The organism is Labrys sp. LIt4, assembly GCF_017813775.1.
GTDB lineage: Bacteria > Pseudomonadota > Alphaproteobacteria > Rhizobiales > Labraceae > Labrys > Labrys okinawensis_A.
The window spans coordinates 1-115,343 of the sequence record NZ_JAGIPY010000010.1 but is presented as its reverse complement, the minus strand read 5'-3'; the positions used below and the strand labels follow the sequence as shown (position 1 = coordinate 115,343).

General features: G+C 64.1%; 90 protein-coding genes (1 of these 90 running past the window's edge). 50 read left to right on the top strand and 40 right to left on the bottom strand.

Going from position 1 to position 115,343, the window contains the following annotated elements; genetic code table 11:
- Both J8I29_RS19100 and J8I29_RS19095 read left to right on the top strand, forming a co-directional pair.
- Nucleotides 1–476 carry the 3' portion of an NAD(P)H-dependent oxidoreductase gene (locus tag J8I29_RS19100; RefSeq protein ID WP_105864958.1) on the top strand. The gene continues 106 nt to the left of window position 1, outside the view, so 476 of the gene's 582 nt are visible here — the last part of the coding sequence; its start codon lies beyond the left edge, outside the window; the stop codon is at nucleotides 474–476.
- Between the two features lie 125 nt (nucleotides 477–601).
- Nucleotides 602–1,087: a MarR family winged helix-turn-helix transcriptional regulator gene (locus J8I29_RS19095; RefSeq protein ID WP_105864957.1), complete on the top strand. Its 486-nt coding sequence runs from the start codon at nucleotides 602–604 to the stop codon at nucleotides 1,085–1,087.
- Nucleotides 1,088–1,146: 59 nt separating this feature from the next.
- On the opposite strand, the gene J8I29_RS19090 is transcribed toward J8I29_RS19095, so the two are convergent.
- Nucleotides 1,147–1,767 carry a glucose-6-phosphate isomerase gene (locus J8I29_RS19090; protein ID WP_209432878.1) on the bottom strand — a complete coding sequence of 207 codons (621 nt, stop codon included), beginning with the start codon at nucleotides 1,765–1,767 and terminating at the stop codon, nucleotides 1,147–1,149.
- Between the two features lie 272 nt (nucleotides 1,768–2,039).
- Between J8I29_RS19090 and J8I29_RS19085 the strand changes: the two genes are divergently transcribed.
- The 9 genes from J8I29_RS19085 to J8I29_RS19045 all read left to right on the top strand — a co-directional run bounded on the left by J8I29_RS19085 (nucleotide 2,040) and on the right by J8I29_RS19045 (nucleotide 14,609).
- Nucleotides 2,040–3,008 carry a substrate-binding domain-containing protein gene (locus tag J8I29_RS19085; RefSeq protein ID WP_209432877.1) on the top strand — a complete coding sequence of 323 codons (969 nt, stop codon included), beginning with the start codon at nucleotides 2,040–2,042 and terminating at the stop codon, nucleotides 3,006–3,008.
- Between the two features lie 196 nt (nucleotides 3,009–3,204).
- Nucleotides 3,205–4,722, top strand: a complete 1,518-nt coding sequence (locus tag J8I29_RS19080; RefSeq protein ID WP_209432876.1) for a sugar ABC transporter ATP-binding protein — start codon at nucleotides 3,205–3,207, stop codon at nucleotides 4,720–4,722.
- Between the two features lie 4 nt (nucleotides 4,723–4,726).
- Nucleotides 4,727–5,716 carry an ABC transporter permease gene (locus J8I29_RS19075; protein WP_068285370.1) on the top strand — a complete coding sequence of 330 codons (990 nt, stop codon included), beginning with the start codon at nucleotides 4,727–4,729 and terminating at the stop codon, nucleotides 5,714–5,716.
- A gap of 140 nt (nucleotides 5,717–5,856) precedes the next feature.
- Nucleotides 5,857–6,993 carry a glycerol dehydrogenase gene (locus J8I29_RS19070; protein ID WP_209432875.1) on the top strand — a complete coding sequence of 379 codons (1,137 nt, stop codon included), beginning with the start codon at nucleotides 5,857–5,859 and terminating at the stop codon, nucleotides 6,991–6,993.
- A gap of 289 nt (nucleotides 6,994–7,282) precedes the next feature.
- On the top strand, nucleotides 7,283–8,299 hold the full coding sequence (locus J8I29_RS19065) for a galactitol-1-phosphate 5-dehydrogenase (RefSeq protein WP_209432874.1): 1,017 nt from the start codon (nucleotides 7,283–7,285) through the stop codon (nucleotides 8,297–8,299).
- A gap of 158 nt (nucleotides 8,300–8,457) precedes the next feature.
- Complete coding sequence (locus J8I29_RS19060; RefSeq protein WP_209432873.1) at nucleotides 8,458–9,975, top strand: FGGY-family carbohydrate kinase; 1,518 nt, start codon at nucleotides 8,458–8,460, stop codon at nucleotides 9,973–9,975.
- Entirely contained in the window at nucleotides 9,975–10,973 is a 999-nt protein-coding gene (locus tag J8I29_RS19055; RefSeq protein ID WP_245197148.1) for a sugar-binding transcriptional regulator, read from the top strand. The genes J8I29_RS19060 and J8I29_RS19055 overlap by 1 nt, the downstream gene beginning before the upstream one ends.
- Nucleotides 10,966–12,027: a deoxyribose-phosphate aldolase gene (gene deoC / locus J8I29_RS19050; protein ID WP_245197147.1), complete on the top strand. Its 1,062-nt coding sequence runs from the start codon at nucleotides 10,966–10,968 to the stop codon at nucleotides 12,025–12,027. Before J8I29_RS19055 ends, deoC begins: the two co-directional genes overlap by 8 nt.
- Before the next feature lie 185 nt (nucleotides 12,028–12,212).
- Nucleotides 12,213–14,609: an aldehyde dehydrogenase family protein gene (locus tag J8I29_RS19045; RefSeq protein WP_209432872.1), complete on the top strand. Its 2,397-nt coding sequence runs from the start codon at nucleotides 12,213–12,215 to the stop codon at nucleotides 14,607–14,609.
- A gap of 86 nt (nucleotides 14,610–14,695) precedes the next feature.
- Here J8I29_RS19045 and J8I29_RS19040 read toward each other — a convergent pair whose 3' ends face one another.
- The 5 genes from J8I29_RS19040 to J8I29_RS19020 form a co-directional block, all read right to left on the bottom strand.
- A complete protein-coding gene (locus J8I29_RS19040; protein WP_209432871.1) occupies nucleotides 14,696–17,800 on the bottom strand; it encodes an ABC transporter transmembrane domain-containing protein in 3,105 nt (1,034 codons plus the stop codon).
- Between the two features lie 201 nt (nucleotides 17,801–18,001).
- Nucleotides 18,002–18,778, bottom strand: coding sequence for a winged helix-turn-helix domain-containing protein (locus J8I29_RS19035; RefSeq protein WP_209432870.1), 777 nt, complete (start codon nucleotides 18,776–18,778; stop codon nucleotides 18,002–18,004).
- A 538-nt stretch (nucleotides 18,779–19,316) separates the two neighbouring features.
- Complete coding sequence (locus tag J8I29_RS19030; RefSeq protein WP_209432869.1) at nucleotides 19,317–20,399, bottom strand: helix-turn-helix transcriptional regulator; 1,083 nt, start codon at nucleotides 20,397–20,399, stop codon at nucleotides 19,317–19,319.
- An 81-nt stretch (nucleotides 20,400–20,480) separates the two neighbouring features.
- A complete protein-coding gene (locus J8I29_RS19025) occupies nucleotides 20,481–20,948 on the bottom strand; it encodes a GNAT family N-acetyltransferase (RefSeq protein WP_209432868.1) in 468 nt (155 codons plus the stop codon).
- 28 nt (nucleotides 20,949–20,976) lie between these two features.
- Entirely contained in the window at nucleotides 20,977–21,897 is a 921-nt protein-coding gene (locus J8I29_RS19020) for a LysR family transcriptional regulator (RefSeq protein WP_105864944.1), read from the bottom strand.
- A gap of 239 nt (nucleotides 21,898–22,136) precedes the next feature.
- Here J8I29_RS19020 and J8I29_RS19015 point away from each other — a divergent pair, with 239 nt between their 5' ends.
- Both J8I29_RS19015 and J8I29_RS19010 read left to right on the top strand, forming a co-directional pair.
- Complete coding sequence (locus J8I29_RS19015; RefSeq protein WP_209432867.1) at nucleotides 22,137–23,081, top strand: ring-cleaving dioxygenase; 945 nt, start codon at nucleotides 22,137–22,139, stop codon at nucleotides 23,079–23,081.
- A gap of 277 nt (nucleotides 23,082–23,358) precedes the next feature.
- On the top strand, nucleotides 23,359–23,730 hold the full coding sequence (locus J8I29_RS19010) for a cupin domain-containing protein (protein ID WP_105864942.1): 372 nt from the start codon (nucleotides 23,359–23,361) through the stop codon (nucleotides 23,728–23,730).
- A 166-nt stretch (nucleotides 23,731–23,896) separates the two neighbouring features.
- Here the strand turns inward: J8I29_RS19010 and J8I29_RS19005 are convergent, their stop codons facing one another.
- On the bottom strand, nucleotides 23,897–24,226 hold the full coding sequence (locus J8I29_RS19005; protein ID WP_105864941.1) for a GNAT family N-acetyltransferase: 330 nt from the start codon (nucleotides 24,224–24,226) through the stop codon (nucleotides 23,897–23,899).
- Nucleotides 24,219–25,778 carry a VOC family protein gene (locus tag J8I29_RS19000; RefSeq protein ID WP_209432866.1) on the bottom strand — a complete coding sequence of 520 codons (1,560 nt, stop codon included), beginning with the start codon at nucleotides 25,776–25,778 and terminating at the stop codon, nucleotides 24,219–24,221. The genes J8I29_RS19005 and J8I29_RS19000 overlap by 8 nt, the downstream gene beginning before the upstream one ends.
- A 204-nt stretch (nucleotides 25,779–25,982) precedes the next feature.
- On the opposite strand from J8I29_RS19000, the gene J8I29_RS18995 reads away from it, so the two are divergent.
- From J8I29_RS18995 to J8I29_RS18970, 6 genes are all read left to right on the top strand, one after another.
- On the top strand, nucleotides 25,983–26,918 hold the full coding sequence (locus J8I29_RS18995) for a pirin family protein (RefSeq protein WP_105864939.1): 936 nt from the start codon (nucleotides 25,983–25,985) through the stop codon (nucleotides 26,916–26,918).
- A 285-nt stretch (nucleotides 26,919–27,203) separates the two neighbouring features.
- Nucleotides 27,204–28,637, top strand: a complete 1,434-nt coding sequence (locus J8I29_RS18990) for an extracellular solute-binding protein (protein WP_105864938.1) — start codon at nucleotides 27,204–27,206, stop codon at nucleotides 28,635–28,637.
- Nucleotides 28,638–28,846: 209 nt separating this feature from the next.
- A complete protein-coding gene (locus tag J8I29_RS18985) occupies nucleotides 28,847–29,728 on the top strand; it encodes a sugar ABC transporter permease (RefSeq protein ID WP_105864937.1) in 882 nt (293 codons plus the stop codon).
- Complete coding sequence (locus J8I29_RS18980; RefSeq protein ID WP_105864936.1) at nucleotides 29,728–30,564, top strand: carbohydrate ABC transporter permease; 837 nt, start codon at nucleotides 29,728–29,730, stop codon at nucleotides 30,562–30,564. Before J8I29_RS18985 ends, J8I29_RS18980 begins: the two co-directional genes overlap by 1 nt.
- 4 nt (nucleotides 30,565–30,568) lie before the next feature.
- Nucleotides 30,569–30,802, top strand: coding sequence for a DUF2160 family membrane protein (locus tag J8I29_RS18975; protein WP_209432865.1), 234 nt, complete (start codon nucleotides 30,569–30,571; stop codon nucleotides 30,800–30,802).
- A gap of 250 nt (nucleotides 30,803–31,052) precedes the next feature.
- Entirely contained in the window at nucleotides 31,053–31,949 is an 897-nt protein-coding gene (locus J8I29_RS18970) for an NAD(P)-dependent oxidoreductase (protein WP_209432864.1), read from the top strand.
- Nucleotides 31,950–32,078: 129 nt separating this feature from the next.
- On the opposite strand, the gene J8I29_RS18965 is transcribed toward J8I29_RS18970, so the two are convergent.
- The 6 genes from J8I29_RS18965 to J8I29_RS18940 all read right to left on the bottom strand — a co-directional run bounded on the left by J8I29_RS18965 (nucleotide 32,079) and on the right by J8I29_RS18940 (nucleotide 38,668).
- On the bottom strand, nucleotides 32,079–32,393 hold the full coding sequence (locus tag J8I29_RS18965; RefSeq protein ID WP_209432863.1) for a helix-turn-helix transcriptional regulator: 315 nt from the start codon (nucleotides 32,391–32,393) through the stop codon (nucleotides 32,079–32,081).
- Nucleotides 32,394–32,702: 309 nt separating this feature from the next.
- Entirely contained in the window at nucleotides 32,703–34,058 is a 1,356-nt protein-coding gene (locus tag J8I29_RS18960) for a porin (protein WP_209432862.1), read from the bottom strand.
- 622 nt (nucleotides 34,059–34,680) lie between these two features.
- Entirely contained in the window at nucleotides 34,681–35,652 is a 972-nt protein-coding gene (locus J8I29_RS18955; RefSeq protein ID WP_209432861.1) for a 2-hydroxyacid dehydrogenase, read from the bottom strand.
- A 150-nt stretch (nucleotides 35,653–35,802) separates the two neighbouring features.
- The gene (gene denD / locus J8I29_RS18950; RefSeq protein ID WP_105864930.1) at nucleotides 35,803–36,807 is read right to left on the bottom strand and encodes a D-erythronate dehydrogenase; all 1,005 of its coding nucleotides are present in this window, start codon (nucleotides 36,805–36,807) and stop codon (nucleotides 35,803–35,805) included.
- A gap of 255 nt (nucleotides 36,808–37,062) precedes the next feature.
- Nucleotides 37,063–37,833, bottom strand: a complete 771-nt coding sequence (locus tag J8I29_RS18945) for a VOC family protein (RefSeq protein ID WP_209432860.1) — start codon at nucleotides 37,831–37,833, stop codon at nucleotides 37,063–37,065.
- A gap of 103 nt (nucleotides 37,834–37,936) precedes the next feature.
- Nucleotides 37,937–38,668 (bottom strand): thioredoxin family protein, encoded by a 732-nt coding sequence (locus J8I29_RS18940; protein ID WP_105864928.1) that lies wholly within the window; start codon nucleotides 38,666–38,668, stop codon nucleotides 37,937–37,939.
- An 80-nt stretch (nucleotides 38,669–38,748) separates the two neighbouring features.
- Between J8I29_RS18940 and J8I29_RS18935 the strand changes: the two genes are divergently transcribed.
- On the top strand, nucleotides 38,749–39,270 hold the full coding sequence (locus tag J8I29_RS18935) for a MarR family winged helix-turn-helix transcriptional regulator (RefSeq protein ID WP_105864927.1): 522 nt from the start codon (nucleotides 38,749–38,751) through the stop codon (nucleotides 39,268–39,270).
- A gap of 65 nt (nucleotides 39,271–39,335) precedes the next feature.
- Here J8I29_RS18935 and J8I29_RS18930 read toward each other — a convergent pair whose 3' ends face one another.
- Together J8I29_RS18930 and J8I29_RS18925 are read right to left on the bottom strand one after the other, a co-directional pair.
- Nucleotides 39,336–49,235 carry a hypothetical protein gene (locus J8I29_RS18930; RefSeq protein ID WP_209432859.1) on the bottom strand — a complete coding sequence of 3,300 codons (9,900 nt, stop codon included), beginning with the start codon at nucleotides 49,233–49,235 and terminating at the stop codon, nucleotides 39,336–39,338.
- A 1,076-nt stretch (nucleotides 49,236–50,311) separates the two neighbouring features.
- Nucleotides 50,312–51,016, bottom strand: coding sequence for a hypothetical protein (locus tag J8I29_RS18925; RefSeq protein ID WP_209432858.1), 705 nt, complete (start codon nucleotides 51,014–51,016; stop codon nucleotides 50,312–50,314).
- Between the two features lie 233 nt (nucleotides 51,017–51,249).
- Here J8I29_RS18925 and J8I29_RS18920 point away from each other — a divergent pair, with 233 nt between their 5' ends.
- From J8I29_RS18920 to J8I29_RS18905, 4 genes are all read left to right on the top strand, one after another.
- Nucleotides 51,250–52,041: a hypothetical protein gene (locus J8I29_RS18920; protein WP_209432857.1), complete on the top strand. Its 792-nt coding sequence runs from the start codon at nucleotides 51,250–51,252 to the stop codon at nucleotides 52,039–52,041.
- 148 nt (nucleotides 52,042–52,189) lie between these two features.
- Nucleotides 52,190–52,969 (top strand): hypothetical protein, encoded by a 780-nt coding sequence (locus tag J8I29_RS18915; protein WP_209432856.1) that lies wholly within the window; start codon nucleotides 52,190–52,192, stop codon nucleotides 52,967–52,969.
- A 57-nt stretch (nucleotides 52,970–53,026) separates the two neighbouring features.
- Complete coding sequence (locus J8I29_RS18910; protein ID WP_209432855.1) at nucleotides 53,027–53,905, top strand: FkbM family methyltransferase; 879 nt, start codon at nucleotides 53,027–53,029, stop codon at nucleotides 53,903–53,905.
- A gap of 59 nt (nucleotides 53,906–53,964) precedes the next feature.
- The gene (locus tag J8I29_RS18905) at nucleotides 53,965–55,335 is read left to right on the top strand and encodes a glutamine synthetase family protein (protein WP_209432854.1); all 1,371 of its coding nucleotides are present in this window, start codon (nucleotides 53,965–53,967) and stop codon (nucleotides 55,333–55,335) included.
- Between the two features lie 159 nt (nucleotides 55,336–55,494).
- Here the strand turns inward: J8I29_RS18905 and J8I29_RS18900 are convergent, their stop codons facing one another.
- Nucleotides 55,495–57,330: a chloride channel protein gene (locus tag J8I29_RS18900; RefSeq protein ID WP_209432853.1), complete on the bottom strand. Its 1,836-nt coding sequence runs from the start codon at nucleotides 57,328–57,330 to the stop codon at nucleotides 55,495–55,497.
- 120 nt (nucleotides 57,331–57,450) lie between these two features.
- On the opposite strand from J8I29_RS18900, the gene J8I29_RS18895 reads away from it, so the two are divergent.
- Both J8I29_RS18895 and msrA read left to right on the top strand, forming a co-directional pair.
- Nucleotides 57,451–57,864, top strand: a complete 414-nt coding sequence (locus J8I29_RS18895; RefSeq protein WP_105864922.1) for a MarR family transcriptional regulator — start codon at nucleotides 57,451–57,453, stop codon at nucleotides 57,862–57,864.
- A 108-nt stretch (nucleotides 57,865–57,972) separates the two neighbouring features.
- Complete coding sequence (gene msrA / locus J8I29_RS18890; RefSeq protein ID WP_245197145.1) at nucleotides 57,973–58,674, top strand: peptide-methionine (S)-S-oxide reductase MsrA; 702 nt, start codon at nucleotides 57,973–57,975, stop codon at nucleotides 58,672–58,674.
- A 165-nt stretch (nucleotides 58,675–58,839) separates the two neighbouring features.
- Here the strand turns inward: msrA and J8I29_RS18885 are convergent, their stop codons facing one another.
- Together J8I29_RS18885 and J8I29_RS18880 are read right to left on the bottom strand one after the other, a co-directional pair.
- Nucleotides 58,840–59,298, bottom strand: coding sequence for a GNAT family N-acetyltransferase (locus J8I29_RS18885; RefSeq protein ID WP_209432852.1), 459 nt, complete (start codon nucleotides 59,296–59,298; stop codon nucleotides 58,840–58,842).
- 94 nt (nucleotides 59,299–59,392) lie between these two features.
- On the bottom strand, nucleotides 59,393–60,031 hold the full coding sequence (locus J8I29_RS18880; RefSeq protein WP_209432952.1) for a TetR family transcriptional regulator: 639 nt from the start codon (nucleotides 60,029–60,031) through the stop codon (nucleotides 59,393–59,395).
- 91 nt (nucleotides 60,032–60,122) lie between these two features.
- Here J8I29_RS18880 and J8I29_RS18875 point away from each other — a divergent pair, with 91 nt between their 5' ends.
- The 3 genes from J8I29_RS18875 (at nucleotide 60,123) to J8I29_RS18865 (ending at nucleotide 62,898) form a co-directional block, all read left to right on the top strand.
- The gene (locus tag J8I29_RS18875; RefSeq protein ID WP_209432851.1) at nucleotides 60,123–60,788 is read left to right on the top strand and encodes an O-methyltransferase; all 666 of its coding nucleotides are present in this window, start codon (nucleotides 60,123–60,125) and stop codon (nucleotides 60,786–60,788) included.
- Between the two features lie 152 nt (nucleotides 60,789–60,940).
- A complete protein-coding gene (locus J8I29_RS18870) occupies nucleotides 60,941–62,362 on the top strand; it encodes an APC family permease (protein WP_245197143.1) in 1,422 nt (473 codons plus the stop codon).
- Nucleotides 62,363–62,448: 86 nt separating this feature from the next.
- Nucleotides 62,449–62,898, top strand: a complete 450-nt coding sequence (locus tag J8I29_RS18865) for a group II truncated hemoglobin (RefSeq protein ID WP_209432850.1) — start codon at nucleotides 62,449–62,451, stop codon at nucleotides 62,896–62,898.
- A gap of 112 nt (nucleotides 62,899–63,010) precedes the next feature.
- On the opposite strand, the gene J8I29_RS18860 is transcribed toward J8I29_RS18865, so the two are convergent.
- The 4 genes from J8I29_RS18860 to J8I29_RS18845 form a co-directional block, all read right to left on the bottom strand.
- A complete protein-coding gene (locus J8I29_RS18860; RefSeq protein WP_209432849.1) occupies nucleotides 63,011–63,673 on the bottom strand; it encodes a GNAT family protein in 663 nt (220 codons plus the stop codon).
- Nucleotides 63,674–63,710: 37 nt separating this feature from the next.
- Nucleotides 63,711–64,406 carry a DUF2865 domain-containing protein gene (locus J8I29_RS18855; RefSeq protein WP_209432848.1) on the bottom strand — a complete coding sequence of 232 codons (696 nt, stop codon included), beginning with the start codon at nucleotides 64,404–64,406 and terminating at the stop codon, nucleotides 63,711–63,713.
- A 222-nt stretch (nucleotides 64,407–64,628) separates the two neighbouring features.
- Nucleotides 64,629–66,431, bottom strand: coding sequence for an IlvD/Edd family dehydratase (locus J8I29_RS18850; protein WP_209432847.1), 1,803 nt, complete (start codon nucleotides 66,429–66,431; stop codon nucleotides 64,629–64,631).
- 248 nt (nucleotides 66,432–66,679) lie between these two features.
- On the bottom strand, nucleotides 66,680–67,780 hold the full coding sequence (locus tag J8I29_RS18845) for an acyltransferase (protein ID WP_209432846.1): 1,101 nt from the start codon (nucleotides 67,778–67,780) through the stop codon (nucleotides 66,680–66,682).
- A gap of 384 nt (nucleotides 67,781–68,164) precedes the next feature.
- Between J8I29_RS18845 and J8I29_RS18840 the strand changes: the two genes are divergently transcribed.
- From J8I29_RS18840 to J8I29_RS18820, 6 genes are all read left to right on the top strand, one after another.
- Nucleotides 68,165–69,367, top strand: a complete 1,203-nt coding sequence (locus J8I29_RS18840) for a pyridoxal phosphate-dependent aminotransferase (RefSeq protein ID WP_105864911.1) — start codon at nucleotides 68,165–68,167, stop codon at nucleotides 69,365–69,367.
- A gap of 31 nt (nucleotides 69,368–69,398) precedes the next feature.
- Nucleotides 69,399–70,310 (top strand): sugar kinase, encoded by a 912-nt coding sequence (locus J8I29_RS18835; RefSeq protein WP_209432845.1) that lies wholly within the window; start codon nucleotides 69,399–69,401, stop codon nucleotides 70,308–70,310.
- Between the two features lie 199 nt (nucleotides 70,311–70,509).
- Nucleotides 70,510–73,179, top strand: coding sequence for a bifunctional lysylphosphatidylglycerol flippase/synthetase MprF (mprF, locus tag J8I29_RS18830; protein ID WP_209432844.1), 2,670 nt, complete (start codon nucleotides 70,510–70,512; stop codon nucleotides 73,177–73,179).
- Nucleotides 73,179–74,528: a virulence factor family protein gene (locus tag J8I29_RS18825; protein WP_209432843.1), complete on the top strand. Its 1,350-nt coding sequence runs from the start codon at nucleotides 73,179–73,181 to the stop codon at nucleotides 74,526–74,528. The genes mprF and J8I29_RS18825 overlap by 1 nt, the downstream gene beginning before the upstream one ends.
- Nucleotides 74,529–74,647: 119 nt before the next feature.
- The gene (locus J8I29_RS30070) at nucleotides 74,648–74,899 is read left to right on the top strand and encodes a hypothetical protein (protein WP_245197142.1); all 252 of its coding nucleotides are present in this window, start codon (nucleotides 74,648–74,650) and stop codon (nucleotides 74,897–74,899) included.
- A 9-nt stretch (nucleotides 74,900–74,908) separates the two neighbouring features.
- Nucleotides 74,909–75,457, top strand: a complete 549-nt coding sequence (locus J8I29_RS18820) for an MBL fold metallo-hydrolase (RefSeq protein WP_245197141.1) — start codon at nucleotides 74,909–74,911, stop codon at nucleotides 75,455–75,457.
- Between the two features lie 332 nt (nucleotides 75,458–75,789).
- Here the strand turns inward: J8I29_RS18820 and J8I29_RS18815 are convergent, their stop codons facing one another.
- Nucleotides 75,790–76,419, bottom strand: coding sequence for an HNH endonuclease (locus tag J8I29_RS18815; RefSeq protein ID WP_209432842.1), 630 nt, complete (start codon nucleotides 76,417–76,419; stop codon nucleotides 75,790–75,792).
- 88 nt (nucleotides 76,420–76,507) lie between these two features.
- On the opposite strand from J8I29_RS18815, the gene J8I29_RS18810 reads away from it, so the two are divergent.
- From J8I29_RS18810 to J8I29_RS18800, 3 genes are all read left to right on the top strand, one after another.
- Complete coding sequence (locus J8I29_RS18810; RefSeq protein ID WP_209432841.1) at nucleotides 76,508–78,805, top strand: DGQHR domain-containing protein; 2,298 nt, start codon at nucleotides 76,508–76,510, stop codon at nucleotides 78,803–78,805.
- A gap of 474 nt (nucleotides 78,806–79,279) precedes the next feature.
- Nucleotides 79,280–80,497, top strand: a complete 1,218-nt coding sequence (locus tag J8I29_RS30450) for a DNA adenine methylase (RefSeq protein ID WP_209432840.1) — start codon at nucleotides 79,280–79,282, stop codon at nucleotides 80,495–80,497.
- A gap of 484 nt (nucleotides 80,498–80,981) precedes the next feature.
- A complete protein-coding gene (locus J8I29_RS18800) occupies nucleotides 80,982–82,517 on the top strand; it encodes a bifunctional UDP-sugar hydrolase/5'-nucleotidase (RefSeq protein ID WP_209432839.1) in 1,536 nt (511 codons plus the stop codon).
- Nucleotides 82,518–82,749: 232 nt separating this feature from the next.
- On the opposite strand, the gene J8I29_RS18795 is transcribed toward J8I29_RS18800, so the two are convergent.
- Both J8I29_RS18795 and J8I29_RS18790 read right to left on the bottom strand, forming a co-directional pair.
- Nucleotides 82,750–84,072 carry an AcvB/VirJ family lysyl-phosphatidylglycerol hydrolase gene (locus J8I29_RS18795; protein ID WP_209432838.1) on the bottom strand — a complete coding sequence of 441 codons (1,323 nt, stop codon included), beginning with the start codon at nucleotides 84,070–84,072 and terminating at the stop codon, nucleotides 82,750–82,752.
- Between the two features lie 156 nt (nucleotides 84,073–84,228).
- Nucleotides 84,229–85,146: a DMT family transporter gene (locus J8I29_RS18790; RefSeq protein WP_105864901.1), complete on the bottom strand. Its 918-nt coding sequence runs from the start codon at nucleotides 85,144–85,146 to the stop codon at nucleotides 84,229–84,231.
- A 393-nt stretch (nucleotides 85,147–85,539) separates the two neighbouring features.
- On the opposite strand from J8I29_RS18790, the gene J8I29_RS18785 reads away from it, so the two are divergent.
- Nucleotides 85,540–86,406 carry a LysR substrate-binding domain-containing protein gene (locus tag J8I29_RS18785; protein ID WP_209432837.1) on the top strand — a complete coding sequence of 289 codons (867 nt, stop codon included), beginning with the start codon at nucleotides 85,540–85,542 and terminating at the stop codon, nucleotides 86,404–86,406.
- 86 nt (nucleotides 86,407–86,492) lie between these two features.
- On the opposite strand, the gene J8I29_RS18780 is transcribed toward J8I29_RS18785, so the two are convergent.
- Nucleotides 86,493–87,095, bottom strand: a complete 603-nt coding sequence (locus tag J8I29_RS18780) for an SDR family NAD(P)-dependent oxidoreductase (protein WP_209432836.1) — start codon at nucleotides 87,093–87,095, stop codon at nucleotides 86,493–86,495.
- 163 nt (nucleotides 87,096–87,258) lie between these two features.
- Complete coding sequence (locus tag J8I29_RS18775) at nucleotides 87,259–88,473, bottom strand: ubiquinone biosynthesis hydroxylase (RefSeq protein ID WP_105864898.1); 1,215 nt, start codon at nucleotides 88,471–88,473, stop codon at nucleotides 87,259–87,261.
- 67 nt (nucleotides 88,474–88,540) lie between these two features.
- Between J8I29_RS18775 and tesB the strand changes: the two genes are divergently transcribed.
- A complete protein-coding gene (gene tesB / locus J8I29_RS18770) occupies nucleotides 88,541–89,413 on the top strand; it encodes an acyl-CoA thioesterase II (RefSeq protein ID WP_209432835.1) in 873 nt (290 codons plus the stop codon).
- Between the two features lie 34 nt (nucleotides 89,414–89,447).
- On the opposite strand, the gene J8I29_RS18765 is transcribed toward tesB, so the two are convergent.
- The 3 genes from J8I29_RS18765 to J8I29_RS18755 form a co-directional block, all read right to left on the bottom strand.
- Nucleotides 89,448–89,780, bottom strand: a complete 333-nt coding sequence (locus J8I29_RS18765) for a hypothetical protein (RefSeq protein WP_348536080.1) — start codon at nucleotides 89,778–89,780, stop codon at nucleotides 89,448–89,450.
- Nucleotides 89,781–89,851: 71 nt separating this feature from the next.
- Nucleotides 89,852–90,181: a DUF167 family protein gene (locus tag J8I29_RS18760; protein WP_245197140.1), complete on the bottom strand. Its 330-nt coding sequence runs from the start codon at nucleotides 90,179–90,181 to the stop codon at nucleotides 89,852–89,854.
- Entirely contained in the window at nucleotides 90,178–90,468 is a 291-nt protein-coding gene (locus tag J8I29_RS18755; RefSeq protein ID WP_068293246.1) for a YggT family protein, read from the bottom strand. The genes J8I29_RS18760 and J8I29_RS18755 overlap by 4 nt, the downstream gene beginning before the upstream one ends.
- Nucleotides 90,469–90,605: 137 nt before the next feature.
- On the opposite strand from J8I29_RS18755, the gene nthA reads away from it, so the two are divergent.
- Together nthA and J8I29_RS18745 are read left to right on the top strand one after the other, a co-directional pair.
- Nucleotides 90,606–91,244 carry a nitrile hydratase subunit alpha gene (gene nthA, locus J8I29_RS18750; RefSeq protein WP_209432834.1) on the top strand — a complete coding sequence of 213 codons (639 nt, stop codon included), beginning with the start codon at nucleotides 90,606–90,608 and terminating at the stop codon, nucleotides 91,242–91,244.
- Nucleotides 91,245–91,392: 148 nt separating this feature from the next.
- Entirely contained in the window at nucleotides 91,393–92,208 is an 816-nt protein-coding gene (locus J8I29_RS18745) for a PhnD/SsuA/transferrin family substrate-binding protein (protein ID WP_209432833.1), read from the top strand.
- Nucleotides 92,209–92,318: 110 nt separating this feature from the next.
- Here J8I29_RS18745 and J8I29_RS18740 read toward each other — a convergent pair whose 3' ends face one another.
- The gene (locus J8I29_RS18740) at nucleotides 92,319–93,410 is read right to left on the bottom strand and encodes a cell wall hydrolase (protein ID WP_209432832.1); all 1,092 of its coding nucleotides are present in this window, start codon (nucleotides 93,408–93,410) and stop codon (nucleotides 92,319–92,321) included.
- 179 nt (nucleotides 93,411–93,589) lie between these two features.
- On the bottom strand, nucleotides 93,590–94,573 hold the full coding sequence (locus J8I29_RS18735; RefSeq protein WP_209432831.1) for a LysR substrate-binding domain-containing protein: 984 nt from the start codon (nucleotides 94,571–94,573) through the stop codon (nucleotides 93,590–93,592).
- 353 nt (nucleotides 94,574–94,926) lie between these two features.
- Between J8I29_RS18735 and gabT the strand changes: the two genes are divergently transcribed.
- A complete protein-coding gene (gene gabT / locus J8I29_RS18730; RefSeq protein WP_209432830.1) occupies nucleotides 94,927–96,246 on the top strand; it encodes a 4-aminobutyrate--2-oxoglutarate transaminase in 1,320 nt (439 codons plus the stop codon).
- 10 nt (nucleotides 96,247–96,256) lie between these two features.
- Nucleotides 96,257–96,541, top strand: a complete 285-nt coding sequence (locus J8I29_RS18725; RefSeq protein ID WP_245197139.1) for a hypothetical protein — start codon at nucleotides 96,257–96,259, stop codon at nucleotides 96,539–96,541.
- 49 nt (nucleotides 96,542–96,590) lie between these two features.
- On the opposite strand, the gene J8I29_RS18720 is transcribed toward J8I29_RS18725, so the two are convergent.
- Entirely contained in the window at nucleotides 96,591–97,112 is a 522-nt protein-coding gene (locus tag J8I29_RS18720; RefSeq protein ID WP_209432829.1) for a hypothetical protein, read from the bottom strand.
- A 143-nt stretch (nucleotides 97,113–97,255) separates the two neighbouring features.
- The gene (locus tag J8I29_RS18715; RefSeq protein ID WP_209432828.1) at nucleotides 97,256–98,254 is read right to left on the bottom strand and encodes a Gfo/Idh/MocA family oxidoreductase; all 999 of its coding nucleotides are present in this window, start codon (nucleotides 98,252–98,254) and stop codon (nucleotides 97,256–97,258) included.
- Between the two features lie 207 nt (nucleotides 98,255–98,461).
- Here J8I29_RS18715 and J8I29_RS18710 point away from each other — a divergent pair, with 207 nt between their 5' ends.
- Nucleotides 98,462–98,746, top strand: coding sequence for a BrnA antitoxin family protein (locus tag J8I29_RS18710; RefSeq protein WP_209432827.1), 285 nt, complete (start codon nucleotides 98,462–98,464; stop codon nucleotides 98,744–98,746).
- 9 nt (nucleotides 98,747–98,755) lie between these two features.
- On the opposite strand, the gene J8I29_RS18705 is transcribed toward J8I29_RS18710, so the two are convergent.
- From J8I29_RS18705 to J8I29_RS18685, 5 genes are all read right to left on the bottom strand, one after another.
- Complete coding sequence (locus J8I29_RS18705; RefSeq protein ID WP_209432826.1) at nucleotides 98,756–99,166, bottom strand: carboxymuconolactone decarboxylase family protein; 411 nt, start codon at nucleotides 99,164–99,166, stop codon at nucleotides 98,756–98,758.
- 321 nt (nucleotides 99,167–99,487) lie between these two features.
- A complete protein-coding gene (locus tag J8I29_RS18700) occupies nucleotides 99,488–100,537 on the bottom strand; it encodes an ABC transporter ATP-binding protein (RefSeq protein WP_105865677.1) in 1,050 nt (349 codons plus the stop codon).
- Between the two features lie 2 nt (nucleotides 100,538–100,539).
- A complete protein-coding gene (locus J8I29_RS18695; RefSeq protein WP_105865676.1) occupies nucleotides 100,540–101,592 on the bottom strand; it encodes a carbohydrate ABC transporter permease in 1,053 nt (350 codons plus the stop codon).
- Nucleotides 101,589–102,725: a sugar ABC transporter permease gene (locus J8I29_RS18690; protein ID WP_209432825.1), complete on the bottom strand. Its 1,137-nt coding sequence runs from the start codon at nucleotides 102,723–102,725 to the stop codon at nucleotides 101,589–101,591. Before J8I29_RS18690 ends, J8I29_RS18695 begins: the two co-directional genes overlap by 4 nt.
- A 218-nt stretch (nucleotides 102,726–102,943) precedes the next feature.
- On the bottom strand, nucleotides 102,944–104,413 hold the full coding sequence (locus J8I29_RS18685; RefSeq protein ID WP_105865674.1) for an extracellular solute-binding protein: 1,470 nt from the start codon (nucleotides 104,411–104,413) through the stop codon (nucleotides 102,944–102,946).
- Between the two features lie 414 nt (nucleotides 104,414–104,827).
- Here J8I29_RS18685 and J8I29_RS18680 point away from each other — a divergent pair, with 414 nt between their 5' ends.
- From J8I29_RS18680 to J8I29_RS30445, 5 genes are all read left to right on the top strand, one after another.
- The gene (locus tag J8I29_RS18680) at nucleotides 104,828–107,110 is read left to right on the top strand and encodes a glycosyltransferase family 2 protein (protein WP_348536076.1); all 2,283 of its coding nucleotides are present in this window, start codon (nucleotides 104,828–104,830) and stop codon (nucleotides 107,108–107,110) included.
- On the top strand, nucleotides 107,107–109,011 hold the full coding sequence (locus J8I29_RS18675; protein WP_105865672.1) for a glycosyltransferase: 1,905 nt from the start codon (nucleotides 107,107–107,109) through the stop codon (nucleotides 109,009–109,011). Before J8I29_RS18680 ends, J8I29_RS18675 begins: the two co-directional genes overlap by 4 nt.
- A 268-nt stretch (nucleotides 109,012–109,279) precedes the next feature.
- Nucleotides 109,280–110,020, top strand: a complete 741-nt coding sequence (locus J8I29_RS18670; RefSeq protein WP_245197137.1) for a class I SAM-dependent methyltransferase — start codon at nucleotides 109,280–109,282, stop codon at nucleotides 110,018–110,020.
- Nucleotides 110,021–110,110: 90 nt separating this feature from the next.
- The gene (locus J8I29_RS18665; RefSeq protein ID WP_209432823.1) at nucleotides 110,111–111,421 is read left to right on the top strand and encodes a capsule biosynthesis protein; all 1,311 of its coding nucleotides are present in this window, start codon (nucleotides 110,111–110,113) and stop codon (nucleotides 111,419–111,421) included.
- Nucleotides 111,422–111,626: 205 nt separating this feature from the next.
- A complete protein-coding gene (locus J8I29_RS30445; protein WP_209432822.1) occupies nucleotides 111,627–115,289 on the top strand; it encodes a glycosyltransferase in 3,663 nt (1,220 codons plus the stop codon).
- Nucleotides 115,290–115,343: the final 54 nt, after the last annotated feature.

Here is a 115,343-nt window from a genome sequence, read left to right as displayed (position 1 = left end):
ATTGCGATCTCTATGCCGAAGGGTTTCAGCCCGTGCTCACGGCCGCCGAGCGGCGCACCTATCACGACACGGCGAAAAACCGCGACGGCGTGGCTGGCTATGTCGAGCGCCTGCAGCGCGCCGAGGTGCTGGTGATCGTCACGCCGATCTGGAACTATGGCTTTCCGGCCATCCTCAAGGGTTTCTTCGACCGGGTCTTCCTGCCTGGCGTGTCCTTCACCCTGGTCGACGGCAAGGTCCAGGGCAATTTGCACAACATCACCAAGGTCGTGGCGGTAACCACCTATGGCGGTTCGCATCTCAAGGCGTTCCTGATGAGCGATCCGCCGCGCCGCGTGGTTACCCGCATGCTGCGGGCGGCAGTGAAGCCCTTCGCGCGCTTTCACTATCTGGCCCATTACTCGATGAACCTGTCGACGGATCGTTCGCGCGCCGCCTTCCTGGCCAAGGTGGAGCGGACGCTGGCCAAGCTTTAAGAACTGCACCGGATAAGAAGTTTCTACCGGATTTCAGCGAAAAGCTTACGAAATCCTCGACATTTTCTATCAGAAACTGTATCTGAAGCCGGCTACAGCAAATCATCAGCCGGCGGATCATTGCCATGCGACATCCGGCCTCCAAGACACTTGGTTATCAGTTGATCCACGTGGCCCGGCTGCACCGGGCCCGCACCGCCAAGCTCCTCGAAGGACTCGGCCTGTTTCCGGGCCAGGAACAGGTGCTCGAAGCCCTGGCCGGGCGGGACGCCCTGTCGATGAGCGAATTGGCGGAGATTCTCCGCGTCAGGCCGCCCACCGCCTCCAAGACGATCGCGCGCCTGTCGGCCGCCGGCCTGATCGAGCGCAAGGCGACCGATGGCGACGGACGCGTCGTGCGCGTCGGCCTGAGCGCGGACGGCAAGGAAAAGGCCGCCGCCATCGCCGCCTTGGCCCTCGACATCGAGGCGGAAGCCACCAGCCATCTCGACAACAAGGACCGCAAGCGCCTGCGCAAGCTGCTCAAGCGGGTCGAGAAAGGCTTCAAGCACGCGCTCGGCGGCGAGATCGACGCCGATGACGACGACGAGGGCGATACCGACGAGGCTTGAAGGGAAGTTTGTGGCGCGACAAGCCTTCTCCCCTTGCGGGAGAAGGCTTAGGGCGCTCCTCACCTCGCCATAATGCTGTCGACCAATTCCTTCGCACGGAAGCGGTAACCGGCATTGTCGACGGCCGTCCAGCCGCCCTTGCCGTCATCGACGATGCGCCTGCGCATGCCGCCGGCCTTGGCGATGATGTCGTAGTCCTGCCCCGAATCGGCGGGATAGGCGAAGGTCATCACCAGATCCGTCGAACCGACATTGACCGAGCGGTGGATCCAGTAGGGCGGCACATAGCACAGGCTGCGCGGCCCGATCTCGACGGTGCGGATCTCCCCGGCTGGCGATTCCAGCAGCATGATGCCGTGCCCGCTCTCACCGTAATACATCTCCGGACGGTTGGGATTGGCGTGGATATGGCCGCGCGTGAGGAAATATTCCCGCCCCACCTTGCCGGGAATCATGCGGGTGACCCCGATGATCATGTCGCCCGCATCCGCCGAGGGTTTGTAGTCCGTGACCTCATAGACGACCTTGTCGCCGAGTTCGGCGAGGACGGCCTGATAGGCAGCCTCGTCTTCATAGAGGCCGGCAAGATCACCCATCGTCTTGGTGTAGCGGTTGGTCGCCCCCCGCAATTCCCCCTTCTCGACATCGACGACGCACAGACCTGGCTCGCGCATGGACATATCAACCAACCTTTCTTTTGACAGCGGCAATCTGGGAAGCTCGCCATTTTGTAGCATCACTACATTTTTATCGGCACCTCGACAACCCCGACCGCATTATCTTAACTCGTTTTGAGCTAATTTCCGCAATATTGCGTTGCAATATTTCACGTATGTGATTTTATTTCAATTTTTTAAAATTTGGCTCGCTTGACCCCTGTCAAAAAATGTACTTATGCTACAGAACAGGGCCGGAAAAAATGCCCTGACAGACGACGTGGAGGAGAGAGCCGATGAAGAAGACCCTTTTGGGCGGCAGCCTGGCCGCAGCACTGCTGGCCGGCACGATGGGCATGGCGAGCGCCGCCGACTGCAAGATCGGCGTGGCGATGTACACGCTGAGCGCCCCCTATTTCGCCGCCCAGCAGGCCGCCGCCATCGACCAGGGCAAGAAGGCGGGTTGCGAGGTCACCACCTCCGACGGCCAGAACGACATGGGCAAGCAGATTTCCGACGTCGAGGACATGGTCGCCAAGGGCGTCAACCTCCTGATCCTCAACCCGCGTGATCCGGAAGGCCTCGTCGGCGCTGCCAATGCCGCCAGCGCAGCCGGCGTGAAGGTGGTGGTGATGGATTCCTCCATCAACACCAAGGCCAACATCGTCACCCAGGTACGCTCCTCCAACGACCAGAACGGCTTCCTGGTCGGCCAGTGGCTCGCCAAGAAGATGCAGGGCAAGCCTGTGAAGATCATCCTGCTCTCGGGCTCGCAGGGCAACGAAGTCGGCCGTGACCGTCGCCTCGGCGTCTTCCGCGGCCTGGTCGAAGGCCAGCTCGTCAATGACGGCAAGGCCAGCTTCGAAGTGCTCGGCCAGGGCTGGGGCAACTGGGCGACCGAGGATGGCCTGAAGGCCGCAGAGGACCTGCTGCAGGCCCATCCCGACGTCACCGTGCTGCTGGCCGAGAATGATTCGATGGCCCTGGGCGGCATGAAGGCGCTGCAGGCCGCCGGCAAGAACGACGTGCTGGTGCTCGCTGCCGCCGACGGCCAGAAGGAAGCGCTCGCCCTCATCAAGGAAGGCAAATATGGCGCGACCGGCCTCAACGATCCCGATCTGGTGGCCCGCACGGCGGTCGACATCGGCCTGAAGGCCCTCAAGGGCGAACTCGGCGCCGACACGCCCAAGCTTCAGCTCACCACCCCCGCGGTGATCACCCAGGAGAACGTCGACAAGTTCTACAAGAAGGACGCGGTGTTCTAAGCACCGACCTCGACACGAGATTTGCCTTCTCCCCTTGCGGGAGAAGGTCCCGGCAGGGGGATGAGGGGTGAAGCACAGACTCGGCAAAGTCGCGTGTCTCCCCTCATCCGCCCCTTCGGGGCACCTTCTCCCGCAAGGGGAGAAGGACAGGCGCGCCGTTTTTCCTACTCGACGACTCCAAACCAGCGAGGACATCATGTCCGAACTCGCCAGGCTCACCGCCATAACCAAATCCTTCGGCGGCGTGCACGCCCTCAAGGGCGTCGATTTCGACGTCCAGAGTGGCGAGGTCCATGCCTTGCTCGGCGAGAACGGGGCCGGCAAGTCGACGCTGATGCGCGTGCTGGGCGGCGAACTCCAGCCGAGCAGTGGCGAGGTGAAGATCGCCGGCAGCCATGTCGATTTCCGTGATCCGCGCATGGCCAGGGCGCTCGGCATCGCGGTGATCCACCAGGAACTGGCGCTGGCCCCCGATCTGTCGGTGGCGGAGAACATCTTCCTGGGCGAATTGCCCGGGATCTTTGCCGGGCCGGGGCTGAAGAAGCGCGCCGGCGAACTGATCAAGCGGCTCGGCTTCGACATCGATCCGGGCGAGCGCGTCGGCAATCTCGCCGTCGCCCATCAGCAGGTGGTCGAGATCGCCAAGGCGCTGTCGCGCGAGGTCAAGATCATCATTTTCGACGAGCCGACGGCGGTGCTTTCCGATCGGGATGCCGCGCGCCTGCACAAGGTCATCGCCGACCTCAGGGCCCATGGCGTCGGTGTCGTCTATATCTCCCATCGCCTCGAGGAGGTGATGCGCATCTCCGACCGCATGACGGTGATGAAGGACGGCCAGCTCGTCGGCACCGTCGCCGCCAAGGAGGTGAGCATCGACGACATCATCCGCATGATGGTCGGCCGCCCGCTCTCCGCCCTGTTCCCCGAGAGGGGAGAGCGCAAGATCGGCGAGGAAGTGGTCAGCGTCTCCGCCCTCCATGCCGGCCGCAAGGTCCGCAATGTCAGCCTGGCCGTGCGCGCCGGCGAGATCGTCGGCCTTGGCGGCTTGGTCGGCTCCGGCCGCACCGAGGTCGCCCGCCTGATCTTCGGCGCCGACAAGCCCGACAGCGGCGCCATCAAGCTCAAGGGCAAGCCGGTGCATTTCCGCTCGCCCCGCGACGCCGTCGCGGCGGGTGTCGGGCTGGTGCCCGAGGACCGCAAGCATCAGGGCGTCATCCTGGACAAGCCCATAAGGGTGAACGCCACCATGGCGCGGATGTCGTCGGTCACCACCGCGCTCGGCTTTCTGCGCCGGGGCCTGGAACGGCGCACCGTCAGCGAACTCGGCCAGAGCCTGCGCCTCAAGGCCGCCAGCGTCGAAGCGCCGGTGTCGAGCCTGTCGGGCGGCAACCAGCAGAAGGTGGTCCTGGCCAAGTGGTTCCATGCCGATGGCGATCTCATCATCCTCGACGAACCGACCCGCGGCGTCGACGTCGGCGCCAAGACCGAGATCTACACGCTGGTCAATCGTTTGGCGGAAGCCGGCAAGGCCGTGCTGGTGATCTCCTCCGAGCATCAGGAACTCTTCGGCCTGTGCGACCGCGTGCTGGTGATGCGCGAGGGCGAGATCCGCGGCGAACTCAGGCCGGACGGCTACAGCGAGGAAAACCTGCTTTCCCTGGCCATGAGCGAGGGCGGGCAGCCCGGCAAAACAATTCAAGCTGGAACGGTATAGGACAATGACAGCTCTCAGCGAGAACCGCGGCGACGGCAAGCGCGGCTATGATCTCGGCGCCCTGGTGCAGCGTTTCGCGACCCTCGGCATCTTCCTGGTCCTGGTCATCGTCGCCTCCCTGTGGACCGACAGCTTCCTGACCAAGAACAACATCCTGAACGTGCTGCGGCAGGTCGCCTCCGGGGCGGGCATCATGTCGGTGGGCATGCTGTTCGTCATCCTCACCCGCGGCATCGACCTTTCCGTCGGCTCGGTGCTGGCGCTGGGCTGCGTGCTGACCGCCTATTTCATCGCCAAGCTCGGCTATGGCGTCGGCGTCAGCATCGCCCTGGTGATCCTGTGCGGCGCTGCCTGCGGCCTCGCCGTCGGCTTCTTCGTCGCCTATATGCGCCTGCCCTCCTTCGTGATGTCACTGGCCATGATGGCGATCGCCCGCTCGCTCTCCTTCATGATCTCGGAAGGGCGGCCGATCTCGATCGGTGACGGCGGCCAGGCCCTCGCGGACTTCGGCGCCGGCTACTGGCTCGGCATCCCGCAACCGGTCATCCTGATGTTCGCGGTGTTCATCGTCGGCGGCATCGTGCTGTCCTTCACGCGCTTCGGCCGCATCATCACCGCCATCGGCTCCAACGAGGAGGCCGTGCGGCTCTCCGGCATCGCGGTGCCGCGCTACATCCTTTCCGTCTATGTGATCTCCGGGGCGCTGGCCGGGCTCGCCGGCGTGATCTCGGCCAGCCGCACGACCATCGGCTCGGCCCAGGTCGGCGTCGGCATGGAGCTCAACGTCATCGCGGCGGTGGTGATTGGCGGCGCCAGCCTGATGGGTGGGCGCGGTGACGTGGTCAACACGCTGCTGGGCACGCTGGTGATGGGCATCATCGCCAACATCATGAACCTCGCGGGCGTGCCCGGCTACAGCCAGCAGCTCTACACCGGCCTGATCATCGTGGTGGCGATGCTGCTGCAATACGCCACCGGTACCTTGAAGCGATAGAACACGACCCGACGCGCTGCCGACTCCGTTGACAGCGCGTCTCTTTTTGTCTAGTTTTTCACATAAATGATCATATTTCACAAATGTGAATATCGATCATTCATCGCCGCCCGGCGGTGCGACACAGGGAATCCCTCCAAATGGCTGCAACTCAAGGATGGCACAGCGCGCAGGGCCGGGCCTTCGGCGGTCCGCTCAAATACATCCAGCGCGCCGGCGAAATCGACCGCCTCGCCGATCATCTTCGTCCGCTCGGCAGCAAGGCCTTCCTGCTCGTCGACGGCTTCGTGTTCGAGAAACTCGGCCCCTCGATCCTTGCCTCGCTGGAGGGCAGCGGCCTCGGCCTCACCATGGAGAAGTTCAACGGCGAATGCTGCCGCGAGGAGATCGACCGGGTGACGGCCCTGGTCGCCGAGGCCAAGGCGGATGTCGTCGTCGGCATCGGCGGCGGCAAGACGGCCGACACGGCCAAGCTGGCCGCGATCGCCAACAAGGCCCGCATCGCCATCGTGCCGACCATCGCCTCGACGGATGCGCCGACCAGCGCCATCGCGGTGACCTACACGCCGCAGGGCGTGTTCAAGGAATCCTTCATGCTGCCGCGCAACCCGGACGTGGTGGTGGTCGACAGCGCCCTGATCGCCAAGGCGCCGGTACGCTTCCTGGTCGCCGGCATCGGCGATGCCCTCTCCACCTGGTTCGAGGCCCGCTCCAACCTGGAATCGCGCTCCGACAACTTCATCGCCGGCGGCTATCCCGCCCCGCTGGCCGGCATCGCCATCGCCAAGGCCTGCCATGAAGTGCTGATGCGCGATGCCCTGGCGGCCAAGCTCGCGGTCGAGAAGGGCGCCCTGACGCCGGCCGTCGAGAACATCATCGAGGCCAATACGCTGCTCAGCGGCCTCGGCTTCGAGAATTGTGCGGTTTCCGCCGCCCACGGCATCCATGACGGCCTAACGGCGCTGGAGGAAAGCCACGGCTTCTTCCACGGCGAGAAGGTCGCCTTCGGCGTGCTCTGCCTGCTGATGCTGGAAGGGCGCCCGCTCGCCGAGATCGAGGAAACCGCCCGCTTCTGCCAGTCGCTGGGCCTGCCCACCACCCTCGCCGACCTCAGGCTCGGCAAGGCCACCGCCTCCGACATCGAGCGCGTCGCCAAGGCGGCCCTGAAGGAGGGTTCGATCACCTGGCGGGTCGCCGTGCCCCTGTCGGTGGAGATCGTCCGCGACGCCATCATCGCCCTGGACGCCTTCACCTCCTCGCTCTTCGGCGAGGCTTGAGGCAATTCGAAGTGAACGGACCCAAACGAGAAAGACGCCACAATCCCTCCCCGCCTTCGGGGAGGGTGGCCCGGCGAAGCTGGGCCGGGTGGGGGAGCGTGGCGCAAACGGCGCTGGAAAAAGCCCAGTCGCGCCACTCGCCCCCTTCCGTCGATGCTGCGCATCGACGCCTTACCCGAAACCGGGGAAGGATTCTCGTGCTTCCTTCTGCTCGGCCGCAAATAGGCCCGTGCCAAGCAGCCTCACCATCGCAATCTCAGACTTCATTCCCCCTTCAAGGACTTTGACCATGCGCGCAGCCGTCATGTATTCGCCCGGTGACATTCGCCTCGAGGAAGTCCCCAAGCCTGTCGCCGCAACCGGAGAAGTACTGCTGCGCGTCGCGGCGGTGGGCGTATGCGGTTCGGACCTTCCCCGCATGCTGACCAAGGGCGCCCATCGCATGCCCATCATCTGCGGGCATGAATTCTCCGGCCACATCTCGGAGATCGGCTCGGGCGTGACCGGTTTCGAGAAGGGCGAGCTCGTCGGTGTCGCCCCGCTCATTCCCTGCCGGGTCTGCGATCAATGCGCGACCGGCAATTTCTCGCGCTGCCGCAACTATGACTATTTCGGCAGCCGTCGCGACGGCGCCTATACCGAATTCGTAGCGGTGCCGGTCGGCAACCTGCTCAAGGCCCCGGCCGACGCCGATCCCCGCGCCATCGCCATGACCGACCCGGCCTCGATCGCCCTCCACGCCGTCTGGAAGGCGCCGCCCACCATGGGCCAGCGCGGCGGCGTCATCGGTTGCGGCCCGATCGGCCTGTTCGCCATCCAGTGGATGAAGCTGATGGGCTGCACGGAAGTCGTCGCCGTCGACGTCTCCGAGCAGAAGCTCGAACAGGCGCGCGAGGCGGGCGCCACCCACACCCAGCTGATCACCGATCCGCTGCCATCGGGGCTGAACTGCGACCTCATCGTCGAGGCGGCCGGCCATCCCTCCTCGATCAACTTCGCCGCCAAGCTGGCCGGCCCGGGCGGCCATGTCGTGTTCATCGGCATTCCCGTCGGCGAGGTCGCGCTGGAGAACCAGACCTTCCAGCACTTCCTGCGCCAGGAAGTGTCGCTGCACGGCGCCTGGAACTCCTTCGGCGCGCCTTTCCCCGGCAAGCAGTGGACCGTCTCCCTCGACGCTCTCGCCACCGGCAAGCTCAAATGGGAGTTCATGATCACCCATGAGCTCACGCTCGAGGAACTTCCCGGCATGTTCGAGAGCTTCAAGCGCAAGAACGAGTTCTTCTCCAAGGTGATGTTCAGGCCGTAATAATGTGCCCTTCTCCCCTTGCGGGAGAAGGTCCCGGCAGGGGGATGAGGGGAGATGCGCTACCTTGCAAGGCATCCTCTTCCACCCCTCATCCGGCGCTACGCGCCACCTTCTCCCACAAGGGGAGAAGGAAGTTGCGCTCTATCTTGGAGAACCTCATGCCACGTCTTCTCGGCCTGGATTTCGGCACCGGCGGCATCAGGGTCGGCGTGTTCGACCTCGACAGCCGCACGATGCTGGGTGAGCGGGAGGTCCAGTACGCCACCCGACACCCCCATCCGGGCTGGGCGGAACAAGCGCCGACCGAGTGGTGGGAGGCGCTGGGCCGGGCCAGCCGCGGGCTGATGCGCGATCTCGGCTCGCCCGTCATCGACGGCGTCTGCGCCGCGACCACGGCCTCGACCGTGGTGGCGTGCAAGCGGGACGGGACGCCGCTCCGCCCCGCCCTCCTGTGGATGGACTGCCGGGCCGCGGACGAAGCGGCGCGAACCGCGCGCTCGCAGCACCCCGTGCTGGCCTATGCCGGCGGCAGCGATGCGGCCGAATGGCTGGTGCCCAAGGCGATGTGGCTGTCGCGCCATGAGCCGGACGTCTATGCGCGCGCCGAGATCATCTGCGAGTGCCTCGACTACATCAATTTCAAGCTGACGGGCCTGTGGGTCGGCTCACGCATGAACGCGACCTGCAAGTGGAATTACGATTCCGTTACCCGCCGCTTCCCGGACGAGCTCTACGCCGAATTCGGCATTCCCGACCTCGCCACGAAACTGCCAGGCGACATCAAGGCGGTGGGCATGCCGATCGCCCCTGTCAGCGCCGCTGCGGCCGAGCATCTCGGCCTTGCCAACCGGCCCATCCTCGCCCAGGGTGGCATCGACGCGCACACCGGCATCGCGGGTGCCGGCACGCTGCGGCCGGGCGAACATCTGCTGATCGGGGGCACCTCGATCGTCCATCTCTTCCAGCTCGCGGCCGAAGCGCCGGTCACCGGCTTCTGGGGTCCTTATCCCCATGCCCTGGTCGACGATTACTGGCTGGTGGAAGCCGGCCAGGTTTCGGCCGGCTCGGTGATGTCCTGGTATGCGCGTGACATGTTCGGGCTCGACCAGCAGGAGCGAGCCGCCCTGGTAGGGGAAGCGAGCGCCCTGCCCGTCGGCGGCACCGGGCTGCTGACGCTCGACTATTTCATGGGCAACCGCACGCCCTATCGCGACCCCCTGCTGCGCGGCGCCGTGCTGGGCCTCGCCCTCAGCCATACCCGGGCGGACCTTTATCGCTCCGCCGTCGAAGCGGTGGCGCTGGGTTCGGCAAACGTGTTCCGCCGCATCCAGGAGCTCGGCATCGCCTGCAACCGCATCGTCTCTTCCGGCGGCTATGCCAAGAATCCGCTGTGGCTAAGGGCTACGGTCGACGCCATGGGCATGCCCGTCGAACTCCTCGGCCAGACCAATCTCACCCTCGTCGGCACGGCCGCCTCGGCCGCCACCGGCGCCGGCCTGTTCGACGACCTCTTCGCCGCGGCGGATGCGGTGGCCCAGCCGGTCACGCTGGTCGAGCCCGACCTCGCCGCCCATGCCCGCTATGGTGAATTGCTGCAGGATTATCTTGAAGCGACCGAGCTTCTTGCGCCACTCTCGCGCAAGCTGGCCTCCAGACAGCTTGAAGGATCGCGTTGATGAGTGTCGGCAATCTCGACCATGACGTCCAGTTCAGGACGATGTCCGGCGAGCAGCGCGAGCTCCTGATGATCCAGGTCGCCAAGCGCTACTACGAGCTCGACATGACCATGGGCGACCTGGCCAAGGAGCTCAACCTCACACGCTGGCAGGCGAGCCGCCTTTTGAGCGAGGCACGCGAGGCGGGCATCGTGCGCATCGAGATCGTGCCGCGGGCGCCGCGTTCTCCCGACATCGAGTCCCGGCTGCAGCGGCGCTGGAATTTGAAGGAAGCCGTCGTCGTCCCCAACAATGGCGAGGAGGACGAAGGCCTCCTGCTCGATGCCGTGGCGCAGGCCGCCGCGCGCATGCTCGCCGGGCTCGGCAAGGTGCCGCTGATCGGCGTTTCCTGGGGCCGGACCATGAGCGCGGTGGCCCACCGCCTGCCGCCCTTCTGGAACGAGGGCGTGGAAGTGGTGCTGCTCAACGGCGCCATGAACATCCGCTCGCCCTCGGTGCGCACCAACAACACCGCCGAGCTCTTCGCCCGCTCGGCCAACGGCACGGCAACCCTGCTGCCGGTGCCGGCCATTCTCGGCCATGCTGCCACCCGCGTGGCGCTGGAGCAGGACCCCACCATCGCCAGCGTGCTGGAGCTCGCCCGCCAGGCCCCGGTGATCTGCTTCGGCATGGGCACGATCAGCCCCGATTCCGTCCTGGTGCAATCGGGTTTCGTCACCGAGGCGGAAACCGCGGCGCTCAAGGCGAAAGGCGCCGTCGGCGACATCCTCAGCCGCTATATCGATGCCCATGGCAATATCGTGGATGCCGACATCGATGCCCGAACCATCGGCCTGGACCTGCGTTATTGCCGGGAGCGCAAATTCTCGATCGGCGTCGCTGCCGGCAAGTCCAAACAGCCCGTCACCCTTGCCTGCCTCCGGGCCGGCTATGTCAATGTGCTCGTCACCGATGAAGAGACGGCACGTTTCCTCCTGGATGAAAGCCACCATGGATAAGACCGACAAAGGCACGCCGGCTGCCTCCAAAAAGCCTGCTCCGGCCGCCCCGGCCCTCAGCGTGGTGCCCACCGGCTCCGCCCTCATCGTGTCGGGCCAGGGGGCCCATGCCCGTAATCCCGGCACGGCCCTCAAGCCGGAATGGTTCGAGGCGATCGAGGTCAATCTCAGCGCCACCGAACGCCGGGCCGCAACTCTCGGCGGGCGCCGCACGGTGAAGAAGGAATACCAGGCCGCCTGGCTGGTGAAGGCGGTTCAGTGCATCGACCTCACAACTCTGGCCGGCGACGACACGCCCGGCCGCGTCCATCGCCTCGCCCTGAAGGCGCGCCGCCCTATCCGCGAGGACATCGTTGAAGCCCTCGGCCTCGCCGATGCGCCGCTCACGGTGGGAGCCGTGTGCGTCTATCCCACCATGGTCGCCCCCGCCGTCAAGGCGCTCGCCGGCTCCGGCATTCCCGTCGCCTCGGTGGCGACCGGCTTTCCCGCCGGCCTCACCCCGCTGCCCCAGCGCCTCGCCGAAATCCGCTACGCGGTGGACCAGGGGGCCCAGGAGATCGACATCGTCATCAACCGCGCCCAGGTGCTGACGCAGGACTGGAACGCCCTCTATGACGAAATCCGCGCCATGCGCGAGGCCTGCGGCGAAGCCCATCTCAAGGCCATTCTTGCCACCGGCGACCTCAAGACGTTGCGCAACGTCTACAAGGCCTCGATGGTCGCGATGATGGCGGGCTCCGATTTCATCAAGACCTCCACCGGCAAGGAGGACGTCAACGCCACCCTGCCCGTCAGTCTCACCATGATCCGCGCCTTGCGCGACTATGGCGAGTTCACCGGCGAGGCGGTCGGCTTCAAGCCGGCCGGCGGCCTGAGGACGGCCAAGGATGCCCTCGCCTGGCTGGCCCTGATGAAGGAAGAGCTCGGCCGCCCCTGGCTGGAACCCAACCTTTTCCGCATCGGAGCCTCCTCGATGCTCGCCGACATCGAGCGCCAGCTCGAGCATTTCGTAACCGGGCGCTATTCGGCGCTGACGCATCACGCTCTGGCTTGATTTCTCACCCTCCCCTGGAGGGGGAGGGTCGGTCCGCAGGACCGGGGTGGGGTGACTTCCCCCCTCGCCTGCCGGCACCACACGATCAATGTCTTAACCATTTTTCACCCCACCCCGACGCTTCGCGTCGACCCTCCCCTCCAGGGGAGGGTGATACAGCCCTCTCCGGCTGGAGGAACACGCCGATGCCCACCGTAAAGGAAATTCTGCAAACCATGGACTATGGTCCTGCGCCCGAAGCCGACAATCACGTGACGGCGTGGCTCGCCAGCCACGAAAAGGGCTTCAAGCACTTCATCGGCGGTTCCTTCGTCGCCTCCAAGGGCAAGGACACCTTCGAGGTGGTCAATCCTGCCCGGGACACCCTGCTCGCCAAGGTGGCCGCCGGCACGGTCGAGGATGTCGATGCCGCCGTCAAGGCCGCGCGCAAGGCGTTTCCGGCCTGGTCGGCGTTGCCGGGCCATGAGCGCGCCCGTTATCTCTATGCCATCGCCCGCCATATCCAGAAGCGCGAGCGCTTCCTCTCCGTGCTGGAGACGCTGGACAACGGCAAGCCGATCCGTGAGAGCCGCGACATCGACATTCCCCTGGTCGCCCGGCATTTCTATCACCATGCCGGCTGGGCCGAGCTGGTCGAGACCGAATTCGCCGGCTACGGCCCGGTTGGCGTCTGCGGGCAGATCATTCCCTGGAACTTCCCGCTCCTGATGCTGGCTTGGAAGATCGCCCCGGCTCTGGCCGCCGGCAACACGGTGGTGCTCAAGCCCGCCGAGTTCACCCCGCTGACGGCGCTGGCCTTCGCCGAGATCTGCCGCGAAGCCGGCCTGCCGGATGGCGTGGTCAACATCGTCACCGGCGACGGCGCCACGGGTGCGGCCCTCGTCGCCCACCCGGATGTCGACAAGATCGCCTTCACAGGTTCCACCGAAGTCGGCCGCCTCATTCGCCAGGCCACGGCGGGCTCAGGCAAGAAGCTCTCGCTGGAACTCGGCGGCAAATCGCCCTTCATCGTCTATGAGGATGCCGATCTCGACGGCGCCGTGGAAGGCGTCGTCGATGCGATCTGGTTCAACCAGGGCCAGGTCTGCTGTGCCGGCTCGCGCCTGCTCATCCAGGAAGGCATCGCCGAGCGCTTCCTCGGCAAGCTGCGCCGCCGCATGGAGACGCTGCGCGTCGGCGATCCCCTCGACAAGTCCGTCGATATGGGCGCGATCGTCGCGCCGGTGCAGCTCCAGCGCATCCAGGGCCTCGTCAAGAAGGGCGAAGAGGAAGGCGGCACGCTCTGGCAGGCCGATTGCGCGCTGCCGGCCAAGGGCAACTTCTTCCCGCCCTCGATCTTCATCGATGTGGAACCGTCCTCCACGGTGTCGGAGGTCGAGATCTTCGGCCCTGTCGCCGTGGCAATGACCTTCCGCACGCCCGACGAAGCGGTCCAGCTCGCCAACCACACCCGCTACGGCCTCGCCGCCTCGATCTGGTCGGAGAACATCAACCGCGCCCTCGACACCGCCGCGCGCATGAAGGCCGGGGTGGTCTGGGTCAACTCCACCAATCTGTTCGACGCCGCCGCCGGCTTCGGCGGTTATCGCGAGAGCGGCTTCGGCCGAGAGGGCGGCCGCGAAGGCCTCTATGAATATCTCAAGCCCGACTGGGAGAAATCCCTGCCGGCTGCCGAGGACAGCAAGGCCGCCGCGCTGGGCGTCGCCCCAGCCGAAGCGCCTGCCGTCACCGGTCTGCCCAGCATTGACCGTACCGCCAAATTGTTCGTCGGCGGCAAGCAGGCCCGCCCGGATTCCGGCTACAGCTACACGGTCAAGAGCACAGCCGGCGCCACGCTCGGCCAGGCGGGCCTCGGCAATCGGAAGGATATCCGCAACGCGGTCGAAGCGGCGACCAAGGCGGGCGGCTGGGGCGCCGCCACGGCGCATAACCGCGCCCAAGTGCTCTATTACATCGCCGAGAACCTGTCGGCCCGCGCCGCCGAGTTCGAGCAGCGCCTCGTCAGTTACGGCCACAGCGCCAAGGCGGCCAAGGCGGAGGTGGAGAAGGCGGTCAGGCGCATCTTCTACTACGCCGCCCAGGCCGACAAATATGACGGCCGCGTGCATTCCACCCGCTCGCGCAATGTGACGCTGGCGATGAACGAGCCGTTCGGCGTGGTCGGCATCCTCTGCCCGGACGAGGCGCCGCTGCTCGGCTTCGTCTCGCTGGTGCTGCCGGCGATCGCCATGGGCAACCGCGTCGTCGTGGTGCCCTCGCCGGCCTTCCCGCTGGCGGCAACCGACTTCTACCAGATCCTGGAGACCTCGGACGTGCCGGCCGGCGTGATCAACATCGTCACCGGCGCGCGCGACGAGCTCGCCAAGACCCTGGCCGAGCACGACGACGTCGACGCCCTCTGGTATCACGGCTCCAAGAGCGGCGCCGCTTCTGCCGAGAAGGCCTCCGCCGGCAACCTCAAGGCGACCTGGACCAATCAGGGCCGCGCCATCGACTGGCTTAGGGATGCGCAGGCCCAGGGCGCCGACTATCTGCGCCATGCCACCCAGGTGAAGAACATCTGGGTGCCCTACGGCGAATAGGGCTTGCACCAAGACAGGCAGCGCGATTTCGGCGAGAGGGAGTGAACGACTCCCTCTCAACTTTTCCGGAGAACGCCCGAGCACTCTTATGGCCGATCGGCGGCGATCTCGCCGGGTTGCTTGGGCTTGTAGGCGCCCTTGGTGATCACCTCCTCGCCCACCTCGACCAGGTGATGACCGACGGTGCGCAGAAGATGCAGCGCGACGGTGATGTCGCTTTCGACGATGTCGAGGAATTCGCGCGTGCCGATGCGTAGGCCGGTCAGATCGGCCGTCGCGATCATCGATACCATGCGCGTCTGGCCGAGGATGACGGCGAGGTCGCCGATCAGGCGTCCGGGCAGGATGGTATCGATCAATTCCTCCTCGCCCAGCGAATTGAGCCAGCGCAGCTCGGCGCTGCCGGAGGCGACGACATAGGCGCCATCGGGTACCTCGCCGGTGCGGAAGACATAGTCGCCGGCTTTCGTCGACATCCAGCGCGAGGCATAGGCGAGCAGCTCGATCTGGCTGCGCTTGAGGCCACGGAAGCTCTCCACCGCCGAGAGCACCTCGACCTTGGCCTGCAGATCGCCCGAAATCGAGGCGTGATAGGCCGGTGCCGGTGGACGGCTGGCGCCATTGATCAGGCGGCCGTCGCGTATGGTGACCACCAGGTCGAAATCCTCGCTCTGGGCGATCTGCGGCTCCAGCACGATGATGGTGCTCTCAGGCAGCAGGGCCCGGAGCCTAAGCCAGATGGCGCGGCGGTCCGCTTCCGAAGCGCTCGCCATGGCGTGATCGAGCAAGACGAGATCGGGCCGGCGGATCAGGGCCCGGCCGAGACCGATGCGCTCGCGCACCGCCGGCGAGAGATTGGTGCCGGCGATCGCCGTGCGCACTTCCCCCACCAGCAGGCGCAGGGCGCCGGCCAGGCCGTGCGCCTCCACCACGTCCATCAGCACGTGATGGATCTGCCGGCGGGTCGCCTCCGACGGCGCCACGGACAGGCCGAACACCAGGTTCTCCAGCACGGTCAGGTCGTAATTATAGGCGCCGGCCTCGATCGACGAGAAAGTCCCACCGGCCAGCTCCCTCAGACGCGCGCCGTGGCGAGCACGCGCGGCTACGATGGCGGCTGCGAGTTCGGCGGGAAAATCGGTGCCGAGATCACTCGGCGCGATGTTGAAGAGCAGCGACAGCAGCGTGGCACGTTCGGCGGCGCTCATGCCGGCGACATCGCGGGCCTGCTCCTTGGATGCGACCGATCTCAGGCGCTCGAACAGCTCGGGGCCGATGGTGGTGAAGCGGCGCAGCAGCGGATGCCGCGGCCCGACTTCGCCGAAGGCCCTGACCAGCGTCGATGCGAGGTCGATCGAGAAGGCCAGGAGCTGCTCGGCAATGTCGAGACTGGCGATTTCGGCCAGGAGAGCTTCACCTGGATGACTCGATTCGGTCTCGCCATGATGATGGACGCCGTAGAGCAGGTTCTCGCCGATGGTCAGGCCGGGATTGATGGCGCCGGGCTCGAAACGGTCGATCTGTCCGGCGAGCCCATCCGCCTCCAGGCGCCGCGCCACTGCCTCCCTGAGGGCGAGGACGCGGCCGGCGAGATCGTCATGCTGACCCGAGACAAGATAGCCGTCGAGGGCACGATCGAGCAGCATTTCCGAACGGCCGATCACCTCGATGACGTCGAGCCACCAGGCATCGACCTCGCTCTCGTCCTTGAAACCGACGAGGCCGCCGTCACCCCAGGCAATGTCGAGCCGATCGGGGCTGTTGGCGGTCTCCGCCGCTTCGGCCAGGGCCTTGGCGACCTCGCCTGAGGGCTCGTCGGACGGCCGGGGTTCGAGGTAGAGCGGCATCCTGGTGTTCTGGGCGATCGTGCCGCGAAACAGATAGGGCGTGCTGTTGGCGACGCCGATGCGCGCAGCCAGAACGGCCGGGCTGACGCCGGCGAGGTCGATGTCCGATATGGTCACCTGCCCGGCGCTCGGCAGCGAGGCGCCCGAGAAGAGGTCGCACAGGGCCCGCCGCACCAGCATGTCCGCACTCTGGATGGCGACGAGCGACCCGCCGGGAATGAGGAGGTCGACCTGGTCGAGCAGGGGCACCCCGCCAAGGCCCGCCACGGTGACGTCGCGCAGATGGATGGCGCCGTTCAGGCGCGGAACATCGGCATCCGCCACCGCCGGGGCGGGTGCATCCGGCACTTCGAACTGTTCCAGGAGGGCGTCATAACGCGACGAGGCCTCCTGGGCTTGGTTCCAATAGGTCAGCAATTCACGCCAGGGATCGGCGATGTCGCGGGAAGCGGCCAGCGCCGCGATCAAGGCGCCGACGCTGAGCTGGCCATGGATGACCAGATAGCCGCCGATCAGGAAGAACAGGAAGGGGGTGAGCTGCGTGATCGAGTTGTTGACGAACTTGATCAGGAATTTGCGCTCGAAAATGCGCAGCCGGATCGTATAGAGCTCACCCAGCTGCCGGCTGAACTCGGCCAGACGGTAGCGCAAGCCGCCATTCTGCCTGAGATCGGCCACCCCGGCGACGCTCTCCCCGATGCGCTCCGACAGAGCCCGCACCCGGCTGACACGCTGGTGATGCAGCCTGTTCACATAGCGCTGCATGCGCGGGATCAGATAGGCCTGCACCGGGATGAGGCCGATGCCGGCAATGCCGAGCCAGACATTCTGAAGAAAGAGGAAGGCGACGATGGTCAGGATCTGGCCCGCCTGGAACACCGGCTGGGCGAAAGCATCGCCCATCACGCCGCTCAACGGCTCCGCCTCGGCGGTGACCATCGAAACGACTTCCCCCTGCGAGACGGTGTCGAAGCGCTGCAAGGGAAAACGCAGCACCTGCGCGATCAGCTTGTAGCGCAGCCGCCGGATCAGCCTCTCGCCGATGACGCCCCGATAGATGCTGAGCTGCATCTTGATGACGCCATTGGCCAAGGTGCAGACCAGAAAGGCCAGGCACAGCACCACGAGAAGCGTGGTCTGGTCGAGATGCAGGCCCAGATGGTTGAGCGGTGTGACATGCCCCTGAAGCGCTCCGTTCAGGATATATTTCGGCAGTTCCAGGGAAAGATACAACACTGGAAAGGAAGCCACGGTGGCGGCCAGCAACATGAGCTGATGCCGTTTGCTGTGCCGCCAGACGAAGGAAAACAGCCCGGATCTGTCCGGATCGCCATTGCTGGACAAAAGTCGCCTCCCGCCCGTTGCGAGATCCCCACATCTTCATGTGTGACTACAACCCACAATAGCAAGCCGCCGGCAGGCGAAAAGCGCTAGAGCAAAGCGCGTTCAAGCGTGAACGCTTATTTGCTCCAGCTCATTGTTCCGACGCGTCTTGGCGATTCCTGGTGACTCCGTCTAATCGCAAAACGCTATAACGCGAGACTGTCACCACATATGCAGGGACGTCGTGCCCTGCGCCGTGCCGTGCCAGGAGGCCGTCTCGATATTGAAAACGAGCGCACTGACCACTTGCCTGGCGACGTTCTGGTGGAACGCCATGACGTTTTCGGCCTTGAGGAAGAAGGACTGCGTCAGCAGGCGGCGTCCCGATCGGGCATCGGACAGCGTCACGACGACATTGAGATGCGGCTCGCCGGCCATGACCTGACCCTCGACCAGATAGTCGACGCCGGCGACCGTCCTGGGTGAAGGCCTGCGCCGCGCCGGGGTCTGCACCACGATTACGCGCGAATTGGCGATCGCGCCCCTGATTTCCTGTACGATGGTGTCGAAAGCGGGCTTCAACCCGCCATCCACGCCGCGCAGACTGAACGGCATCACCGCGACCTTGGGCTCCGCCGCGCCGGCATCGAGATCGAAGTCGTCGGGCACCTGTTCCGGCGTGTCGGCAAGGCTGCCGGACGGCAGATACATGTATCCCCGCCCAGGCACGGTGTGGATGATGCGGTGCTCTTCGTCGCCAACGCTCTGGCGTGCATCGCGAATGCAGCGCAACAGAGCCCCCTCGGTGACCACTGCGTGCGGCCAGACCGCCGCGAACAATTCGTCCTTGCGAACGACCCTTCCGGCATTGCGGGCAAGATAGCTTAGCAATTTGAAGGTCCTGGAACGCACCGGCACGCGTGCACCGGCCTTGCGCAATGTACCTCGGCTGAGATCCAGAACGGATTCGCCGAGCCTGTATGTCAGCTCCTGATCCATGTCTCTACTCTCTCGGCAGTGGGTCCGGCGGGGTTTGCCCCCGCTCCATCTGTGGTGCCGCCGAAAAGCGCAGGAGGATCTGCAGGGAGCCTCCGGCTGTCTCAGCCGCCGCTCCAGTTTCGCTATTCCTGTCGGAGAAACATCATCAAAACAGATGAGAAGCAGCCGGATTTCTTGCGATCAAGGTGCTCATCGAGAGCAAAGTGTCTATCAACATGACCGCACACGGGGGCGCTGCCCCTCACCCTTACCCTCTCCCCGCAAGAAGCGGGGCGAGGGGACTTCAGCCTTGTGTTTTAAGCCGAAAGTGTCTCATCTCGCCCAGCGGTCGGGCAAGAAGAAAGCTCTGAGGATTAATCGCGACGCTTGCGCCTCCCTCGCCCCGCTCCTTGCGGGGAGAGGGTACGGGTGAGGGGCAGCGCCCCGGCGGGCAGGGTAATGCTATTACCTATTACCTATTACCTATTACCTATTACCTATTACCTATTACCTATTACCTATTACCTATTACCTATTACCTATCCCCAGCCCCGGGGCATCACGCCATGCGCGGCAGCGGCGCCAGGCCGGCCAGCAGGGCGACCACCTCGGCCTGGCGGCTGCAGCCGGTCTTTTCCAGGACGCCGCGCACCTGCGTGCGCACCGTGTTCGGCGTCACCCCGCTATGCTGGGCAATGTCCTCGACGCTGTCACCCGTGGCGAGGCTGCGGGCAACGCGGGCCTCTGCCGGCGTGAGGTCGAAGAGGGACTGCACCAGTTCCACCGGCGGCGCCTGCGGTGCCGTCACCGGCGTCAGGATTAGCGTCGCCGCGCTGCTGACGAAAATGTCGCGCGCGCTCAGGCGGATCGGCACGATATGGGCGACCATGGCCTCCGTCTCCCCGCGCACCGGGAAGGAGCGCACGCTCGCGCCATGTGGCTGGTCGATGGTGACGATGGCGTCGCGCAGGAGCTTGTCGGCCGCCCGATCGACGAAGGAAACGCCGTCGAAGGCGCGCCAATGCACGAACGCGCCGAGATCCTCGATCAGGCTGTTTGCGGCCAGCACCTTGCCCATCCGGTCGAGCACCAGCGCCGGCAGGCCGAGAGCAGCCAGGGTCTGGCTGGCAACGCGCGCCCGCTCGAGCTGCAGGCGGGCAGTCATCAGGGCACTGCGGGCCAGATGGGGGCGCAATATGTCGAAACGGTCGACCAAGCTCCGCTCGGCCGGTCCCTGCGCCAGCCAGCGCGTGAACAGCAGCAGCAGCATTTCCCGCGTCGGCAGTTCCACCGTGGTCACGATCATCGAGCCAATGCCCGAGGGGCGCCAGAAATCGCGATAAAGCGGCTCCTGTTCGAGCTCCATCTCGGTCATGATGTCCCGCTCGGTGATGAAACCCGCGCGCGAGGATGCCAGCACACGCGAAAGGCCGTGGCCACGCTGGGCAAAACCACCCGCCAGCGCCGCCTTGGCCCTCTCCCGGGCGCCTGGCGAGGCCGTGAGCATGGTGGCGTCCTTGCCGAAGACATAGAGGCTGCCGCCCGCGCCCGCCGTCATGCGCGAGAGCGTGTCCAGCGTGCCCGGCCATTGCTCCGGCACGAAGGCACATTCGTAGATCCGATCGACCAGTTGCTGATCCATGACGGCTTCCTCTCGAAAGCAACGCCTGCACTATTCCAGATCACGCCGCCAATTTATCAGAAAAATATCGATTTCTTTCCTTTAATCCGCAAGTCTCAACTCGAAAAACACCTGATCGCGTAAGACTATACCATCAACCATGAGGCCGTCGGCGTAACCCGTCTCCGGCCGGAAGGCATCCGGCACGATCCGGGTCATGCGAAAGCCCCTGCGCTGGTAGAAGCGCAGATTGCCGATATCGGCCGTGGCCGTCGAGACGACCAGGGAGCGGGCGCGCCGCTCCCGGCTGAAGGCGACAGCCGCCTCGACCAGGTCTCGCCCGATGCCCCTGCCGCGATGCTCGGCCAGCACCGCCAGGCTCTTGAGCTCGAGCACGCCGGGTTCGTCGGTCGCGATGATCTGCACATGGCCGATGATCGCGCCCTCCTGGCGGGCCACCAGCACGTCGCCCAATCCGACATAGACGGCGATCTGAAGCGGTGAATCATCGGCCAGGCCGAACAAGGCCTGCAGGGCGTCACGCGGCCCCTCATACCGTTCTATCGTCATGGGGCATATCCACAGGCGGGATCTGGCATCATCGCACCGGTTCGCGCAGCCAGTCCGGCACCTCGCCGAAACCTTCGACCAAGTGATCGACGATCGCCCGCAGCTTGCGCGGCATCGGCTTGACGGGCGGCCAGACCGCGGCGATCGGCAAGGGCAGCGGCGGGTGGTCGGGGAGCAGGGCGACGAGGCGGCCATCCGCCAAGGCCTCATGGGCGATGAACATCGGCAGCAGGGCCAGCCCCAGGCCGGCGATCGCCATGTCGCGCATCACCTCGCCATTATTGGCGGCGATCCGCCCGCGCATCGGCACGCCGACGACACCGCCGGCCCCGTCGGCCAACTGCCAGACCTGGGTCGCCTGCAGGTTGCGATAGCCGATCGCGGGGTGATCCGGCAGGCTGGCCAGGTCCTTCGGCGCCCCCCGCCGCTCCAGATAATCGGGGCTGGCGCAGACCACCCGCGGATCGTCGCAGAGCTTGCGGGCGATCAGGCCGGAATCCGACATCTGGCCGATGCGCACGGCAAGGTCGAAGCCGCCGCGCACCAGGTCGACGAAGCGATCCTCATAGTCGATCACCAGCTCGAGGTCGGGATGCCGCAGGGCGAAGGCTGCCAGCAACGGGCTGAGATGACGGATGCCGAAGCTCATCGGCGCCGAGATGGCGAGTGAACCGCGCAGGCCCGCCATGCCCCAGGCCACGCTCTCGACCGCATTGGTCATCTCGGCCAGGGCCGGCCGCAGCCGCACCGCCAGTTCAGCCGCCGTCTCATTGGCGAGAATGCGCCCGGCATGACGCTGGAACAAGGGCGCGCCCAGAGCCAGCTCCAGATCGGCGATGCGCTTGCTGACCACCGATTTCGACAGGTTCGCCCGCGCCGCCGCGCCGGAAACCGTGCCGGTCTCCATCACGTCCAGAAAGGTCTTGATCTCGTCGATGGTCCATTTCATGGCGGCAATCTGGATTGGTGTGCCGATCCCCCACCGCCATCACGTGATGGAGCGTGATCGGCACATTGGAGCTAGGAATGCCGATCTGGAGATCGGCACACCAATTGCCTAGCCCGTCTCCATGGTCTTTCCAAGCCCAGCCGTTCGAAATCTTCGAACGCAGCGTGTGCAAGGATCAAGCTACACGGCCCGACCGTTCGCGCCGATATTGCGGGCAACGCAACACGAAGGAGGCTGCCATGCAGCTCACCGGCATCCATCATCTCACCGCGATCACCGCGAATGCCCCGGCCAACAAGCGCTTCTACACCGACACGCTCGGCCTGAGACTGGTCAAGAAGACCGTCAACCAGGACGACACCAGCGCCTATCACCTGTTCTACGCCGATGGCGAAGCCACGCCCGGAAGCGACCTCACCTTCTTCGACTGGCCGGTCGCGCCCGAACGCCGCGGCACCCATTCGATCAGCCGCACCGGCCTGCGCGTTTCCGGCGAGGACAGCCTGAACTATTGGGCGACCCGCCTGAAGGATCTGGGCGTGACCGCCGGCGATGTCGGCCTGATCGACGGCCGGGCCAGCCTCGAATTCGAAGATCCCGAAGGCCAGCGCTTCAGGCTGGTGGATGATGGCGGCAACGGCGCCCTGCATCCCTGGAGCCGCAGCCCCGTGCCGACTGAACACCAGATCAGGGGCCTTGGCCCGATCACCATCTCGGTGCCGAAGAAGGAGCCCACGGATGCCGTGCTCACTCGCGTACTCAACATGAAGGAGGAGCGCGACTATGCTTCGCCCGACGGCGAGGGCCGCGTACATGTCTACCGCATGGGCGAAGGCGGCGCTGCCGCCGAGCTGCATGTCGCCGTGCAGCCGGGGCTCGGCACGGCCCGCCAGGGCGCCGGCGCCGTGCATCACGTCGCCTTCCGCACCCCTGACGTGGCGGCGATCCATGCCTGGACCGAACGCCTCGGCCAGTTCGGCATTCCGAGCTCGGGCGAAGTGGAACGCTACTACTTCCGCTCGCTCTACTTCCGCGAGCCCGGCGGCAATCTCTTCGAGATCGCCACCGACGGTCCTGGTTTCGCCGTCGATGAGCCGCTGGAGAGCCTGGGCGAGCGCCTGTCGCTGCCGCCCTTCCTCGAAGGTCGCCGCGCCGCCATCGAAGCCGGCCTGCAGCCCCTGTAATATCGGCCACAACCATAGTCCAACCAACGCAAGGCCAGCGCCGGGTATCCCCCGGCGCTGGTTTCTTGTTGGAGGCAAGCCTAAAGCGTTTTGCGATTTGGTGGAATCACCAAGAATCGCAAAGATGTGTCGAAACAGGAAGTTAGAGCAAATGGGCATTCGCGCTTGAACGCGCTTTGCTCTAGAAACCGCACCGCGGCGGAAGCGCACAATCGTTCAAGATCGCAGCCGCAGCAGGCTCCATAAGTCGCATCTTTCGAGAACGGAGCAAGGCACCATGGAAACCACGCCCAAGGCGATCAACTTCGCCGAGAAAATCGCAACGATCGGCGATTTCTGGCAGCCCCGCGTGATTGCCGAAATGAACGACTACCAGTTCAAGCTGGTGCGCATCGAGGGGGATTTCATCTGGCACGACCATCCTGAAACGGACGAGACCTTCATCGTCCTCAGCGGCCGGCTGCGCATCGATTTTCGTCATGGCGCCGTCGTGATCGGGCCCGGCGAGATGGCCGTGGTGCCAAAGGGCATGGAGCACAAGCCCTACGCGGAAAGCGAGGTCCATCTCCTGCTGATCGAACCGCGCGGCACGCTCAACACCGGCCATGAAGGCGGCGAGCGCACGGCGCAGAACGACGTCTGGGCTTGAGATTGCGGCGCGGTTGCGCGGAGCTGGCGCCCACACGGCAAGCAGCGGGGCAGGTAACTGCTGCACCGGTCATCCCGTGCGCGATGCGGCACGTAGTGCTGCACTACGTCCGGGATGACCTCGCAGGCAATTGCCGTAGCGCTTGATCGCCTCCACATGAGGCTGTCTACGCCCCTGCAGGCGGGTCCTCGCCCGGTGCCAGCGTCATCACGTCGGCCCAGTCGGGGTGCTTGCGATATTGCGCTCGCACATAGGGGCAGAGCGGCAGGATGCGCGAGCCGTTCCGGCGTGCGTCCTCCACCATGTAGGCCACCAGAGCGGCGGCAGCGCCGGTGCCGCGCATCGTCTCGGGAGCGCCGGTGTGGTCTGCGCTGATCAACCCGGCCGCGTGCCTGGTGAAGACGAGCTCGGCCTCCCCTTCCACGCCGTCGATACGGGCGACATAGCGCCCGCGTGGCTCGGCAAGTTCCTCGCGACGAATGTCGATCTCAGCCATTGCGGCCTCCCTTGTTGGTTTCGAGCCATTGACGTGCCTCCGACAGGTCGGCGGGCGACAATTCATGGCCTGCGTCGATATTGTGAACGGTGACCTGGGCGCCCTGCTCCCTAAGCCAGGCCTCGAGCCGCGGCGCTTCCTGCCCGAAGGGGTCGCGCGCACCGGTCAGCATCAGGGCCTGCGTTCCGGACAGATCGGCCTGCGGCAAGCTTTCGAGCACCGGCATCGCCCGCAGCAGAATGGCCCGCCTGATGACGCCGGGATGCAACCCCATCATGGCGGCGATGAAGTTGGCACCGTTGGAATAGCCGAGGAAGGTCAGGCGGGCGGGATCGAGCCCATAACCCGTCACGGCCCCTTCGACGAAAGCCGCGAAGGCCTTCGCCTCGAAGGCGATGTCGGCCTGATCGAACTTCGTCATCCCAAAGCGCCGAAACCAGCGCAGCACGCCTTCCTCGTGGCTGCGCCCACGCACGCCCAGCAAGGTCGCATGGGGCGCGATCCGACTGACCGGCGGCATCAGATCAGCCTCGTTGCCACCGGTCCCATGCAGCAGGATCACGGTGCTGCCGTCGGGCTGGTCCGGCGTGAAGAAGCGATGCACGAAGGGAAGATCCCGGTGCGGCAGTCGCGGCTCTCCCGGCAGGGAGAATTGCGGCAGCATGGCTTTCAGATCCTCGGCCCGCCCGGCATCCCCAGGCGGCACGAACAGGCGCTCGCCGAGACGATCGGCTTCCTCGTCGATGGCAAAACCCGGACCATCCGTCGCCACTTCGATCAAGGTGCCGCCGGGCTCGCGCACATAGAGCGAGGTGAAGTAGTTGCGATCGTGGAAATTGGTCGGCGATGAGTTGAGACGCGACAGCGCAGTCTCGTGCTTGCGCACCTCAGCCACGTCCGCCGCGCGAAAGGCGACATGATCGGCCGTGCCGGTGCCCGGAGCACCCGGCACATAGCCCGAGGCATCGCGGATATCGACGGCATCCGTATCCGACAGCAGACGCTGGACATTGCCCTCGCGCGGCCCGGGCCGATAGCCAAAACGCGTGACGAAGGCTGCCGTCTCCTCAGGCTGGTCGGTCAGCAGGGTCACGGCACGCAGGCGCCGCGGCGCGATCGCCTCGCTGCCCCAGGGCGCGGCAGCGGGCAGGTCGGCGCCCACCAGCTTGACGATGACACCATCGGGATCCTTGAGCCGGAGAACGGATTCGCCGAACTCCTGCGACGGACCCGTCATCGGCACGCCATGGCTGAGCGCCCGCGTCATCCAATCACCGATGCTGGCCGAAGGCACGGCAAGGGCGATCTCGGCAACCTGGCCATTGCCGACACGACCCGGAGCGCCGTCCTCCCAAACCAGGAAAGTGACGATGGAGCCGGGAGAACCGAGACGGTCGCCATAGAAAAGATGGAGCTGCTCGGCGTCTTCATAGCCGCCCGTGCGTTTGACCAGGCGCAGGCCGAGGAAACCGACATAGAAATCGACATTGGCCTGCACGTTGCGGGTCATCAGGGTGACGTGGTGGATGCCGCTTGCGGCAATTGCCGTCATGATCGCTTCTCGTCTCTACGCCGGTCGATAGTCCCAACCTCGCATGATCGTTTGTGTTCGTCCAAGCCGCCGATGACGAACTCGGCGTTCGCGGTTGCCGAACGGCAAAAAGGTTTTGGCCGGATGGCTCCCTGTTTATGGTGAGCCATGGGCCGCCCGAGCAGAGTTTGAGATCTTGCGGCCGACAACGCCCCGGAGGATCGAATGAGCTGGAACCCTGCCCTGACACCCGGCTGCCCCGATGCGATCGGCATCGACGCGATCGAAACCCTGATCGTGCCGCGTTCGCGCGATCTCGGCGGCTTCGAGGTGCGCCGCGCCCTGCCCGCCCCCAAGCGCCAGATGGTGGGGCCCTTCATTTTCTTCGACCAGGCGGGTCCGGCCGAGTTCCTGACCGGCCAGGGCGTCGACGTCCGCCCGCATCCCCATATCGGCCTGGGCACCGTCACCTATCTCTATCGCGGCGATTTCCACCATCGCGACAGCCTGGGCACCGACCAGGTCATCCATCCCGGCGCCCTGAACTGGATGGTGGCCGGGCGCGGGGTCACCCATTCCGAGCGGACCTCGGCGGAAGCCCGCCGCGGCCCCAACAGCCTGTTCGGCATCCAGACCTGGATCGCCCTGCCGGAAACCCATGAGGACATGGCGCCGATGTTCGAGCATCACGGCAAGGAGACTTTGCCGGTGATCGAAAGCGAAGGGGTCAGCGTGAAGCTGATCCTGGGCAATGCCTATGGCGAGAAAGCGCCGGCGACAATGTTCTCGGAAACCTTCTATGGCGATGTCGTCCTCGCCCCCCGTGCCAGGCTGCCCATGCCGGATAATCATGAGGATCGCGGCCTCTACATCACGCAAGGCTCCGTCACCATCGCCGGCCAGGATTTCGCTGCCGGACAGATGATGGTCTTCCGTCCCGGTGACGCCATCACCGTTGCGGCCGGCGACCAGGGTGCCCGCCTGATGATCCTGGGCGGCGCCACGCTGGGCGGGCCGCGCTATATCTGGTGGAACTTCGTCGCTTCATCGAAGGAACGCATCGAAGAAGCCAAGGCGCAATGGCAGGCCAAGAAGTGGGGCCAAGGCCTGTTCGATCTGCCGCCGGACGATCGGGCCGAATATATTCCTCTACCCGACTGATACCAGACTGAGGCTGCATCCGGGGGCGGATCGGAAGACCCGCCCCCGGACGGCGCTGGCACTCTGCGAGGAACCTTCTTCATCATATGGAGAAGGTTCGTCATTTTTTGGGGATGACTTTGCGCAAGATTCCTCATATAAGTTGACGTTGCGCGTGACCTTGCCGATTGACTCAGTTTGTGGAAATGCGCAACAAAATGAAGGGCGCCCTCAAGACGTGGCTCAGGCGCCTGTCCCGTCGCCACGCGGGCAATAAGAAACAAGCCATTTCCAGGGAGAAACCAGATGTACAGGAAGATAGGAGCCGGCCTCGCCGCGCTGACGGTCAGCGTCCTGCTCGCCACCACCTCCGCCTACGCCGATTTTTGGTCCGATGCCTCCAAGGACCTGCAGGGTGTCACCATCCACGGCATTTCGGAAAGCACGCCGCCCTCGAATTATGTGAAGAATGTGCTGGGCCCCGCCTTCACCAAGGCCACCGGCATCAAGGTGGAGTTCGAAGCCACCTCCTGGGACCAGATGTACGACAAGGCGATCAAGGACATGGAGGCCAAGACCGGCGTCTATGACTTCGTCTATATCGAACAGGATATCATCTACAGCTATCTCGCCCGCAACTTCCTGGTCGACATCACCAAGACCCTCGCCGACAAGCCGGCGCTGAAGGCGCCGGACTATGATCCCGCGAAGTTCACCACCTTCGCCAACTACTTCAAGGACGAGAAGGGCGACCTCTATGGCGTGCCGATGGAGGCCTTCATCAAGATCTACCTCTATCGCAAGGATCTGTTCGACGATCCGGCGGTGAAGGAAGCCTACAAGAAGAAGACCGGCAAGGATCTCGCGCCCGCCAAGACCCATGAGGATTACAAGGCCATCGCCGATTTCTTCACCGAATGGGGCAAGGACAAGGGCGAGGAATTGTGGGGTTCGACGGTGCAGGCCAATACCGGCCATCCCGCTTCCTGGTACGAGTTCTTCGAAAGCGTCGCGCCGACCTTCGGCGTCTATAATTGGGGCATCGACGCTTCCAAGAACTATGCCGCCACCGTCGCCAATGGCGGCTCGATGAACAGCCCCGAAGCCAAGAAGGCCCTGGAATACTGGCTGAGCCTGCTGCCGGACGCGCCGCCCGAATCCACCGCCAGCACCTGGGACGAAGTGGCCGCCACCTTCGCGGCCGGCCGCGCCGCCCAGGGCCTGGTCTATGGCGAGAACGCCGCCTGGATCGCCACCGATGCCGCCAAGTCCAAGGTCGTGGGCAAGGTCGGCGTGGCGCTGCCCCCGACCTCCCCCGGCGTGATCGAAGCCGCGGAAGCCGGCAAGGGTTATATCGGCTATTATGACGGCGGCGCCTTCGGCATCTCCTATGCCTCCAAGAACAAGGAAGCCGCCCTGCTCTTCCTGCAATATATCGCCCAGGAGAGTGTCCAGGCCGATTGGGCCGTCGCCGGTTCGCGCATCACCCACACCGCGACCTATGACGATCCCAAGGTGAAGGCACAGGACGAGAAGACCAACGGCTACTATTCGCTGATGAAGAAGGACGGCAAGCTCTTTGCCGGTGCCCCGCCCTACCCCTTCCACGCCCAGGTGCGTGAAGCGACAGCCTCGATCTTCTACAAGGCCATCACGGGCGACCTTTCGGCCTCCGACGCCCTCGACCAGATGGCCGCCACGACGGAAGCCGAACTCAAGAAGCTCGGCTATCGCAAGTAAGGACGCTGCCGACCTCCGTTCGTATAGTCATCCCGGACGCACTGCAGCGCCAAGCGCTGCGGTGCAGGTCCGGGATCGCATGACGATAAAGCGCATATTTCCGAACGGTTCCGCGTCTGCGGTGCACCATAGCAGGCTGCATCGGGCGCGGAATGACCAAGAGATGGCAATTACTCCAACCCTCTTGCCTCGCGGGTGAAGGAACCCTCATGCGATCGTCGACAACCGGCTGGCTGCTGCTGGCACCCACCCTGTTCATCCTCGCTCTGTTCGGTGTCGTGCCGTTCATCTACGTGATGGTGGTCTCCTTCACGCAGTGGAACAGCTTCGCTGCCGATCCGACCATGCATTTCAACGGGCTCGACAATTTCCGCGCCCTCGTCTTCGATGCCGACTTCCTCAAGTCGATCTGGGGCACGTTGAAATTCGGCTTCTTCGCCGTGGTCAGCGAGATCGTGCTCGGTTATTTCCTCGCCCAGCTCTTCATGCGCGACTTTCCGGGCAAGGGCTTCTTCCGCACCATCCACACCCTGCCGCTGGTGATCGCTCCGATCGCCGTCGGCGCGATCTGGCGCCTGCTGCTGACGCCGGGCCTCGGCCCGGTGCCAAGCTATCTTCGAGCCTGGTTCGGCTACGACCTCAATATCAGCCGCTTCTCGGACCAGGCCTTCACCGCCGTGGTGATCATGGATATCTGGCATTGGACGCCGTTGGTGACGCTGACCCTGCTCGCCGCCCTTTCGTCCCTGCCCAAGGATCCCTTCGAGCAGGCGCAGATCGACGGCGCCAGCCGCTTCCAGATCTTCTGGCACATAACCTTGCCGATGCTGAAGCCGGCCATCCTCGCCACCGTCTTCATCCGCCTGATGGACGCCCTGCGCACCTTCGACGAGATCTTCATGCTGACCTCGGGCGGTCCGGGCGATGCGACCCGCTTCGTCGGCCTCTATATCTTCCGCGTGGTGTTTCCGAAGAAAGACTACGGCTATGGCGGCGCCATGTCCGTGCTGGTGCTCTATCTCACCATCGTGATGTGCTGGCTGCTCTATTCGGCCCTGGTGGCCCGCCGCGATCTCAGGAGGCCCGAGTGATGCGTAAGCCCAACGTCTTCGTCAGCCTGTTGCTCTGGATCGTGCTCAGCCTGATCACGCTGGCGCCGATCTACTGGCTGTTCGTCGTCTCCGCCAAGAGCCGCGTCGAACTCTTCGGCAGACCGAGCTTCCTGCTAACCTCCTTCTTTCCAGACAATTACGCCAACGCCCTGACCGATCCGAACCTGCAGAAATACATGCTGAATTCGGTGATCGTCGCCACTTCCAACGCCGTGCTGGTGAGCCTGCTCGGCTTCCTCGCCACCTATGCGCTGACGCGTTACAAGCTGGTCGGCAAGGAGAACATCTTCTTCTGGACCATCACCAACCGCATGGCCCCGCCCGCGGTGTTCCTGCTGCCCTTGTTCCTGCTCTATACGCAGGTCTTCGTCGTCGGCAATTGGAAGCTGTTCGACACCCGCATCGGCCTCATCCTGCTCTATTGCGTGTTCAACCTGCCTTTCGCGGTGTGGACGCTGCGTCCGGTGCTCGATTCCATCCCGCAGGAACTCGATGAAGCCGCCACCATCGACGGCGCCTCGACCTTCCAGCTCCTGACCAAAGTGATCTACCCGCTGGCCCGGCCAGGCCTCGCCGTCACCATGATCCTGACCTGGATCTTCGCCTGGAACGAATATCTGCTTGCCGCCACCCTCACCAGCGTGGAGGCCCGCACCATCACCACGCTGCTCGCCGAATATGTCTCGGTCACCGGCACGAACTGGGGCCAGCTCGCCGCCACCGCCATGCTGACGCTGATCCCCGCTCTGGTGATCCTCGGCATGGTACAGCGCCATATCGTCGCCGGCCTGACTTTCGGCGCCGTGAAGGGATGAGACCATGAACCAGTTCGCCAATCTCGACAAGCAGGATGAGGAGCTCGAAAAGGCTCCCGTCGAAAAGACCGGCTTCCTGCCGATCCACACCAACGGCTTCGACCGCGGCTTCATCGCCGTGGTGCTGCTGATCGCCATCCATCTGTTCTGGATGCGCTTTGTCGAGCAATCGCTGTCGATCTATTTCGCCACCGCGATCTCGCTGGTGCTCGGCTATGTGATCATCAAAAGGGGGTGATGCCGCTGGCGGTGATACTTGGCCAAAGCGTCATTGCGAGCGCAGCGAAGCAATCCAGGTGCCGCCGCGGCCGCGTTTTCCAACTCTGGATTGCTTCGCTCGCTCGCAATGACGGTGCTTGATCGGTCAAGCATCAAGACCGCTAGGATGGCTCCCCTGCCGAGGCACAAACCCAAGGTAGCCCTTGCGCTTCAGGCTCCGCCCACTATTGTCATACAAAATACGATGACAGGATTGGAGGGAGCGGATAATGGCCAAGCGCATCATGTTCACCGGCGGCAGCGGCAAGGCCGGCCGCCATGTGGTGAAGGATCTCCTCGACCATGGCTATGAGGTGCTCAACATCGACACCCGTCCGCTGGACGATCCGCGCGTTCGTACCCTGATTGCCGATATCACCGATGGCGCCCAGGTCTTCAACGCCCTGTCGAGCTATATGGGCACGCATGAGTTCGACGCCTCGCTGCGCCCGCAGAAGGTCGATGCCGTCGTCCACTTCGCCGCCATTCCGCGCATCATGATCGTGCCCGACAACGAGGTGTTCCGCGTCAATGCGCTCGGTACCTACAATGTCATCGAAGCGGCAACCAAGCTCGGCATCTCCAAGGTCGTGATTGCCTCGAGCGAGACGACCTACGGAGTCGTCTTCGCCCACGAGCACCGCAATCCAGCCTATTTTCCCCTCGACGAGGACTATGACGTCGACCCGATGGACAGTTACGCCCTTTCCAAGGTCGTCAACGAAAAGACGGCTCGCGCCTTTGCCTTGCGCGAGGGCATCGACATCTACGCGCTGCGCATCGGCAATGTCATCGTTCCCGAGGACTACACCGAGAACTTCCCCAAATGGTTCGCCGATCCCGGTTTCCGAAAGCGTATCGCCTGGAGCTATATCGATGCGCGCGATCTCGGCCAGATCACCCGGCGCGCCATCGAGAAGGACGGCTTGGGCTTCCAGGTCTTCAATGCCGTCAACGACGACACCTCGTCCAATTTGCCGACCGCCGAACTTCTGCGGCGCTTCTATCCCAATGTGCCGGTCAAGGGCACGCTCGGCGAGTATGAGACGCTGTTGTCCAACAAGAAGGCCCGCGAATTGCTAGGTTTCCGGGAAGAACATCCCTGGCGACGTTATGTGAAAGGCTAGAGCAACGTGCAATTGGCGAAATCGCCAAAAAACGCAAAGACAGGTTCGAACAAAGAGCCAGAGCAGAACAGCGTTTCCGTTTAGGCGCCCTGCCCTCCGCCCTCACCACGCCGCGATCGCACGCGCCGATCAGGCCGCATCCGTCTCCTGTGCGAGCCCGCCGCTCACGCCGGTCTTCCCGCGGATTGCATAGGCCAAGGGGTCGCGGCCCATCTCCACCGCCAGCGTCATGAAGGTTTCGGCATTACAGGGAAGGTAGGAGGATTCGAGGCGTGCCAGCGTACTGAAAGTCACGCCCGTGAGCGCACCGAATTGTCGATAGGTCAGCCCGCGCATTGCCCGCGCTTTCCGCAAATCGTCGCCAAATCGCTTCCAATCGATTTGAAGCGACGTGGAGTTCTTCTGGAAGGGACGGTTCGCTCTTTCCTGCATTTCTTCACTCACTTCACGCCCGGTGAGATCGCGCTACATTGCCTGACACTCTTGCAGAAAACATTCTGAAATATTTCATCGCGACTTCTTCAGAATCGAGAAGGTTTCGCAAAACGCACTGGACTTCAATAGCTATACGTAAGGCAATCCAATAAACCTTACCATATCGCAACGCATTCAGCGTTACAGATCAAACTCGTAACATCACAATTTCTTGAGGACGTTGCAAAAGCGCACAGCACAACTTCAACACAGCAAGCACAATAGACCAAGCGGGGCCCGGCTCACGCCAGACCCCGCTCTCAGATCATCCAGTTCGGATCAGAAGACGCGCTTCAGGCGAACGCCGCCGCTCCAGACATTCTCCTTGCCGTCAGCACCACCAAAGGCCGTGTTGAGATCCTGGGTCTGATGGGTGTAGGCCACTTCGCCAGAAACACTCAGCCCCTTCACGATCGTATAGGTCAGGTTGCCCGCAATCGTGTATTCCTTGACCTTGACGTCAACGCCTCCGGCAAGAACATTGGCGAGGATACCGTCAGCTTTGGTCTCAATATAGCTGCCGACCAGATTGGCGTTCAGCACCGGCGTGATGTTGCCACCGAGTTCGGCCACGATCGACCAGCCCTTCACCCGACCAAACGAAGCCACGTTAATGATATTGCCGGGTGACGGGGGCCCCAAACGGCTCGGATAGAGATCGGACTGTCCAAGGAGGCCTCCGAGCGAATTGCTGACGCCGAGGTAGTGCGTAGCACCGTCGGCGTACTGGCCTTCAACGATAAAGTGGCCGCCATCGATTGCCGGTATTTTGAACAGGGCGGTGCCGCCAATGGCGTAGCCCCACTTGTTTTCATGCGAATAGCCGATACCGACTGATTGGGCCGGATTGAGGGGATTGGTGATGGTCACCCCCTCAGCCGTACGAAGCTGATGGACAGCCCCCTGCACCGCGATCGACCCCCACGACTGATCTAGGCGAAGCTGGGCCACGACGTCCGGTATCTGCTGTCCACCCTGGAAGGGCAAAGCAATGGAGGTGTTGTTGATGGGAATGCTGATACCATCCACGCGGTGATCGCGGCCGTCTTCGATTGACAGCGTGGCTTTGAAACCGCTGCCGAATTCGGCGGAGTAGGCCAACAAGTTTACGGTGCTCGACTGGGCATAATAAGGTGCCCAGATGGTGTTGCCGTAATCGTTATCGTAAAAACCGAAGAACGAATGGGCATAGCCCGCCGTGAGGCCGCCGAACTGGATGAAAGCCTTGTCGATCGTGAAGGTGTTACCGTTATAGACCCCGCCACGACCCAGATTGCTGATGGGATGCGAGTCAGCATTGATCTGGAAATAGGAGCGCAAGAGGCCCCAATCGGTCTCTGTACGGGCATCAAACCAGATACGAGCCTGGGTGTTGAAGGCTGAGCGGTCGTCGTCGCGATTGAAGTCGCCAAAGTCACCGCTGCGCCCAAACGCGCGATAGTCGGCACGGATCTCGCCACCGATCTTGAGGCAGGTGTCGGAGCCGGGGATATAGAAGAAGCCGGGACCAAAAGCCGAGCAGACCTTCACATATTCAACGGCTTCGCCCTTGGTCATGGGCAGATCGGCGGCCTGGGCGGCGCCGATGGCGGCAATGCCTGCCGCAGCACCGAGAAGTACGGATTTTATCGTCATCAGAAATCCCTCCGGGAATTATTTTACTTGCGCAATGAGGGTTTCTTGACCTCGCACCCCGCTTGCAACGCCCGACCGAACTTGGCGATGCTTGAAAAGCACTTGGCCGCCATGTGAATCGTCGCCATGAAGGTGCGATATTCTGGAAAGCGCTACAATAGAGTTTTGCAACCTCGGCCATGGTAGAAAACATTTTGGCAAATATGTGTCACTTAAAAGACACATCTAGACCAGCCCAGCTTACGCTGCAAAAACATCTATCCTTTTCGGTAGAATCCAACTTTATCTCAACAAAATAAAAGTCTATTTCTACGTTTTATAATTGCAACACATAAAACGAATACGCAAAATCCCTATCTCGCAGGCAAAAGGCAACACACGACCCCCATCGCGGGAAAATCACTTTCCGCGTGGTAATATAAGACTTATCGACCCGCCGCTGCCGCCCACCGATGCCAGAGCGAGTCCGGAAAAACTCCTATCCGGCATCCCGTTTTGCTTGCAGGAGGCAGGCCTTGCAACGTGACGAAAAATCTCGCTCGGGTCGAACGCGGGCAAGCTCCGCAGGATCAATGATCCGGCAGAGCTTGCCTGTCCTGTCTGCGGTTGAAGCCGGCGGCCCTCAGGCCTTCTCTCGGGGCCAGGGCGTCTCGGCCACCGGCGTCAGTGGGCCCTTGCCGTCTCGCCAGGAAACGAGATTGTCGACCACCAGCTGGCCCATGGCGCGGCGGGTGTGAATGGTGGCCGAGCCGACATGCGGCAGCAGCACCGCATTGTCGAGAGCCATCAGCGCTCCGGGCACGTTGGGTTCGTCGGCGAAGACATCGAGCCCCGCCGCGAGAATGGTGCGATTGCGCAGCGCTTCGATCAGGGCATTCTCGTCAACGACCGAACCGCGGGCGACATTGATCAGCACGCCCTCGGGACCGAGAGCCTCGAGCACCTCGGCATCGATGAGATGGCGCGTCTCGGCCCCGCCGGGAACGATGATCATCAGCGTATCGACCGCCTCCGCCAGCGCCGTCACGCTGGGGTGATAGGCATAGGCAACGTCCGCCTGGCGACGGCGCCCATAATAGGCGATCTTGAGGCCGAAGGCCTCGGCGCGGCGGGCGATCGCCTTGCCGATTCGCCCGAGGCCGACGATACCGAGTGTGCGCCCGCGCAGCGTCGCCGGCGTCAGCGGATAGTTTTCGCTCAGCCATCTGCCCTGCCGCAGGAAGCGGTCGGCCTGCGGCACTTCGCGAATGGTCGCCAGCAGCAGGGCCATGGCGAGATCGGCGACGTCCTCGTTGAGGACCTCGGGCGTGTTGGTGACGACGACACCATGCCGCGCCGCCGCAGCGGCATCGACGGAATCATAGCCCACACCGAAATTGGCGATGATTTCGAGCTTGGGCAAAGCCGCGATCAGGGCTTCGTCGACATGGGCATGGCCGCCCGCCGCGATGAAGCGCACCCGGTCGGCAATCCCGGCCAGCACGGCATCGGGATCCTGCGCCTGCCAGAGCTTGTGCACGGTGAAAGCCCGGTCCAGGGCCTCGACCGTTTGGGCAAGCATGGGCTTGGGCATCAGGAGATCGGGTGCGGACATGCCGGGGGGCTCTCACGGAACGGAATTGATCGAAAGAAGGCGCCAAGACCTAAAGCGTTTTGCGATCCGGCGAAATCACCAAATCGCAAAATGCATCGGAACAAGGCGTGAGGGCAGGCCGACACCGTCAGGACACCTGCCCGCCAATGCTTACAGGGCCGGCAGCTTGCCGCCGAGCTCGTCCTCGATATGGGCCTGCACGATGGCATCCATGTCACGATCGGCGACGAAGCCGAGTTCGAGGGCGCGCGCCGTGTCGAAATCGCGCGGCCAGCCGGCCACGATCTTCTCGATCACGGGATCGGGCTGGTGCTTGATCAGCGCCACGGCCTTGTCGCCGGCCGCACGGCGCAGGGCCTCGATCTCCTCGGCCACCGTCGCGGACAGGCCGGGCATGGAAAGATTGCGCCGCGCACCCAGGCGGGCCGTGTCGATCGCCGCGGAATGGTGGAGGAAGCCGACCGCCGAACGCGGGCTGGCGAACCAATGGCGCACATCGTCGGAGACCGGCAAAATGGCTTCCTGCCCGTTCAGCGGCTCGCGCAGAATGCCCGAGAAGAAGCCGGAGGCTGCCTTGTTGGGCTTGCCGGGGCGCACCGCGATTGTCGGCAGGCGGATGCCGATGCCGTCGAAGAAGCCGCGGCGGCTGTAGTCGGCGAGCAGCAGCTCGCCGATCGCCTTCTGGGTGCCATAGGAGGTCAGAGGCGTGTTGAAGAACTCGTCACCGATGCGCTCCGGGAAGGGCGCCCCGAACACGGCGATGGAGGAGGAAAAGATCACGCGCGGATAATAGCCCTCACCCGGCCTGGCATCGCCATGGGCCTGGCGGATGGCCTCGAACAGGCGCTGGGTGCCTTCCAGATTGATGCGATAGCCCTTGTCGAAATCGGCTTCCGCCTCACCCGAGACGATCGCGGCGAGATGGACGATCACGTCGGGGCGCGCACCGATCAGGCGTTCGACCGTGCCCGGTACGGGCAGATCGTCCTGGCTGGCGCTGCAGGCGAACGGCAGACCGTCGGGCACCTGGGGCAGCACGACATCGCTGAGCAGGGCTTCGCTGACGGGCTTGCCGCCCAGCTTGCCGTCGCGGCTCATGCTTTCCAGCAATTTGCGGCCAACCATGCCGGCCGCACCCAGGATCAGGACTTTCATCGCCTCGCCTCGTCATTTCCCCGCGACCGAAAACCGCCAGCCGAAGCTGCGCATCGCGCCGCACCCTTTGTCTCATGATGCCCGTTCCGGGCCCGAAGGACGGCTCGAATCCGCCGTTTCTCAGCCCTAGCGATAAGGCCTTTGCCGAGGTGAGGCAAGTTCTTGTCTTACAAATTCAGCAAGGATGTGATGGCGCATGACAAAGGCCCCGTCATCGCTTCCGGGGCCTCGCCATCATTCGCCCCGGGAGCGCGATCAGGAACGCGGCCCGACCATCGCAGTCAGCGCGCCCTGCGGATCACGGCATTGGATCACCCACATTTCGCCGGGCACTTCCATCGGTTCAATCAGGATCTTGCCGCCATTATCGGCGACGCGTTTGGCCGTCTTGTCGATGTTCTCGACCTGGATGTAATAGACCCAGGTCGGCTCGCCCATGTCCTTGGTGCGGGTCATCATGCCACCATAGTCGGTGCCGTTCTGGCCATAGAGCTGATAGACGCCCATCGGCCCCATATCGAGGCCCTGGTGCTTCTCCCACCCGAACAGCCTGGAATAGAACTCGAAGGCGCCGGGGCCATCGCCGGCATGCAGCTCGCGCCAGGCGATATGGCCGGGCGTGCCCAGCCCCGGCAATTCCGGCGCCTCTCCCTGCCCCTTGAACAGGCCGAACACGGCCCCATAGGGATCAGCGGCAATGGCGAAGCGGCCGACGCCGGGAATGTCATCCGGCGCACGATGAACCTTGCCTCCGAGCTTCACCACCTGGGCCGCGGAGGCATCGACATCGTCGGCGGCGACGAAGCCGGTCCAGTTCGGCGGCACATTGCGGGCGGCGGCATCGGGCGGAATGTCCATGAGGCCGGCCACCAGCGCGCCCTTGTTGGAGAACAGCGTGTAGGTGAGGCCCGGCATGCCGGAATCCGCAGCCTCCCAGCCCAGCACGGCGGTATAGAAGGCCGCCGCTGCCTTCACATCCGTGGTCATCAGTTCGTACCAGACAAAACTTCCATGTGTGACGGACATGATAGGCTCCCTTGGAGGCCGGTTTCGGATCAGGTTCCCGGTGGAGGAGGATAGGCCAGCACCATGACGGGCCGAGTACAGCCAGCCTCGCCGGCCATCGGTGTCAGCCGCAGCAGCCATGCGCGGCAGGCTTGTCCTCATATTCGTCGTGCCGCCGTACGAAATCCATGGTCGAAGCTTCGTTCCGCCCCTTGGGAGCCCGGTCGAGGATCATCAGGGTACCGATCAGTTCCTCGGGACCGCGGGCATAGCTCGAATAGGTATGGAACACCTCGCCCTGCTCGTCCCTGTAGAAGGCACTCAGACCGGGCAGTTCGTCATGGCCCTGAGCGCTGGGCAGGCTGGTGAAATTATAGACGATCTCCTCACCCGCCAGGTCTTCCCGGCTGAAGGAGACGTGATAGTCGAAATTGAAATCGCTGCCGAAGGCGGACACCCACGGAAAGCGCCAACCCATGCGCGCCTTGTAAGCCTCGATCTTCGCCAGCGGCGCACGCGAAACGGCGGTGAGCGTGACGTCGTGATGATTGAGATGGGCCAGCGCACCGTCGAGATGATCCGCCAGGAAGGAGCAGCCGGTGCAGCCGGCATCCCAGTCAGGCCCCAGCATGAAATGATAGACGATCAGCTGGCTGCGGCCTTCGAACAATTCGGCCAATGTGCACCGCCCGTTGGGCGTGTCGAACAGATAGGCCTTGTCGACCTTGACCCAGGGCAGTGCCATGCGCTCGGCATTCAAGCGGTCACGCGCCCGTGTCGCCTCCTTCTCCTTGATCAGCAACGCCTTGCGCGCCGTCAGCCATTCTTCCCGAGACACGATCTGGTGGGCTGGCATATCGACCTCCCTGCAGCAGCTCCTGGATTGCAATTTTTGGATTGCTTGACTAAATAGGTTGATATCAACATTATCGGCACATGTCAAAACGCGTCGACCACCAGCGCTTTTCACCCCAGCCGGGCCTCGATGAAGTCGATCCGCCGGACGCCGAGGGCGAAAAAGGCCCCCTTGTTCCGTTCGCCACGACCTTGCTCGTGCGCGATACCTGCCTGTGCCTGCACGTCCAGAGGGCAGCGCGGATGCTGGCCCGCCGTTTCGACGACGCCCTCCGCCCGGCCGGGCTGACCAACAGCCAGTTTTCATTGCTGATGGCGCTCAACCGCCCTGCCCCGCCGCCGATGGGGCCGGTGGCGGCGCTGCTCGCCATGGACCGCACCACTCTCACCGCCGCCCTCAAGCGGCTCGAAGCCCGCGGCCTCGTGCAGGTGATGCGCGACCCGGCGGACAGGCGCTCTCGCCTGCTCGCGCTCACGCAGGCGGGACAGGCGCTTCTGGCGCGGGCCACGCCGATCTGGCAGGAGAGCCATGCCCGGCTCGAAGCGAGCCTGGCGGACGGCCAGGTCATCCGCCTCAGGCAGGATCTCGCCGCGCTGGGCTGAACCCGCACAGGCAAAGGCCCCGGTTTCCGGGGCCTGAGTTGGGCGATGATCCGACGTCTTCCGCGTCAGTTGAAAGTATAGGACAGGCCACCCATCACGCCGAAGTCGGGCTTGCGACCGCCGGGCGAATAGGTGCCAGCGAGGTTGGCGCGCCACTTGGCGTCCTCCGAGGTCCAGCCGAGACCGGCAGCGATACCGACCTGGCGGTGATAGACTGCCATGCCGGCTGCCGCCGAGACCTTGCCCGGCCTGTCGTCATAGCGCAGCGCCGAAGCGGCCATCGCCGAGGCGATGCCCTTGCGGGCTTCCTTGAGATTGTTGGAAACCTGGCTCTGCAGATTGGCGATGCTGCCACCGATGCCGTCGAAGCGCTTGTCGAGGGCGGTCAGTGCGCTCCCGACATCATTGTATGTGCCTGTGCTCAACTTGTAAGAAGTCCCCGTGAGCTGCCCCTTGTCATCGACAGTGGTGTTGCCGCCCAGCGCGGCCGCCACTGATTGTGCAGAACCATAAAGTTGTTGACCATTGATGGCTTGTGTCGAGCTGGCGTTGACCGCTCCATTCGCAACATTGCTAAGCGTCACGGGCCCTCCCGTACCAAAGAGCGTCACACTATTGGTCGGGACATTGCCATTAGGAATAGTAGGCGTATCTGGATTCGAATATTGGACCGGCGAGTTGCTCTGCAGCGCCGTAATTGCTGCCCCGACATTGTTCTGCGTGGTGCCATAGACGTTATAGGTCGGCGCGCTAACCTTGCCTGTCGTGGAGTCGTAAGTCGCCCCACCGCCGAGATTGGTCGCCGTCGAATTGCCGAGATTGTTCAGATTATTACCGATCGTCGTCACCGAGCCGGAGACGGCGTTGAGCTGACTCAGATTTACCGCATCAGTGGCATCGGTACCATTGGCAACATTGGTGATCTTCTTGCCGCCAGCATCGATGCCATTGATCGTCACACTCGGACCACCCGCGATAGTCAAGCCGTTCGTATCGATCGTGGTATTGCCTGCCGTCACGCTATCAACCGTAATATTCTTGGACAGATTGAAGGTGACATCATTGCCCGTCTTGGTGATGGCAATGTTGCCGTCGGTGTTGCTGAGATCCACCGTGCCGCCAGGCGCTACATTCGATGAATCGGCGCCATTGGCAGTGAGGTTCCAGCCTTTATTAGCCGTGCTTGCAACATTGTTGAGCTGCTGGACGTTCACGGCATCGGTGTCAGCAACGCCTGCCGCGAGATTGGAAATCTTCTGCGGTGCGCCGCTGCCATGGCTGGCATCATAAGCCCCCAATGCTGAATTCCACTGCAAAGCATCCGTCTGCAGTGCCGTGAGACTTGTATTTACCGCAGTAAACGTACTGCCCACGTTATTGTAACTGGTGCCGCCGATATTGTAGCTCGGCGCGCTCACCGTGCCGGTGGTCGGATCATAGCTCGAACCGCCGCCGAGATTGCTGGCAACAGAATTGCCGAGATTGTTGGCGGCGTTGCTCACTGTCTGCAACTGGCCGACATTCGCCGCATCGGTGGCATTGGTGCCGGCAGCGACATTGGTGATTGTTTTGCTGCCAGCATCGATACCGCTGATGAGAACGCTCGGCCCACCATCGATAACCAAGCCGGTGGTGTCGATCCTGGCGGCCCCGATCGTCAGGCTGCTGACGATGGTGACATCATTGGCAAGGTTGAAGGTGACGGCGTTGCCCGATTTGGCGATGGCGATATTGCCGTCGGTGTTGTTGAGGTCAACCGTATCGCCCGGGGCCACGTTGGACGAATTGGCGCCATTGGCGCTGAGGTTCCAGCCCTTGTTCGCCGTTTGCTGCACGTCATAGAGCTGCTGGCCCGTGATCGCATCGGTCGAGGTGGCCGACACGTCGCCATTGGCGACGTTGGTGATCTTCTGCGGCGAACCGCTGCCATGGCTAGCGTCATAAGCGCCGAGCGTCGAATTCCATTGCAGCGCGTCTGTCTGCAGCGCCGTCACCGAGGTATTCACCGCGTTGAAGGCATTGCCGACATCGTTGTAGGCGGTGCCACCGATCACGTAGCTCGGCGCGCTCACCGTACCGGTGGTCGGATCGTAGCTCGAACCGCCACCGAGACTGCTGGCAACCGAGTTGCCGAGATTGTTGGCGGAGTTGCCGACAGCCTGCAGCTGGCCGACATTGACCGCATCGGTGGCATTGGTGCCGGCCGCGACATTGGTGATCGCCTTGCCGCCGGCATCGATGCCAGCCGTGGTCACGCTCGGCCCGCCCGTGATGACGAGGCCATTCGTCGTCACCGTGGTGCCGCCCACCGTCAGGCCGGTGGCATCGAGCGTGTTGCCGCCTGCCGTGACGCTGTCCAGCGTGATGCTCTTGGCGAGGTCGAAGGTGGCGTTCGTACCGTTATGGGCGATGACGATATTGCCGTCGGTGTTGCTCAGATCCACCGTGCCGCCGGGACCGACATTGCTCTTGTTCGCCGTATCGCCGCCGGTCGAGAGGTTCCAGCCGGCATTGGCATTGGCGCCGACCGCCTGCAGCTGGCTGACATTGACCGCGTCGGTGGCCGCCACGCCGTTCGCGACATTGCCGATGGTCACCGGCGTACCGGCATTGCCGAGCGTGATCCTGTCCTTCACCGCCGGGTCGTCATATTTCACCGCGGCATTGGCGAGGTTGGTGGTGTTGGCATCGAGCTGCGTCAGCGCCCCGGCCACAGTGGTGAAATTGGTGGCGGACGCCGCCGCGTTGCCCTTGCCGTCGATCGCCGTGACATTCTGGCTGAAGCCGGACAGCGTGCCGGTCACCGGGTCGTAGGTCGTGCCGCCTCCCAAAGTCGAGGCGGTCGAATTGCCGAGATTGTTGGCGGAGTTGCCGACAGCCTGGAGCTGGCCAACATTGACCGCATCGGTGGCGTTGGTGCCGGCGGCCACATTGGTGATCGCCTTGCCGCCGGCATCGATGCCGGCCGTCGTCACGCTTGGTCCGCCTGTGATGGTCAGACCGTTCGTCGTCACCGTGGTGCCGCCTACCGTCAGACCGGTGGCGTCGAGCGTGTTGCCGCCTGCCGTCACGCTGTCCAGCGTGATGCTCTTGGCGAGGTCGAAGGTGGCGTTCGCACCGTTATGGGCGATGACGATATTGCCGTCGGTGTTGCTCAGATCCACCGTGCCGCCGGGGCCGACATTGCTCTTGTTCGCCGTGTCGCCGCCGGTCGAGAGATTCCAGCCGGCATTGGCATTGTTGCCGACCGCCTGCAGCTGGCTGACATTGACCGCGTCATTGGCGGCAACGCCGTTGGCGACATTCGAGATCTTCTGCGGCGAGCCGCTGCCATGGCTGGCATCATAGGCGCCCAGCGTGCTGTTCCACTGCAGGGCGTCTGTCTGCAACGCCGTCACGCTGGTATCCACGGCACCGAGCGCATTGCCGACGTTGTTGTAGGTGTTGCCGCCAATCACATAGCTGGGGGCGCTCACCGTGCCATCCGGATTGACGGCCGAGCCACCGCCGAGATTGTCGGCGACCGAATTCGACACCGCGTAGAGCTGCGAGCCATTGACCGCATCGGTCGACGCCGCGGCGATATTGCCCTTGGCGAGGTTGGTGATCAGGGTGAGGTCGCTCGCCCCGATGCCGCCCAGCGTGATCTTGTCCTTCACCGCCGGGTCGTCATATTTCACCGCGGCATTGGCAAGGTTAGTGGTGTTGGTGTCGAGCTGCGTCAGCGCACCGCCAACGGTGGTGTAGGTGGTCGGCGCGCCGGCGGCATTGCCCTTGGCGTCGATCGCCGTGACGGCCTGGTTGAAGCTGGACAGCGTGCCGGTATTCGGATCGTAGGTCGAGCCGCCGCCGATCGTCGAGGCCGTCGAATTGCCGAGATTGTTGACGTTATTGCCGATCGTCGTGACCGAGGTCGAGACGGTGTTCAACTGGCTCAGATTGACCGCATCGGTCGCGTTGGTGCCGGTGGCGACATTGGTGATCGCCTTGCCGCCGGCATCGATACCGGCTGTCGTCACGCTCGGCCCGCCTGCGATGGTGAGGCCCGTGGTGTCGAGCGTGGAATTGCCGGTCGTGACGCTATCGACGGCGATGTCCTTGGACAGGTTGAAGGTGACGGCGTTGCCGGTCTTGGTGATGGCGAGGTTGCCGTCGGTATTGTTGAGGTCAACCGTGTCGCCCGGCGCGACATTGGAAGAATCGGCGCCGTTGGCGGTCAGGTTCCAGCCCTTATTGGCCGTCTGCTGCACGTCATAGAGCTGCGAGCCGTTCACCGCGTCGGTCGAACCGGCCGCTACCGCGCCATTGGCGAGATTGGTGATCTGGGTCGGTTGCGTCGCACCGGCGCCGCCGAGGGTGATCTTGGTCCTGGTGGCGTCGTCATACTGCACCGCATTGGCCGTGGCATTGCCGACCACGGCGAAGAGCTGCGAGCCATTGATCGCATCGGTCGAGGTCGCCGTGACGTCCCCGTTGGCGACGTTGGTGATCTTCTTGCCACCGCCATCGACTCCGGCCGTGGTGACGCTCGGGCCGCCATTGATGACGAGACCCGTGGCGTCGAGCTTGGAAGCGCCCACCACCACGCTGGTTGTGTCGATCGTTACCGCGCCGATGGACAGGCTGTTGGCGATCTTCACATTGGAGGCGAGATCGAAGGTCGCGTTCGTACCGGATTGGCCGATCACGACATTGCCGTCGGTGTTGCTGAGATCGACCGTATCGCCCGGCGCCACCTTGCTGGTGGTCGCACCCTTGTTGGTGGAAAGGGTCCAGCCCTTGCTCGCGGTCTGGCTGACCGCATCGAGCTGGCTGACATTGACCGCGTCATTGGCCGCCACGCCATTGGCGACATTGCCGATGGTCACCGGCGTACCGGCATTGCCGAGGGTGATCCTGTCCTTCACCGCCGGATCGTCATACTTCACCGCGACATTGGCGAGGTTGGTGGTGTTGGTGTCGAGCTGCGTCAACGCACCCGCCACCGTGGTGAAGTTCGTGGCGGAAGCCGCCGCATTGCCCTTGCCATCGATCGCCGTGACGTTCTGGCTGAAGCCCGAGAGCGTACCCGTTCCGGTATCGAACGTCGTGCCGCCGCCGATGGTGGAGGCGGTCGAATTGCCGAGATTGTTGACGTTGTTGCCGATCGTCGTGACCGACGTCGAGACGGTGTTCAACTGGCTCAAATTGACCGCATCGGTGGCGTTGGTGCCGGCGGCGACATTGGTGATCGCCTTGCCGCCGGCGTCGATGCCGGCCGTGGTCACGCTCGGGCCGCCCGTGATCGTGAGCCCGGTGGTATCGAGCTTGGAATTGCCGGCCGTGACGCTGGTGAAGGTCGGCGTCATCGACGTGGCGATGGCGATGGTGTTGCCGGTCTGCGTGATCGCGATGTTGTTGCCGGCCTGGTAGGTCACGGTGCCGCCGGGCGCGATATTGGTCAGCGCGCTGCCCGATGCCGTGCCCGTGCTGCCGGCAACCGTGCCCGTATTGGCGTTCCAGCCCTTGCTCGCGGTCTGCTGCACGTCATAGAGCTGCTGGCCGTTGACGGCATCGGTGGAGGTCGAAGTCACCGCGCCATTGGCGACGTTGGTGATCTTCTGCGGCGAACCGCTGCCATGACTGGCATCGTAGGCGCCGAGCGTCTTGTTCCACTGCAGCGCATCGGTCTGCAGCGCCGTCACGCTGGTGTTCACCGCGTTGAACGCGTTGCCGACATTGTTGTAGGTGGTGCCGCCGATCGTGTAGCTCGGCGCGCTCACCGTGCCCGTCGCGGGATTGTAGGTCGAGCCGCCGCCAAGATTGCTGGCGGTCGAATTGCCGAGATTGTTGATGTTGTTGCCGATCGTGGTCACCGACGTTGAGACGGTGTTCAACTGGCTCAGATTGACCGCATCGGTGGCGTTGGTGCCGGCCGCGACATTGGTGATCGATTTGCTGGCGGCATTGATGCCGGCCGTCGTCACGCTCGGCCCGCCCGTGATGGTGAGCCCGGTGGTGTCGAGCTTGGAATTGCCGACCGTGATGCTGTTGGCAATATTGAGATTGCTCGCAAGGTTGAAGGTGGCATTCGGACCCGTATGAGCGATGACGATATTGCCGTCGGTGTTGCTCAGATCCACCGTGCCGCCGGGGCCGATATTGCTCTTGCCTGCCGTGTTCCCGCCGGTCGATAGATTCCAGCCGGCATTGGCATTGGCGCCCACCGCCTGCAGCTGGCTGACGTTGACCGCGTCGTTGGCGGCCACGCCATTGGCGACATTGCCGATGGTCACCGGCGTACCGGCATTGCCGAGCGTGATTCTGTCCTTTACTGCCGGGTCGTCATACTTCACCGCGGCATTGGCGAGGTTGGTGGTGTTGGTGTCGAGCTGCGTCAGTGCGCCCGCCACCGTGGTATAGCCCTTGGTCGCTCCGACATTGCCCTTGCCATCGATCGCCGTGACGTTCTGGCTGAAGCCCGAGAGCGTACCGGTATTGGGGTCATAGGTCGTGCCGCCGCCAAGAGTGGAGGCCGTGGTGTTACCCAGATTGTTGAGGTTGTTCCCAACCGTCGTCACCGACGTCGAGACAGTGTTGAGCTGACTGAGATTGACGGCGTCAGTGGCGGCGACCCCATTGGCCACATTGGTGATCGACTTGCTCGCCGCATTGATGCCGGCCGTCGTCACGCTCGGCCCGCCCGTGATGGTGAGCCCGGTGGTGTCGAGCTTGGAATTGCCGACCGTGATGCTGCTGGCAATGGCGAGATTGCTCGCCAGGTTGAAGGTGGCGTTCGGACCGGCCTGCGTGATCACCACATTGCCGTCGGAATTGTTGAGATCCACCGTGCCGCCCGGCGCGATATTGCTCGTCGTCGCGCCCTTGTTGGTGGAGAGATTCCAGCCCTTATTGGCTGTCTGCTGCACGGCGAGGAGCTGCGAGCCATTGACGGCATCGGTCGAAGACGCCGTCACCGCGCCATTGGCCAGGTTGGTGATCGTCACGCCACCGGCCGGCGCTCCCGCACCGCCCGTGGCGCCCAGCGTGATCTTGTTGCCGCCGGGAGCATCGTATTTGACCGCGATGTTGGCCAGATTGGAGGTATTGGTGTTCAACTGGGTCAGCGCACCGGCGACGGTCGTCTGCGTGGCAGCCGCGCCGACCGCACCGGTGTTGCTGATCGGATTGATGTTCTGGCTGAAGCCCGACAGCGTGCCGGTCGTGGTGTTGAAGGTCGTTCCACCGCCAAGAGTGGAGGCCGTGGTGTTACCCAGATTGTTGAGGTTGTTGCCGAGCGCCGTCACCGAGGTGGAGACAGTGTTGAGCTGGCTCAGATTGACGGCGTCGGTGGCGGCGACACCATTGGCCACATTGGTGATCGACTTGCTCGCGGCGTTGATGCCGGCCGTCGTCACGCTCGGCCCGCCCGTGATCGTGAGCCCGGTGGTGTCGAGCTTGGAATTGCCGGCCGTGACGCTGGTGAAGGTCGGCGTCATCGACGTGGCGATGGCGATGGTGTTGCCGGTCTGCGTGATCGCGATGTTGTTGCCGGCCTGGTAGGTCACGGTGCCGCCGGGCGCGATATTGGTCAGCGCGCTGCCCGATGCCGTGCCCGTGCTGCCGGCAACCGTGCCCGTATTGGCGTTCCAGCCCTTGCTCGCGGTCTGCTGCACGTCATAGAGCTGCTGGCCGTTGACGGCATCGGTGGAGGTCGAAGTCACCGCGCCATTGGCGACGTTGGTGATCTTCTGCGGCGAACCGCTGCCATGGCTGGCATCATAGGCGCCGAGCGTCTTGTTCCACTGCAGCGCATCGGTCTGCAGCGCCGTCACGCTGGTGTTCACCGCGTTGAAGGCGTTGCCGACATTGTTGTAGGTGGCGCCGCCGATCGTGTAGCTCGGCGCACTCACCGTGCCCGTCGCGGGATTGTAGGTCGAGCCGCCGCCGAGATTGCTGGCGGTCGAATTGCCGAGATTGTTGACGTTGTTGCCGATCGTGGTCACCGACGTGCCGATCGCGTTCACCGCCTGGTTCGTGGCGAAGAGCTGCGAACCGTTCACCGCATCGGTGGAGGTGGCGCTGATACGCCCGGCCGCGAGATTGGTGAGGGTTCTCTCCTTGCCGGACGAGCCGATGCTGACCGTCGAGTTGGCGGCATTGCCGGCATAGGCATAGCTCGTGCCGTTGATCGTGCCGCTCGGCGTGTTGACCACGGCGGCCGTGGTCGAACCGGCGCCGAGCGCGACGTCATTGGCATTGCCCGCGTTCGAACCCGAGCCGAGCGCGACTGCATTGGTGGCGGCGCCCGTGGCCTTGTCGCCGAAGGCGAGGGCACCGGCCGCGGCGGCATTGGACTGATTGCCCAGTGAAACCGAGCCCTGGCCGACAGCAAAATTGGCATTGCCGATGGCGACGGCGCCGGCCGCAGCCGCGGTACCGGCAGCATTGCCGGCGGCTGTGTTGTTCGCGCCGACCGCGACGGCACCGGTGCCGTTCGAAACATTCGGATCGCCGATCGCCACGGCGCCATCGCCGGTTGCCTTCTGGCCGCCGCCAATGGCAACGGCCGTTCCCGTAGCCGTGGTGGAATTGGCGATCGTCCCGCCAGAGCCGATGGCGACGTTTTGGCCGGTCGAGCCACTGATGGTGCCATCGCCCATGGCGATGCCGTTGGCACCATTCACCGCGGCGCCGCGGCCGATGGCGATGCCGGAACTCGCCGCGGCGGCGACCAGCGATTGAGCGCCGATGGCGATCGAATTGGCGGCAGCCGCATTGGCGCCGCCGCCAACATTGCCGCCGAAAGCCAGCGAATTCAGGCCGCCGGCCTGCGTGCCGGCACCGATAGCAACCGAATAGTCACCGGTCGCTGCCGTGCCGGTGGAAAAGGCATTGCCGCCGATGCCGACCGCGTTCTTGCCGGTGGCCTTGGCCTGATCGCCGATCGCCACCTGCGAGCCGGTACCCGAGGCATTGGCGCTCGGGCCGATGGCGACGGGCGAGGATCCGTTGGTCGCGGTGGAGGTTGCATTGGCGAAACCACCGATAGCAACACCGGCGGTAATACCGCCGGCCGTGTTCTTGGCGACGGCGCTGGCGCCGAGCGCCACCGTGCCGAAGCCGGTGCCGGTGGCGTTGGCACCATTGGCATAGGCACCCTGGCCTATCGCCACGTCTCCATCAGACATGGCCTGCGAGCCACGCGCAATGGCGACCGCGTTGAGGCCATTGGCGAGGGATCCCACCCCCACGGCAATGGCATTGGCGCCGATAGCCTGCGTATTGGTTCCAACCGCAATGGCATTGGAGCCGCTGGCATTGGCGTTGTATCCCATGGCTTCGGCCGTCGCGCCCGAAGCATTGGAGTTCACCCCAATGGCAAACGTATTCTGAATGGCGACGGCGCCCATGCCGATCGCCATCTGGTTGGCATAGACATTGAACCGAGAGCCCTGGCGGCTCGGGTCTCCGATCTGGACAAAGACATTGTTGCTGTTATCGATGCCGCCGCGGAAGAACTGGGAGATTCCGGACGTACCGTTGTTGCCGCCGCCGCCCAGGACCAGATCCTCGGGCGTCGCTCCCTGAGCACCATCCTGGTTTGCGATGATCTGGAGAGCCTGACCGGTGCTCGGGGAACACCGCATGGTGTTTTGTGCCGGAATCGAGCCTATGGCGGTATTGACCGTGCTGCAGCTCAACTGTGCCCAGGCCTTGTCCGGGCTCAGGCCGACCACCCCGAGCAATGCCAATGCGGTTGAGGCGAGGAGGACTTTGTAGTGGCCGTTCACCAGGCCGCCGGAGGCCTGCACTGCGGCGGATATCCGGCACGACACGCCTCCACCCGCCGTCAACGAACCGACGCCGAGCCGCTTGTCCTTCATACCCATCACACGATGGGCCATGCGCAGGAGTGCATGGATACGCCGGCGCAGGCTGCGATGGGCGCGCTTGGCGAGATCGATAGTGTCTTGGTTCGGCATGGGACCCCGGCTCGTCATAAACGTCGCGTCTTGCAGGCAAAGCCGCCCCTCACCGAAGAAGGCTTTGATAGCAGTTGACCTAGGGATTCCCGGTTTCCGGGCGGCGATTCTTGTTTCGAATACTTGATCCCCCGACCCGGCGTACCTCTTTGGGTGCGCCAGAAGCCGTAGCGTCAGGTTGGCATAATCCAACGCATTCGTGGTTAATACCCACGATTCTTCCGATGTGTAAATATACTTAGAAAACGAATTGTTAGTATATTTCTACCTCTTTTTCGAAAATTCGGAGAATGATACGCAAACAAAATTCGCGTTGGCTTAATTTCTTCTAATCCTAAAGTGCTACAAGCTAGAATATCTGCCTCAATATTTCTTCAAAGAAATCCAAACTTGAATAAAATTTCCGAAGTATATTTACTCGAGCCTGTTATAAATATATCCATAAATCGATTTACAAATCCGAGAGAGACAATGCTATTGTTTTCCAGCAAAAGCCAACAAAGATAAGTTTTCTGCTGAACGACCAAAGATCAATGACTGAATTTATATTTTACAACCATGATGCCGTTAGATCACCATGGTGGCCGGGAATGCTCAGCGAAATAGGCGAGAAAAGGCGGCTACAACCTGGAGGCCCCCCTTAATCCAAAGGGGTTACGCCGCACACTTTCATACCCTCGTCGAAGGCGCTGTTGCGCGCGCGCAACAAGCAAAAAAAATCTGGTGACACGCCCTGCCCCGGGTCGCTCCTGCGGCTTTTCCGGCTGCCACGCGAAACGTCCGGCCCCCGGCAACCGTGGTGCCAGATCCCGCGCACTGAGCCGCTGACGGGGATGCTGCGGAGGCCCTCTCAGCACCAGCCCCGTCGCCAGGCACGATAGCGTTTTGCGATTTGACGGAGTCCCCGGGAGCCGCAAAGACGCGTCGAAACAAGGCGCTGGAGCAAAGCGCGTCCGGTCATGAATGCGTTTTGCTCGAGAACAGGCATGGCGGCGAGATTTCGCCCGGCACGGGCTTGCCGTCAAAAGGAAGGGGCGGCCCCGAAGGCCGCCCGGCAAGGTGAATGCCGCCGAAAACTACTGGGCCGGAGCAGGCTCGGGCTTCGGTTCGGGTTTCGGCTTGGGCTTGGGTTTTGGCTTGGGTTTCGGCTTGGCCTCGGGCTTGGCTCCGGGGGCTGCCGCCGGCGCGGGCGCGGCGGGCGCTTCGGCTGCCGGTGCCGCCGGCACTGGGATCTGCGTGGCATTCGACCCGCCAGCGCCCGGTGTCGAACCAGCCTGCGCGATGTTGACGCTGATCCCGTCGACGAGCAAGCGCCGATCGCCGCCCTGGAAAAGCAGTTCGAAGGTCAGCTTCGTGTCGCCCTTCACCGGAAAGTAGCCGGCAAGATGGAGCAGCCCGCTCTTCTCCACCTGAGGGGAGAGCGTGATCGTGGGCTCGAGCACCAGGGCCGCAGCAAGATCGAGCCCCGCCTTGCGCTGACCGGCAAAGATCTCGGCCAATTTGGCATCGCTGTTCTCGCGCTGGAAGCCAGCCGAACCGAGATCGCGCAGCACCGAATAATTGCCGGTCTTGTTGGCCTGGTCGAGCGCGATCAGGGTGGAGCGCACCAGCATCAGCACCGTTTTGGAATCGAGATTCATCGGCTGCGGGCCGGCGGGCGCAGCATTTGCGGGAGCCGGCGCGCCCGGAGCGGGCGCAGGCTGCTGCTGGGCCATAGCCGGCAGAACAAGGCCGCTCGCAAACACGAAGGCAAGCACGCTGCCTCGACCCATTGTAGGCATGAGGCGCCTCCGCCGGGTCGGTTTGCTCTGCGATGGAGGAAGTATCATAGGGATCCAGGCCTCGTTGAAAATAGCGCGATGCGAAGGTGTCACAGATTTCCCCGGCCCTGTCACCTCGCAAGTTTCAATCTATCCACGCCTGCGCAGACCCGATACATGTGGCAGCATCAGATGATCGAATACCATAGCACCACCGCGGTGTTGCTCGGCTCAAAAACGTTACGGAAGAAACAATGCGCGCTCGCGTCGGTTACCTTCTCCTCGCCCTGGCCGCAGGCGGCTTCGGAACGATTGCGCCGACGCCGGTGCTGGCGCGGGACCAGCCGGCGCCCAATGCCGCCGGCAAGGGCAAGCCGGCAGGAAAGAAACCGGCCAAGCCGGCATCCGGCAAGCCAGCACAGGCCAAGCCGCCCGCCGCCTCTTCTGCCCCCGTCGTGCTGCCGGAGCCGCCTCTGCCCACCCAGCAGGCCCGTAAGCTGGAGCTCGCGCGGCAATGTACCGACCTGGTCGATCAGATGTCGCGCGGTGCCCTCAACAGCAAATACGACGTGCAGTCGGGCTGGAACCGCCAGGATCCCAAGCAGCATGTGTTCCAGAGCGTCGCTGTCATCGACCGGCCGGAAGTGACGCCGGCTAACGGCCTGGCCGCCATCATCGCCACGCCGACGCCGTCAGGCAGCTGCGACGGGGTGACGGTGCAGGTCTTTCCGCTCGCCAGCGACTGCGCCACGGCGCAGAACTACATGCGCTCGACCGGCGCCAGCCCGATCCCGATCCTCAACACCCAGATCATGATCGACCGCAACGGCAAGCGCATCTTCCTGCTGCCGGGCGTGAACAAGACCTGCATCGCCGTCTCCGTCGATTCCAGCTTCGGTCCCCTGCCGGTCGCCCAAACGCCGCCGTCACCGGCACCCGTGCCGGCACCCGGACCGATTCCGGTGCCCGGCGCCATCGTGCCGCATGCCACGCCGGCCACGCCGCCAAGCTCGGAGATCCTGCCGACGGCCCCGGCTCCGAAATGAGCCGGGGAGCACCGGCAGGCGTCCCGCAGACCGGCTGTGCATGACGGAAGGGAATGGCTTGATTCGCATTTGCAACCTGCTCTAATCGCCGGACGCGCCGCTCTCCTCGCTTTCCGGCGCCTGTCAGGCCTCAATAGAAAAGCAGGTCATGCTCGATATCTCAGCCCTCCAGTCGATGAAGGTGTTGTTCGCAACGCCCTGCTACATCTCAGCCGTCAGCATGAATTATGTGGTCAGCATGTACAGCCTGGCCTGCGATGCGTCGCAGCTCGGCCTCAAGACCGTGCTGCACATGCATTCGGAGAGCCTGATCACGCGCGGGCGCAACATGGTCGTGCTGAAATTCATGCAGGACGAATCCTTTACGCATCTGTTCTGGATCGACTCCGACATTTCCTTCACCACCCAGCAGGTGGTCCGCCTGCTGCTGGCCGATCGCGATGTGGCGGGCGGTGTCTATCCGATCAAGGCACTGACCTGGCCTGAGACCCTGCCGGGCGGCCTCAGCAAGGAGGAGATGGAAATCCGCTATGCCCGTTATGCCTTCAATCCGGTCGATCACGGCAAGACGCCGATCAGCCGGCATGTCGATGATGAAGGTTTCATCGAGGTCTCGGAAGCGCCCACCGGCTTCATGGTGATCAAGCGCCATGTCTTCCCCAAGCTGATGCAGGCCTATCCCCATCTCAACTATACGCCGGACGGCCCGCCGAACAATCCGCTCAAGCCGCTGCACTGGCTGTTCTTCGACTGCATGGTCGATCCCGATTCCGGGCGCTATCTGTCGGAAGACTATGCGTTCTGCCGGCGCTGGCGCGACATCGGCGGCAAGGTCTGGGTCGATTCCCAGTCCAAGCTGCAGCATCTGGGCCAGTATAATTATGTCGGCGATGTCGAGACCAGCCTGAAACAGCAGGGGCATTGGTAGGGCCGGGCCGACACTGCAGATACGGACATTTTGCAGAAACTCTGCCGAGGAGCGTGAATGTCGGACCAAGCCATGACGGCGCCCCTGGTCGAGCTGCTGCGCCCGGCACGCCGCACCCATATCGTCGACATCGGCGCCAATCCCATCGATGGCGAACCTCCCTACAAATCCATGCTGACGGCAGGCCTCGCCCGGCTCACCGGCTTCGAGCCGCAGGCCGAGGCACTGGCCAGGCTGGAAGCGGCCAAGGGGCCGCACGAGAACTATCTGCCCCATGCCATCGGCGACGGCGGCGAGGCCTATCTCAATCTCTGTGCCTATTCGGGCTGGAGCAGCCTGCTCACCCCGCGCCAGGCCGCACTGGAGGTGTTTTCCTATTTCAAGCCCAATGCCGAGGTGATCGGCCGCATTCCCGTGCGCACGACGCGCCTCGACGATCTCTCGGTCCTGCCGGAAATCGACATGCTCAAGATCGACGTGCAGGGCGCCGAGCTCGCCGTATTCCGCCACGGCCGCGAAAAACTGCGCCCGGCGGTAGTCATCCAGACCGAGATCTCCTTCGTCACGCTCTATGAGAACCAGCCGGCCTTCGGGGAGATCGACATGGAGCTGCGCTCGCAGGGGTTCGTGCCGCATTGCTTCAAGGCGGTGAAGTTCAGCCCGATGGCGCCCTATGCGAGGCCGGAGAGCTGGACGCCGGCCACCAACCAGCTCCTGGAGGCCGATATCGTCTATGTCCGGGATTTCGTCGATCCCGATGCCATGACCGACGAACAGCTCAAGCATCTGTGCCTCCTGGCCCAATATCTGTATGGCAGCGTCGAATTGTGCGGGCGTTGCATCGACCTGCTCAGCCGGCGCGGCGCCCTGCCGCAGGATGCGCTGGCCCGTTACACCGCCCTGCTGGAAACGGTCCGGCCTTCGACCGGAAGCTGAGGGGGCTTGACGGCGCAGCGGCGGGCGCGTTCTGTGAAGCACCAGCGAGACCCCTCCCCATGCCCGCCGATACCAGCGCTTCCCGTCACCCCGAAGTCGCCGCCTTTCTTGCCGCCCATCCCGATACCCGCTTCATCGAAGCCTTCACGCCCGACTTGACCGGCTATGGCTTCGGCAAACGACTGCCGATCGAAGAGATCGACAGCCTCTATCGCTCCGGCATGGGGTTTTCCGCTGCCCCTTATGTGCTCGATGCCCGACATGACGGCTATGGCTCCGGCGGCATCGGCTGGGACGACGGCGATCCCGATGCCAAGGGCGTGCCGATCCCGGGCACGCTGAAGCCGATGCCCTGGGCGGCCGTGCCGACGGCGCAGGTCATGCTGGACATCGCCTACGCCGTCTCGGGCGAGCCGCTCTGGACGGATCCCCGCCATTTGCTCAAGGCCATCCTCGCACGGCTCGCCGCCGACGGGCTCCATCCTACCGTCGCCTGCGAATACGAGTTCTTCCTCACCGACGGCACGCGGGAGGCCGACGGCCGCATCCGCCCGCCGATCCTCAAGCGCACCGGCCGCCCGCTCGGCCCGCCCACCAATCTCTCCGTGCTGACGCTGGAGGAAGTGGCGCTGTGGTCGGCCAGGGCGGACGACGCGGCACGGGCGCAGAATGTACCGATGGGCAGCATCATCGCCGAGATGGGCGTCGCCCAGTTCGAGACCAACCTGCACCACACCGATGACGCCGTGCTGGCCGGCGATCATGCCATCCTGCTCAAGCGCCTGATCCGCGGCACCGCGCGTGCCGAGGGCTGGGACGCCACTTTCATGGCCAAGCCCTATGAGGACGAAGCCGGGTCGGGCCTGCATGTGCATGTCAGCCTGTGCGACGCCGACGGCCGCAATCTCTTCGCCGATCCGGCGACCGGCGAGCAGCTGATCCGCCACGCCATCGCCGGCATGCAGCGGCTGATGCCCGAGTCGCTCGCCTTCTTCGCACCCAACCACAATTCCTTCCGCCGCTTCGGCGGGCTGTTCGCTCCGGTCAACCGCAAATGGGGCGAGGACAATCGCACCGTCGCCCTGCGCATCCCCACCGACAAGGGAGCGGGGCGGCGGATCGAGCACCGCGTCGCCGGCGCCGACGCCAACCCCTATCTGGTGCTGGCGGCCATCCTCGCCGCCGCCCATTACGGCATCGTCCGAAAGCTCGAACCGGATGCGCCGGTGGTCGGCAAGCATGCCGGCTTCACGCGCGACCCCGGACTGCCGGCCGATGTCTTCGAGGCGGCCCGCCGGCTGGCACGGGCAAGCGTGCTGAAGGAGTATTTCTCCAAGCGCTATCTGGAGACCTACGCCCATCTGGTCCATGGCCAGCACGAGGATTTCCTCTCGGTGCTGAGCCCGCGGGAGTACGACCTGTTCTTCTGACGATCCTTCCCGGGAACGGTCATACTGGGGATAGGGCTGACTCGTCGTTGCGAGCGAAGCGAAGCAATCCAGCGGGCCTGGAGGCATAGAGTTTACGGCCCCTGGATTGCTTCGCTTCGCTCGCAATGACGTCAAGCGGGTCGAACCTTGCAGCCGAGCTCAGATCCCGCGCGCGCCGCGGGCGCGCAGCCGGATCATCACGCCGCGGTCGTGTTCCTCGGCGCGCCTGTGGGCCCTGACCTGCAGCAGGTCCTTGCGGGCGATCAGGCCGACCAGGCTGCCGCTCTGACGATCGAGCACCGGCACCCGGCCGATATCGGCGATGGCCATGCGATCGGCGAGCGCGCCGGCCAGTTCGTCGGCATAGCCGACCTCGAGTTCCTGCCCCTCGAGAATCTCTTCCAGTGACAGAGACTGGATGTCGTCATCCTCCGAGGCATGCACCGACCAGTCGAGGATATTGGCGCGCGAGACCATACCGACCACCCGCCGCTCGGCATCGACGACCGGATAGCTCTTGTGACAGGGCTCGCCGCTGGTGAAGAAGGCGATGGCCCGCGCCACCGTCATCGTTGCGGGCAGCGTGTCGACCTCGCGCACCATCAGATCGGCCACGCGGGCAAGATCGAACGGATCGGTATGGTATTCGCCCGAGATGTGATGGCCGCGGCGGGCGATCTTCTCGGTGAGGATGGAACGCTTCATGGTCAGCACGGTGGTGGCATAGGCCATGCCGCAGGCGGCGAGCAGGGGCAGGAGCACGCCGAGATTGCCGGTGAGCTCCACCGCGAACAAAGTCGCCGTCAGCGGCGCGCGCATGGTGCCGCCCATCATCGCCGCCATGCCGAGCAGAGCCCAGAAGCCGGGATCGGCCTGCGGCAGGACCAGGCCAGCCAGGGTGCCGAGGGCGCCGCCCAGCATCATCAGCGGCGCCAGGACGCCGCCGGAGGTACCCGAGCCGAGCGAGATGGACCAGATCAGCGCCTTGACGACCAGGAGCAGCAGCACCGCCTTGACGGCCATCTCCCCCGAGAGGAGATGGCGGATATTATCGTAGCCCACCCCGAGCGCGCTCGGGTCGAACAGGCCTCCGATACCGATGGCGAGGCCCCCGAACAGGGGCCACCACATCCAATGCAGCGGCAGGCGGTGGAAGAAATCCTCGCTGGCATAGACCATGGCGGTGAGGATCCCGGAGCCCAGCCCGGCGACGATACCCATCACCACCCAACCAAGGAAACCGGGGAAGGTCAGTGCCATATGGCCGGTGAAGCCGAACAGGGGGGTGGGATCGAGCAGCAGGCTGCGCTCGGCCGCCGCCACCGACGCGGCGACCACCACCGGCAGGAAGCTGCGCGGCTTCCATTCGAACAGCAGGAGCTCGATCGCCAGCAGCACGGCGGCGATCGGCGTGCCGAACACCGCCGTCATGCCGGCTGCGGCACCGGCGACCAGCAAGGCTTTGCGCTCATTGGCGCTGAGACGGATCATCTGCGCGACGAGCGAGCCGATGGCACCGCCGGTCATGATGATCGGACCCTCGGCCCCGAAGGGACCGCCGGAGCCGATCGAGATCGCCGAGGAGAGCGGCTTCAGCACCGCGACCTTGGGATTGATCCGGCTCTTGCCGATCAGGATCGCCTCCATCGCCTCGGGAATGCCGTGGCCGCGGATCTTCTCCGAGCCGTAGCGCGCCATCAGGCCGATGATCAGGCAGCCGACCACCGGCACGAACACGGCGCTCCAGCCCAGCGGCGTAGCGGAGATCGGCAGGTTCTCCAGGGAAAATCGGCCGTAATAGGCGATGTTGGTGCACAGGGTGATCAGGCGCAGCAGCACGAAGGCCGCGCCGACGCCGGCCGTGCCGACGAAGACGGCGATCGCCATCAGCAGGATCACCCGCCGATCCGTGGTGAAGTCGCCCAGGCGCGCCGGCAATTCGCGGATCCCCGCCTCGGCGTCCTGCCCGGGCGTGCCCAGAGTCGAAGTCGTCATGTCGTCGATATCCATCTGTCGGGCAGCGACCTGCCTGATTTTTATATCGCAATACGATATATTTTGCGCAAGTCAACGGATTTTCGTAGAGAATGCAGCAGACAGGAGAATCGCGGAACCATGGACCCCGAGCGGCAGCAAGACCCTGACTACGCCGCCCTGGCGCGGTTCCGGCACGCCTTGCGCAAATTCCTGGTCTTCAGCGAAGCGGCGGCCGGTGCCGCCGGACTGACTGCTCAGCAGCACCAGGCGCTGCTCGCCATCGCCGGCCTGTCGCAGGATGGCGCGCTTTCCATCGGCGAGTTGGCGGAGATCCTGATCCTGCGTCACCATAGCGTGGTCGAACTGGTCGACCGTCTCGCCAAGCTCGGCCTGGTCGAGCGCATGGCCGATCCGGCGGACGGACGTCGCGTCCTGGTGCGCCTCACAGCGGCCGGCAGGCAGAGGCTTCAGGCCCTGTCGGAAACCCACATGAAGGAATTGGCGGCCATCGGCCCGGCGCTTTCGGCCTTGCTGGCCGCTTTCCGCGGCTGATCACACTGCCGGCATCGGGCGCTGACGCCCTCCTCAAATCGGTGTGAAGCGTAACGAAGCTGCCCTCCCCGCCCGTATAATCATCGACAATCCGACGGATGGAGGACGATGATGAACCGGCGCGGCATTCTGATCATGGCGGCGGCCCTCACGGCGAGCCTGGGCACAGGCCTGTGGTTTTCGGCTTCGAATGCAGAAGAATCGCCACACAGGGTTGCCGCTCCCGGCCTCGACAGCCGATCGACGGCAGGCACCGACACGGCCGTGCTGGCAGGCGGCTGCTTCTGGGGCGTGCAGGGTGTGTTCCAGCACGTGAAAGGCGTCACCTCGGCGGTTTCGGGCTATGCCGGCGGCACGGCCGACACCGCCAGCTACGAAACCGTCTCGACTGGATCCACCGGCCATGCCGAGGCGGTGCGCATCCGCTTCGACCCTCGCCAGATCTCCTATGGCCAGATCCTGCAGATCTATTTCTCGGTGGCGCATGATCCCACCCAGCTCAACCGGCAGGGTCCCGACAGCGGCACGCAATATCGCTCGCAGATCTTCACCACCAGCGCGGAACAGGCCCGCATCGCCGCCGCCTATGTCAGCCAGCTCAACGGCGCACATTCCTTCGCCCGCCCGATCGTGACGCGCATCGCGCCGCTGCAGGGCTTCTTTCCGGCGGAAGCCTACCACCAGGATTACCTGACCCGCCATCCGACCCAGCCCTATATCGTCATCAACGACCTGCCCAAGGTCACCGCGCTGCGGCAGCTCTTCCCGGCTGCCTATCGCAGCGACCCGGTCTTGGTGGCCGGCCGGTGAGGCTTATCTAACATGACAGTCGTAATGGCGTTGTTCGGCCGTCATTGCGAGCGAAGCGAAGCAATCCAGAAGCCATGAATGCACTGTTTCTCGGCCCTCGCCCTCTCTCGCTTCGATCACGAGAAGCTCGGCCGGAATGACAGCGCGCTTGTTCTTGAACAGTCCCTAAGCCGTGGCACCTGCCACCTCGCGGCTGAAATGCACGATACGGCGGTCAGGACGCTCTTCGATCCGCTCGATGGCGTAGCCGCGCCGCCGATACCAGGCGACATTCTCGGTGAAACGCTCATTGGTGTAGAGCCGCACGAGCCCATGGCCCTCCCGCCGGGCCCGGTCCTCGGCAAAATCGAGCAGGCCCGAACCCAAACGGAGACCCTTGAACGCGGGCGCCACGGCGAGGCTCCAGATCAGCAGGTGATCGGGTTTCGGCTCGATGATGAGGGCCGCCTCCGGCGCCTCGGACGGGCCGGACACCCAGATCTCCATCGTCTCGAACAGGGCGGCGAAATCGGCGTCATGCGGCGGCAGGGCCATGCCGATGCGCTGTTTCAAGGGGGCATAGGCAGCCTGTTGCAGGGCGGTGATTGCAGGGATTTCGGTTCTGGTGGCGCGGCGGAGATTCATGAGGAAATTCGCAAGGGGCGGTCGCACAAGCAATCGCTCAATCGGTACCGGACGACAAGGACTTCTTCCTAGGGGCGCGGCCCCCATTCAGCCGTCAGTCTTTCCTCGCATCAAGGCGTTCGAGATAGGCGCACAGCATATCGGCCATCGCATCTGAATAGGCCTCGATCTCGGCCGGCGTCCGAGCGCTTTCCGAAAACTGCTTGCCCACCGCACGCAGGGTCGCGCTGATCAAATCGCCGGCCAAGGTTCGGCTCGTTTCCGAGGCCTTCGGCAGGGCTTCCCGCATGAAGGCCTCAATGATGCCCTCTCCCGCTGCCTTGGCCGCCTCCGCCTCGGGAGCATCGCGGTAGAGCGGCGCGGCATCGTCGAGAGCCACGCGCACCGCCGCCTCGTCGCATTCCGAGTGGATGAAGGCATGGACGAGAATGCGCAGCCTTTCGAACGGCGGCTTGCCGCCATCCTGCAGGATGTCGCGCAGCAACGCGCTGGTCTGCCGCCATTCGTCGCTCTGCAGCCGAAACAGGATCGAGGCCTTGTTGGGGAAATACTGATAGAGCGAGCCGACGCTGACGCCGGCCTTTTCAGCCACCCGCGCGGTGGTGAAGCGCTGGGCGCCTTCCTTGCGCAAAACCTGAATGGCAGCCTCCAGGATCGCGGCGACCAGCTCGGTGGAGCGGGCCTGCCGGGGCTGTTTTCGCGAGGAAACAGAAGAGCTTCGACGGTCTGTCATCGGCGTGCACGGCAATGCGAATAGTGAATACGACGAATTATTCGTATTTCTAGTCCGGCGCAAGAATGCGTTTTCCCAACCGGAGTCTGCCATGACCACCCTGACCACCGCCCCGCTTGCGCTCCTGCTGGATCGCCTGTTCGAAGAAGCCGATGCCACCTCGCCGGCGGAGATCCCCGCCGTGGCCGAGCTCTCCGGCCCGGAACGCGAGCGCCTGATGCGCAGCAAGACCGAATATCGCGACCTTTATGGCCGGCTGAAGGACCTGCCGCTCGCCGTCTCGCGCGAAACCGGCCTGCTGCTCTACATGCTGGCACGCAGTTGCCGGGCCCGCACGATCATCGAATTCGGAACCTCGTTCGGCATCTCGACCCTGCATCTGGCCGCGGCACTGCGGGACAATGGCGGCGGATGCCTGATCACCAGCGAGTTCGAGCCCTCCAAGCTGGAACGGGCCCGGCAGAACCTCGCCGCCGGCGGCGTTCTCGATCTGGTCGAGATCCGGGAGGGAGATGCGCTGCGCACGCTGGCTACCGACCTGCCCGAGTCGATCGATCTCGTCCTGCTCGACGGCGCCAAGGCCCTCTATCCCGATATCCTCGATCTGGTGGAGAGCCGGCTCAGGCCTGGCGCCCTCATCGTCGCCGACAATGCCGACTACAGCCCCGATTACCTCGCCCGCGTGCGCTCGCCGGCCCGGGGCTATCTGTCGACGCCCTTCGGCGAGGAGGTCGAGCTCTCGATGCGGATCGGCTGAACCCATTCCCATGGCTGCCAGGCGGGGATCGAAAATCTCCTCGCCGGATCGAGAGCGAGCCGGGCAGCTTCGGTGTGAAGGAACGTTTCGTGCCCTCCGGCGGTTGATTGGTTTTTTGTGGGCAATCCCCCTGCAGCTGGAGGTATCGACAGATGTCCGACGTTACCGCGAATGCCGGTCCGGCACCTGCACATCCCGTGGAACCAAGCCTGCACAGGGTGATGGGCCCCTGGCTCCTCCTGCTCTTCATCGTCGGCGACATTCTCGGCACCGGCATCTATGCCCTGACGGGTCAGGTAGCCAAGCAGGTCGGCGGCGTGGTCTGGCTGCCCTTCGTGGTGGCCTTCGCGGTCGCGGTGGTCACCGCCTTCAGCTATCTCGAGCTGGTGACCAAATATCCCAAGGCCGCCGGGGCCGCGCTCTACACCCACAAGGCCTTCGGCATCCATTTCATCACCTTCATCGTCGCCTTCGCGGTCATGTGCTCGGGCATCACCTCCGCCTCCACCGCCTCGCGCGCCTTTGCCGCCAACCTGTCGGGCGCCTTCGGGCTCAACCTCACCGGTGTCGGCATCACCGCCGTCGGCCTGCTGTTCATGGCCGTCTGCGCCGCCGTCAATTTCCGCGGCGTCGGCGAGAGTGTGAAGGCGAATGTCATACTCACCTGCGTGGAACTCACCGGCCTGCTGATCATCATCGTGATCGGGCTGTGGGCGATCGGCGCCGGACAGGGCGACGTCTCCAGGGCCTTCGAATTCAAGACGGCCGCGGAGGGCAGCGTGGTCTGGCCCATCATCGCGGCCACCACGCTCGCCTTCTTCGCCATGGTCGGCTTCGAGGACTCGGTCAACATGGCCGAGGAATGCAAGAATCCCACCCGCCATTTCCCCATCGTCCTGCTCGCGGGGCTGCTCATCACCGGCGTCATCTATGTGCTGGTGTCGATCTCGGCCATCACCCTGGTGCCACCCGAGCAACTTGGCGAGGGCGAGACGCCCCTCCTCAAGGTGGTGCAGGCCGGCGCGCCCAATTTCCCCCTGGGGATCTTCGGCTTCATCACCATGTTCGCGGTCGCCAACAGCGCGCTGATCAACATGCTGATGGCAAGCCGCCTTGTCTATGGCATGAGCCGAGAGCATGTGCTGCCGCCGATGCTCGGCAAGGTTCATGCCAGCCGGCGCACCCCCTATGTCGCGATCGCCTTCACCACCCTGCTCGCCTTCGCACTCATCACCTTCGTCGGCGAAGTGCCGGCGCTGGGCGGTACCACGGCACTGCTGTTGCTGGCGGTGTTCACCATCGTCAATGTCGCAGTTCTCGTGCTGCGCCGCGACCAGGTGCAGCATAGCCATTTCCGAACGCCCACGTTCCTGCCGGTGGTCGGCGCCTTGTGCTGCGCCTTCCTGACGGGACCCTGGACCGGCCGCGACCCCGTACAATACCAGATCGCGGGCATCCTGATCGGCGTCGGCATCATGCTCTGGCTTGTCACGATCTTCGTCAACCGCGCCACCGGCACACGGCGGGCCGAACCGGACATGGGCAATATCGGCGGCGACGGGCCGGTCAACTGAACCCGCCGCGACTCGATGGCAGATTGCCGAGCCGGCACATTGCCTTCACCATGCGACAACCATGCAGCGCTCGACGGGCCGAAACGATGCAACAGCAGCTTCCCTCCGTCTATCAGCAATTGGGCGGTGAAGAAGGCATCTCCCGGCTTGTCGATTTGTTTTACGACATCGTCGAGCAGGATCCTGCGGCTGCCGCACTCCACGTGCTGCATCTCGACGGCCATGGCGTCGCCCATTCGCGGGTCGAGCAGACCCACTTCCTGATGGGTTTCTTCGGGGGCCCGCGGCTTTATGTCGAGTTTCACGGGCATTCGGACGTCCGCGCCGTCCACGCCCACGTGCCTGTTACCGCCGAGACCCGCGACATCTGGATCCGCTCGATGGACAAGGCGTTCGACCAGGCCGGCTTGCCGCCGGAGGTCAAGAAGAGGGCGATGAAGGCGCTGACCACGGCGGCCCACCTGGTGCACGACGTCAATCCTCTGCGCAATCGCAGCGAGGGAGCTGCCGATCGAACGGTTTCGACTCGGTCCTAGAGCAAAGCGCGTTTAGACGGAAACGCTTGTTTGCCCTAACTCTTTGCTTGGACACGTCTTTGCAATGCTTGGCACTTCCGCCAAATCGCAAAACGCTTTGGAGCGAACCTTCTCAGCCGAAGCTCAGCTTGCTCTTCTGCCGGCCGTCCGCCTCGAAATTGGCGGGGTCGAGCCAGGCCTCGTAGCCCGCCTTGAGGCGAGGCCATTCGCCGTCGATGATCGAGAACCAGGCCGTGTCGCGGTTCTGGCCCTTGGCCACCATGTGCTGGCGAAAGACACCCTCGAAGGTGAAGCCGAACCGAGTCGCAGCCCGCTTGGACGGCTCGTTGAGATTGTGGCACTTCCATTCGAAGCGCCGGTAGCCGAGGGTCTCGAAGGCGTAGCGGGCGAAAAGATAGAGAGCCTCCGTCGCCACCCTGGTGCGGGCGATCGCCGGGCCCCACAGAATGCTGCCGATCTCGATGACGCCATGCACGGGGTCGATCCGCATCAGCGCCTGACGGCCCTCGGCCTTGCCGGTCGCCTTGTCGATCACCGCGAAGAACATCGGATCCGCCGTGGAGGAAGCCTTGTCGAGCCAGGCCGAGAAGTCGTCGGCACTTCCCGGCACGCCCTCGAACAGATAGCGAAAGCGCCCGTCGGCTCCCGGCTCCTGGGCGGAATGCAGGAGATCGGCGCCATGGCGCGCCGGATCGAGCGGCTCCAGGCGGGCATAGCGTCCATCGAGCACGACGCGCTCCGGGCGCGGCACGCCCTTCCAGGTCGTCAGGTCCATCGCAAGTCCTTCGCGCAGATGCGATCAGTCGATCGTATTATTGCGGGGTCGCGATGCGTTGTTCAAGCGAAAGCACCTGCTGGCGCACAACGCCGGACAGGGCCTTGGAGGAGGCGACCGAGGTGAAGTCCGTATCGGGGTGGGGCACATTGCCGGCGCCGCGGAACACCTTCAGGCCGTCTGGCATCACCACGATGTCGCCGTTGCGCAAAGTGGGATCGACCGAGATCGGGATCTGCGGCAGGCCCCGCGCATTGGACTGGCAGGTACAGGCCGGATTCTCGCTGTCGCGGAAGGCATAGGCGGTGGGCAGGGCGGTGTAGAGAGCGCCGGCCTTGTCGACGGCCGATTCGATCGCCGGCTTGGTGTTGCCGTTGCTGCCGTCATTGGAGCCACTGGCCTTGTAGAGCACCATCTGGCCGCCCGAGCAGGAGGCTTCGCACATCGAGGTCTGCATGTCCTCGTCGCGCTGGGAGCGGATGAATCCGGTGGCGAAATAATAACCGTCGCAGGTGCGCACGCAGTAGCCGCGGGCCTTGGGCGTGCTCACCACCGGCGCTGGCGCCGGGCGCGAGCGCTGCTGCGGCTGCTGCTGTTGCGGCACTGGTGCGGGCGCCGGCCGCGATTCCTGACGAGGCCGGAACAGGAAGTCGAAGAGGCCTGCCTGAGCGCTGCCGCCCACGGCGACCGTCAGGAGCAATCCGGCGGCAAGGGCGGCGGCGAGCCGGGTCATCCCTGATCGGGCTTGAAGACCGATCAGGGATGACCCGGCAGATTTCAGGAATTTGCAGAATTTCCGTACCTGGCCCATCCCCGAGTCAGGCACGGAAATTCTGCGTGGGCGTCTCAAGGTCATGGCACGGGTCCTGGCAGAGCGTGAAGGGCCGGCTACAGCCGGCCCCGCTTTCTATGCAAGCATCCCGTCAAAATCATGTCGGCGACAGTTTGTCGCCGATTAGTGATTGTCGCGGGGCACCCCATAGGTCTGGGCGACCTTCTGATACTTGACCGCGGGCTTGAGCACCATACCGTCGCCGAGCTGATCCACCATGGCGCGCTGGATTTCCTGCCAGGGAGTCTGGCTCGGCGCATATTGGAAGCCGCCCGCCGCGGCGAGATCGGCCCGGCGCTTCGCCAGTTCCTCGTCGGAGATCAGAATGTTGGCCTCGCCCTTGTTGAGGTCGATGCGCACCCGATCACCCGTCTGCAGGATGGCGAGCCCCCCGCCCGCCGCCGCTTCCGGCGAGGCGTTGAGGATGGAAGGCGAGCCCGAGGTGCCCGACTGACGACCGTCGCCGATGCAGGGCAGCGAGGTGATGCCGCGCTTGATCAGGGCCGCCGGGGGCTGCATGTTCACCACTTCCGCCGCGCCGGGATAGCCGATCGGCCCCGTGCCGCGGATGAACAGCATGCAGTGCTCGTCGATGCCGAGCGAGGGGTCCTCGATGCGGTGGTGGTAGTCCTCCGGCCCCTCGAACACGATGGCCCGGCCCTCGAAGGCACCCGGGGCCTTGGGATCCGAAAGATAGCGGTCGCGAAACTCCTTAGAGATCACGCTGGTCTTCATGATCGCCGAGTCGAACAAATTGCCCGACAGCACGATGAAGCCGGCATCCTGCACGAGCGCGGTGTCGAAGGTGCGGATCACGTCGGGCAGCTCGATCTTGGCATCCTTGCAGTTCTCGCCGATCGACTTGCCGTTCACAGTGAGCGCGTTCTCGTGGATGAGCTTGTGCTTCATCAACTCGTTGACCACCGCCGGCACGCCGCCGGCATGCTGGTAGTCTTCGCCGAGATACTGGCCGGCCGGCTGCAGGTTGACCAGCAGCGGCACCTTGTGGCCGATGGTCTGCCAGTCGCGGATATCGAGTTCGACACCGATATGGCGGGCGATGGCGTTGATGTGGATCGGGGCGTTGGTGGAGCCGCCGATGGCCGAATTGACCACGATGACGTTTTCGAAGGCCTCGCGCGTCATGATGTCGGAGGGCTTGAGATCCTCATGCACCATGTCGACGATGCGTTTGCCGGTCTCGTAGGCCATCTGCTGGCGCTCGCGATAGGGCGCGGGAATGGCGGCCGAGCCGGGAAGCTGCATGCCGAGGGCCTCGGCCAGCGAGTTCATGGTGGTGGCGGTGCCCATGGTGTTGCAATAGCCCGTCGACGGCGCCGACGAGGCCACCATGTCCATGAAGCCCTCATAGTCGATCTCGCCGGTGGCGAGCATTTCGCGGGCCTTCCAGACGATGGTGCCGGAACCGGTGCGCTCGCCATGCCACCAGCCATTGAGCATCGGGCCGACCGACAGGGCAATGGCCGGGATGTTGACGGTGGCGGCCGCCATCAGGCAGGCCGGGGTGGTCTTGTCGCAGCCGATGGTCAAAACCACGCCGTCGATCGGATAGCCATAAAGCAGTTCGACCAGGCCGAGATAGGCAAGGTTGCGGTCGAGCGCGGCGCCCGGACGCTTGCCGGTTTCCTGGATCGGGTGCACCGGAAATTCGAAGGCGATGCCGCCGGCCTCGCGGATGCCCTCGCGCACGCGCTCGGCAAGCACGAGATGGTGACGGTTGCAGGGGGAGAGGTCCGAACCGGTCTGGGCAATGCCAATGATCGGCTTGCCCGACTGCAATTCCTTGCGGGTCAGGCCGAAATTGAGCTGACGCTCGATATAGAGTGCGGTCATGCCCGGATTGTCCGGATTGTCGTACCAGGCCTGTGACCGCAGTCTTCTCGTCTTGTTCTTGGTGTCAGCCATGGCAAGCCTCCCTGTCTTCGTGCCCCGCCTGCATCCTCGGCAGGCAGCAGTCTTCCTGCAACGAGACGACTTAACACTTTTGTCAGACTATTCGCAACGCCTAAGCGACGAATAGCAGGACAACGTCCCAGGCAGCGTTTTGGGGCGCGATCGGAAGTTCAAACATTTTGTGATTTTCGGCGAGATGGACGACGGGCGGGTCGTTGGAACCCGCCCATCAAAATGCCGCTTGCGATAATCGGCCCGGCTCACGCGCCGGCGGATGGCGCTGCCCGGTAAGTCCAGCGGCGCACGCCCTCCGCCAGGACGCGGCGGAGCGGTTCGTCATAGAGCTTGAGCAGGACGAAACTCGCCACGCAGACGATGACGGTCACGACAGGTCCTTCGATGCCGGCGTTCTGATCGCCGAAACGCAGGCGATAGAGGCCATTGATCCAGCAGAACAGCGGATAATGCAGGCAATAGATCGGATAGGACAGATCACCGCCGATGGAGGACCAGGCCGCGAGCCGCCCCTGCAGGGCCGTGCGCGCACCGGCCAGGATCAGAAGGGGTGCCAGCACCGCGATCCAAACGAGCTGCGTCCAGAGCGGCAGTTCGAAAGGCAGGTAGAACAGCCCCGCCATGCCGGCCGCCAGCGTCCAGAACAGGCGCGGCCCCCCCAGCCAGGCCGGCAGGCGGTCGAGCAGATGGAAGATGGCGACGCCGGCGAAGAAGGATGCGCCCACGCGCGGAAATCCGCGCCAGAACGTGTCGGTGGTGTCCCCGCCCAGGCCGGTAAAGGGCAGGATGGCGAGGCAGCCGAGGAAGAGCGCGATCGCGAGCGGGAGCTGGCTCACCCGCCGGGTGGCCCACCAGAACGCATTGACGGCCAGTTCCAGGAACAGCGAATATTGCGGGCCGTTCAACGGGAACACCTGCGGTCCGCCGATGGCGCCTGGCGCGCCGAGATAAGGCAGGTTGGCCAGGCCGAGCAGCAGGGCCAGCGTCAGCGCGGCAAACGGCACCTCGCCCTCGAGGTGCCCGGAGCGCAGCCCGACATAGAGGGCGCTGACCACCAGCCCCAACAGGATCAGCGGCATCAGCCGGATCAGCCTGGCGCGCATGAAGCCGGAAAACGACAGGGACTGCCGGCGCTTGCCATAGGCCAGGCTCAGCACGAAACCACTCAGGCAGAAGAACAGGTCCACCGCGAGGCCGGCATTGACGGCCAGACCGGGCACGCCCAGCCAGCGGCCGAGATGGAAGACCAGCACGGACAGCGCGGCAAAGCCACGCAAACCATCCAATGACGCCAGGTGCTGCGGCGAGCGCCCGGCCTCCTGCTCTCCGGAACCAAGCGCGGTCATGGCTGGACGCTCGCTTGCTCTGGTTCCTTGTTCCGACGCGTCTTTGCGATGCTTGGCGACGCCGTCAAACCGCAGAACGCTTTAGGCTCCGTCACGGCCATCGCCAGCAACCTTCAGTCGTCGATCTTGTTCACCATCCACGGAGCCAGATCGTGCCCGTTCCGTCAATTCAGCCACTTGGAGCGTCCCCCTACGTCGAATAGACCTCGGGAGGAGGAAATCGTGCTTAGGCCGTGCTTCTCTCCGGCTTTCGGATGAAGCCGAAATCCTCCTTGACACGCGCCTTGCCGCGATTTGCAAAGACAGGAGAATGCGCCCGCATTAAATCTTGCCTTGCTCGCGATTCCCGCCGCCACTCTTGCACCGCCAGGACACGCCATCACGATGACTTCCACCAGCGCGCCTCGTCTCGTTCCGGCCTTCTCCCGCATCGGCGAGGAGAATGCCTTCGCCGTACTCGCAAGGGCAACGGATCTTGCGCGCGAGGGGCGCGACATCATCAATCTCGGCATCGGCCAGCCCGATTTTCCCACGCCCGACCATATTGTCGAGGCCGCCATCAAGGCGCTGCGCGACGGGCATCACGGCTATACGCCGGCCACCGGCATCCTGCCCCTGCGCGAGGCTGTGGCCGCCGACGTCGAGCGCCGCACCGGCGTTGCCGTCTCGCCGGACGAGGTGATCGTGGTGCCGGGCGGCAAGGTCACCATGTTCATGGCCATCCTGATGTTCGGCGAGCCCGGCGCGGAAATCCTCTATCCCGATCCCGGCTTTCCGATCTACCGCTCGATGATCGAATTCACCGGCGCCACGCCGGTGCCGGTGCCGATCCGCGAGGAGAACGGCTTCGCCTTCTCGGCGGCTGAGACGCTGGCGCTGATAACGCCGAAGACCCGCCTCCTCATCCTCAACTCGCCGGCCAACCCCACGGGCGGCGTCACGCCCAAGGCCGAGATCGACGCGCTGGTGAAGGGGCTGGAAGCCCACCCGCATGTCGCCATCCTCTCCGACGAGATCTACAGCCAGATGAGCTATGACGGGCTCCAGCACGTCTCGCTCCTGACCTATCCCTCCATCCGCGACCGCCTCATCCTGCTCGACGGCTGGTCCAAGACCTATGCGATGACGGGCTGGCGCATGGGCTTCTCGCTCTGGCCGAAGCCTTGGGGGGATGCCGCCCGCAAGCTCGCCGTCAATTCCTATTCCTGCGTCAATGCCAGTGCACAATGGGCCGGGCTTGCCGCCCTCACCGGCCCGCAGGATGCGGTGCATGCCATGGTCGCCGAGTTCGACAGGCGCCGGAAGATCGTGGTCGACGGCCTCAACCAATTGCCCGGCGTCAGCTCCGTCGTGCCGAAGGGCGCCTTCTACGCCTTCCCCAACATCCGGGCGACCGGCTGGAAGGCCAAGCCCCTCGCATCCGCCCTCCTCGAAAAGGCCGGCGTCGCCACCATCGGCGGCCCCGATTTCGGCGTCTATGGCGAAGGCTATATCCGGCTCTCCTACGCCAATTCCGCCGAGAACATCAGGCGGGCCCTGGCGCGCATGGGCGAGTTCCTCGGCGCCAATCCGGGAACGGGTGCGTGAGGTTGAGACGCGCCCCACAAGGAACAACGACATGACCGATCTCGTCTCCATCGGCGAATGCATGGTGGAATTGTCGCGCCGCGGAGACGGCATGTCGCTGGGCTATGGCGGCGACACCTTCAACACCGCTGTCTACGCCGCCCGCCTCGGGCTCGACGTCGCCTATGCCACGGCATTGGGGGACGATCCCTATTCCCAGGCGATCGTGGACCTCGCCGCCGGCGAGAAGGTCGGCATGGCCGGCGTGCCGCGCCTGGCCGGCCGGGTGCCCGGCCTCTATGTCATCGAGACCGATGCCAAGGGCGAGCGGCGCTTCTACTATTGGCGTGACAGCGCACCGGCCCGCAGCCTGTTCGAGCTTGCCGAGGCCGAGGCGCTGATGGCTCGCATCGTGAGCGCTGCGATCGTCTATTTCTCGGGCATCACCCTGTCGCTCTATGCGCCGGCGGGCCTGGAGCGCTTCGCTGAGGTGCTGGCCCGGGCCAAGGCTGGCGGCGCCTCGATCGCCTTCGACGGCAATTACCGCCCGCGCGGCTGGGGCGGCGATCCCGCCCGCGCCCGTCAGGTCTTCGGCCGCTTCCTGCCGCTGGTCGACATCGTCATGCCGACCTTCGACGACGAACAGGCTCTGTGGGGCGATGCCACGCCGCAGGACACCATCGCCCGCCTCGCCGGCCACGGCATCGGCGAGATCGCGGTGAAGGACGGCACCAACGGAGCCTTCCTGCGCCAAGGCGGCATCGATTGCCATGTGCCGGTTCCCGAGGCCGTCTCGCCCGTCGACACCACCGCCGCCGGCGACAGCTTCAACGCCGGCTATCTTGCCGCCCGCCGGCGCGATCGCACCAATGCGGAAGCCGCCCTGCAGGGCCACCGCCTCGCCGCGCGGGTCATCACCCATCGCGGGGCCATCATTCCGTCCGAGGCGATGGCCGGATTGTGACTCACAATTCACGCGGCTGCCGTTGGAATGCCATGTTCTGTCAGCATGAACGGCCCGTCTCCTGATCCTGGACTGAACAATTCAGGAGTGGATACCGGGCACGGTGGCCACTTCGAACCCGTTCTACTGCTGACAGGAGGCTCTGATCGTATAAAACGATTCAGCTTCTGGGATATTCGCATTGAAACGGGATCAAGGCATGGCTGAAGTGGTGGGCTCGCTCGACCGCGCGGTGGCGCGCGACGACGTCCCCAATGCCCCCGCGGCCCCGATCCCGGCGGCCGAGCGCCCGAAGAGCGGGCTGCTCCAGCGCATCGACTGGAGCAAGGCCGGCCTGCTGGTCGGGCTCGCCATCTTCACCATCGCCGCCGCCGCGCTCTACCAGATCTTTTCCGGCATCACCTGGTCGGAGGTGAACAATGCCGTCTCGCGCATCGCCTGGGGCCAGGTGGCGCTCGCCTTCCTCGCCACCGCCCTCTCCTATGGCGCCCTGATCGGCTACGACCTGCTGGCCCTGCGCCATGTCGGGGCGCGGCAGGTGCCGCTGCCGGTCATCGGCTTTACCTCCTTCATCAGCCACGCCTTCACCTACACGCTCGGCTTCGGCGTGCTCACCGGCGGCGCCGTGCGCTGGCGCATCTACCAGGCCCATGGCCTGAAGCCGGCCCTGATCCTGGCCGTGGGCGCCCTCACCACCCTGACCTTCTGGCTCGGCATCGCCACGGTCGCCGCGATCTGCCTGCTGTTCCAGCCTTCGGTGCTGGCCCCGCTGGACGGGCTCGCCCCCGGCCTCAACCTCGCCATCGGCCTCGCCGTGCTCGGTGGGGTCGCGCTCTGGGTGATCGTCTCGGCCGTTCGCCCGCGCACCATCAGCGTCGGCGAGCACGCCATGCCCCTGCCCGGCCCCGGGGCGACGCTCGGGGCCATCCTGGTCGGCCTGCTCGACACGGTGGCCGCCGCCGGGGCGCTCTGGCTGATCATGCCGGCCGGCCCCGATGCCGGCTTCATGAGCTTCCTGGCGGTGTTCGCCGTCGCCACGGTGCTCGGCGTCATCAGCCATGTGCCGGGGGGCGTCGGCGTGTTCGAGACCACCCTGATCCTGGCCCAGCCGCAGATCCCGGCGGCGGACATGCTGGTCTCGCTGATCCTGTTCCGCCTGGTCTACTACGTCGTTCCCTTCGCCATCGCCTGCCTGATGTTCGGCGGCTACGAGATCCGCCAGCGCCAGCATTCGGTGGGCCGGATCGCCCGGACCGTGCAGGCGATCGCCCGGCCGATCATCCCGCGCGCCGCCAGCATCGCGGTGTTCATCGGCGGCGTCATCCTCTTGTTCTCCAGCGCCACGCCGGAGGAACATTACCGCATCGCCATCCTGCGCGGCGTGATCCCCCTGCCCTTCGTGGAGGTCTCGCAGCTGGCCGGCAGCATTTCGGGCCTGGTCCTGCTGGTGATTTCCTACGGCCTGGTCCGGCGCATGGCTAATGCCCAGCGCATCGCCGTGCTGCTGCTGGTCGCCGGCGCCGTCTTCGCGCTGTTCAAGGGCCTCGACATCGAAGAGGCGATCATCTGCTCGATCGTCGCCGGCCTGCTCGTCCTCTACAAGGACGAGTTCTACCGCCAGGCGGACCTGTTCTCCGTCAGGCCGTCCTTCGAGTGGATCCTGGCCTGCATCGTCGCCATCGGCGCCACCGTCTGGCTCGGCTTCTTCGCCTATTCCAATGTCGACTACCAGCACAAGCTGTGGTGGGATTTCGCCTATAACGCCGATGCCCCGCGCTTCCTGCGGGCGACACTGGCCATGGCCGTGGTCGCCATCGGCATCGCCGCCTATATCCTGATGCATCCCAGCCGCGCCGCCTTCGATCCGGCGACGCCGGAGGAACTGGAAACGCTGGTGCCGCTGATCGAGGCTTCCACCCGCTCGGACGCGCATCTGGCCCTGCTCGGCGACAAGCGCTTCCTGCTCTCGGCCAGCGGCAAGGGCTTCACCATGTATGGCGTGCAGGGGCGCAGCTGGATCGCCATGGGCGACCCCGTCGCGCCCGAGGACGAGGTCGACGCCATGGTCTGGCGCTTCAAGGAGCTGGTGGACCGCAATGGCGGCACGCCGGTGTTCTACCAGGTCACCACCGGCCACCTGCCCGCCTATCTCGATGCCGGCTTCTCGCTCGCCAAGCTCGGCGAGGAGGCCTGGGTCGACCTCAACAAGTTCACGCTGGAAGGCAGCGAAGGCCGGCGCCTGCGCCAGGCCCGCTCCAAGGCCGAGCGCTCCGGCGCCTCCTTCGAGATCGTGCCCGCGGCCGGGGTCGACGCCATCCTCGACGAGCTCCAGGCGGTCTCGGACGCCTGGCTCGACCAGAAGGGCAACAAGGAAAAGGGCTTTTCGCTCGGCTTCTGGTCGCGCGACTACATCAGGCGCTACGACCAGGCCGTGATCCGCCAGGACGGCCGCATCGTCGCCTTCGCCAATATCTGGCGCGGCGCCGACAAACAGGAATACACGGTCGACCTGATGCGCTACCTGCCCGAGGGCCCGGCCGGCATGATGGACCTGCTCTTCATCGGCCTGCTCGCCCAGGCCAAGTGCGAGGGCTTCGCCTGGTTCAATCTCGGCATGGCGCCGCTCTCCGGCCTGCCGCGCCACCATCTGGCCTCGCTGTGGAGCCGCGTCGGCTCCTTCGTCTACAAGCGCGGCGACCGCTTCTACAATTTCGAGGGCCTCAGGGCCTACAAGGACAAGTTCAAGCCGGATTGGCGCCCGAAATATCTTGCCTTCCCGGGTGGCCTGGCCCTACCGCAGATTCTCATGGATGTTACCGGCTTGATCGCTTCGAGCCCGAGACGCGCTTTGCCCGAGGAGGCCAGTTGATGCGCCGCATCGCCCTGTTCTGTTTCGCCCTGCTGGCCTCGACGGCATCGGCCCTGGCGGCCCCGCGCGAGATCAAGGTGCAGGAGGAGATCCTCGGCACCGTCACGGTGCTCGCCCCCGAGGAGGAGCCCACCAAATTTGTCGCCTTGCTCTCCGACAAGGACGGGCTCACGCCGGCCTACCGGGCCGTGGCCGACAGGCTGGTGGACCAGGGCGCCGCCGTGATGCTGATCGACAGCCAGGCCTTCATCGACGGCCTCGCCAAGGGCGACGAGGAAGATTGCCACTACGCCTTCGGCGACATCGAGGATTCGGCCCGCGAGGCACAGCGCCAACTGGGCATGCAGACCTGGCGCTGGCCGGTGGTGATGGGGCTGGGCACGCTCGGCGGCACCTTCGCCTATATCAATCTTGCCCAGGCGCCCGAGAACACCGCCGCCGGCGCCGTCTCCACCGGCTTTTCCGACGAGATGGCCTCCAAGCTCCGCATGTGTGAGGGCGCGCCCGTCTCCAAGGCCGCCGACGGCAAATGGCAGTACAAGCCCCTCGCCAAGGTGCCCGGGCGCTGGACCCTTGTCGGCGCCGCCGCCCCCGACGCCACCACGCAGGCCTTCGTGGCCGGCACCAAGGATGCCCAGTCCGTCGTCGCCGACGGCGGGCCGGATGCCCTCATCGATGCCGCGGTGAAGGCCGCCGTCGAGATGGGCGCGCCGCCCAACCAGGAACTCGGCGACCTGCCTTTGGTGGAACTGCCGACCTCCGGCCCGCCCACGGGCCTCGCCATCTTCATCTCCGGCGACGGCGGCTGGCGCGACATCGACAAGACCATCGGCGAGATCCTGCAGAAGGAAGGCGTCGCCGTGGTGGGCGTCGATTCGCTGCGCTATTTCTGGAGCACCAAGGAGCCTGACGTCATCGCCGGCGACCTCACCCGCATCATCGGCTACTACACCAAGCTGTGGGGCGCCAAGCGCGTCGCCGTGATCGGCTATTCGCTGGGCGCCGACGTGATCCCCTTCGTCTGGCAGAAGCTGCCGCCGCCCATGCAGAAGAAGATCAACCTCCTCGCCATGCTGGGCCTGGAGCCGACCGCCGATTTCGAGATCTCCGTCTCCGGCTGGCTCGGCGTCGCCTCCTCCTCGGACGTCGACCTCAAGCCCTATCTGCCCGGCCTGCCCTTCGAGAAGACCATGTGCTTCTACGGCAAGGAGGAAGTGGTCGAGAACGGCACCGCCTGCGTCTTCCCCGAAATGAGCAAGGCCACGCTGGTGGAACGCCCGGGCGGGCATCATTTCGACGGGAACTACGAGCCGGTGGCGCGGGCGATTCTGGAGAGGTTGAAGAAGTAGCTGGGAATATCGGCCGGGGCCCGTCCCTAGGCTCCCTGGCACGGCTGGAACGGCAATCGCTCGAAGCGCAGCGTAACGCCCGGCGCTAGGCGAGAGGACAACCTTCATAGGAGACATCGATGAAGCGCGTTGCCGCCGGCGAGCATCATGCCGCCTATGAATTCGGTCGCATGACGTTGATTTCCCTCCGGGACGGTTATGTCGACATGCCCGTCACGCGATTGCGCCAGCCCGGCGACCGCCCCTTCGGCCCCGACCTGCCGCCGCAGCTTCATCTCGTCGAGGGCGGGCTGAGACTCTCGGTCAACGCCTTCGCCATCGATGACGGCGAGGCGGTGACGTTGATCGACAGCGGATCATCTAACGCCTAGCATCCGAGCATGGGCTTCCTGCCCCAGGCCCTGCGCGAGGCGGGTATCGCCGCCGGCCGGATCCGGACCGTCGCCTTTACCCACACGCATCTTGATCATATCCACGGGCTTGTCCTGCCCAATGGCGAGGATGCCTTCCCGCGACTGTCCCGTCTCCTGGTGCCCCGGGCAGAGCTCGGCCTGTTCCGGGACGTAGCCCGGCTCGAACGGTTCCACGAGAGAGCGGAACCCTTCGAGCCCGGGCAATTCCTGGGGGCTGATATCGAGGCCCTGGCCGCACCGGGCCACGAGGCCGGCCATACGTGTTTTCGCGTAACCAGCGCGGGCGAGACGATCCTGATCTGGGGCGACACGATCCATGTGCCATCGCTTCAATTCGACAGGCCGGAGCTGACCTGGGAGTTCGACACCGACCAGGAACGGGCGCGCGCAAGCCGCATGCACCTCATGGCCTTCGCCGCCGACAATGGCTATTGCGTTGCAGGGGCACATCTCGACTCACCCGGCGTCGGCCGCCTCTCCCGCAAGGAAAAGGGCTTCCGTTTTGAGCCTTTGTAGTATCGGTAGGCGGCAAGAGGGAGGCGTTGTCGCCATACCAATTCACCCTCTGGAACGACGATTTGGGTGCGAGCATCGGAACGACCAAATTGGGGCCGTCTTCTGCCTGTTCGCTTCTAGGCGCAACAGAATAGGTAAACCTGCCGTTCGGTTGAACCAATGCCTCAGTCGGCAGCCTCCGCCATCTCGGTCGTTCGACAGCCCATTGACGGTGCCTGATAGCGGCATTTTGCTCATCGGCGGGCGAAAGGATGCAGTGTCCCTGAAAGCAGACGCTCATTCATCGAGCCATCCCCAGATAGAATTATTTACCTGGGACTATCGCGGCCCACCTACCCCTCTCGCATAAAATGGACTTTGAGGTCATCAATCGTCAGATCGCCTGAGCGGTGCAGCATGCGATGGCAGTTGGAGCAGACTGCAGCAAGGTCCTCGATTCTTGTCTTTGCGCCAGGCTCAAGGTGAGCGACCGGCACCTTGTGATGCGCCTCGACAAAGCCCCGGCCAAGCTCGCCATAGGTTGCAAGGAAGTCAAAATCGCAAATCTCGCAGGAGAAAGAGGTCAAGGCGGCCTTAAAGCGGTCGACGAGCGATTTTGAGCGCTCGCGCCGCAAATGGGTTCGAAGGACGCCCATGCCCTCGCTCGCCATGAAGGGCTCCGCTGCATCAACAAAGCCGTCGCCGCTCGACGGATCGAGGGGGTCCATTTCGCGCAGACCCCAGACCCCGCCGCCAATACCGTGGACGCTGTAGAAGAGATCTCGCTTCTTCTTCCAGAAACCAGAGTCTGAGGAACATTCCTGGATCCGCCCGCGGACGCTTTGAAGCAAGGTCTCGGGATGGGAGCCTGGAAAGAGGCGTCTGATCTCATTCGCAATTTCAACAGGACGCGCTTGGCCGCCCAAGCTGCGTAGTGCGGCAGTGATTGTCTCAATCCGTGAAATCGGTCCCACCTGCTTCATCGCAGCATTGCCCTAACTCTGCTTGAGAGAAGATCCATTTGACATAAATACCCTTCCTTGGGATTGATTGCACGTTGGGGAGAAAAGAATGCTTGGCGAATTGGCTAGGGACTTTGGCGCGAAACGCACTGAATATGTGCGCCGAAGCAAGGCCTACGAAGAAGAAACGATTCGGCTTGTCGAGCGATCGTCGAAAGAAGCCGAGGGCTGGTATGTTCAACGGGAGAACAAAAACAGCCTCCGTATGCGCCGACCACGGTCGATCGAGGAAGTTACGGAGAACCGATTCTGGAATATTCTTTACCGCTTCGGCTACGCAGAATTAAACAAGGGCCGCACCTTCCCAATCAAGATAGGGAAAGGCCAGGCTACTATCGAGAAGCGTGTCGACATCTTCGCCAAAGATGATGAGACCATCGTTATCGCCCGGTGCCGATCGCAACGTCTTCCGGCGAAACTATCCCTCCTTGATGATCTGAATGACTTCGCTGAACTGATGAAGCCGATGGCCGACGCTGTTCGCTTGCACTATGGCAAGGACTATAAGCCTAAAATCATCTGGTGTATCGTAACGGAAAATATCCGCTGGTCCGATAGCGATCTACGGCGCGCCAAGGAATACAATATCAAGGTCATCCAAGGCCTCGAACTCATCTATTTCGAGGAATTTTCCAAGAAACTGGGGCCAGCAGCGCGATATCAATTCCACGCCGAATATCTCGAGGACCAGAAGGTCCCCACCTTTTCCGGGCGCAAGGTACCAGCCGTCAAGACCAAACTCGGTGGGAAGACTGCCTATCTCTTCTCAGCCCTCGCGCGAGACATATTGCGGATCGCCTTCGTCAATCATCGAGATTTACGCGATCCATCTGGAGCGCCGTCCTACCAGCGGATCGTCAAGCCCAATCGCCTTAAGGAAATTGGTCGTTTTCTCGACGAGGGAAAATTCTTTCCAAACACTATCCTCCTTAATTTTCATCGCAAGCCCCAGTTCGAGCCGCTCGCTAAGGATCATATTTCCTCGGTACACTTTGGTAATCTCATCTTACCCGATCGCTATAAGAGCTGCTGGATCATCGATGGCCAGCACCGACTGTACGGGACAACCTATACGCAAGACAATTACGATACCCCGCTCTTCTTTATTGGCTTCGATTCGGTCTCAACGTCCGAAGAAGCCAATATCTTCGTCGAGATCAACTCTAAGCAGGCGACGGTACCACCAACCTTGCTCTCGGCGCTCGAGGGGGAGGTGAAATGGGATTCCGATGATCCCAAGGAGCGCCTGTCGGCCATTGCATCTCGCGCTGTCGATCTGCTCAACACGAGGGGCGGCGGAGCCCTTGAAGGCAAGGTCGTGTCGCCCGGTATTACGGCAGGAACGAGCCAACCCCTCAATGTCCGCAGCATCCAAGACCGGATCAACCAGTCAGGACTAGTGGGCGTCCTCAATCCGCGCACTGGGGTGATCGCCCCCGGTCCATGCTGGAGCGAGACCTCCGAGGGCGCCCTTGGTCGGCTCGTCACGCTTCTGGAAATTCATTTCGAGGAAGTACAAGCCGCCAATCCCGAGCGCTGGGAGATGGGAAAGGCGGGGTTTCTCTGCATGAACTTCGGCGTTGGCAGCCACATCCGTCTGGTCGCCGAACTTCTTGCCTTCTTGGCGGCAAAGGAGGACCTCGTCCTGCACCAGCAGGAGCCTCACGATCTTCACACGCTTATCAAGCCATTCATCGCGCCGGTCCTGACCTTCATCAACGAGGCGTCCGATGCCCAGTTCGAGGAGCGCTTTAGGGTTATCTTTGGAAGCAGCGGTTTCCATCATTATTTCTATGCGCTCGTCGATCTCGTTGTTGAGGCGCTCCCTGAATTTTCGCCCGAAGGCTATGCTGATTTCAAACGGCTCACCTCCGATGAGGTGACCGACCTTGCCGACCGGCAGGTCAAGTGGATTCAGAAGGTCGTGCCGGCCTATATCCTGCAACGGCTCCAGCATGATTTTGGGGACGACTATTTCGATAAGATGGTCCCCAAAGAGGTCCAGAAGGCCTGCCAAGAGCGGCGGATTGACGATGATGGAGACGAGAAGCTCCCGGTCGAAACCTATCTCGACTGGATCCATCTCCAGAAGATCGTCAAGCAGAAGGAGGTAAGAGACGGCTTCAAGGAGGTGTTGAGCATTCGCCTTCGCGATGAACCCGGCGGTAAGCATTTCTACGATGGCTGGTTCGACGCGATCAATCGCATCCGGCGAATTCCAGCCCATCCCGCCGGTCGCTCTTACAGCGATGCCGACCTGCAAATAGTCTCGCATGTGATCGAGTTTCTGACGAACACGCTTCCTTCGCCCTATGTTGCTGGCGACTATGCTGTGCCCATGTCGTGACGGCCTTTAGCGCTTAGAACCGAGGTTGAAAATGGCTTTCCATGCGATCGAATTCCGGCAGGACACTCGTCGCTGCAGGATCGAAGGGAGACTACAAGCAGGAGCCGCATGCGGCCTAGCCGGCGTCTTCGCGATATGGGAAAGGGCCATTGTTGAGCCAAGCGGATTATTTTTGATGAGTGATCATGACCTTTGAGACGCCCCTCTGCCGCGACAGCGACGCTGTGCGCCTGGCTCTCATCCGTTTGTCGTGCTTTGCGACGCCACCTTGGAGCGCGGCCGTTGATCGTGTGAATGCACGATCGCGCCAGGGTGCAGGAGAGGAAGTCATAAGCGATGGGAAGGGTTCGGGAGGTCGCGCGCCCGGACCTGGAGGTCTTTACGAGATTGCGATGCTCAAGCGCGCATTTGCGGAAGCGGCCGGCGCTCGCGAGCTCGAGCCTACTGGCGCGTTAGAGGCAGGGGGCGTCTGACGTGGCCGACTTCACCTATATGGGCACCAAGAAGAGTCTCGCCGATACGATCAGCGCACTTTGCGGGCACCATGCGCCGGGTCCCTTTCTTGATCTCTTCTCGGGCATATCGGCAGCGGGATCCTCTGTCGCGCCTTCGAGGCAGATTTGGTGCAATGACGCACAGATCTTCTCACGTATCCTCACTGAGGCCCTCTTCCGCTCGACCGTTGATCGCCCGCGCAGCGACCATGTTGCGGCGATCGTTAGGCGCCTTGGCGATGACAATCTCAATGCCCTCGCGAGGGCGGCGAAAGCTCCGCTTGAAGAGGAGCTTGGCCTCCTCTGGGATGGCGAGGCGGATGAGCAGATTGCGATCCAAACCCGTCAGCGGGAAGACTGCACCATGCGCCGGGCCGATCTCGAAGGGCGCTTCAGCCATTGTCTCTTCACCACGCGCTATGCGGGGAGCTACTTCGGCCTTGCCCAAGCGATCCAACTCGATGCTATCCGCTATGGAGCAGATCAGGCGCTTGAACTCGGCTTTATTTCCGACGAAGAGCATCGCTGGGCGCTTCTTGCTCTCTGTCGATCGATCGCCTCGATCAGCAATTCGACCGGGCATTTTGCTCAATATCTGACTCCAAGTTCCACCAATCTCAACCGCGTCCTCGGCAAGCGTCGACGCTGCGCTTGGGCCCATTGGCTCAGGGCGCTCGAGGACATGTGTGCGATTGGCGATGCGGACTGGCGAGCAGGCAATCGTGTCTTTCACGGTGATGCGGTCGATGTCCTCAAGGAGATCCACGCGCAGGACGCGCGGCCAGCAATCATCTATGCTGACCCGCCCTATACGAATGACCAATACTCAAGATACTATCATCTTCTTGAAACAGCCCTTCTCTATGATTACCCCGCCGCCGATGGCAAAGGGCTCTACCGCGAAAATCGCTTTCGCTCGAGCTTCTCGCTCGCCCGCAATGTCGATGACTCCTTCGCAAACATGATCAGCGAAGCTGGCCAGACAGGCGCGAGCCTAATAGTCAGCTATCCAAGCAATGGCCTCCTCCCCGACAGCCTCCAGAGGATCCCCGAGTTAATGGCTGAGCATTTCAGCCATGTGCTGGATCCGCTCGTCATTCCCTACAAACATTCGACTCTCGGTGCGTCGAAAGGGCGCGAAAAAGAAGATGTCGAGGAGTGTATCTTCGTTGCGGCGCAGACGCCACTCGCAGCTTAGCGATTTAGACGCGCTTTCGCCGTGCTAGAAAAGCCGACAGGCTCGCCGTGCCCGCCCCTGAGCGGGTGGTCAGACAGCCCGCACGTCGACTTCTGGGCAACGAACTTGAAATCGAGTGCCGCAGCAGCGCCCGCGCTAACGCGACAACGGCCACCGAACTTCGGCCATTGCCACGAAGCCAAAATGAGGCGTCTCAGTTCCGACGTCAGCTTATGCCAAATTAGATTCGGTGAGCTGCTTATCAGGACTGCACGAATTGCAGCCATGTCGCGCGAGCTCATTCGATATCCGCTTTCAGGCGATCAGCGGCAGCGCTTCAATGACCGAGATGGAGGCGCAAAGTAGTCATTCCGGTGTGCCGGCTCCCCTCTCCCCCCTTCGATAACCGGCTCCCCTCAAATCCCCCACCTCATTCCCCCCCGACTTGCCCCCGTCACATCCCTGTGGAACCTTGCCTGCTCCACTGCCTTTCGGGATGCCCGCCATGTCTCGTCTCAATCGCCGCCAGACGCTCGGCCTCGGCCTGGCCGCCGGCTTTTCCGTCACCATGCTGTCGGGCGCGGCCGAGACCGCCGAGGCGGCGCCGGCCGGCACCACCTTCTCGCTGCTGCTCGTCAACGACATCTACAAGGCCGGCGACACCAAGGGCCGCGGCGGCTTTGCCAAGCTGGCGGCCGTGGTCAAGGCCGAGCGCGCCCGCGGCGTGCCCATGCTGTTCTGCCATGCGGGGGATTGCTTCTCGCCCTCGCTGATGTCGGGCTTCGACCAGGGCGAGCATATCGTCGCCCTCACCAACATGATCCGGCCCGACATCTTCGTGCCGGGCAATCACGAGTTCGATTTCGGCACCGAGGTCTATTTCAAGCGCATGGGGGAAGCGAACTTTCCCTTCTACGCCGCCAATATGCGCCGGGCCGATGGCAGCCCGGTCCCCGGCATGAAGGACAATTCGATCCACGAGCTCGGCGGCATCAAGGTCGGCGTCACCAGCCTGGCTTTGGCGGCGACGCCCCAGATGTCGCAGAGCGGCGACCTCATCTTCGCGCCCGAGCTGGAGACGCTGAAGCGCGAGGTGGAGATCCTGCGCAGAGAGGGCGCCGAGTTCATCGTCTGCGTCGCCCATATCGATCGCGCCATGGACAATGAGATCGTGCGCTCCCGGCTGGTCGACGTGCTGCTGACGGGCCACGACCACGATCTCGCCATCAGCTATGACGGCCGCACGGTGATGGTGGAATCCAATGAGGAGGGCAATTTCGTCACCGCCATCGATTTCGTGGTGACGGCGAGCGGCGAGGGCAAAAGCCGCAAGATCGCCTGGCTGCCGAGCTTTCGCGTGCATGACAGCCTGTCGGTCGAGGCGGACCCCGAGGTGCAGGCCGCGGTCGACAGGCTGGAGGCCGACCTCTCGCGCGAGCTCGACGTCGAGATCGCCACCACCGCCGTCGAGCTCGACAGCCGCACCGCCAGCGTGCGGTCGCAGGAGACCGCCATGGGCGATCTCATCGCCGATGCCATCCGCGCCCGCACCGGCGCCGAGTGCGCCATCACCAATGGCGGCGGCATCCGCGCCAACAAGGTCTATCCGGCCGGCGCCAAGCTGACCCGCCGCGACATCCTCTCCGAACTCCCCTTCGGCAACACCACCGTGCTGGTCGAGCTCAACGGGGCCGACATCAAGGCCGCGCTCGAAAACGGCGTCTCGCAGTTGCAGAACTATGCCGGCCGCTTCCCGCAGGTCTCGGGCTTGGCCATCACGGTGGATGCCAAGGCACCGGTGGGCGCGCGCGTCACCTCGGTCAGCGTCAACGGCGAGGCGCTCGATCCGGTCAGGCGCTACAAGGTCGCCTCCAACAACTTCATGCTGGCGGGCGGCGACGGCTATGACGCCATCGGCCGCGGCCGCGTGCTGATCGGGGCGACCGACGGCAAGCTGCTCGCCAATGAGGTGATGGTCTATCTGCGCGAGAAGGGCACGGTGACCACCGGCGTCGGCGGGCGGATCAGGGTGGAGGGCTGAGGGGCCTGGGGGCACGGGCTCTTTACCCTCCCCTCGATGGGGAGGGTCGACGCGAAGCGTCGGGGTGGGGTGACCTTCTTATAGGAAACTGTCCTTCGGTTGACGACGGCCTGCGCCATCCCACCCCGCCCCGGCCTTCCAGGCCGACCCTCCCCATCGAGGGGAGGGTAGAAGGCGTGCTCTCATCGCAAAGCAGGCCCACGGACGACGCCCCCGCGCCTCCGGCCCGCCCTCAATGCCCGTGATTGGCGCCGACGCCGGCCCTCGCCTGGCGCGGCACCGGATCGGTGGAGAGCAGCGGCGCGACGATGATGTCGGCCAGCCTGTCGGCATCGCCGCTGAAGCCGTGGCCGCCGGCCTCGCGCAGGATGGCGAAATCCGGGCGCGCCTTGGCCAGGGCCGGGCAGGCCAAGGCGGCCATGCGGTCCTCCTGGCCGTAGATGCACTGCACATTGGGCGCGTCGATGCGCGCCGCCTCGGGCAGGAGCGCGATCTCGTTGGGATAATCGTCGTCGCTGAGTTCCACCCGCATGTCCGTCGCCGGCGTGATCGATAAGAGGGAGACCACCGCGACGATGCGCTTGATGCGCAGCGGCAGGCGGTTATAGACCAGCGGCAGCGCGTCGCCGCCGAAGGAATAGCCGACCAGCGCCACCCGATCGACCGGCCAGGCGGCGCGGTAATGCTTGATGATGCGCTTGAGATCGGTGGCGACCTCGCCCGGATCGCGCTTGGCCCAGAAATAGCGCCGGGAATCGATGGTGACCACGCCGACGCCGCGCCGGGTCAGGGCCGTGGCGAGGTCGACATTGAGCTGGCCCATGCCGCCATCGCCCGTCAGCACCACGGCGAGCCGATGGGCCGGCTCGCTGGGCTCGGAGACGTAGAGCGGCAGGTCGGAGAGCTCGTCCGGGCCATGCGGGCCGGCATCCTTGCCCAGGGCCTGCGCGGCCTCCTCGGCGGCGCCCTCGTCGCCATCCTCGATTTCCCGCAGCGCGTCGAGGCTGGCGGTGGTTGCGGCCGAGACGTCGGCGCTGGCGAGGGCCGCCTTGTCGACGAGGCAGGCCGAGACCGTATCGGGCTTCATCGTGGTGGTATGGACGGCGATCACGCCGGCGATGCGATGGCTGTCGGCCTGCAAAGCGAGGGACCGCGCGGCATCGCGGCCGAGGCCGGCGCCGGCCAGCACGGGCGTGACATAGGGCGCGATCGCCTGCTCGCGCTCGATGCGCAGCGTGGTGTCCTCGATATGGCCGGCGAGTTCGGGGCAGGTCATGCGGTGGCGGCCGCCGGCGGTGCGCCGTGCTGTCGGCCAGTCCAGGCCGATCACCAGGTCGCCGCGCTGGCGGAATTCGCCGGCGAGGGTTTCCTCGTCACGGCCGAAGCCGTCCGCGTCGGACAGCAGCACGATGACATTGGCCGGCTTGTCGGCGGGCTGGTAGAGCTTGACGTCGTCGAAGATCGCGTCCCGCACCTCCTGCGAGGGCGCGGCCTGCGCCGCCGCCGCCAGCTGCGCGAGAATCATCAGGGCGGACAAAGCAAGGAACAAACGCATGGATCACCCAACGGCATGCGACGGCCCACCGCTTCGCATGCCCAAGGACATGGCCTCGGTTCCGGATCGCACCGCACTCCAGAACCGACGAGATGTCCTGAGGTAAGCTATGCCCCACCCGTCCTGCTGTCGAGTCCGCGATGGGGCATCGGCCCATCACTTCATGTTGATGCGCGTCATCATCACGGCGGCCAGGATAAGAATGCCGCCGACGAGCTGGTCGAGGCTCAGGGCCTCGCCGAAGACGAAATAGGCGATGACGGCCGACAGCACCGGATGCGAGAGCAGGATGATCGCCACCACGCCGGCAGGCAGCCGGCCGATGCCGACCGCGCTCAGCCCCTGGCCGAGCACCTGGCAGATCAGCCCGAGGCCGATCACCACCGCCCAGCCCTGCGGCGACTGCGGCAGGAAGGTGCCGCCCTCGACCAGCACGATGGCGATGAGGCCGAAGGCGGCGACCACGGTGGAAACCAGCGAGGCGTCGGCGGCCAGGCGCGTGTTGCGCGCCACCCTGAGCGCCACGAGGTAGAAGGCGTAGGCCAGCGCCGCGCCGAGGGCCAGGAGATCGCCCTTGCCCATGGTGAGGCCGGTGCGGTGGGCGCCGCTGGTGATGGCGACGCCCACCAGGGCGATGGCGAGAGCCGCCAGCACCGCCGGGCGGATGCGGTCGCGCAGCAGCACGAAGCCGGCGACCACCGAGGCCACGGGCGCCAGGTTGGAAATGAAGCTGGCATTGGCCACCGAGGTCAGCGGCAGGGCGGCATGGTAGAAGGCGAGATCCCCGGCAAAGGCGACGCCCGCGAGGCTGGCCGCCAGCAGGCCCGGCCGGGTCAGCAGCGACGCCATGCTGTGACGCCCGGCCCGCCGCCTCTCGGCCTCGGCCCAGACGAACAGCACCGGCAGCGAGAAGACCAGCCGCCAGAAGGCGGCGGCGGCCGGGGCGACATCGGCGAAGCGGATCAGGATGGGCGACCAGGCGATCGCCAGCACGGAGGCGATCATGGCGCCCAGGCCGACGGAATCGAGCGCGGGCAGGCTGGCCGGACGCGGGGCGGAAGCGATGTCGCTCATGGCAGGCTCTATAGCGTTTTGCGATTTGACGGAGTCACCCAGAATCGCAAAGACGCGTTAAAACAAAGAGTTAGAGCAAATAAGCGTTCAGTCATGAACGCGCTTTGCTCTAGGGCTGGTACTCGTACCTGGTACTCGTACTTGGACTCGTCGACGGACAAACGGATCGAACTGGCTCGACCTTTGTCATTGCCGGGCTTGACCCGGCAATCCACGCTCCTTTCAGGCCGGGAAGACGGAGCCGCTGGATGCCCGGGTCAGGCCCAGGCATGACAAAGGTGGTGCTTCAATTGTCTCCGGATCGGGACTTGCGGGCAGAATACGCCGCGCTTCACATAAGCGAAAACGAATGTATCTTATGGCAGGATTTCATTTCCTTATGGATCGGCCCCGATGCGCCATTTCGATACCGACAGCCTGGAAACGCTGGTCACCATCGTCGATCGCGGCGGCTTCACCGCCGCCGGCGAGGCGCTCGGCAAGACGCAGGCGGCCGTCAGCGTCATCGTCTCGCGCATGGAGGCACGCATCGGCAAGCGCCTGCTGGAACGCTCGCGCAAGGGCGTCACCCCGACCTTCGCCGGCGAGATCCTGATCGGCTATGCCCGCCGCATCCTCAGCCTGGAGGACGAGGCGCTCGCCGCCATCGGCGGCGACGAGGCGGCCGGGCGGGTGCGCCTCGCGGTGCCCGACGACTTCGTCGACATGATGGTGTCGCCGCTGATCGGCGCCTTCTCCCGGCGCTTTCCGCGCGTGCAGCTGGAAATGCGCTGCGACCTCTCCTTCCGCCTCGAGCCCATGCTGGAACGCGGCGAGGTCGATCTTGCCATCATCACGCAGGATCCGGCCCGTCCGCTCGGCGAGGTGCTGCGCCGCGAGCCGAGGGCCTGGTGCGCGGCGCGCGACCACCGGCCGGAACTGATCGACCCGCTGCCGCTCGCCATGTTCCCGGAGGGCTGCCGCTGCCGGCCGGACGCGCTCGCCGCCCTCGACGCCATGGGCCGGCCCTGGCGCATCGCCTATACGTCCAGCCACATGCCCGGCATCCATTCGGCCGTGAATGCCGGCATGGCGATCACCATTCTCGGCATTTCCTCCATTCCCAAGGAATGGCGCCGCCTGGGCGAGGAGGAGGGCTTTCCGGAGCTGCCGCATCTCGACATCGCCCTGGTCGTGCCCGCCAATGCCAGCGTCGCCACCAAGCGCTTCGCCACCTTCCTGCGCGAGACCGTGCTGCAGCAGGAGTCCCTGGCGGCCTGAGGAGCGTCAGAACAAAGAGGCTTGTTTGATCGGGCCGCGTTACGGTCCGGACAGAATGTCCGGCCTCCGGCGCTTCCTTGGAACCGTCAGCCGCCCAGCAGCGCTCCCTTGATCCCCTCCGCCCGCGCCGAGAGCAGGAAGGCGGCGCTTTCGGCCAGCGCCTCGCTTCCGCGGCCGAGCAGGTTGATGCGCACGCCATGGTCGGCGGCACTGCGCGCGGCCGCGGCCGCCAGCCCGGCCCGGCAGGCCGCCTGCGGCCAGGCGTCATCGCCGCCACCGACGACGAACAGCACGCTGCCCCCCGGCGCCAGCACCGGCAGCGCCGCCTGGAGGGCCTCGATACCATGGCCGAGATTGAGCGCCAGCTCCGCCTGCCTGGCTTCCCGTTCCTGCCCCTGCCCCGCCGCCATGGTGGTGTTGCAAACCAGGCCATCGAGGCGCCCGAAGATTTCGATCACGGCGCCGACGAAGGCGGCTGCCTCGCCCGGTACGGCAAGGTCGCAGGCATAGGCCAGGCAGCGCCCGCCATGGCCCTCGATCACCGCATGGGCCTCGGCCAGCTCCTGGGCCGAGCGCGCCGCGATCGCCACCGCCGCGCCCTCCGCCGCCAGGCGCTCGGCAATCGCCCGCCCGACGCCCCGCGAAGCACCCGTCAGGGCGATGACCTTGCCGGCAAGTTCCAGATCCATGCGGCCCCCATTCAAACTCGAACCGCGACACTGTCAGATTGGTGAAAAGGGGGCAACTGAGAGGGCGCAGGCTTTTCGGGTTGACGGGCATCTTACCCGTTCTTGGAAGCGCTGCGCTTGTCGGATGGCAAGAACGGGCAAGATGCCCGTGCACCCGAAGAAATCACCGCATCAGGCGCGGCACCGTGCCGGTCAGGCCGGTGGCCTCCCGGATGAACAGCCGCTTGGCGGCCGGAAAGCGCTCGACCAGGCCGAGGCCGACATCGCGCACCAGGCGGATGGCATCATGGTCGTTGGAGAAGAGGCGGTTCAAGCCGTCGGTGGCGATGCCCATCGAGACGGTGTCGAAACGCCGCCAGCGCTGGTAGCGTTCCAGCACGTCCGGGCTGCCGATATCCAGCCCGAGGGCCGCCGCATCCACCACGCATTCGGCCAGTGCCGCCGCGTCGCGGATGCCCATATTGAGGCCCTGGCCGGCGATGGGATGGATGATATGGGCGGCGTCGCCCACCAGAGCCAGCCGGTCGGCGATGAAATTGCGGGCGATGCGCATCGACAGCGGGAAAGCCGCGCGTGGCCCGATCACCTTGAGCTCGCCGAGCTTGAGACCGAAGCGGCGCTCCAGTTCGGCGTGGAAGCCGGCATCGTCGAGGCTGAGGATGCGGTTCGCCTCCCCGGTTCTCTCCGTCCAGACCAGGGAGGAGCGCCGGCCGGTCAGCGGCAGGATGGCGAAGGGGCCGGCGGGCAGGAAATGTTCCTCCGCCCGCCCTTCATGGTCGAGTTCGTGTTCGACGGTGGTGACGATGCCGGACTGGCCATAGTCCCAGCCATGCATGGCGATGCCGGCCTGCTCGCGCAGCCGCGAGCGCCCGCCATCGGCCGCCGCCAGCAATTGCGTGGCGATGTCGTCGCCCGACGGCAGTTCGGCGGTGATGCCGTCCTCGGTCAGCTTGTAGCGGCTGACGGAAGCCCCCTGCCCGCGCAGCTCGACGCCGAGGGTCTCGGCCCGCGCCACCAGCGCATCGAGCAGCAGCCGGTTCTCCACCATATGGCCGAAAGGCTCGCCCGGCTCGACATCGCCGGCGAAGGACAGGAAGCTCGGCCGGATCGGATCGTCGAGCTTGGAATCGGTGATCACCATGTCGAGGATCGGCTGGGCCTGGTCGGCCACTGCCTGCCAGACGCCGAGCTTCTCCAGGAAACGCCGTGCGCCGGTGGCGATGGAGGACGAGCGCGGATCGCGCGAGGGGCCCTTGCCGAGCACAGGATCGACGATGACGACCGAAAAGCCCGCACCGAGCTCGGTCTTCAGAGCCAAAGCGAGACCAAGGCCGGCGAACCCGCCTCCGGCGATGACAAGATCGGCTTTGCCGGCCATTTCCGCACCTCGTGCTTGACTTTCGACGGCAGGATCGGCTGCTCTGCCTTCCATCAAGGAAAGCCTCATGTCCGATCCCTTTGCGAATCTGATCTCGATACTCGATCTCGAACAGCTCGAACACAATCTTTACCGCGGCACGAGCCCGCAGGGCGGCTGGCAGCGCGTTTTCGGCGGCCTGGTGATCAGCCAGGCCCTCGTGGCGGCAACCCGGACCGTCGAGCCCGACCGGCATGTGCATTCCCTGCACGGCTATTTCCTGCGCCCCGGCGATCCCAGCGTGCCGATCATCTACCAGGTCGACCGGCTGCGCGACGGCAAGAGCTTCACCACCCGCCGCGCCATCGCCATCCAGCATGGCCAACCGATCTTCTCGCTTTCCTGTTCCTACCATCGCCCGGAAGAAGGCTGGCACCATCAGGCGACCATGCCTGACGTGCCCACCCCCGATCAATTGCCGAGCATCGCCGAGCTCAAGGACCAGTTCCTCGGCCATCTGCCCAAGGTGGTCCGCGACTATTGGGAGCGCGAGCGGCCGATTGAGCTCAGGCCGGTCGACATGAAGCGCTACACCGCGCGCACGCCCCAGGAGCCGCGGCAATATATCTGGATCCGCGCCGCCCGTTCGCTGCCCGACGACCGCGCCCTGCACGAGGCGGTGCTGGCCTACACCACCGACATGACCCTGCTCGACACCACTCTCGTCGCCCATGGCAAAAGCGTATTCGATCCCGACGTGCAGCCGGCGTCGATCGACCACGCCATGTGGTTCCATGCCCCGTTCAAGATGGACGAATGGCTGCTCTACGCGCAGGAGAGCCCGTTCACCGGCGGGGCCCGCGGCTTTGCCCGCGGCGAGATCTGGCAGGAAGGCCGCCTGATCGCCTCGGTGGCCCAGGAAGGCCTGATCCGCAAGCGCTGGGACAAGCCGCCCGGCTGAGTCAGCTTGGCCCGGGGGGCTCGGACGGTCGGCGCTATTTCGCCGTGAAGAAGGTCAGGAGCACCTTCCCCTTCTCGCCGATCAGGCAGACGAAGCGGTCCGGCCGGCCCGCCTCCTTCCCTCTCTTGATATAGGCCTCGCCCAGGACGACGGCCTTGACCGGCACATCGCCGACCTTGGTATCCGCCGCCGAGACGGCGATGCTCTCCTGGTCGATGACGAGATCGGCGATATCGGGCGACTTCTGCTGAAGGGCAAGCAGGCCGCTTGCCTTGCAGGCCGTCACCTCCGGGGCCTCAGCCGCCTGGGCGTCGAGCGCTAGCAGCAGCCCGCCCGCGGCCAGAAGTGAGCGCAAAATCATCGCCATATGGTCAATTCCCCACCTTGCTCCAGCAAAATTGCCCTGGTTAACGCAAGGTGAGGTCATTTGTTCCGCGACTACCTGCCGATCGCGGCGAGAATGGATCTTTCCAGCACGGCGCCGTCGCCTTCCACCTGCACCATCTTGGTCCGGCTCGTCGCCCCTTGCGTGATCAACACGCGGCTGGCGGCCACGCCCAGCGCCTTGGCGACCAGCTTGACCAAGGCCTGGTTGGCCTCTCCGTCGGCAGGCACGGCACGCACCTTCGCCGTCAGCACGGCCCGGCCGTCCGACAGGGTTTCCACGCTGCCGAGCACGTCCTTGCCGCCGCGCGGGGTCAGGCGCATGGCAACGAGCAGGCCGTCCGGCGTGACTCGCCAGGGGATGGCAGGGTCACGAGCGCTCAAGGCACGTAGGGATAGATGTAATAGGCGATGATCCGCTCGATGAAGATCGCGATCAGGATCGCCACGAAGGGCGAGAAATCGATGCTCCCGAAATCGGGCAGGCGCCGCCGGATCGGCGCGAACACCGGTTCGGTCAGGCGATAGAGGGCGTCGCCGATCGCCGCCACGGTCGGGTTGCGGCGGCTCACCACGTTGAACGCCACCAGGTATGAAAACACCACGGAAGCCAGCACGATATAGATATAGAGCTGCAGCAGGATGAGGATGATGTCGAGGATTGCGCGCATCGGGTCTCCAAGCCTTCCGGGCCATTCACACCTGTCCCTGATCTAGCGACCGGGAGGTTGCACCGCAAGTGCGGCGGATGAGAAGAGGCGGACGCCGCGCCATTGCCTCTCACCGCGATCTCTGCGACACATTTATCATGAGCACGCATGATCACGATCACGACCATGACGACGAACATCATCATGGCGCGCCGCCCTCCCCGATGGCCGAGCGGGTGAAGAAGCTCGAAATCCTCCTGGTCGAAAAGGGCTATGTCGACCCGGCAGCCCTCGACGTCTTCATCGATACCTATGAGAACAAGGTCGGCCCGCGCAACGGCGCCCATGTCGTCGCCCATGCCTGGCGGGACGAGGAATTCAAGGCCTGGCTGCTGGAAGACGCCACCGCGGCCATCGCCTCGCTCGGCTATTCGGGCCGCCAGGGCGAACATATGAAGGTGGTCGAGAACCAGCCGGGGCTTCATAATCTCATCGTTTGCACCCTGTGCTCCTGCTATCCCTGGTCGGTGCTCGGCCTGCCGCCGGTCTGGTACAAATCCGCCCCCTATCGCTCGCGCGCGGTGATCGATCCGCGCGGGGTGCTGGCCGAGTTCGGCCTCACCCTGCCCGATGACACCGAGATCCGGGTCTGGGACTCGACGGCGGAGCTGCGCTACCTCGTGCTGCCCCAGAGGCCCGACGGCACCAAGGGTTGGAGCGAAATGGCGCTGGCGCAGCTCGTCACCCGCGATTCCATGATCGGCACCGGCCTTGCCATCCAGCCGGGCGGGCTGTGACTATCGTCAACAAGCACCTTGTCATCCCCGGCCGAGCTACCTGCAAGCATAGCGAGAGAGAGCGAAGCCTGTGACGATACCCTCGGCCTGCGGCCTCGCCGGGGATGACAAGTTCCGTCTCATTTGCGTTCGAAAGATCTTAAAACCCATGACCCGCTTCATTGCCAATGCCCGCATGTATTCGGTCACGCCGGAGGTCGAGGAGCACTGGAAGGCCCTGCTCGGCCATGTCATGGCGAGCGCCGGCGTGGCCTTCGACTATGAGCCCTACCCTGCCCCGCAGCCCCTGGAAGTGCTGTGGGAGCGCGACGATCTCGGCTGCGTCTTCATGTGCGGCTATCCCATCGCCTTCCAGCTCTCGGAAGTGATCCCGATCGCCGCGCCCATCCCGGCCGCCGCATGGGCCGGCGGCAAGCCGCTCTATCGTTCCGACCTGATCGTGAAAGCGGACAGCCCCTTCCGGCGCCTCGAGGATACGTTCGGGCACCGCATCGGCTGGACCGTCGAGCACTCCCACTCCGGTTTCAATGCGCTGCGCCATCATTTGCTGCCCCATCGCTCACCCGACCGTCCGGCGCTCTACCGCGAGGTCGTCGGCAATCTCGTCACCGCACGGGGGATTCTCGACAAGGTGCTGGCCGGCGAGATCGATGTCGGGCCGCTCGACGGCTATTGGCACGAGCTCATCCGCGCCTATCGCCCGGACCTGACCGAGGGCATCCGCGTGATCGGCTCGACCGGCCTGGCGCCGATCCCCTCCTTCGTGGCGGCGCCCGGCCTGCCGGCGGAGACGATCGTGCGGCTCAAGGCCGCCTTTGCTGCCGCCCATCACCAATCCTGGTTCCCTCCTCTCGGGCAGGCCTTGCGGCTCACCGGCTTCGCACCGGTGGAGCAGGCCGATTTCGACAGGACGCTGGCCTGGGACCGCGAGGCGCGGGAACAGGGCTACGCCACCATCGCCTGATATCGGGACCCGCCTCCCTCATCCCAAAGAAAAAGGGCGGAGAGACCCCCTCATCCGCCCTTCGAGAACCCTCCCGGATCCGGAAGGGCGTTATCTTTGATGGGAGCCGCTCAGTACAGCGGTTCGGGCTCCAGGCTCGAACGCCGCTTGGCCTTGGGGGCGGGGGCCGGCTCGGGCATGCCGCCCATATCCGCCTGCACGGCTTCGGGCTGGATACGGACCGTGGGAACGGTGCGCGACTGGGCCACCATGGGCCGCCGCGGCTTGGCCGCAGGCGCCGATGCCTCGACACCGGACGGTCCCTGCTGGAAGTTGAACTGCGGCTGGCCATTGCCACGGGCCGGCGGCAGGGCAATGTGGGCTTCATCCGTCTGGGCCGAGCCGACATGCGCCTTGCCGACGGAGCCGCGCGGGCGGATCGGAGGCAGCGCCTCCGGCGTCATGCCCGCATCCACATCATTCTGGGCGACCTGCACGTCGGGCACGGCATGGCGCTTGGCCGGGCCGAGGCGAGGACGGGCCGGCGGCAGGATGTCGATGACGGGATCGGCCTGCGGTCCGGCGGCATCCTGGTAAGCAACGGCAGTCGGCAGGGATTTGGCCGTGGGACGCGAATATTTACGCGGCTGCGGCGCGGGCATCGGTTCGGCAGCGGCCACCGTCGTCGGCAGCGGAGGCATCTCGGCCTGGGCCACCATCACCGGCGGAACGTAAGGCGCATCGCCACCGCGCCGGCGCTTCTCGTAGAAGGCGTTGCCGCCGGCAACGGCCACGTAATGCATGTTGTTGTAGGGATAGGTGTAGCCGGCCGTGTGGAAGAAATGCACATTCTTCGACATGCCGGGATAGCGCTTGCCGCTGAGCACCAGATCGGCGATGCGGAAGGCACGTTCGCGGCCGGAATCGTTCATCTTCTTGGTCAGCACGCCCGGGGCGAACTGCACGCGCTGGCCAACCGTGCCGCAGATCGAGCGCGGATATTTGCCGGACTCGACGCGGTTCATCACCACCGTGCCGACGGCGAGCATGCCGTCATCGCTGGACCGGTTGGATTCGAAATACATGGCACGCGCCAGACACTCACGCTCATTCGTGGTGCTGGCCACACGCGAGGACGAAAAGAGGGCGCAGCCGCCAAGAGCCGAGGTTGCCGCCGCAATCGCGAGGAAACGCAGGGCAGATGTGAGGGTTCGTGTCTTCATGCGCTCGTTGTGTCGTGAGAAAGTTAACGACCGGTAATCATTTTTGTGGCGGAATTGCAACGAGCCTGCAAAACTTCTCCATATGAGGGGCTTTTTAACGGGATGGTTACCCGAATCTTGCCAGCCGTGCCCGATTTGCAACACTTTGCGGCGTCGGAAGTGCCCTTTGGTTAACGAACTCAAGCACTGGATGGCCGCTCGCCGATCTCCTGGCACAGCCATTTGAGCAGGGTCGATATCGTGCGATGGCGCCAGCGCGCCTCCGGGGCGATCAACCAGTAACTGCCCAGCGAGACATCGGTGTCGAGCAGCTCGACCAGCCGCCCCGCCGCAATGTCCGCGTCGGCCTGCAGGCTGGTCGAGAGCGCTACGCCCTGGCCCGCCAGGGCCGCATCATGGGTGGACGAGGCCGACCACAGCCACGGTCCCTTCAGCGTCGCGGCCCGATAGCCGGCGAGGCGGAAGAAGCGATGCCATTGGCTGGCATTGTCTTCGTGGACGAGTTTCTGGCCGGCGAGATCGGCAAGGCTGGCAATCGGCGCCTGTGTCGCCAGCCAGGCCGGGCTGGCGACGGGAAAGATGCGCACGCGCTGGAGCAGGGCCGACATCACGGGCGACGTCGGCGCTTTCTCGGCGAAGATGATGGCGGCGTCCGCGTCATGCCGCGCGAAATCGGGCTGGTCGGACGTCGCCCGCACCACGATGATCGTGTCCCGCAGAGCCGCCTGCAAGGCATCGAGCCGCGGCGTGAGCCAGCGGGCCGCCAGGCCCGGCGCGCACCATAGCCGCAACTGGCCGCGCAGGTGCTGGGCCGGCCGCAGTTCCATGGTGACTTCGGCAATCTGCCCGAAAGCCGCAGTCGTCACTTCGAAGAGGCGGGCGCCGGCCTTGGTCAGCCTGACGCCGCGCGCTCCGGAGGTGACGAGATGGAGGTCGAACCAGGCTTCCAGGTGGCGCACATGCCGGGACACCACGGTGTGGCTGACGCCGAGCGCCTCGCCGGCCTTGCGCATGGAAGAAAAACGTCCGACCGCCTCGAAGGCCCGGAGCATGGACAAAGGCGGCAGTCGGCCGCCCAAGGCCGGTTCGGCGCCATCGGCGGCGTCCATGTCCTCGCTGCCGGATGCACCATCGTCCGAAGGACTGTTGCCTGGACCCGCCACCCCCATGTCCTTCCCATGCCCCAATTCCCAGGCCCGTATTCTCAGGCGCAGGCCCGACACGATGTCGGGGCCCTGCCCGCCGCAATACGTCGGCGGACTGGTGCCTCAAGGCTTCAGTGGTTACAAATCCGCACCACCGCGGCAGACATAAAACACCTGCCGCCTGCCGGCAAGACGTGGCAGGATTCTCCCCAAGCGCCTGATCAGCCGCAATCCAAGAGCGTCGTCACGAATGGCTCCGAACCGATCGGAAAACAGCCCGTCGATGGTCCCGCACCGAGATTGACGAGGCTGTCGTACAGCGCCATAGCATGCGCCCACAGCGCATTGATCAAGCAATCGGAGTTCGATCCATGAATGCACCGGCCACCAAGGCGCATGGCGCCAACCGCACCCAGACGGAGGACCTTCTGGAAAGGCGCGCCAGCGTCTTCACGCGCGGCATGAGCGCAGGCCAGCCGGTCTTCGCCGCCAAGGCCAAGAACTCCGAGATCTGGGACGTGGAAGGCCGTCGCTTCATCGATTTCGGCGGCGGCATCGCCGTGCTCAACACCGGCCACCGCCATCCCACCGTGATGAAGCGGGTGCAGGAGCAGCTCGATCGCTATACCCATACCTGCCTGATGGTCACGCCCTATGAGCCGGCCGTGCAGGTGGCCGAGAAGCTCATCGAGATCGCGCCGATCTCCGGCCCCAAGAAGGTGATGCTGGTCACCACCGGCGCCGAGGCCGTCGAGAACGCCATCAAGATCGCAAGAGCCCATACCGGCCGTTCCGACGTCGTGGTGTTCAACGGCGCCTTCCATGGCCGCACCCTCCTGGCCATGGCGATGACCGGCAAGGTCGTGCCCTACAAGACCAAGTTCGGCCCCTTCCCGGGCGGCGTCTGGCGCGTGCCCTATCCGATCGAGCACAAGGGCATTTCGGTCGACGACACCTTCGAATCGCTGAAGTGGCTGTTCAAGACGGATGTCGACCCCAAGAACGTCGCCGCCATCGTGATCGAGCCGGTGCAGGGTGAAGGCGGCTTCTACATCGCCTCGCCGGAATTCCTCAAGCGCCTGCGCGCGCTGTGCGACGAGCATGGCATCCTCCTGATCGCCGACGAGATCCAGACCGGCTTCGGCCGGACCGGCAAGTGGTTCGCCATGGAGCATTCCGGCGTCGAGCCCGATTTGATCACCACTGCCAAGAGCCTGGCCGGCGGCTTCCCGCTCGCCGGCATCGTCGGCAAGGCCGATATCATGGATGCACCGGAGCCCGGCGGCCTCGGCGGCACCTATGCCGGCAACCCCGTGGCCTGCGCCGCCGCGCTCGGCGTGTTCGAGGCCTTCGAGGCCGAGGACCTGCTGGACAAGTCGATGAAGCAGGGCGAAACCATCCTCAAGCGCCTCAAGGCCATCAAGCGCAAGAAGACGGGGCGCCCCATCGGCGATATCCGCGGCCTCGGCGGGATGACGGCTTTCGAGCTGGTCACCAGCCATGGCGGCAACGAGCCCGATCCGGCGGCGGCCAAGGCCCTGGCGGCCGAGTGCCTCGAGCGTGGCCTGATGATTCTCACCTGCGGCGTCTATGGCGAGACGGTGCGCCTGCTCGCCCCGCTCACCATCCAGCCCAAGGTGCTCAAGGAAGGCCTCGACATCCTCGAAGCCGCCTTGCTCGGACAGAAGTGAGCTCGGCGCGATGGGCCGTTTGCGGCTCCTCGCCATCACCATCCTGCTGGCGCTCCTCGGCGCCGGCGGGTCTGCTCTTGCCGAGGTCCGCTTCGGCAAGAACGTTTATATCGGCGGCCATGATTTCTCCAACCGCCACTACGGATCCGTGCATATCGAGACGACGACACGGCGCCCGCCATGGTATGGCTGCCGCTGGTATCGGCCCGGCTCGCGCTATCAGGGCCGTGTGATCCGCACGCGCACGCAGATCTGCAATCTCAGGCAAATTCCGTATTCGCAGAGGCGGCGCTAACGTGGTGGGCCGGTCTTCAGACCGGCTCTTGCGAGAGGCCCACGCCTGCTCAGCAGCTCTCGCGATAGATACCCTCCCTGCCATTTCTTGGCGGCGGCTCATCCATCAGAATATCCATGCACTCATCGGCTTCGCCAGCGGGTGAAAACTGCAACTTTCGCTGCAATCGCAGGAACGTCCCAAGATATTTCCAATCCTTCGAGGGCGTATCGTACTTCATCGCTAATGGATCGGCGGAAATCCTGAACGTGCCACCAAAGTCCATAACGGCAATGGCCTTTGAATCAACGCGGTATAGATTCGCTCTCAAATCCGGACCCCAATCCCACATGAGCTTTTGATCCAACGCGTTTCCATCATTGTCGACGACCGCGATAGATCGATCTTCACCATGCTGGATAACTGTTATAGTAATACCAAGATCTATTATTGTTCTACTAACTTCTTGATATTTTAAACAAAATACATCGGGCAAATAAAATCCAATTAAGATACCCAATGTCAGCAAAAACACGCTGCACCAATACCGATATTTGCGACCTGAATTTTCTCTTTTCTCCATAACAAGCAATTGAACGTCTTGTCATGAAGACATGTCGGCTCTCGCGACACAATTCCATGCAAAATTCGTGGATTATCAAAAGAAGGCCGTCACCCGTCCCAAACCGAAGCAGTCCCAGTGCCGGTCTAAAGACCGGCACACCAGAAGAAACCCTATACCGTCTCCCACGCGCCGCTCTTTTCCGAGCGGAACAGCGCGTCGATGATCTTCATGTTCTGCACGGCGTCGGCCGGCCCATAGGGCAGAGTGATCTCGCCGCGAATGGCGGCGGAGAAGGCATCGACCTCCTCGGCATATTGGTCGACCGGGGCGATGGTCTGCGCGACCGCCGAGGCGTCGCCAAGCTTGGAGCCATCGTCAGTATAGACGGTGACGGCCTCGGCCTGGGGTGCGTTGAAGGGAATGGTGATCTCGAAGCGCTTCATGGTGCCGACGATATCGACCCGCTGCAGCGGGGTGAGCTGCGTCGACACGGTGAATTCGGCGCGGCGCCCCTCGCCGAAATCGAGGATGGCCGAGGCGAGGCGATCGACGCCGGTCGCCGGATCGCGATCGACGAGGGCGACCACCCGCCGCGGCTCGGCCTCGAAGATGAAGCGGCCCGCGACGATCGGGTAGCAGCCGATATCCAGGATGCCGCCGCCGCCGATGTCGAGCTGGTTGCGCACATTGGCCGGATCGACATTGTAGTAGGAAAAGAAAGCCTGGATCGCCCTGACCTCGCCGAGCTCGCCCGAACGCGCGGCCTCCCTTGCCCTCAGCCATTGCGGGTGGAAGCGTACCATGAAGGCCTCCATCACCAGCCGGTCGCGCGGCAGCACCAGGAGCTGAGCCGCATCCTGGGCCGTCAGGCCGATCGGCTTCTCGCACAGCACATGCTTGCCCGCCGCAACGGCCTGCAGGGTGAGCGGCACATGGAGATGGTTGGGCAGCGGATTGTAGATGGCGTCGATATCCGGGTCGGCCAACAAAGCCTCATAGGACCCATAGGCCTTGGGAATGCCGAGCTCCTTGGCGGCGGCCTCGGCGCGGGCGAGGTCGCGCGAGGCGATGGCGACCGCTTCCGCGCCCTTTGCGCGCTGGATGCCCGGGATGACCTTGCCGGTGCCGATCCTTGCCGTCGACAGGATGCCCCAACGCGTCTTGGCCATGGCGATTCGCTCCCGAAAATAAGTCTGACATATGGATTCGACTCATTCTTGGCATGGCCGGAGGCCGGAGGAAAGACCCGCCGTCGCAGACGGCTCCGAGACGATTTGCGTCGCAAGCCGCGACCGAGGACGAGCTATGGACTCGACCTTCGAATTGGCGGCAGATAGACAGATCCGATCCTTCGGCAACAGAAATAGTTTCAGCCCATGAGCAACAACAGAACACGCCGCCCGGGCGATCCCTGGAAGAACGCCGAGGCGGTCTTCAAGCCCGCGGCGCCCAAGGCGCCGGCGGCTGCCGCTGCGCGGCCGGCGCTCCCAAATGCCAAGGAACTGGTTTCGCTGCGGATCGACCGCGACGTGCTGGAGCACTTCCAGGCCGATGGGCCCGGCTGGCAGGACCGCATCAATGCGATCCTGCGGGAAGCCTCCGGCGTCGGTCAGCAGCCCGGACTTCGGCCGGACGAGCTGAATGCGGAAAACGACGGCTGAAAACGCGCTTCAGCTCGTCACCAGGAATTCCGGGTCGGCCGGGATCTGCATGGCCGTGACCAGGTGATTGGTCTTGCCGGCCAGGCCGATGATGGCGAGCAACTCGCCATATTGCGCATCATCCATGCCCTTGGCCCGTGCGGCTGCCGTATGGGAATGCACGCAATATTGGCAGGAATTGGCGGATGAAACCGCGATATAGATCAGTTCCCGCGTGAGGGGATCGAGGGCGCCCTCGCCCACCATCACCGCCTTGACCTCCTCCCAGGTGCGTTTCAGCAGCACCGGATCATTGGCGAGGCCCCGCCAGAAATTATTGACGAAATCGGATTTGCGCGTGGCCCTGATATCGTCGAACACCTCTTTCGCGGCCGGATTGGCGGCGACCTCGTCGTCGCTGAGAAGTCTTACCGTCGCCATTGTGGTCTCCTTATGCAGATTGCGCGCTTAAGCGTAGCCATACGAACCCTCGAGCAAAGCGCGTTCGCACGTGAACGCTCGTCTGCCCTAACTGTTTGTTTCGACGCGTCTTTGCGATTCTCGGTGATTCCGAGAAATCACAAAACGCTTTAGCACGACGTTTGTCATTGCCGGGCTTGACCCGGCAATCCAGCTCTTTTCAGCATGATGCGTGCTTGGCACCTGGATGCCCGGGTCAAGCCCGGGCATGACAAAAAGGCAACGTTTCTACCGCGATGTCAGATAGTTCAACTGCGCTCCGGCCATGCGATCATTCGCGGGTTACCCCAGCCTCTCCCCGCTCTCGCCATCGAAGAGATGCAGGGCCCTGTCGTCAAACCCGATGCCGACTCTTTCCCCGATCTCGCGCTGGAACTCCTTGTCGACCTTCACCGTCACGCTGGCGCCACCGCAACGGCAGGTGACCAGCGAGTGATCGCCGATCAGCTCGATGGCGAAGACCTCGCCGGCGAACTTGCCGAGATCGGGCTCGGTTACCCGGCAATCCTCCGGCCGGATGCCGGCAACCGCCCGTGGCGCCGAACGGGTGTTCGTGGTGCTGAACCCGCCGGCCTCGGAGGAAAAACGCCCTTCCTTCAGCTCTCCCTCCAGGAAGTTCATCGGGGGGGAGCCGATGAAGCCGGCGACGAACAGATTGGCGGGCCGGTTGTAGATGTTGGCCGGCGTATCCAATTGCTGCAGCACGCCCTTGTCGAGCAGCGCCACGCGGTGGGCCAGCGTCATCGCCTCCACCTGGTCATGGGTGACATAGATGGTGGTGATACCGAGCTCGTGCTGCATGTGCTTGAGTTCGGCGCGCATATGGCCGCGCAGCTTGGCATCGAGATTGGACAGGGGCTCGTCCATCAGGAAGGCGGCGGGACGGCGGATGATGGCCCTTGCGAGCGCCACGCGCTGGCGCTGCCCCCCGGAGAGCTGGCGGGGCAGGCGGTCGAGCAGATGATCGAGCTGCACCTGGCGCGCCACGTCCTTCACCGCCGCCTCGATCTCCGCCTTGGGGCGTTTGCGCACCGTCAGCGGGTAGGCGATGTTGGCGAACACCGTCTTGTGCGGATAGAGCGCATAGGACTGGAACACCATGGCGATGTCGCGATATTTCGGCAGGACATGAGTGACGTCGCGCTCGCCGATCCGCACCGAGCCGGAGGTCACGGTTTCCAGCCCCGCGATCATGCGCAGGGCTGTGGTCTTGCCGGAGCCGGAGGCGCCCAGCAGCACCAGGAACTCGCCGTCCCTGACCTCGAGGTCGAGCCCCTTGACCACCTCGACCGCGCCGAAGGATTTGTGGACGTTGTTGAGCGTGACTTGCATCTTCACCCCTTCACGGCGCCGACCATCAGGCCTCGCGCGATATGCTTCTGCAGGAATGCAGCAATCACGATGACGGGCACGATCATGATGACAATCAGCACCGACATGTACCACCATTGCGGGCCGCGCGTGGTGTTCTGGGCCGAGACCAGCACCGGCATGGTCTGCGCATTGGCATTGGAGAGGAACAGGGCCAGAAGATACTCGTTCCAGGCCAGGATCAGCACCAGCATGAAGGTGGCGGCCAGGCCCGAGCGCACCAGCGGCAGGGCGATGGTGAAGAAGACACGCAGCTTGGAGGCGCCGTCGATCTCAGCGCTTTCCTCCAGATCCAGCGGGATGCCGGCGAAGAAGTCGCGCGTCAGCCAGACCACGATCGGCAGGTTGACGGCGGTGTAGGTCGAGATCAGCGCGATCTGGGTATCGAGCAGCTTCAGGTTCTGGAACATCACATAGATCGGCAGCACGGCCACGATCGGGGGCATGATGCGGTTGGAGATCATCCAGAATTCGATGTCGTTGTTGCCGAGTGCCGCCTTGAAGCGCCGGCCAATGGTGCCGAGGATCATGAAGAACAGCACCAGGGCGGCCGCCACCGCCGCCGGCCAGGGCACGGCGAACGCAGCCACGGCGACGATCGCGCCGGCAGCCAGAACGATGAAGGCGATGATCGCCGCGAGTTTCACCTGGAAACGGATGCGCACCAGGGCATAGGCGGCGAGCGAACCGATGATCAGGGCCAGGATCGTGCTCGCCAGCGCCACGATGATCGAGTTCACATAGGGCCAGAGCGTGTTGTTCTGGAACAGCATGAAGTTCCAGGCGTCCAGCGTGGGCTGGAAGTCGACGAAGGGCAGGTAATAGGGGCCGGCATCGACCTGGATCTGCACCTTGAGCGAGGTGACCAGCACCCAGTAGAGCGGGAAGAGCACCACCAGCGTCCAGCCCAGCAGCGCGGCATAGGTCAGCGCCTTCGGGATCGGCGCCAATTCCTCGAGACTGCGGCGTTCGAACAGGCGGCGCAGCAAAGGACGGTCGTCGGCGTCGGCACTCATCCCTGATACCTCCGGCTGGGGCGCACCACGAAATTGAAGAAGGAGACGCAGGTGATCGTCGACACGAAAAGGAGCAGGTAGCCCACCGCCGCCGAGCCGCCGAAATCCTGGGTGCGCCAGGCGATGAAGGAATGCAGGGTCAGCGACTCCGTCGCCAGGCCCGGGCCGCCGGCCGTGAGCACGTTCGGCATGTCGATGATCTTGAAGGCCTCGATCAGGCGGATCAGCACCACCGTGGCCGCCACCGGCGCGATCGCCGGCCAAGTGATGTCCTTGAAGATCTGCCAGGGGCCGGCGCCATCGAGATGGGCCGCCTCGAGCTGGTCGCGCGGCTGGTTCTCGATGGCGGCCAAGAGCACGATGAACATGAATGGCGTCCATTGCCAGGTATCGCCGACCAGCACCATCAGCCGCGCCGACCAGGCCTCCGTCGCCCAGGACCACTGGCTGACGCCGAAAAGCTGGCTGAGCGGGGCGAATGGCCCCTTCTGCATGTCGGCCAGCATGCGGAAGATGTAGGCCACGCCCACCGGCGTCACCATCACCGGAATGAAGAAGATCACGCGGAACCAGCCGCGGGCGCGGATCGGCTGGGCGCAGAGCAGCGCGAGGCCGAGCCCGATCAGGAACTGCACTGCCACACCCACCACGACATAGAGCAGCGTGTTCAGGAGCGTGCCGGGAATGCCGCCCGCCACCGTGGTGGCGAGCACGACATAGACGATGCCGGCGATCAGGCTGGCGGTGATCAGCCGGCCGAGGAAGCCGAAAAGCGTGAAGCCTTGGCGCGCGAAACGCACCAGCCACAGCGCCAGCAAGGCCAGAAGAGCGGCGAAGAGCAGCCATTCCAGCGGGCCGAAGGCCTTGAGCGTGCCGAGGAAATGATATTGCTGGGCACCGAGGAAGAGGCGCAGATAATTGTAGAAGCCGATGAAGGTGAGCGTGAAACTGCCGCCGGCGAGCTTGAAGCGCGACAGCGACAGATAGGCCGAAGCGACCAGCGGAAAGATGGCGAAGGCCAGCAGGATGAGCACCGCCGGCAGCACCATGATGCGGCCGGAATGGCGATCGACCCATTGCGAGAGACGCTCCCGCCGGTCCGCTTCATCGGGAATGGAGAGGTTGACGGCCATATTTTTCTCAACGCGTCGTTTTGAGATTCAACCGGTTTTAAGATGGCGCCGCTCTTTACCCTCCCCTGGAGGGGAAGGGTCGACGCGCAGCGTCGGGGTGGGGTGACTTTTTCGCGGCGAAGGCGTTCTGCAGCCTCGCTCGTCTTGCCAGAACGAAGCGCCTCATCACTCCACCCCGGACTTCGTCCGCCCCTCCCCCTCTAGGAGGAAGGTAGCCCCTATTTCGCGCCCAGCGTGTTCTTGTAGAACTTCAGCTGGTCCTCCGTGCCGATCTGGTCGTTGAGGTCCTTCCAGCCATCTGCGACTGCCTTGATGGTGGCCTCCTCGTCGATCTCGCCGGCCAGAAAGCGGGCGATCGCCTCGTCCAGCACGACCTGCTGATATTTCTGGTTCTGCGGGATGCGCAGGTCCAGGATCATGTTCGGGCTGTTGAGGCTATCCTTGATGGCGCCGAGATAGGAAGCCGCCGCCTTCTCGCTCATGCCGGCTTTTTTCCAGCCTTCATTGTAGCTGAGCTGCGATGTGCGATAGGCATTGAAGCCGGTCTTGCCGATGGTGACATCGACATTCGACTGGGCCGGCGCGGTCATATAGGAGAAGAAGGCGTAGGCCGCGTCCTTGACCTTGTCCTGCGCCTTGGCATTGATGCCGCCGCTCCAGCCGCCGAATGCGGCATAGGGCGCATGGTTAACGCCGTCGATCGCATTCGGGCAGGTTTCCTTGGAGCAGGCTTCCAACTTGCCGCTGTCCCAGTTCAGCACCTGCTTGGAGCCCGGCATGATGGTGGCGCCGGTCTTGTCGATCACCTTCGAAGTCGCGGGATCAATGGCGAGCACGCCGACATCGCCCCAGTCGAGATTGAGGGCGCATTTGCCGGAGGTGAACAGCGGGCGGGTGTCCGACACGTCCATGTTCAGTTCGTCCGGCGGGCCGTACTTGCCGGATTCCTTGAGGAAGGCCAGCGCCTTGCGGAAGGCCTCGTTATCGACGAGGGGCGTCATGTCCTTGGTGTTGAAGAAGGTGCCCTGCGACGTGCCCTTCGACTGCGTCATCGAGCCGACCACGTCCGTGACGAACCAATAGCTCTGGGCGTTGCGCTTCTTGGCGATGCAGGAGCCATAGACCTTCTGGCCGTCGACCTCCATGCCGTTCAGCTTCTTGGCCGCTTCCAGATATTCGTCCCAGGTCGTCGGCGGCTTCAGCCCGGCCTTCTCGAAGATATCGGTGCGGTAATAGAGCATATGGAAGTCGCCATCGAGCGGGACCAGATAGGTCTTGCCGCCATAGCTCGATGAGAAGTCGCGGAAGAAAGGGGCGATATCGTCCCAGGCCATCGCCTTGTCCTTGGCGACCCGGTTGCCGATGTCCTCGAGATAGCCGCCTGCGACGTAGTCCACCATCCATTGCGGCGCGAACACGGCCGCATCCACGGAATTGGTGCCGCTCGCCCAATCGGTCAGCACCTTCTGGTAGAGATCGGAAAAGGGCACCGCAATCACGTTGATCTTGGCACCCGTCAGCTTTTCGAACTCCGGGGCGCGCCGCTGCAGCGGCTCCTGGATCGCGCCCGTCTGCGTCATGATGTTGACGGTGACACCGTCGAACTCGCCCGCCATGGCCGGCACCGTCGCTCCCGCGAGCGCGGCGGCCATCAGCGCGGCACCAACAACTCCGCTTCTCGAAGCCATTCGTCCCTCCCAAATGTCGTTTTTGTGTTTTTATGCCGATGTCCGTCGCTGCATTCACGCCAGCACATCTATGCAGCCGGACACCGCGGGCGATTATGACACCGGCGCTGAGAAAACGTCAAATGTCGGATCAATGACAGGAAGATCGCTTTTACTCCAGAATCAGCTATACGATCGACGAGGAGTTCTTGGACGCTATACCGTTGATGAAAACATTGTTTGCCTGCCCGCCAAGTTTGCCTTTCTGCCTCCTTGCGGCAACGGACAGTACAGTTTATCGTTCAATATTCTCGTGCCATTTCCTCTACTGTAATATCCCGAATTATTTGCCGGCTCCTGCAAGGGCCTGAAGACCAACGATGACATGTCTCCCCGGTTCGTGATGAAAGACTGGCCATGTGAGGAAGCGGCATCGTGTTTGCGCCCTTGATGAAAGGCCATAAGGGGCTGGCGCGTGTCGGGGCGTCGCAATGGAGCGTTTGCGAGGCCGATCCTCACTTCGTCTTCAAGCTCGGCCCCTGGCCGGCCAGATATATCGCCATCGAGGTCATTTCGAGCGGTCCGGAGCTCGAGCCGCATCTTTATATCGATACCGGTCATGGCTTTCGGCCGGAACAAGTGTTGCCGCTGCCGCCGGCACGCCATGGCGTCTATGCCTTCGGGACAGGCAGGATCAGGGGTTTCCGACGCGTGCGTTTCGATCCCTGCGAGGACTATCCAGGCCCCGAAGCGGAACCGGACAGCTTCACCCTGAACATCCGCGCGGCCCGCTCCCTGGCATCCCTCCGCCGGCAACTCGGCGCTGCGGCAGACCACCTGCACCTGCTCGAACTCGATGAATTGGCCAAGGCACCGCCGCCGCCGCGGCAGCTCCCGCCGGAGGAGCATTTCCAGGCCGTCCTGAACCTGGCGGAAGCGGGTCTCGCCGACATGGCACCACATGACGAAGGGCAGCCGGCACCGCTGCTTTCCTTCGTAGTTCCTTTACGTGATACCCCGCCGGCCTTTCTCGACGCCCTGCTGAATTCGCTGCGCAGCCAGCGCGCCGGCAACTGGGAGCTGGTCCTGTGCGACGATGCGTCCAGCAACAGGGCCACCCTTGCCCGGCTCGAGCGCATGGAGGGGCAGCCTAGGATCCAAGTCCTGCGCACGCCGCACAATCTGGGTATCGCCGGCGCAACCAATCTCGGCCTCGCGGCAGCGCGCGGCGACTGGGTCGGCCTCATCGACCACGACGATGCCCTCGCACCGCTGGCCCTCGACTATCTCAACGACACCATCCGGCGCCACCCCGAGGCACAGTTCATCTACACCGATGAAACCATCACCGACGCCAGGCTGAAGCCGATCGGATATTTCTTCAAGCCGGCCTATGACCCCGTGCTGCTATCCGGGGTCAATTACGTCAATCATCTCTCGCTCTATCGCCGTCAGCGCCTGCAGGCGCTGGGCGGGCTGAGCGCCGGCTTCGACGGCTCCCAGGACTATGAGCTCCTGCTGCGCTATCTCTCGGAGCTCCCCCGGCATGCCATCATCCATCTGCCTTACCCCGCCTATCTGTGGCGGCGGCACCGGGCCTCCTATTCCGCCACCTTCACGGCAACGGCCGTCGGCCATGCCCGCCGGGCCCTGGCCGCGCATTATGCCAGCAACGGTGTCGCAGCGCCCGTCGGCCCGGCGCTGGTACCCGACCTTCATCGTGTCGAGTTTTCGCCCGATCGCCGCCAGTGGCCGTGCGTGAGCATCGTCATTCCCAATCGCGACAGTCCCGCCCTGATCGCCCGCCTGCTGACCGACCTCTATGAGCGCACCGATTATGCCGATTTTGAGGTCATCGTCGTCGACAATGGCAGCACGGACGCACGCACGCTGTCGCTCTACGAGACGATGCGCGGGCAACACCGGAACTTTCGGACGGTGATTACGCCCGAACCCTTCAACTTCTCGCGCCAGGTCAACCGGGGCATGCGGGAGGCGAACGGACAGGCAATCCTTCTGCTCAACAACGACATCGAGGTCATCGCCGCCGACTGGCTCAAGGAAATGGTGAGCTGCCTCGACTATCCGGAAACCGGCATCGTCGGTGCCCGCCTGCTCTATCCCTCCGGCCGGCTGCAGCATGCGGGCGTCATCGTGGGGCTCGGCGGCCTGGCCGGCCATTGGTACGCCAACGCGGCGCAGGACTCGTCGGGACCGATGAACCGCCTCAAGGTGCGCCAGACTCTGAGTGCCGTCACGGGCGCCTGCATGCTGATCTCGCGCCAGTGTTATGCACAGGTCGGGGAGTTCGACGAGACGGCTTTCGCCATCGCCTATAACGACATCGATTACTGCCTGCGCGCGGCGGCCGTCGGCCAGCGTACGGTATGGACGCCCTTCGCCACCCTCACCCATCATGAATCCGCCACGCGGGGCAGCGACGAGACAAAGGCGAACAAGGAACGCTTTCAGCGCGAGAGGGAGGCCCTGCGCCAAAAATACCACACGGATACTTTCGAGGACCCGGCCTACAGCCCCTGGTATTCCAGGCACCTGGCCGCCCCCCGCGAGATCCTGCCGCCGATCCTGCCATTGTCGCGGTCCTGGGCGACACCCCCGCCCGTTTCCGGCGAAGCCGACACTTCGCCTCCTTCTCGAGGCCGACCAGGCATGATTGTCACCGGGCACCATTCCCGCAAGGCACGGCCACCGGCATGAAGCTCACCCCGCTCGTCGATGTCGTTCTGCTGGACGGCCGGACCGTGTCGCAAAGCTGCCTGCCCTGGCTCAGGATCGAGGCGCCGGCGCGGCAATGGGCCGGACGCTGGGTCCGTCTCGTCTTCGAGGCCAGCCTGCTCGATCCGCTGACCCGGCCGGTCCTGCGTATCATCCGTCCAGGCGGTGACGAGGATGTGATATTGCCAGCGCCATCCTTCGGCCGTGGAAGCTGGATCGGTTTTCTGCCGTCGGACGCGACGGAGTTGCATCTGTCGCCGGCCGATTGGATCGGCCCGTTCGGATTCCGGGTGGTGAGCCTCGGCCGCGTCGGTCCGCTCCGGCGACTGGGGAGAGGCGCACGGCGCCATCCCAAGGCGGTCATGAGCGCTCTGTGGGCCGGCATGCGCGGCGATCGGCAGGTGAAACAGGCGCGGCTGAAGCGCGCCCTGGGGGCAACGCCCCTCGCCATGTACGAGGCTTGGCGCCTCGAGCGCAGCCGCACCATCGAATGGACGGGCCTCGACATGCCATCGCAGGCTGCCGCCGACACAGGTTTCCACCTGGTCATCATCGGGGATCCCTCAAAACACGCGGCGGCGTGGCACGGCTTCCTCGCCTCCCAACCCCTCAAGCGCATCACCCTGTCATGGGCATCCCCTCGAACCCCGCTCGCTCCCCTCCTCGATGCGGGAAGGGATGACGATCTGGTGATCGGTTTGCGTGTGGACGACCGGCTGAACGATTTTGCCCTGGCGGCCGTCGCCCAGCGCTCCATCGAGGACCCCGCGGCCCTCTACTATGGCGACGAGGAATGCAACGGCTCGCCTCGCTTCAAGCCGGACTGGAGTCCCGTCCTCGCCCGCCATGCCGCGTTGGTGGGGCAGGCCTGGTTCGCCCGGAACGATTGGCTGCGCCAGGTGATGCCTTCCAGCGCCACCGTCGAGGACCTGGTGTCACGTCCGCCCATCGACGCTCTCGTCCGCGCCGTGCATATCCGCCGCATACTGCTCGCCACCTCGCATGCAAGCCCGGCCATTCCTCTTACCCCGCTCAGCCCGGCCGTCATGACCGCCAGTGGACGGCCGCCGATGTCGACGGTCATCATTCCGACCCGGGACCGCGTAGACCTGCTGTCGGCCTGCGTCGGAAGCCTGCTCGAACGCAGCCCGCAGGACCATTTCGAGGTCGTCATCATCGACAATGGCAGCAAGGAGCCGAGCACCCTCGCCTATCTGGATACCGTGACGAGAGACTCTCGCTTTTCCGTCCTGCGCAGCCCCGGGTCCTTCAACTTCGCGGCAATCTGCAACGAGGCAGCCGGGCGAGCCCGCGGCGATACCCTGGTCTTCCTGAACAATGACACCGAGATCCTGTCCGACGGCTGGCTGTCCCGCCTGACGGGCTGGGCCCGACAGCCGGACATCGGGGCGGTCGGAGCGAAACTTCTCTACAAGGACGATACGCTGCAACATGGCGGCGTCGTGCTCGGCATGGGCGGGCGGGCCGCCCATTTCGAGCGGCGCCTGCCGCGCTCCGACACCGGCTTTTTCGGACGCCTTTCCACGCCGCATGAATTGTCGGCGGTGACGGCCGCCTGCCTGGCGGTTTCGAGCGAGAAGTTCCGCCGCATTGGCGGCTTCGATCAGCACAATCTTCCGATCGACCTGAACGACATCGATCTATGCCTGCGGCTGAACGAATGCGGCTGGCGAACCTTGCTGGATCCGTGCGTGGTCCTGCACCACCACGAATCTGCCTCCCGCAGCAGCAAGGCACCGTCCGAGGTCCTCTACGGAAAAGAGATAGGATATTTTCGCTCCAAATGGCTTCACCTGCTCAGGAACGACCCCTACTTCCATCCCGCGCTCTCGCTGGAATGGTATAGGGCGGCGCTCGGATGAATGCAGTTTTCGACTATTTGTCCAAAATAGATCATTTGGACATGAAACAGGGCTATATATTGCAGCGCAGCGATTTAGAGGCCTCATTCATGCCGAACTGCGCTATGAAGAGATAGAGGCTGGGCCATCACAGTGGTATATCGAGAAACGCTTCCGACTGGAAAAGTAAATGCTATCGAAATGGCTTGGTAAGCTGCGGCGCCCATCAGTCCCCGCACCCCTATCCGCGCAGAAATCGCCAAGAATATTTGACCGCTATGTAATTTCGATGCCCACTCACCAAAACGCCGTCGACGTCATCCAAGGTTGGACCAGTGCCTTTCCGCCGGAATTCGGAATTAAGGCAGGGGCTCTGGCGACCTATCTGGATCCGCGGATCGCCTGGATGATGAACCAGTATGGCCCGCTCGAGGGCAAGGTCGTGCTGGAGCTGGGGCCACTGGAGGGCGGCCACACCGTCATGCTCGAACGGGCCGGCGCCATCGTCGATGCCATCGAAGCCAATCAATCGGCCTTCCTGCGCTGTCTGATCACCAAGGAGATCTTCGGCCTGTCGCGCTCTCGCATCTGGCTCGGCGATTTCGTCAGATGGCTGGAAGGTACCGAGAAAACCTACGATCTGATCGTCGCTTCCGGCGTGCTCTATCATGCCAACGATCCCCTGCATTTGATCGATTTGATCGCAAAACGAACCGACGCGGTCTATTTCTGGACTCATTTCATGGATGATGAGTTCATGCCGCCCTCGGATCCGAGACGGGCGGTCTTTGCAGACAAGCCACAGATCCAGGATTTTCATGGTGTCGCCGTGCGAACCTATCTGCGGACCTATCGCGGTGCCGCCAACCATGCCGAGTTCTGCGGCGGTCCCATGGATCAGCATCGCTGGCTCCACCGCGACGACATGTTGGCCGCCCTGCGAGCGGTGGGCTTCAGCCACATCACATTGGAAGACGAGGATCCCGACCATCGCTACGGGCCGGCAATGTCGATCTATGCGCGAAAATAGAACGATCGATCCCGAATTGGTCGAGCAAGCCGGCGCCCGCGGCAAGTTCGATTGGACAAGAATAGCGGTGCGGATGAGCGCGATCTGGATATGAAAACGGATCTGAAGCAGCAAAAGGACGGCGAAGCCAAGGAACTCCTGCCGCCTCCCGGCACGAAGGACAGGCCCAGGCGGACGGGGCTTGCCTTGCGTCAATTCGCCAATGCCACCAAGGTGTTGCGGGGGCGGAGTACGGAGGTCACCGTCATTGACGAGGCCCCCTCGCCGGAGGCCGTTCCCGACCTCGGTTCGCGCGGATCAAGACCTTATCTGTGGAGCTTCGTCCTGCTGGTGCTCATTCCCAGCATCGCTGCCTTCGTCTATTTCTTCGCCATCGCCTCGGACCAGTTCCAGTCCGAAGCCCGTTTCACCGTGCGGGCCATGGAACCGGAAACCTCGGAAAAGGGCGGCGAGGCCGAAACCGCGGCCACCCCGACAAGCGGCTCGATGATACCGGTGGCGACGGCTCAGAACGCCCATATCGTTGCCAATTACATCCGCAGCCGCGCCATCATCGATGATATCGGCACGCAGTTGAACATCCGGGAGATCTTCCAGCGTCCGGAGGTGGATCGCATCGCCCGCTTGCCCGAGAACGCCTCGATCGACGAACTCACCGATTATTGGCAGCGCAAGGTGGATGCCTATGTCGACCCGGTCTCCAACATCGTCACTGTGGATGTCACCGCCTTTCGCGCCGAGGATGCCCTGCGGCTCAACCAGGCCGTGCTGGCCGAAAGCGAGAAACTGATCAATCGCATGTCGGAGCGGGCTCGGCGAGACGCAACCAAGGCCGCCGAAGCGGAAACGAGTCAAGTCTTCAAGCAGTTGCAGGACAGCCTCAAGGCGCTCCAGGACTTCCGCAACAAGGACGCGCTGATCGATCCGAGCCAGTCGGGCACCCAGATCGCCACTTTGCTGATGCCCCTGATGACGGAACGGCTGAAGCTGAAGAACGACGAGGCTGTAATGGCGGCCGAACTTCAGTCCGATGCTCCCAGTCTGCGCGTCTTGCGCAATCGCCTCGCTTCCCTGGACGAGCAGATCGCCGCGCTGCGCGGACAATTGACGGGTAGCGACTCCCAGACTTTGGCCACCTCGCTCGCCAAATACGAAGAACTCGACGTGGATCGGCTGCTCAACGAGCGCAAATATGCCCGGGCACAGGCGGCACTGGATCGCGCCGAGATCAGGGCGCAGCGCCAATCCGTCTATCTGAGCATGTTCGTGCCGCCGAGCCTGCCGGAATTCGCCAAATATCCCTACCGCCTCGTTTATCCCTTGATGTTCTTCCTGTCCCTGCTGATCATCTGGGCGATCGGCGCCCTCACTTATGCGTCCGTGGAAGATCATCGGCTGTGAGCAATGACCGGCATCGGCCTTCGGGGGCTGGAGCAAAGTGCGATTTCCTTGAATCGAAACTTTTCGCCAATCCGTCGTTTCTACGTCTTTTCCTGGCGGAGAGGCCTGCCGATCTTTCCGAGAAACACGCTGCGGCTCGAAATCGACCGGCCCCGCAGCGGAGCCGGCATCCCGGCTCGGCCCTGCAGCTGGGAGGCCATGTCGGGTGAAACGGCTCAGGTCCCTCCTGAAATCGTTGCGGGGCCGCCCGGTGATCGCGCCGGATTTCGATCCTGTCTTCTACGCTGCCCATCATCCCGATCTGCAGGATCTGCCCAGCGCCGAGCATTTATGGGCTCACTATGTCGAGCACGGCCGGCGCGAAGGGCGTCCACGCAATCTCGACGAAGCGATTGCGGAATGGGAGCGGCGCTTCGGTCCGCTCCCGCCCTCCTTCGACGTCACGGCCTATCGCCTTCTCAACGAGGACCTCGCCCGCGCCTACACGCATGACCACCAATTCATCCGCCATTTTCTCGAACATGGCAGGCAGGAGGGACGGCCTTATGCCGTTGATAGTTCCATCGGCGGTTCGAACAATGTTCCCGCCGGTGCCTGGCCGGCGCTGTTCCGCACCCCCGAATTCACCGCCATGGCCCGGGATTGGCTGCCTGCGACCGCCCTTTCGCGTAGCGAGGCGCTGCGCCTCTTCGTGGAGCAGGGCATCGAGCGCCTGGCCCCGATCAGCTTCAGGCATGGCTTTGACCCACAGTTCTATCGCCAAACATATGAGCTGACCGACGCAGCCAATGCTGTCGATCTTTACCGGAACTGGCTCATCGAGGGTGTTTCGGCCGGCCGTGCGCCCAATGAAACCGTCTTTCTGCAGCCTTATCTCGGCGAGAGCTGCTATCCCGCCGATTTCGCATGGCAGGCCTATCGGGCGGGGCTGTCGTCGGCAGAAAAAAGCGGAATCGTCAATCGCGCCAAGGCCCTGGCACATTTGTTCGAGCGTGGCTTCGAGGCAGAAGGGGCAGTCGGCGATGCCGCCAGCTTCGATCTCCTGGCGGCGATCGGCGACTTCCAGTTGCGACGTGGCCGTCTCGGATTGGCGGCCCGCGCCTATGACCAGGCCGAGAGGCATGCTGCGGCCAGGTTCGACGGCCCGCTGCTTTATCGGCGCGGCAAAGCCCGGCAGGCTCGATCTGCGGACGAAGCTCTGTGGGATTTCCGCCTGGCAATCGCGCGAGATGACCACCCTTGGGAGGCCGTGGAGGCAGCCGTTTCGCTGTTGATCGGCAAGAGAGCATTCGGGGAAGCCCTGCAGATCCTGCGCGAACAACAGGAGCGCTGGAACGGGCGCGCCGACTTCCTCGCCTGCGTCCATCGCACCCTCCAGGCCTGGTTCGATCATGCCAAGCTCAGCGCGCTCGAACTCTACGGCGTGGGAGGGCGCGAGGAAGCCAATGGCGTCATCGAGGCCGCCCTGGGTGGAATTCACGCGGCGCTCGCCACCCTCGACCGCCTGCCGCCGGCGCTGCCGCTCCCGGCCGAAGGCCCCGTCGTCATCCTGGCCAACCAGGAACTGCGTCAATGCCGGCACTACCGGGTGGAGCAGAAACTGCGCCTGTTCGAGCAGGCCGGCTTGCAGGCAGAGGCCTTCGACGAGACACAGGCCGATGCGTTCATCGCCGCTCTTGCCGGCGCGAGGGCCGCGCTCTTTTATCGGGTGACCGCCACGCCTGCCGTGCTGCGGGCCATTCTCCATGCTCGCGCCCTGGGCTTGCCGACCTATTACGAGATCGATGATCTCCTGTTCGACGACCGCTTTTTCCCGCCGGACCTCGCCACCTATGAGGGGCAGATCACGCCGCAGGAGCATCTCCATCTCCAGCTCGGCGTCCCGCTCTATCGCTTTGCCATGGCCCAATGCGACACGGCGATCGCGTCGACATCGGCACTCGCCCGGCACATGCAGCCACTGGTTCGCCTGGGCAGGGCCCTGGTACTGCCCAACGGGCTCGATGCGCGCAACGATGCCTTCCTCGCGCGCGGACCCGAATTGAGGCCGGCCGACGCGCCGGTGACGCTGTTCTACGGATCGGGCACCAAGGCGCATAATCTCGATTTCACCCGGGAGCTTGCTCCTGTCCTCCTCGATCTCATGCGCGAATATCCGCGTCTGCGCCTGGTCGTCGCCGGTCATCTGAGGCTCGTGCCGGAATTCGCCGCCCATGCCGGCCGGATCACCCAGATCGGTTTCATCGAGGATATCGGCGAATATTGGAGCGTATTGCAGGCCTGCGACATCAATCTCGCCGTGCTCTCGCCCGGCGAGAGCGCCGACTGCAAGAGCGAAATCAAATGGCTGGAGGCCGCAGCCTGTGCCATTCCGTCGGTGGTCAGCGCCACCGCCACCTACCGCGAGACGGTGGCGCACGGCATGGATGGCTTTCTGGCCAAAAGCGGGCGAGAATGGCGCGATTGCCTGAAGGCGCTGATCGAGGCCCCCCAGCTGCGGCTGGACATGGGACTCCGCGCCCGCGAGAAGGCCCTGCGGCTCTATACCCTCGACAGGGGCGCCGAAACTCTGGCAAGGGCCTTCGCCCCCATGCAACGGAAGGCCATCCCGAAGGCGTCTCCGGCTCGAGTCAAGGTCCTGATCTGCAACGTTTTCTTTGCACCGCAAAGCTATGGCGGCGCCACGCGGGTGGTACAGGACAATGTCGATCACCTCATCGATGATTGCCCGGATATCGAAGTCAGCATCTTCGCCAGCGACGAGGGACGCCAGCCTTACGAGACGCTGAGCTGCGAGGGCTACAGAGGCCGTCCGGTCTTCAGGATTTCCGTCCCGCCGGACCGCCTGCGCGACTGGCGGCCTTTCAACCCCAGCCATGCCACGCAATTCCGCAGAGTGCTCGATCTCGTCCAGCCAGACATCGTGCATTTTCACTGCATCCAGCGCCTGAGCGCCTCCATCGTCGAAGCGACGGAACAAGCCGGAATTCCCTATCTCGTCACCCTCCATGACGGCTGGTGGATCAGCGACTCCCAGTTCTTCATCGATCGTGACGGCCTTTTACGGCTGCCGGATCGAGACCCGTTCGAGATCTGTCCGGTCGAGGGAGTGAGCCTGTCTCAATCGGTCGCACGCCGCCAGGCCCTGGCTGCGCTGCTGGACAAGGCTGCAGCGGTTCTCGCCGTGTCGCAGCCCTTCGCCACCCTGCATCATCATGCCGGCATCGCCGCGGTGGGCGTGATCGAGAATGGCGCGCCCGCCCTCCAATTCCATCCACGCCGCCCCAGACCGGACGGCCGCCTCGCTCTCGGACATCTGGGTGGCCGCTCGATCCAGAAAGGCGCCACGCTTGTCGAGGCCGCCTTGCGCAAGGGCGGTTTCGAGCGGCTGGCGCTGACCATGATCGACCATGCTCTCGCGCCGGCTGAACGTCTGTCCACTTGCTGGGGCGCCACGCCGGTTCTCCTGCGCGGTCCCTGCTCTCCGTCCGAGGTGGCGGCGCTCTATGCCGGCCTGGACACGGTGCTGGCGCCTTCGGTCTGGCCGGAGAGTTTCGGCCTGGTGGCCCGGGAAGCGGCCTCGCTGGGCCTGCGCGTGGTGGCCTCCGACAGGGGAGCGATCGGAGAGTGCATACGGCTGCCCGAGGAAGGCGTGGTCATCGATGTCTCCAGCGATGCGGGGCTCGCCGATATCCTGGGTGCGATGAACGCCAATCCCGAAGCATGGCGGGCCGGGCCCCCTCCACCGCCAGGCATCTTGCGAAGGGCGGCCGACCAAGGCCGCGAACTGGCGGATCTTTATCGCACCATTGCGCGCAGCGCCGAACGCAGCGCGTCGACCCATCTCAAGCCAGGTGGCGGCGAATGACGCCCACGAGGCCGATGGAGATGAACCAGGCCAGGATCGAGCCGAGCAGGACCA

Coding starts and splice junctions, on each gene's coding strand:
- J8I29_RS18905 (WP_209432854.1), top strand. CDS start 53,965: ATGCCCGCCGATACCAGCGCTTCCCGTCACCCCGAAGTCGCCGCCTTT.
- J8I29_RS18815 (WP_209432842.1), bottom strand. CDS start 76,419: ATGAAGCAGGTGGGACCGATTTCACGGATTGAGACAATCACTGCCGCA.
- J8I29_RS18895 (WP_105864922.1), top strand. CDS start 57,451: ATGGACCCCGAGCGGCAGCAAGACCCTGACTACGCCGCCCTGGCGCGG.
- J8I29_RS18755 (WP_068293246.1), bottom strand. CDS start 90,468: ATGCGCGCAATCCTCGACATCATCCTCATCCTGCTGCAGCTCTATATC.
- J8I29_RS18685 (WP_105865674.1), bottom strand. CDS start 104,413: ATGGCTTCGAGAAGCGGAGTTGTTGGTGCCGCGCTGATGGCCGCCGCG.
- J8I29_RS18880 (WP_209432952.1), bottom strand. CDS start 60,031: ATGACAGACCGTCGAAGCTCTTCTGTTTCCTCGCGAAAACAGCCCCGG.
- J8I29_RS18925 (WP_209432858.1), bottom strand. CDS start 51,016: ATGCCTACAATGGGTCGAGGCAGCGTGCTTGCCTTCGTGTTTGCGAGC.
- J8I29_RS18850 (WP_209432847.1), bottom strand. CDS start 66,431: ATGGCTGACACCAAGAACAAGACGAGAAGACTGCGGTCACAGGCCTGG.
- J8I29_RS19085 (WP_209432877.1), top strand. CDS start 2,040: ATGAAGAAGACCCTTTTGGGCGGCAGCCTGGCCGCAGCACTGCTGGCC.
- J8I29_RS19080 (WP_209432876.1), top strand. CDS start 3,205: ATGTCCGAACTCGCCAGGCTCACCGCCATAACCAAATCCTTCGGCGGC.
- J8I29_RS18800 (WP_209432839.1), top strand. CDS start 80,982: ATGTCTCGTCTCAATCGCCGCCAGACGCTCGGCCTCGGCCTGGCCGCC.
- deoC (WP_245197147.1), top strand. CDS start 10,966: ATGGATAAGACCGACAAAGGCACGCCGGCTGCCTCCAAAAAGCCTGCT.
- J8I29_RS18980 (WP_105864936.1), top strand. CDS start 29,728: ATGCGTAAGCCCAACGTCTTCGTCAGCCTGTTGCTCTGGATCGTGCTC.
- J8I29_RS18865 (WP_209432850.1), top strand. CDS start 62,449: ATGCAACAGCAGCTTCCCTCCGTCTATCAGCAATTGGGCGGTGAAGAA.
- J8I29_RS18835 (WP_209432845.1), top strand. CDS start 69,399: ATGACCGATCTCGTCTCCATCGGCGAATGCATGGTGGAATTGTCGCGC.
- J8I29_RS18855 (WP_209432848.1), bottom strand. CDS start 64,406: ATGACCCGGCTCGCCGCCGCCCTTGCCGCCGGATTGCTCCTGACGGTC.
- J8I29_RS19005 (WP_105864941.1), bottom strand. CDS start 24,226: ATGGCTGAGATCGACATTCGTCGCGAGGAACTTGCCGAGCCACGCGGG.
- J8I29_RS18710 (WP_209432827.1), top strand. CDS start 98,462: ATGAGCAACAACAGAACACGCCGCCCGGGCGATCCCTGGAAGAACGCC.
- J8I29_RS30070 (WP_245197142.1), top strand. CDS start 74,648: ATGAAGCGCGTTGCCGCCGGCGAGCATCATGCCGCCTATGAATTCGGT.
- J8I29_RS18860 (WP_209432849.1), bottom strand. CDS start 63,673: ATGGACCTGACGACCTGGAAGGGCGTGCCGCGCCCGGAGCGCGTCGTG.
- J8I29_RS18975 (WP_209432865.1), top strand. CDS start 30,569: ATGAACCAGTTCGCCAATCTCGACAAGCAGGATGAGGAGCTCGAAAAG.
- J8I29_RS18665 (WP_209432823.1), top strand. CDS start 110,111: ATGAAAACGGATCTGAAGCAGCAAAAGGACGGCGAAGCCAAGGAACTC.
- J8I29_RS18745 (WP_209432833.1), top strand. CDS start 91,393: ATGACCCGCTTCATTGCCAATGCCCGCATGTATTCGGTCACGCCGGAG.
- J8I29_RS18910 (WP_209432855.1), top strand. CDS start 53,027: ATGTCGGACCAAGCCATGACGGCGCCCCTGGTCGAGCTGCTGCGCCCG.
- J8I29_RS18705 (WP_209432826.1), bottom strand. CDS start 99,166: ATGGCGACGGTAAGACTTCTCAGCGACGACGAGGTCGCCGCCAATCCG.
- J8I29_RS18780 (WP_209432836.1), bottom strand. CDS start 87,095: ATGGATCTGGAACTTGCCGGCAAGGTCATCGCCCTGACGGGTGCTTCG.
- J8I29_RS18825 (WP_209432843.1), top strand. CDS start 73,179: ATGCGCCGCATCGCCCTGTTCTGTTTCGCCCTGCTGGCCTCGACGGCA.
- J8I29_RS18725 (WP_245197139.1), top strand. CDS start 96,257: ATGGGCCGTTTGCGGCTCCTCGCCATCACCATCCTGCTGGCGCTCCTC.
- J8I29_RS18715 (WP_209432828.1), bottom strand. CDS start 98,254: ATGGCCAAGACGCGTTGGGGCATCCTGTCGACGGCAAGGATCGGCACC.
- J8I29_RS18740 (WP_209432832.1), bottom strand. CDS start 93,410: ATGAAGACACGAACCCTCACATCTGCCCTGCGTTTCCTCGCGATTGCG.
- J8I29_RS18820 (WP_245197141.1), top strand. CDS start 74,909: ATGGGCTTCCTGCCCCAGGCCCTGCGCGAGGCGGGTATCGCCGCCGGC.
- tesB (WP_209432835.1), top strand. CDS start 88,541: ATGTCCGATCCCTTTGCGAATCTGATCTCGATACTCGATCTCGAACAG.
- J8I29_RS18785 (WP_209432837.1), top strand. CDS start 85,540: ATGCGCCATTTCGATACCGACAGCCTGGAAACGCTGGTCACCATCGTC.
- J8I29_RS19045 (WP_209432872.1), top strand. CDS start 12,213: ATGCCCACCGTAAAGGAAATTCTGCAAACCATGGACTATGGTCCTGCG.
- J8I29_RS19055 (WP_245197148.1), top strand. CDS start 9,975: ATGAGTGTCGGCAATCTCGACCATGACGTCCAGTTCAGGACGATGTCC.
- J8I29_RS18985 (WP_105864937.1), top strand. CDS start 28,847: ATGCGATCGTCGACAACCGGCTGGCTGCTGCTGGCACCCACCCTGTTC.
- J8I29_RS18670 (WP_245197137.1), top strand. CDS start 109,280: ATGCCCACTCACCAAAACGCCGTCGACGTCATCCAAGGTTGGACCAGT.
- J8I29_RS19010 (WP_105864942.1), top strand. CDS start 23,359: ATGGAAACCACGCCCAAGGCGATCAACTTCGCCGAGAAAATCGCAACG.
- J8I29_RS19065 (WP_209432874.1), top strand. CDS start 7,283: ATGCGCGCAGCCGTCATGTATTCGCCCGGTGACATTCGCCTCGAGGAA.
- J8I29_RS18695 (WP_105865676.1), bottom strand. CDS start 101,592: ATGAGTGCCGACGCCGACGACCGTCCTTTGCTGCGCCGCCTGTTCGAA.
- J8I29_RS18810 (WP_209432841.1), top strand. CDS start 76,508: ATGCTTGGCGAATTGGCTAGGGACTTTGGCGCGAAACGCACTGAATAT.
- J8I29_RS18765 (WP_348536080.1), bottom strand. CDS start 89,780: ATGGCGATGATTTTGCGCTCACTTCTGGCCGCGGGCGGGCTGCTGCTA.
- J8I29_RS18700 (WP_105865677.1), bottom strand. CDS start 100,537: ATGCAAGTCACGCTCAACAACGTCCACAAATCCTTCGGCGCGGTCGAG.
- J8I29_RS18840 (WP_105864911.1), top strand. CDS start 68,165: ATGACTTCCACCAGCGCGCCTCGTCTCGTTCCGGCCTTCTCCCGCATC.
- J8I29_RS18885 (WP_209432852.1), bottom strand. CDS start 59,298: ATGAATCTCCGCCGCGCCACCAGAACCGAAATCCCTGCAATCACCGCC.
- J8I29_RS18970 (WP_209432864.1), top strand. CDS start 31,053: ATGGCCAAGCGCATCATGTTCACCGGCGGCAGCGGCAAGGCCGGCCGC.
- J8I29_RS19020 (WP_105864944.1), bottom strand. CDS start 21,897: ATGAAATGGACCATCGACGAGATCAAGACCTTTCTGGACGTGATGGAG.
- J8I29_RS19075 (WP_068285370.1), top strand. CDS start 4,727: ATGACAGCTCTCAGCGAGAACCGCGGCGACGGCAAGCGCGGCTATGAT.
- J8I29_RS19000 (WP_209432866.1), bottom strand. CDS start 25,778: ATGACGGCAATTGCCGCAAGCGGCATCCACCACGTCACCCTGATGACC.
- J8I29_RS18790 (WP_105864901.1), bottom strand. CDS start 85,146: ATGAGCGACATCGCTTCCGCCCCGCGTCCGGCCAGCCTGCCCGCGCTC.
- J8I29_RS18935 (WP_105864927.1), top strand. CDS start 38,749: ATGTCAAAACGCGTCGACCACCAGCGCTTTTCACCCCAGCCGGGCCTC.
- J8I29_RS19060 (WP_209432873.1), top strand. CDS start 8,458: ATGCCACGTCTTCTCGGCCTGGATTTCGGCACCGGCGGCATCAGGGTC.
- J8I29_RS18845 (WP_209432846.1), bottom strand. CDS start 67,780: ATGACCGCGCTTGGTTCCGGAGAGCAGGAGGCCGGGCGCTCGCCGCAG.
- J8I29_RS18690 (WP_209432825.1), bottom strand. CDS start 102,725: ATGGCCGTCAACCTCTCCATTCCCGATGAAGCGGACCGGCGGGAGCGT.
- J8I29_RS18775 (WP_105864898.1), bottom strand. CDS start 88,473: ATGGCCGGCAAAGCCGATCTTGTCATCGCCGGAGGCGGGTTCGCCGGC.
- J8I29_RS18930 (WP_209432859.1), bottom strand. CDS start 49,235: ATGCCGAACCAAGACACTATCGATCTCGCCAAGCGCGCCCATCGCAGC.
- J8I29_RS18915 (WP_209432856.1), top strand. CDS start 52,190: ATGCTCGATATCTCAGCCCTCCAGTCGATGAAGGTGTTGTTCGCAACG.
- J8I29_RS18990 (WP_105864938.1), top strand. CDS start 27,204: ATGTACAGGAAGATAGGAGCCGGCCTCGCCGCGCTGACGGTCAGCGTC.
- msrA (WP_245197145.1), top strand. CDS start 57,973: ATGATGAACCGGCGCGGCATTCTGATCATGGCGGCGGCCCTCACGGCG.
- J8I29_RS19035 (WP_209432870.1), bottom strand. CDS start 18,778: ATGGATCAGGAGCTGACATACAGGCTCGGCGAATCCGTTCTGGATCTC.
- gabT (WP_209432830.1), top strand. CDS start 94,927: ATGAATGCACCGGCCACCAAGGCGCATGGCGCCAACCGCACCCAGACG.
- J8I29_RS19070 (WP_209432875.1), top strand. CDS start 5,857: ATGGCTGCAACTCAAGGATGGCACAGCGCGCAGGGCCGGGCCTTCGGC.
- J8I29_RS18875 (WP_209432851.1), top strand. CDS start 60,123: ATGACCACCCTGACCACCGCCCCGCTTGCGCTCCTGCTGGATCGCCTG.
- J8I29_RS19090 (WP_209432878.1), bottom strand. CDS start 1,767: ATGTCCATGCGCGAGCCAGGTCTGTGCGTCGTCGATGTCGAGAAGGGG.
- J8I29_RS19015 (WP_209432867.1), top strand. CDS start 22,137: ATGCAGCTCACCGGCATCCATCATCTCACCGCGATCACCGCGAATGCC.
- J8I29_RS18900 (WP_209432853.1), bottom strand. CDS start 57,330: ATGACGACTTCGACTCTGGGCACGCCCGGGCAGGACGCCGAGGCGGGG.
- J8I29_RS19025 (WP_209432868.1), bottom strand. CDS start 20,948: ATGACGATAGAACGGTATGAGGGGCCGCGTGACGCCCTGCAGGCCTTG.
- J8I29_RS18940 (WP_105864928.1), bottom strand. CDS start 38,668: ATGCCAGCCCACCAGATCGTGTCTCGGGAAGAATGGCTGACGGCGCGC.
- mprF (WP_209432844.1), top strand. CDS start 70,510: ATGGCTGAAGTGGTGGGCTCGCTCGACCGCGCGGTGGCGCGCGACGAC.
- nthA (WP_209432834.1), top strand. CDS start 90,606: ATGAGCACGCATGATCACGATCACGACCATGACGACGAACATCATCAT.
- J8I29_RS19095 (WP_105864957.1), top strand. CDS start 602: ATGCGACATCCGGCCTCCAAGACACTTGGTTATCAGTTGATCCACGTG.
- J8I29_RS18960 (WP_209432862.1), bottom strand. CDS start 34,058: ATGACGATAAAATCCGTACTTCTCGGTGCTGCGGCAGGCATTGCCGCC.
- J8I29_RS18675 (WP_105865672.1), top strand. CDS start 107,107: ATGAAGCTCACCCCGCTCGTCGATGTCGTTCTGCTGGACGGCCGGACC.
- J8I29_RS18920 (WP_209432857.1), top strand. CDS start 51,250: ATGCGCGCTCGCGTCGGTTACCTTCTCCTCGCCCTGGCCGCAGGCGGC.
- J8I29_RS18795 (WP_209432838.1), bottom strand. CDS start 84,072: ATGCGTTTGTTCCTTGCTTTGTCCGCCCTGATGATTCTCGCGCAGCTG.
- J8I29_RS18955 (WP_209432861.1), bottom strand. CDS start 35,652: ATGTCCGCACCCGATCTCCTGATGCCCAAGCCCATGCTTGCCCAAACG.
- J8I29_RS18945 (WP_209432860.1), bottom strand. CDS start 37,833: ATGTCCGTCACACATGGAAGTTTTGTCTGGTACGAACTGATGACCACG.
- denD (WP_105864930.1), bottom strand. CDS start 36,807: ATGAAAGTCCTGATCCTGGGTGCGGCCGGCATGGTTGGCCGCAAATTG.
- J8I29_RS18995 (WP_105864939.1), top strand. CDS start 25,983: ATGAGCTGGAACCCTGCCCTGACACCCGGCTGCCCCGATGCGATCGGC.
- J8I29_RS19030 (WP_209432869.1), bottom strand. CDS start 20,399: ATGGATCAGCAACTGGTCGATCGGATCTACGAATGTGCCTTCGTGCCG.
- J8I29_RS18870 (WP_245197143.1), top strand. CDS start 60,941: ATGTCCGACGTTACCGCGAATGCCGGTCCGGCACCTGCACATCCCGTG.